This is a genomic window from Kitasatospora paranensis, assembly GCF_039544005.1.
Lineage (GTDB): Bacteria > Actinomycetota > Actinomycetes > Streptomycetales > Streptomycetaceae > Kitasatospora > Kitasatospora paranensis.
Genome location: NZ_BAABKV010000001.1, coordinates 5,171,393 through 5,285,298, shown reverse-complemented (window position 1 = coordinate 5,285,298; position 113,906 = coordinate 5,171,393). Strand labels below are relative to the sequence as shown.

The 113,906-nt window shown below is 74.5% G+C and carries 94 protein-coding genes, 1 tRNA gene, 14 pseudogenes and 1 riboswitch (2 of these 110 running past the window's edge); of the genes and pseudogenes, 40 read left to right on the top strand and 69 right to left on the bottom strand.

Annotation, left to right across the window (positions count from 1 at the left end; translation table 11 throughout):
- The 11 genes from ABEB13_RS25440 to ABEB13_RS25390 all read right to left on the bottom strand — a co-directional run.
- On the bottom strand, positions 1–429 hold the 5' portion of the coding sequence (locus ABEB13_RS25440) for a glycosyltransferase family 4 protein (protein WP_345707341.1). Its footprint begins 240 nt before the window's first position; the window shows 429 of its 669 coding nt (coding positions 1–429); the start codon lies at positions 427–429; its stop codon lies beyond the left edge, outside the window.
- Positions 429–1,724: a polysaccharide pyruvyl transferase family protein gene (locus ABEB13_RS25435; RefSeq protein ID WP_345707340.1), complete on the bottom strand. Its 1,296-nt coding sequence runs from the start codon at positions 1,722–1,724 to the stop codon at positions 429–431. Before ABEB13_RS25435 ends, ABEB13_RS25440 begins: the two co-directional genes overlap by 1 nt.
- Complete coding sequence (locus tag ABEB13_RS25430) at positions 1,721–3,007, bottom strand: lipopolysaccharide biosynthesis protein (RefSeq protein WP_345707339.1); 1,287 nt, start codon at positions 3,005–3,007, stop codon at positions 1,721–1,723. Before ABEB13_RS25430 ends, ABEB13_RS25435 begins: the two co-directional genes overlap by 4 nt.
- Positions 3,008–3,106: 99 nt before the next feature.
- Positions 3,107–4,126: a glycosyltransferase family 4 protein gene (locus tag ABEB13_RS25425; RefSeq protein ID WP_345707338.1), complete on the bottom strand. Its 1,020-nt coding sequence runs from the start codon at positions 4,124–4,126 to the stop codon at positions 3,107–3,109.
- On the bottom strand, positions 4,123–4,248 hold the full coding sequence (locus tag ABEB13_RS25420; protein WP_345707337.1) for a hypothetical protein: 126 nt from the start codon (positions 4,246–4,248) through the stop codon (positions 4,123–4,125). Before ABEB13_RS25420 ends, ABEB13_RS25425 begins: the two co-directional genes overlap by 4 nt.
- Entirely contained in the window at positions 4,245–6,542 is a 2,298-nt protein-coding gene (locus ABEB13_RS25415) for a DUF2206 domain-containing protein (protein ID WP_345707336.1), read from the bottom strand. The genes ABEB13_RS25420 and ABEB13_RS25415 overlap by 4 nt, the downstream gene beginning before the upstream one ends.
- The gene (locus ABEB13_RS25410; RefSeq protein WP_345707335.1) at positions 6,539–7,627 is read right to left on the bottom strand and encodes a glycosyltransferase family 4 protein; all 1,089 of its coding nucleotides are present in this window, start codon (positions 7,625–7,627) and stop codon (positions 6,539–6,541) included. The genes ABEB13_RS25415 and ABEB13_RS25410 overlap by 4 nt, the downstream gene beginning before the upstream one ends.
- 47 nt (positions 7,628–7,674) lie before the next feature.
- Positions 7,675–8,031, bottom strand: a complete 357-nt coding sequence (locus ABEB13_RS25405; protein WP_345707334.1) for a hypothetical protein — start codon at positions 8,029–8,031, stop codon at positions 7,675–7,677.
- A gap of 171 nt (positions 8,032–8,202) precedes the next feature.
- Entirely contained in the window at positions 8,203–8,952 is a 750-nt protein-coding gene (locus ABEB13_RS25400; protein WP_345707333.1) for a glycosyltransferase family 2 protein, read from the bottom strand.
- Between the two features lie 351 nt (positions 8,953–9,303).
- Positions 9,304–9,975 (bottom strand): LamG domain-containing protein, encoded by a 672-nt coding sequence (locus tag ABEB13_RS25395; RefSeq protein ID WP_345707332.1) that lies wholly within the window; start codon positions 9,973–9,975, stop codon positions 9,304–9,306.
- Positions 9,924–10,208, bottom strand: coding sequence for a hypothetical protein (locus ABEB13_RS25390; RefSeq protein WP_345707331.1), 285 nt, complete (start codon positions 10,206–10,208; stop codon positions 9,924–9,926). Before ABEB13_RS25390 ends, ABEB13_RS25395 begins: the two co-directional genes overlap by 52 nt.
- A 383-nt stretch (positions 10,209–10,591) precedes the next feature.
- A riboswitch (cobalamin riboswitch) is annotated at positions 10,592–10,723 on the top strand.
- Positions 10,724–10,923: 200 nt separating this feature from the next.
- Between ABEB13_RS25390 and ABEB13_RS25385 the strand changes: the two genes are divergently transcribed.
- Positions 10,924–13,314, top strand: coding sequence for a ribonucleoside-diphosphate reductase subunit alpha (locus ABEB13_RS25385; protein ID WP_380230335.1), 2,391 nt, complete (start codon positions 10,924–10,926; stop codon positions 13,312–13,314).
- Positions 13,315–13,343: 29 nt separating this feature from the next.
- Positions 13,344–14,339 (top strand): ribonucleotide-diphosphate reductase subunit beta, encoded by a 996-nt coding sequence (locus ABEB13_RS25380; RefSeq protein WP_100892626.1) that lies wholly within the window; start codon positions 13,344–13,346, stop codon positions 14,337–14,339.
- Between the two features lie 73 nt (positions 14,340–14,412).
- Here ABEB13_RS25380 and def read toward each other — a convergent pair.
- From def to ABEB13_RS40740, 5 genes and pseudogenes are all read right to left on the bottom strand, one after another.
- A pseudogene (gene def, locus ABEB13_RS25375) lies at positions 14,413–15,032 on the bottom strand (peptide deformylase).
- 86 nt (positions 15,033–15,118) lie between these two features.
- Positions 15,119–16,105: a tetratricopeptide repeat protein gene (locus ABEB13_RS25370; RefSeq protein ID WP_345707329.1), complete on the bottom strand. Its 987-nt coding sequence runs from the start codon at positions 16,103–16,105 to the stop codon at positions 15,119–15,121.
- A gap of 33 nt (positions 16,106–16,138) precedes the next feature.
- Positions 16,139–17,587: an HD domain-containing protein gene (locus tag ABEB13_RS25365; protein ID WP_345707328.1), complete on the bottom strand. Its 1,449-nt coding sequence runs from the start codon at positions 17,585–17,587 to the stop codon at positions 16,139–16,141.
- Positions 17,584–18,375, bottom strand: coding sequence for an HD-GYP domain-containing protein (locus ABEB13_RS40745; RefSeq protein WP_425559910.1), 792 nt, complete (start codon positions 18,373–18,375; stop codon positions 17,584–17,586). Before ABEB13_RS40745 ends, ABEB13_RS25365 begins: the two co-directional genes overlap by 4 nt.
- Positions 18,375–18,758, bottom strand: a complete 384-nt coding sequence (locus ABEB13_RS40740) for a hypothetical protein (RefSeq protein WP_425559909.1) — start codon at positions 18,756–18,758, stop codon at positions 18,375–18,377. Before ABEB13_RS40740 ends, ABEB13_RS40745 begins: the two co-directional genes overlap by 1 nt.
- 705 nt (positions 18,759–19,463) lie before the next feature.
- Here ABEB13_RS40740 and ABEB13_RS25355 point away from each other — a divergent pair.
- Entirely contained in the window at positions 19,464–20,729 is a 1,266-nt protein-coding gene (locus ABEB13_RS25355) for a carbohydrate-binding protein (RefSeq protein ID WP_345707327.1), read from the top strand.
- 67 nt (positions 20,730–20,796) lie between these two features.
- On the opposite strand, the gene rsrA is transcribed toward ABEB13_RS25355, so the two are convergent.
- The 4 genes from rsrA to ABEB13_RS25335 all read right to left on the bottom strand — a co-directional run bounded on the left by rsrA (position 20,797) and on the right by ABEB13_RS25335 (position 23,524).
- Positions 20,797–21,126, bottom strand: a complete 330-nt coding sequence (gene rsrA / locus ABEB13_RS25350; RefSeq protein ID WP_345707326.1) for a mycothiol system anti-sigma-R factor — start codon at positions 21,124–21,126, stop codon at positions 20,797–20,799.
- Positions 21,123–22,016 (bottom strand): sigma-70 family RNA polymerase sigma factor, encoded by an 894-nt coding sequence (locus ABEB13_RS25345; protein WP_100888604.1) that lies wholly within the window; start codon positions 22,014–22,016, stop codon positions 21,123–21,125. Before ABEB13_RS25345 ends, rsrA begins: the two co-directional genes overlap by 4 nt.
- Before the next feature lie 77 nt (positions 22,017–22,093).
- Positions 22,094–22,735, bottom strand: coding sequence for an alpha/beta hydrolase family protein (locus ABEB13_RS25340; protein WP_345707325.1), 642 nt, complete (start codon positions 22,733–22,735; stop codon positions 22,094–22,096).
- Positions 22,736–22,774: 39 nt separating this feature from the next.
- Positions 22,775–23,524, bottom strand: coding sequence for an SOS response-associated peptidase (locus ABEB13_RS25335; protein ID WP_345707324.1), 750 nt, complete (start codon positions 23,522–23,524; stop codon positions 22,775–22,777).
- A gap of 169 nt (positions 23,525–23,693) precedes the next feature.
- Between ABEB13_RS25335 and ABEB13_RS25330 the strand changes: the two are divergent.
- The 7 genes and pseudogenes from ABEB13_RS25330 to ABEB13_RS25300 all read left to right on the top strand — a co-directional run bounded on the left by ABEB13_RS25330 (position 23,694) and on the right by ABEB13_RS25300 (position 30,690).
- Positions 23,694–24,406: pseudogene (locus tag ABEB13_RS25330) on the top strand (M50 family metallopeptidase).
- 138 nt (positions 24,407–24,544) lie between these two features.
- Positions 24,545–25,863 (top strand): annotated as a pseudogene (gene aroA, locus ABEB13_RS25325) (3-phosphoshikimate 1-carboxyvinyltransferase).
- Positions 25,864–25,877: 14 nt separating this feature from the next.
- Positions 25,878–26,927, top strand: a pseudogene (rsgA, locus tag ABEB13_RS25320) (ribosome small subunit-dependent GTPase A); the annotation flags it as partial.
- 108 nt (positions 26,928–27,035) lie between these two features.
- A complete protein-coding gene (locus ABEB13_RS25315) occupies positions 27,036–27,359 on the top strand; it encodes a DMT family transporter (protein WP_100888610.1) in 324 nt (107 codons plus the stop codon).
- Positions 27,360–27,430: 71 nt separating this feature from the next.
- Positions 27,431–28,228, top strand: a complete 798-nt coding sequence (gene hisN / locus ABEB13_RS25310) for a histidinol-phosphatase (RefSeq protein ID WP_345707323.1) — start codon at positions 27,431–27,433, stop codon at positions 28,226–28,228.
- 231 nt (positions 28,229–28,459) lie between these two features.
- Positions 28,460–30,352 carry a sensor histidine kinase gene (locus ABEB13_RS25305; RefSeq protein WP_345707322.1) on the top strand — a complete coding sequence of 631 codons (1,893 nt, stop codon included), beginning with the start codon at positions 28,460–28,462 and terminating at the stop codon, positions 30,350–30,352.
- Positions 30,349–30,690 carry a DUF742 domain-containing protein gene (locus ABEB13_RS25300; protein WP_345707321.1) on the top strand — a complete coding sequence of 114 codons (342 nt, stop codon included), beginning with the start codon at positions 30,349–30,351 and terminating at the stop codon, positions 30,688–30,690. The genes ABEB13_RS25305 and ABEB13_RS25300 overlap by 4 nt, the downstream gene beginning before the upstream one ends.
- A gap of 59 nt (positions 30,691–30,749) precedes the next feature.
- Here ABEB13_RS25300 and ABEB13_RS25295 read toward each other — a convergent pair whose 3' ends face one another.
- From ABEB13_RS25295 to ABEB13_RS25285, 3 genes and pseudogenes are all read right to left on the bottom strand, one after another.
- On the bottom strand, positions 30,750–32,654 hold the full coding sequence (locus ABEB13_RS25295) for a tetratricopeptide repeat protein (protein ID WP_345707320.1): 1,905 nt from the start codon (positions 32,652–32,654) through the stop codon (positions 30,750–30,752).
- 372 nt (positions 32,655–33,026) lie between these two features.
- Positions 33,027–33,100, bottom strand: a tRNA-Met gene (locus ABEB13_RS25290).
- Between the two features lie 56 nt (positions 33,101–33,156).
- Positions 33,157–36,085, bottom strand: a pseudogene (locus ABEB13_RS25285) (UPF0182 family membrane protein).
- 161 nt (positions 36,086–36,246) lie between these two features.
- On the opposite strand from ABEB13_RS25285, the gene ABEB13_RS25280 reads away from it, so the two are divergent.
- A complete protein-coding gene (locus ABEB13_RS25280) occupies positions 36,247–36,807 on the top strand; it encodes a PPA1309 family protein (RefSeq protein WP_345707319.1) in 561 nt (186 codons plus the stop codon).
- A 79-nt stretch (positions 36,808–36,886) separates the two neighbouring features.
- On the opposite strand, the gene ABEB13_RS25275 is transcribed toward ABEB13_RS25280, so the two are convergent.
- The 3 genes from ABEB13_RS25275 to ABEB13_RS25265 form a co-directional block, all read right to left on the bottom strand.
- A complete protein-coding gene (locus ABEB13_RS25275; protein ID WP_345707318.1) occupies positions 36,887–37,960 on the bottom strand; it encodes a YlbL family protein in 1,074 nt (357 codons plus the stop codon).
- Between the two features lie 346 nt (positions 37,961–38,306).
- Positions 38,307–38,756, bottom strand: a complete 450-nt coding sequence (locus ABEB13_RS25270) for a molybdenum cofactor biosynthesis protein MoaE (RefSeq protein ID WP_345707317.1) — start codon at positions 38,754–38,756, stop codon at positions 38,307–38,309.
- A gap of 84 nt (positions 38,757–38,840) precedes the next feature.
- Complete coding sequence (locus ABEB13_RS25265) at positions 38,841–39,938, bottom strand: NAD-dependent epimerase/dehydratase family protein (RefSeq protein WP_345707316.1); 1,098 nt, start codon at positions 39,936–39,938, stop codon at positions 38,841–38,843.
- Positions 39,939–40,185: 247 nt separating this feature from the next.
- Here ABEB13_RS25265 and ABEB13_RS25260 point away from each other — a divergent pair, with 247 nt between their 5' ends.
- Positions 40,186–41,709: a zinc-dependent metalloprotease gene (locus ABEB13_RS25260; RefSeq protein WP_345707315.1), complete on the top strand. Its 1,524-nt coding sequence runs from the start codon at positions 40,186–40,188 to the stop codon at positions 41,707–41,709.
- A complete protein-coding gene (locus ABEB13_RS25255; protein WP_345707314.1) occupies positions 41,706–42,275 on the top strand; it encodes an NUDIX hydrolase in 570 nt (189 codons plus the stop codon). Before ABEB13_RS25260 ends, ABEB13_RS25255 begins: the two co-directional genes overlap by 4 nt.
- Positions 42,276–42,303: 28 nt before the next feature.
- Here the strand turns inward: ABEB13_RS25255 and ABEB13_RS25250 are convergent, their stop codons facing one another.
- The gene (locus tag ABEB13_RS25250; RefSeq protein WP_345707313.1) at positions 42,304–43,026 is read right to left on the bottom strand and encodes a M48 metallopeptidase family protein; all 723 of its coding nucleotides are present in this window, start codon (positions 43,024–43,026) and stop codon (positions 42,304–42,306) included.
- A gap of 252 nt (positions 43,027–43,278) precedes the next feature.
- Here ABEB13_RS25250 and ABEB13_RS25245 point away from each other — a divergent pair, with 252 nt between their 5' ends.
- Together ABEB13_RS25245 and ABEB13_RS25240 are read left to right on the top strand one after the other, a co-directional pair.
- Positions 43,279–44,595, top strand: a complete 1,317-nt coding sequence (locus tag ABEB13_RS25245; RefSeq protein WP_345707312.1) for a ThiF family adenylyltransferase — start codon at positions 43,279–43,281, stop codon at positions 44,593–44,595.
- Between the two features lie 91 nt (positions 44,596–44,686).
- Positions 44,687–46,021, top strand: a complete 1,335-nt coding sequence (locus ABEB13_RS25240; protein WP_345707311.1) for an ABC1 kinase family protein — start codon at positions 44,687–44,689, stop codon at positions 46,019–46,021.
- Positions 46,022–46,152: 131 nt separating this feature from the next.
- Here the strand turns inward: ABEB13_RS25240 and ABEB13_RS40735 are convergent, their stop codons facing one another.
- From ABEB13_RS40735 to ABEB13_RS25220, 4 genes and pseudogenes are all read right to left on the bottom strand, one after another.
- Positions 46,153–46,395, bottom strand: coding sequence for a hypothetical protein (locus tag ABEB13_RS40735; protein ID WP_380230332.1), 243 nt, complete (start codon positions 46,393–46,395; stop codon positions 46,153–46,155).
- Positions 46,396–46,559: 164 nt separating this feature from the next.
- On the bottom strand, positions 46,560–47,000 hold the full coding sequence (locus ABEB13_RS40730) for a WhiB family transcriptional regulator (RefSeq protein WP_425559971.1): 441 nt from the start codon (positions 46,998–47,000) through the stop codon (positions 46,560–46,562).
- Between the two features lie 88 nt (positions 47,001–47,088).
- Positions 47,089–47,556, bottom strand: coding sequence for a hypothetical protein (locus tag ABEB13_RS25225; RefSeq protein ID WP_345707308.1), 468 nt, complete (start codon positions 47,554–47,556; stop codon positions 47,089–47,091).
- A gap of 242 nt (positions 47,557–47,798) precedes the next feature.
- Positions 47,799–50,010: pseudogene (locus tag ABEB13_RS25220) on the bottom strand (ATP-dependent DNA helicase UvrD2).
- A gap of 252 nt (positions 50,011–50,262) precedes the next feature.
- On the opposite strand from ABEB13_RS25220, the gene ABEB13_RS25215 reads away from it, so the two are divergent.
- A complete protein-coding gene (locus ABEB13_RS25215) occupies positions 50,263–50,514 on the top strand; it encodes a mycoredoxin (protein ID WP_100888625.1) in 252 nt (83 codons plus the stop codon).
- Between the two features lie 96 nt (positions 50,515–50,610).
- Here ABEB13_RS25215 and ABEB13_RS25210 read toward each other — a convergent pair whose 3' ends face one another.
- The gene (locus ABEB13_RS25210; RefSeq protein WP_345707307.1) at positions 50,611–51,387 is read right to left on the bottom strand and encodes a GntR family transcriptional regulator; all 777 of its coding nucleotides are present in this window, start codon (positions 51,385–51,387) and stop codon (positions 50,611–50,613) included.
- A 170-nt stretch (positions 51,388–51,557) separates the two neighbouring features.
- Between ABEB13_RS25210 and ABEB13_RS25205 the strand changes: the two genes are divergently transcribed.
- On the top strand, positions 51,558–52,046 hold the full coding sequence (locus tag ABEB13_RS25205; RefSeq protein WP_345707306.1) for an ATP-binding protein: 489 nt from the start codon (positions 51,558–51,560) through the stop codon (positions 52,044–52,046).
- 149 nt (positions 52,047–52,195) lie between these two features.
- Here ABEB13_RS25205 and nudC read toward each other — a convergent pair whose 3' ends face one another.
- From nudC to ABEB13_RS25175, 6 genes are all read right to left on the bottom strand, one after another.
- The gene (gene nudC, locus ABEB13_RS25200; RefSeq protein WP_345707305.1) at positions 52,196–53,128 is read right to left on the bottom strand and encodes an NAD(+) diphosphatase; all 933 of its coding nucleotides are present in this window, start codon (positions 53,126–53,128) and stop codon (positions 52,196–52,198) included.
- Positions 53,129–53,170: 42 nt separating this feature from the next.
- Positions 53,171–54,565, bottom strand: a complete 1,395-nt coding sequence (locus tag ABEB13_RS25195; protein ID WP_345707304.1) for a dipeptidase — start codon at positions 54,563–54,565, stop codon at positions 53,171–53,173.
- Positions 54,566–54,670: 105 nt separating this feature from the next.
- Positions 54,671–55,504 (bottom strand): ABC transporter permease family protein, encoded by an 834-nt coding sequence (locus ABEB13_RS25190; RefSeq protein WP_345707303.1) that lies wholly within the window; start codon positions 55,502–55,504, stop codon positions 54,671–54,673.
- On the bottom strand, positions 55,456–57,504 hold the full coding sequence (locus ABEB13_RS25185) for an FtsX-like permease family protein (RefSeq protein WP_345707302.1): 2,049 nt from the start codon (positions 57,502–57,504) through the stop codon (positions 55,456–55,458). Before ABEB13_RS25185 ends, ABEB13_RS25190 begins: the two co-directional genes overlap by 49 nt.
- Positions 57,501–58,271 (bottom strand): ABC transporter ATP-binding protein, encoded by a 771-nt coding sequence (locus tag ABEB13_RS25180; RefSeq protein WP_345707301.1) that lies wholly within the window; start codon positions 58,269–58,271, stop codon positions 57,501–57,503. Before ABEB13_RS25180 ends, ABEB13_RS25185 begins: the two co-directional genes overlap by 4 nt.
- A gap of 24 nt (positions 58,272–58,295) precedes the next feature.
- Positions 58,296–58,892: a PadR family transcriptional regulator gene (locus ABEB13_RS25175; protein ID WP_345707300.1), complete on the bottom strand. Its 597-nt coding sequence runs from the start codon at positions 58,890–58,892 to the stop codon at positions 58,296–58,298.
- Between the two features lie 63 nt (positions 58,893–58,955).
- Between ABEB13_RS25175 and ABEB13_RS25170 the strand changes: the two genes are divergently transcribed.
- Positions 58,956–59,927 (top strand): endonuclease/exonuclease/phosphatase family protein, encoded by a 972-nt coding sequence (locus ABEB13_RS25170; RefSeq protein ID WP_345707299.1) that lies wholly within the window; start codon positions 58,956–58,958, stop codon positions 59,925–59,927.
- A gap of 7 nt (positions 59,928–59,934) precedes the next feature.
- Here the strand turns inward: ABEB13_RS25170 and ABEB13_RS25165 are convergent, their stop codons facing one another.
- The 4 genes and pseudogenes from ABEB13_RS25165 to ABEB13_RS25150 all read right to left on the bottom strand — a co-directional run bounded on the left by ABEB13_RS25165 (position 59,935) and on the right by ABEB13_RS25150 (position 68,428).
- A complete protein-coding gene (locus ABEB13_RS25165) occupies positions 59,935–61,056 on the bottom strand; it encodes a PP2C family protein-serine/threonine phosphatase (protein WP_345707298.1) in 1,122 nt (373 codons plus the stop codon).
- Positions 61,057–61,311: 255 nt separating this feature from the next.
- Positions 61,312–64,509 carry an ATP-dependent helicase gene (locus tag ABEB13_RS25160; protein ID WP_380230290.1) on the bottom strand — a complete coding sequence of 1,066 codons (3,198 nt, stop codon included), beginning with the start codon at positions 64,507–64,509 and terminating at the stop codon, positions 61,312–61,314.
- 122 nt (positions 64,510–64,631) lie between these two features.
- Complete coding sequence (locus ABEB13_RS25155) at positions 64,632–67,910, bottom strand: ATP-dependent helicase (protein WP_345707297.1); 3,279 nt, start codon at positions 67,908–67,910, stop codon at positions 64,632–64,634.
- Between the two features lie 183 nt (positions 67,911–68,093).
- A pseudogene (locus tag ABEB13_RS25150) lies at positions 68,094–68,428 on the bottom strand (MGMT family protein).
- Positions 68,429–68,562: 134 nt separating this feature from the next.
- On the opposite strand from ABEB13_RS25150, the gene ABEB13_RS25145 reads away from it, so the two are divergent.
- Positions 68,563–71,232, top strand: coding sequence for a flippase-like domain-containing protein (locus ABEB13_RS25145; RefSeq protein WP_345707296.1), 2,670 nt, complete (start codon positions 68,563–68,565; stop codon positions 71,230–71,232).
- Positions 71,233–71,306: 74 nt separating this feature from the next.
- Here the strand turns inward: ABEB13_RS25145 and moeZ are convergent, their stop codons facing one another.
- The 6 genes and pseudogenes from moeZ to ABEB13_RS25115 form a co-directional block, all read right to left on the bottom strand.
- Positions 71,307–72,485, bottom strand: coding sequence for an adenylyltransferase/sulfurtransferase MoeZ (moeZ, locus tag ABEB13_RS25140; protein ID WP_345707295.1), 1,179 nt, complete (start codon positions 72,483–72,485; stop codon positions 71,307–71,309).
- Between the two features lie 181 nt (positions 72,486–72,666).
- Positions 72,667–73,607, bottom strand: a pseudogene (locus ABEB13_RS25135) (NAD-dependent epimerase/dehydratase family protein).
- An 82-nt stretch (positions 73,608–73,689) separates the two neighbouring features.
- A complete protein-coding gene (locus ABEB13_RS25130; protein ID WP_345707293.1) occupies positions 73,690–74,691 on the bottom strand; it encodes a hypothetical protein in 1,002 nt (333 codons plus the stop codon).
- Positions 74,691–75,446 carry a glycosyltransferase gene (locus ABEB13_RS25125; RefSeq protein WP_345707292.1) on the bottom strand — a complete coding sequence of 252 codons (756 nt, stop codon included), beginning with the start codon at positions 75,444–75,446 and terminating at the stop codon, positions 74,691–74,693. The genes ABEB13_RS25130 and ABEB13_RS25125 overlap by 1 nt, the downstream gene beginning before the upstream one ends.
- A complete protein-coding gene (locus ABEB13_RS25120; RefSeq protein WP_345707291.1) occupies positions 75,338–76,276 on the bottom strand; it encodes a DUF3492 domain-containing protein in 939 nt (312 codons plus the stop codon). Before ABEB13_RS25120 ends, ABEB13_RS25125 begins: the two co-directional genes overlap by 109 nt.
- 262 nt (positions 76,277–76,538) lie before the next feature.
- Positions 76,539–77,495: an alpha/beta fold hydrolase gene (locus ABEB13_RS25115; protein ID WP_345707290.1), complete on the bottom strand. Its 957-nt coding sequence runs from the start codon at positions 77,493–77,495 to the stop codon at positions 76,539–76,541.
- 208 nt (positions 77,496–77,703) lie between these two features.
- Here ABEB13_RS25115 and ABEB13_RS25110 point away from each other — a divergent pair, with 208 nt between their 5' ends.
- From ABEB13_RS25110 to ABEB13_RS25100, 3 genes are all read left to right on the top strand, one after another.
- Positions 77,704–78,360, top strand: coding sequence for a TetR/AcrR family transcriptional regulator (locus ABEB13_RS25110; RefSeq protein WP_345707289.1), 657 nt, complete (start codon positions 77,704–77,706; stop codon positions 78,358–78,360).
- Between the two features lie 182 nt (positions 78,361–78,542).
- Complete coding sequence (locus ABEB13_RS25105) at positions 78,543–78,770, top strand: DUF3107 domain-containing protein (protein WP_198524021.1); 228 nt, start codon at positions 78,543–78,545, stop codon at positions 78,768–78,770.
- A gap of 130 nt (positions 78,771–78,900) precedes the next feature.
- Positions 78,901–79,185: a hypothetical protein gene (locus ABEB13_RS25100; protein ID WP_345707288.1), complete on the top strand. Its 285-nt coding sequence runs from the start codon at positions 78,901–78,903 to the stop codon at positions 79,183–79,185.
- 38 nt (positions 79,186–79,223) lie between these two features.
- On the opposite strand, the gene ABEB13_RS25095 is transcribed toward ABEB13_RS25100, so the two are convergent.
- Complete coding sequence (locus ABEB13_RS25095; RefSeq protein WP_100888644.1) at positions 79,224–79,943, bottom strand: ferritin-like fold-containing protein; 720 nt, start codon at positions 79,941–79,943, stop codon at positions 79,224–79,226.
- A gap of 478 nt (positions 79,944–80,421) precedes the next feature.
- On the opposite strand from ABEB13_RS25095, the gene ABEB13_RS25090 reads away from it, so the two are divergent.
- From ABEB13_RS25090 to ABEB13_RS25065, 6 genes are all read left to right on the top strand, one after another.
- Positions 80,422–82,404: a DEAD/DEAH box helicase gene (locus ABEB13_RS25090; RefSeq protein ID WP_380233379.1), complete on the top strand. Its 1,983-nt coding sequence runs from the start codon at positions 80,422–80,424 to the stop codon at positions 82,402–82,404.
- 210 nt (positions 82,405–82,614) lie between these two features.
- Complete coding sequence (locus ABEB13_RS25085) at positions 82,615–83,472, top strand: alpha/beta fold hydrolase (protein ID WP_345707287.1); 858 nt, start codon at positions 82,615–82,617, stop codon at positions 83,470–83,472.
- 389 nt (positions 83,473–83,861) lie between these two features.
- On the top strand, positions 83,862–84,005 hold the full coding sequence (locus ABEB13_RS25080) for a hypothetical protein (protein ID WP_198524022.1): 144 nt from the start codon (positions 83,862–83,864) through the stop codon (positions 84,003–84,005).
- A 227-nt stretch (positions 84,006–84,232) separates the two neighbouring features.
- On the top strand, positions 84,233–84,871 hold the full coding sequence (locus tag ABEB13_RS25075; RefSeq protein WP_100888647.1) for a DUF6758 family protein: 639 nt from the start codon (positions 84,233–84,235) through the stop codon (positions 84,869–84,871).
- A gap of 88 nt (positions 84,872–84,959) precedes the next feature.
- Positions 84,960–85,808, top strand: a complete 849-nt coding sequence (locus tag ABEB13_RS25070) for a PHP domain-containing protein (RefSeq protein ID WP_345707286.1) — start codon at positions 84,960–84,962, stop codon at positions 85,806–85,808.
- A 90-nt stretch (positions 85,809–85,898) separates the two neighbouring features.
- Entirely contained in the window at positions 85,899–86,513 is a 615-nt protein-coding gene (locus ABEB13_RS25065) for a MarC family protein (RefSeq protein WP_345707285.1), read from the top strand.
- Between the two features lie 31 nt (positions 86,514–86,544).
- On the opposite strand, the pseudogene ABEB13_RS25060 reads toward ABEB13_RS25065, so the two are convergent.
- A pseudogene (locus tag ABEB13_RS25060) lies at positions 86,545–87,092 on the bottom strand (suppressor of fused domain protein).
- A 499-nt stretch (positions 87,093–87,591) separates the two neighbouring features.
- Between ABEB13_RS25060 and corA the strand changes: the two are divergent.
- A complete protein-coding gene (gene corA / locus ABEB13_RS25055) occupies positions 87,592–88,704 on the top strand; it encodes a magnesium/cobalt transporter CorA (protein WP_100888651.1) in 1,113 nt (370 codons plus the stop codon).
- Positions 88,705–88,728: 24 nt separating this feature from the next.
- On the opposite strand, the gene ABEB13_RS25050 is transcribed toward corA, so the two are convergent.
- A complete protein-coding gene (locus ABEB13_RS25050; RefSeq protein WP_380232125.1) occupies positions 88,729–89,679 on the bottom strand; it encodes a DMT family transporter in 951 nt (316 codons plus the stop codon).
- 147 nt (positions 89,680–89,826) lie between these two features.
- On the opposite strand from ABEB13_RS25050, the gene ABEB13_RS25045 reads away from it, so the two are divergent.
- From ABEB13_RS25045 to ABEB13_RS25030, 4 genes and pseudogenes are all read left to right on the top strand, one after another.
- A complete protein-coding gene (locus ABEB13_RS25045; protein WP_345707284.1) occupies positions 89,827–90,366 on the top strand; it encodes a hypothetical protein in 540 nt (179 codons plus the stop codon).
- A 221-nt stretch (positions 90,367–90,587) separates the two neighbouring features.
- Positions 90,588–91,863: pseudogene (locus tag ABEB13_RS25040) on the top strand (magnesium transporter MgtE N-terminal domain-containing protein).
- Positions 91,853–92,476 carry a DUF1003 domain-containing protein gene (locus ABEB13_RS25035; protein ID WP_345707283.1) on the top strand — a complete coding sequence of 208 codons (624 nt, stop codon included), beginning with the start codon at positions 91,853–91,855 and terminating at the stop codon, positions 92,474–92,476. Before ABEB13_RS25040 ends, ABEB13_RS25035 begins: the two are co-directional and overlap by 11 nt.
- Before the next feature lie 56 nt (positions 92,477–92,532).
- Positions 92,533–93,693, top strand: coding sequence for an Mrp/NBP35 family ATP-binding protein (locus tag ABEB13_RS25030; protein WP_100888656.1), 1,161 nt, complete (start codon positions 92,533–92,535; stop codon positions 93,691–93,693).
- A gap of 70 nt (positions 93,694–93,763) precedes the next feature.
- Here the strand turns inward: ABEB13_RS25030 and ABEB13_RS25025 are convergent, their stop codons facing one another.
- The 5 genes from ABEB13_RS25025 to sigE form a co-directional block, all read right to left on the bottom strand.
- Entirely contained in the window at positions 93,764–93,985 is a 222-nt protein-coding gene (locus ABEB13_RS25025; RefSeq protein WP_345707282.1) for a hypothetical protein, read from the bottom strand.
- Between the two features lie 202 nt (positions 93,986–94,187).
- On the bottom strand, positions 94,188–94,865 hold the full coding sequence (locus ABEB13_RS25020; protein WP_100888666.1) for a hypothetical protein: 678 nt from the start codon (positions 94,863–94,865) through the stop codon (positions 94,188–94,190).
- A 219-nt stretch (positions 94,866–95,084) separates the two neighbouring features.
- Positions 95,085–95,513 (bottom strand): sec-independent translocase, encoded by a 429-nt coding sequence (locus ABEB13_RS25015; RefSeq protein ID WP_100892636.1) that lies wholly within the window; start codon positions 95,511–95,513, stop codon positions 95,085–95,087.
- Between the two features lie 175 nt (positions 95,514–95,688).
- Complete coding sequence (locus ABEB13_RS25010; RefSeq protein ID WP_345707281.1) at positions 95,689–96,756, bottom strand: zf-HC2 domain-containing protein; 1,068 nt, start codon at positions 96,754–96,756, stop codon at positions 95,689–95,691.
- Positions 96,753–97,442: an RNA polymerase sigma factor SigE gene (gene sigE / locus ABEB13_RS25005; RefSeq protein WP_345709815.1), complete on the bottom strand. Its 690-nt coding sequence runs from the start codon at positions 97,440–97,442 to the stop codon at positions 96,753–96,755. The genes ABEB13_RS25010 and sigE overlap by 4 nt, the downstream gene beginning before the upstream one ends.
- A 309-nt stretch (positions 97,443–97,751) precedes the next feature.
- On the opposite strand from sigE, the gene ABEB13_RS25000 reads away from it, so the two are divergent.
- Positions 97,752–98,420, top strand: a complete 669-nt coding sequence (locus ABEB13_RS25000) for an O-methyltransferase (RefSeq protein WP_380232127.1) — start codon at positions 97,752–97,754, stop codon at positions 98,418–98,420.
- A gap of 132 nt (positions 98,421–98,552) precedes the next feature.
- On the opposite strand, the gene ABEB13_RS24995 is transcribed toward ABEB13_RS25000, so the two are convergent.
- Positions 98,553–98,720: a DUF3117 domain-containing protein gene (locus tag ABEB13_RS24995; protein ID WP_014137929.1), complete on the bottom strand. Its 168-nt coding sequence runs from the start codon at positions 98,718–98,720 to the stop codon at positions 98,553–98,555.
- A 321-nt stretch (positions 98,721–99,041) separates the two neighbouring features.
- Here ABEB13_RS24995 and ABEB13_RS24990 point away from each other — a divergent pair, with 321 nt between their 5' ends.
- Complete coding sequence (locus tag ABEB13_RS24990) at positions 99,042–99,842, top strand: enoyl-CoA hydratase-related protein (protein ID WP_345707280.1); 801 nt, start codon at positions 99,042–99,044, stop codon at positions 99,840–99,842.
- A 64-nt stretch (positions 99,843–99,906) separates the two neighbouring features.
- Here the strand turns inward: ABEB13_RS24990 and ABEB13_RS24985 are convergent.
- Positions 99,907–100,517: pseudogene (locus ABEB13_RS24985) on the bottom strand (DNA-3-methyladenine glycosylase I).
- The gene (locus tag ABEB13_RS24980) at positions 100,514–101,047 is read right to left on the bottom strand and encodes a DivIVA domain-containing protein (protein ID WP_345707279.1); all 534 of its coding nucleotides are present in this window, start codon (positions 101,045–101,047) and stop codon (positions 100,514–100,516) included. The pseudogene ABEB13_RS24985 and the gene ABEB13_RS24980 overlap by 4 nt, the downstream one beginning before the upstream one ends.
- A 159-nt stretch (positions 101,048–101,206) precedes the next feature.
- On the opposite strand from ABEB13_RS24980, the gene folP reads away from it, so the two are divergent.
- Positions 101,207–102,019: a dihydropteroate synthase gene (folP, locus tag ABEB13_RS24975; protein ID WP_345709814.1), complete on the top strand. Its 813-nt coding sequence runs from the start codon at positions 101,207–101,209 to the stop codon at positions 102,017–102,019.
- Positions 102,020–102,028: 9 nt separating this feature from the next.
- Here the strand turns inward: folP and ABEB13_RS24970 are convergent, their stop codons facing one another.
- Together ABEB13_RS24970 and dapE are read right to left on the bottom strand one after the other, a co-directional pair.
- Positions 102,029–102,841, bottom strand: coding sequence for an LOG family protein (locus ABEB13_RS24970; protein WP_100888671.1), 813 nt, complete (start codon positions 102,839–102,841; stop codon positions 102,029–102,031).
- Positions 102,842–102,904: 63 nt separating this feature from the next.
- Positions 102,905–103,981: a succinyl-diaminopimelate desuccinylase gene (gene dapE, locus ABEB13_RS24965; RefSeq protein ID WP_345707278.1), complete on the bottom strand. Its 1,077-nt coding sequence runs from the start codon at positions 103,979–103,981 to the stop codon at positions 102,905–102,907.
- Positions 103,982–104,100: 119 nt separating this feature from the next.
- Here dapE and ABEB13_RS24960 point away from each other — a divergent pair, with 119 nt between their 5' ends.
- Together ABEB13_RS24960 and ABEB13_RS24955 are read left to right on the top strand one after the other, a co-directional pair.
- A complete protein-coding gene (locus tag ABEB13_RS24960) occupies positions 104,101–105,141 on the top strand; it encodes a VldE C-terminal domain-containing protein (RefSeq protein WP_345707277.1) in 1,041 nt (346 codons plus the stop codon).
- Between the two features lie 313 nt (positions 105,142–105,454).
- Positions 105,455–106,174, top strand: a complete 720-nt coding sequence (locus tag ABEB13_RS24955) for a hypothetical protein (protein ID WP_345707276.1) — start codon at positions 105,455–105,457, stop codon at positions 106,172–106,174.
- A gap of 79 nt (positions 106,175–106,253) precedes the next feature.
- On the opposite strand, the gene dapC is transcribed toward ABEB13_RS24955, so the two are convergent.
- Both dapC and fdxA read right to left on the bottom strand, forming a co-directional pair.
- A complete protein-coding gene (gene dapC, locus ABEB13_RS24950; protein WP_345707275.1) occupies positions 106,254–107,399 on the bottom strand; it encodes a succinyldiaminopimelate transaminase in 1,146 nt (381 codons plus the stop codon).
- A 17-nt stretch (positions 107,400–107,416) separates the two neighbouring features.
- Positions 107,417–107,743: a ferredoxin gene (fdxA, locus tag ABEB13_RS24945; RefSeq protein WP_100888674.1), complete on the bottom strand. Its 327-nt coding sequence runs from the start codon at positions 107,741–107,743 to the stop codon at positions 107,417–107,419.
- 130 nt (positions 107,744–107,873) lie between these two features.
- Between fdxA and ABEB13_RS24940 the strand changes: the two genes are divergently transcribed.
- On the top strand, positions 107,874–108,887 hold the full coding sequence (locus ABEB13_RS24940; protein ID WP_425559908.1) for a GNAT family N-acetyltransferase: 1,014 nt from the start codon (positions 107,874–107,876) through the stop codon (positions 108,885–108,887).
- A 38-nt stretch (positions 108,888–108,925) separates the two neighbouring features.
- The gene (locus tag ABEB13_RS24935; RefSeq protein ID WP_417466423.1) at positions 108,926–109,807 is read left to right on the top strand and encodes a transglutaminase family protein; all 882 of its coding nucleotides are present in this window, start codon (positions 108,926–108,928) and stop codon (positions 109,805–109,807) included.
- Between the two features lie 116 nt (positions 109,808–109,923).
- On the opposite strand, the gene ABEB13_RS24930 is transcribed toward ABEB13_RS24935, so the two are convergent.
- The 6 genes and pseudogenes from ABEB13_RS24930 to ABEB13_RS24905 all read right to left on the bottom strand — a co-directional run.
- Entirely contained in the window at positions 109,924–110,529 is a 606-nt protein-coding gene (locus ABEB13_RS24930) for a response regulator (protein ID WP_345707272.1), read from the bottom strand.
- The gene (locus tag ABEB13_RS24925) at positions 110,526–110,828 is read right to left on the bottom strand and encodes a sensor histidine kinase (protein ID WP_425559970.1); all 303 of its coding nucleotides are present in this window, start codon (positions 110,826–110,828) and stop codon (positions 110,526–110,528) included. Before ABEB13_RS24925 ends, ABEB13_RS24930 begins: the two co-directional genes overlap by 4 nt.
- A 188-nt stretch (positions 110,829–111,016) precedes the next feature.
- Positions 111,017–111,214 (bottom strand): annotated as a pseudogene (locus tag ABEB13_RS24920) (histidine kinase); the annotation flags it as partial.
- A 566-nt stretch (positions 111,215–111,780) separates the two neighbouring features.
- Positions 111,781–112,503, bottom strand: coding sequence for an ABC transporter permease (locus ABEB13_RS24915; RefSeq protein WP_345707270.1), 723 nt, complete (start codon positions 112,501–112,503; stop codon positions 111,781–111,783).
- Positions 112,500–113,485: pseudogene (locus tag ABEB13_RS24910) on the bottom strand (ABC transporter ATP-binding protein). The gene ABEB13_RS24915 and the pseudogene ABEB13_RS24910 overlap by 4 nt, the downstream one beginning before the upstream one ends.
- A gap of 125 nt (positions 113,486–113,610) precedes the next feature.
- Positions 113,611–113,906, bottom strand: a pseudogene (locus ABEB13_RS24905) (S9 family peptidase); it runs 1,773 nt beyond the window's last position.

The window sequence follows — 113,906 nt, the reverse complement described above, 5'->3', positions numbered from 1 at the left end:
CGCGGCGCCGCTGCCCGGCTCGCCCTTGTGCATCGAACCGGCGTGGTACGTCAGGACGGTGCGGCGCCGGCCGGCGACCGCGACGGCGAGGTCGGCGAGCCCGGGAACGGGGCTGTGCGCGTTGACCACCTCCGCACCGGTGCGGCGCAGCCAGCGGCGCAGCTGCAGCGGCCAGAGCGGGCTCAGCGGGGTGTTCGACAGCCGCAGCCAGGTGCCCAGCCGGACGACCAGGACGCCGTCCTCGGTGCCGACCCGGGTGCGCAGGCCGCCGGAGGTGGTGAGGACGACGGCCCGCAGACCGGGGGCGTCCGCGACGGCCCGCGCCACCCGGGCGGCGTAGTGCTCGACGCCGCCGACCTTGGGCGGGTAGTAGGGGGCGACGACGGCGACGGTGCGCCGGCCCGGCTGCGGGCCGTGGGGGTGTGCCATCAGCGGACCGCCTCCAGGGCGCCGTCGGACGCCGTCGCCGCGCGGTGCCCGACGGCCTCGCGCAGCAGGGCGGGCAGCCGCTCCGCCTCGGCGACGTAGCCGGGCATGCGCTGGGCGAGCAGCGCTCGGTAGTCGTCGGCGGCCGGGCCGAGCAGTGGCTCGACCAGGGCCCACAGCCGCTCGGCGGTGACCTCCTCGATCGGCACCACCCAGTCCCCGAGTCCGAGTTCGGCCATGATCCCGGCGGTCTTGTGCTCGTACCCGATGGCCGCGCAGGGGACGCCGCTGGTGAGCGCGAAGATCACCGAGTGGAAGCGGGTGCCGATGAGCAGCGTGCACTCGCCGTACAGCGCGTGCAGGGCGCGGTAGTCGGCGTCCTCCTCGACGGCGAGCGGCGCGGTGCGGCAGTGCGCGGCGATCCGGCGTTCGACGACGACGTCGTCGTCGCCCAGGTAGCCGGTGCTGACCTGGGGGATCAGGACGACCCGCAGGCCGCGGGCCTGGATCCGGTCCACGACCTCGGCGAGGGCGCGCTCGTAGGCGTCCTGGCCGGCCGGGTCGAGCCAGCGGCGGGCGGTGAGGCCGAGCAGCGGCACGTCCGGGCCGACCCCGAGCCGGGCCCGCCAGTCGGGGCGTTCGGCGGGGGCGAAGGCGAAGCCGGAGTCCACGGCCCGGCCGATCCGGGCGGCGGGCAGGCCGCAGGCGGCCAGCTGGTCGGCGCTGAGGGCCTCGCGGGCGAGGACCAGCGGCGATCGGCGGAGCACGGCGGCGACCAGGCGGCGCTGGGCGCGGGCCGGGAACGGGCCGAACGACTGGGGCGCGAACACCACCGGGACACCGGCCCGCTGGGCGATCAGTGCGGGCAGGAGGACGAAGAGGACGTTCTGGTGGCCGGTCAGGCCGGGGCGGGCGTTGAGGTAGCCGCCGCCCATCGAGACCACCAGGTCGGCGCCGGCCACCGCCTCGGCCTCCCGGCGGGCCTCGGCGGGCAGCAGCCGCAGCAGCGCCCGGCGGGCCGGCCCGGGCAGCAGCAGGGCGGTGACGGCGAGCGGGGCGACCAGCAGCTTGCGGCCGATCCGGCGGAGCATCGAGACGTCGCCGTCCGCGACGTGGCGGCGGATCGAGCCGAGGTTGGGCACGCCCTCGAAGTCGGGGTGGGCTGCGGCGTCCTCCATGCCGGCGACGGCGATCCGGGCCTGCGGGAAGGCCTCGCGGACGTGCCGCAGGCAGACGGAGAGCAGTGCGGCGTCGCCCGCGTTGCCGCGGACGTAGGCGTTGACGACGACGATTCTCATCGACGGTGTCCCTCGATCGGTGCGGTGTGGGGTGTCTGGTGGACGATGCGCGCCGGTGCGCCCGTCCGCGCCGGCGGCGTCGGCCTGCGGGTGAGCAGGGCGGCGGCGGCGTACAGACCGGAGGTGAGGTTGCCGGTGCCCCAGGCCAGGCCGACCCAGATCAGCCCGCGCGGTGCCCAGAGCGCGGTCAGACCGATGGTCACGACGGCGAACAGGACGTTGCTGAGGATGAGGTGGGTCATGCTGCGGGCCAGCTTGAGGGCGAAGCTGGCCCAGGTGTTGAGGGCGACGGCCAGGGCGCCGACCGCCAGCACGGTGAGCAGTCCGTGGCCGCGGTCGGCGTAGGAGCCGCCGAAGATGCGCAGCAGCAGGGTGCTGCCGAGGGCGACGACGAGCACGGCCGGGATCTGCACGGCGGCGATGATCGTCGCGGAGCGGCGGAGCAGTTCGCCGAAGCGCGACTCGTCGGAGGAGACCTCGGCGAACAGCGCCTCGCCGACCGCCCCGGAGACGGCGTGCAGCATGCTCGCGATCTGGAAGGCGACGTAGTAGTAGCCGGCCGCGGCCGTGCCGAGGCGGGCCAGCACGATCAGCGGGACGACCATCAGCGGCAGCAGGTTGAGCAGGCTGGAGGTGTAGCTCGCCACGGAGTAGCCGAGCTGTTCGCGCAGCCGGGTGCCGCGGGTGCGCAGGTCGAAGCGGAAGCCGATCCGACGGCGCATCAGCACCAGGGAGGCGAGCACGGCGACGATGTAGCCGCCGCCGGTCGAGCCGACGATGCCGGACGGGCCGAAGGCGACCAGCAGGACGGGCAGGGCGAGCTTGACCAGGCCCTGGATCACGCCGTCGACGAGCACGTTGAGCTGCGGCAGCCTGGCGCTGATGAACACCGAGTCGGTCAGGGTGTTGACGGCCGCACAGACGCAGAACAGCACGAAGGCGGCCGCGGTCAGCGGGTGCTCGCGGACGAAGAGCAGTTTGGGCGCGTACAGCGGCAGCCCGCCGAGGTAGAGCAGCGCCGCGGCGGCGGAGGCGGCGGCCACCAGGACGACGGCCTGGGTGAGCTGGGCGTTGCGGGCGGGCGCGGGCGCCGGGAAGCGCACCAGGGTGCTGTTGAGCCCGAACATGCTGAGGTAGGCGAGCAGCGAGGTCGCGGAGATCAGCGAGGTGGCCAGGCCGACCTGTTCGGGCGAGTAGAAGCGTGCGACGACGACCCAGAACAGGAAGCCGAGGGCGGCGGTGGTCACCGAGGACGCCAGCAGGAAGAACGAGCTGCGGTACACCTGGTCCGGCGGCCGGGCGTGCCTCCCGCGGCGCCTACCCACGGACGTGCGGGTGCGCCGGGCGGCGGCCGCCGGCGGCGGTGCGGTCGAGGGGTGCCCTCATCCTCTCTCCCGGTAGTGGTCCAGCAGGGCAGCGGTGTGCTCGGGCCACGAGAACGCGGTCGCGGCGTACTGCCGGGAGTACTCTGCCATGCGCGCGCGCAGGCCCGGGTCGGCGGTCAGGTCGGCGAGGGCGGTGCGCAGGGCGGCCGCGTCCCGGGGCAGCAGCCGGACGAGGCCGCGGTCGAGGCCGTAGGGGGCGTAGCCGGGGTCGTCGGTGGTGACCACGGGCAGCCCGGAGGCCATCGCCTCCTGGACGGTGAGCGGGAATCCCTCGGCGGTGGAGGGCAGCACGAAGAGGTCGCAGGCGCGGTAGGCGTCCGCGAGGTCCTCGGGGGTCAGGGTGCCGAGGTGGTGGACGCCGGTGCGCCCGGCCAGCGGCGCGCTGTCGCCGTCGCCGGCGAGGACGAGGTCGTAGCCGTCCTCGGGGCGGTGCGCGGCGAGCAGCAGGTCACAGCCCTTCTTGGGGACGAGCCGGCCCGCGAAGAGGGCGAGGACGCGGTCGGCAGGCAGGCCGAGGCGGCTGCGGGCCGCGGCGCGCTCGGCGGGCGAGGCGGCGGGCCGGAAGAGCGCGGTGTCGACGCCGTTGGCGAGGTGCCGGGTGCGGTCGGGGCGGGCGCCGTGGGCGGCGACGAACCCCGCCACCGAGGCGTTGAGGGTCAGCACCCGGCGGGCCCGGCGCAGCAGGCCGCGGCCGGCCACCGCGTAGACGGCGCGTTGCACGCCGCGCACCAGCGGGGACGGGTGCTCGACCATCGCCACGTGCTGGGTGAGCACGTGCGGGGTGCGGGTCAGCACGGCGGCCAGGCCGGCCGCCCAGGAGGTCAGGTACAGGCAGTCGTGGATGTGCACGACGTCGGCGCGGCGGGCGCCGCGCAGGGCGGCGGCCAGCAGTCGCGGCGACAGCACCGGGAAGGGCACCCCGGCCCGCTCGATGCCGTTCCAGGCGGCGATCCGCACCACGCGCACGCCGTCCTCGTCGCGGACGTCGGAGCGGTCGGCGCTGGTCAGCACGGTCACCTCGGCGCCGGTGGCGGCGAGGTGACGGCCTCCTGGCGGGCGACGTTCTCGATCCCGCCGAGGTGCGGCGGGTAGTAGTGGCAGACCATCAGGACCCGGGTCGGCCGTGCCGGCGTGCTCATCGGTAGATCACGACTCCCTCGCTGCTGTAGATCCGGTTCTTGGTGGCGCTCAGCAGCGCGGTCGGGTACCGGTAGGTGATGAGGTCGCCGCGGTAGAACACGGTCACCTCGCCCTTGCGGACGGTGGTGGTGCCGAGCAGCACGTACGAGTTGGGCCGCATCACGGTCGGGTAGATGTCCGCCTGGGCGGGGCCGGTGATGAGGGTCTGCAGCCGGCTGAAGGTGTACCGGTCGGTCTGCAGCAGCTGCCGCTTGTCGCCGGCGATCTGCTGCTCCAGCCAGTACACCGCCATCTGCTCCTCGGCGTGCGGGTAGTAGATGTCGTACGAGCGGCCGGAGTTGCTCAGCTGGAGCTGCGCCGGGTAGCCGCCGAGGACTTTGGGCACCACGCCGGTCAGGTCGAGGAACAGGGCCGTCGCCAGCACGCAGGCGAGCGGTACGGTGCGGCGGCCGGCCCAGCGCAGCAGCCAGAGCGTGCCGGCCGCGAGGAACGGCGCGAAGAAGAACAGCCCCTGCTGGAAGGCGCGCAGCACGCTGTAGTCCACCGACAGCTGGGGCAGCAGGGTGAACAGGACGACCATGGTGAGCGCGCCGACGGTGAGCGTCACCTGGTCGCGCAGCGGGCGGAAGGAGTGCCGGCGGGCGCGCAGCACGGCGCCGAACCCCACCAGCACCAGGATCTGGAGGAGCAGCGCGGCGGCCTGCCGGAGCAGCCCGTTGAGGCCGGCGACCCCGACGCCGAGCCCGTCCAGGAGGCGGCCGAGGCCGGTAAGCGGCTGGTCCTCCTGGCCGACGACCGGTGTCGGGTAGCCGTCGACGCTCGGCAGGGTCAGGTAGTCGCCGGCGGCGCGCTGCGCGGCGGTCGCCGTGACGCTCTCGGAGCGGTAGGTGTCGAGGCGCTGCTGCGGGCTCGCCTTGGCCCCGCCGAGGAGGCTGTACGAGGTGTCGGAGGAGCCGCCCTGGGCCCGGCCGGGGTGCAGGATCTCCTGGGCGACGATGCCGAGCGTGCTCTTCAGCTGGACGCTGGTGTGGGTGACGGGGCCGGCCCACACCACGGCGAGGACGGCCGGGACGAGCACCAGCCACCAGGTGACCAGGGAGCCGGTCGCCGCGACCCGGTTGCGGCGCCTGGTCCGCGGGCGGCCCAGCCGGCCGGCGAGGCGCCACAGCAGTTCGACGGCGTAGCCGGCGCCGAGGGTGGCGACCACCACGTAGGTGGTCGAGTAGTGCGACAGGACGCAGCCGGCCAGCAGGGCGAGGACGGCCCACCGCCGCGCGCGGGCGGGGCGTCCGGCGTCGGTCAGCACCGTGGTGACGCAGCCCAGCAGCAGGAAGGCGATCTCCTGGCGGCCGAGGAAGGTCATGTCGGTGAAGAAGGTCGGGAAGAGCAGGAAGTAGACGGCCGACAGCAGCGCCACGAACTGCGGGGCGACGTTGCGCACCGACCGGTGCACGAGCACCGGGGTCAGCGCGAACAGCAGCGGCAGGACGACCTTGAAGACGTACAGGCCGGGGATGCCGGTGAGCCGGACGACGCTGACCGGCAGCAGGGTGATGCTCAGGCAGGCGTTGTACGCGTCGGGGTAGAGCCCGACGTTCCACAGCGATCCGCCGAGGGTCAGCCGGAAGTACTCGTACTCGCGCTGGATGTCGTGGCCGGCGATGCCCCAGCCGCGCAGCGAGTTCAGCAGGAGCAGGGCGGCGGCCGCGACGTACAGGCCGCCCTCCAGGAGCGGGACGGAGTACCGGCGGCGGCGGGCCAGCAGCAGGAGCAGCAGCGCGGCGACGGCGACCAGGGCCACGGTGCTGACCGTGCCGCTGAGGCCGTTGTTCAGGCGGATCGGGCCGGCGACGGACAGCACCAGGGCGAGGGCGGCGAGGGCGCCGACGGGCAGGGCGCCGCGCGGCAGCCCGGGGCGGCGGGCCGCGGGCGCCGCCTCCTCCGGGAGGAAGGCGCCGAGCACGGACAGCGCCATCGCGGTGGCACCGGCCAGGTTGATCCGGGTCAGCGGGTGGGCGGCGCCGGCCAGCGGCAGCACGGTGTTGACGCCGAGCGCGATCACGAGGTCGGTGGCGACGGCGAAGCCGACGGCGACCATCAGGGCGGCGTCCCGGGTGGAGACCACCTTCGCGGCGGTGCCGCGCCAGACGGCGACCGGCGCACCGATCAGGAGCCAGAGACCGGCGACGGCGAGCAGCGGCGCGGGCAGCCCGGGCAGCGTCTCCAGCACGCAGGCGAGGGAACTGCCGAGCAGGACGGCGGGCCGGCCGCGCAGCAGGGAGCGCGGGGTCATACGCCGGCCTCGGCGTAGACGGCCTCGACCCGGGCGGCGACCGTCTCCCAGGCGTGGCCGGCGGCGGCCCGGGCGCTGGCCCGGGACAGCTCCCGCCGCAGCCCGGGGTCGGCGGCGAGCCGGTCGATCCCGGCGGCCAGCGCGGCGGGCTCGGGCGCGGCCAGCAGCCCGGTGGCGCCGACGAGTTCGCGGTTGCCCGGCACGTCGGTGGCCAGCACCGGCAGGGCGGCGGCCATCGCCTCCAGCAGGACCAGCGGCATGCCCTCCCGGTCCGAGGGCAGGACGAAGGCGTCGGCGCCGGCGTACGCGTCGACCAGGTCGTCGCCGAGCAGGCCGCCGGTGAACTCGACGCCGTCGAGCCCGAGGCGGCGGGCCTGTTCCTCCAGCCGGGGCCGGAGTTCGCCGTCGCCGACGATCCGCAGCCGGACGGGCCGCCGGACCAGGCTCATCGCGTCCAGGAGCCGTGCGACGTTCTTCTGGGCGCTGAGCCGGCCGACGTAGAGCAGCCGCAGCGGGCCCTGCCCGGGGCTGCGTTCCGGCATGAAGTAGCGGCCGGAGACGCCGTTGGGCACCACGTGGACGCGGCCGGCGGGCACCCGGTAGGCGTCGCGGACGAAGGCGCCCTGCTCCTCGGTCAGCACGATCACGGCGGCGGCGGCCCGCATCACCCGGGCCAGGACGTGCTTCTTGTAGAGGGGCAGCAGCCGGCCCACCGGGCCGGAGGCGTCCACGTCGAGGTGGAAGTGGAGGACGAACCGGCGCCGGCGCAGCCGCGCGGCCAGGGCGACGAGTTCCGGCATCAGGGCGTGTGCGCAGTGCAGGTGCAGCACGGCGTCGCGCGGCGCGCGCAGCAGGGAGAGCGGCAGTCCGGGGGCCAGGGCGGTGTGCGCGACCTCGACGGCCCGGTGCCGGCGCACGGCGAGCGGCCCCTCGGTGCGCCGCGGGGCGCCGCCGGCGCCGAGGACGGTGGTGACGACGCGGACGCGGTGGCGCCGGGCCAGCTCGACGGAGAGGTTCTCCACGACGCGTTCGAGGCCGCCGAGGTGGGGCGGGTAGTAGGGCGTGACCTGCAGGATCGTGCGCATCAGGCTTCCAGGGCGGGGACGTCTCGTCGGGAGTTCATGCGGCGGCCTCAGGCATGGGGGGTCTGCGACTTCCCGAAGCGGAAGTACAGGCTCTGCGGGCGGCCGACCAGGGCCACCCTGACCAGGGCCACGTCGGCGTTGGTCTGCAGGCGGGCGACCATCTTCACCGGGGCGCCGTAGCGGGCCTTCAGGTCGGTGGTCGAGGCGGCGAGGATCTGGCCGGAGGGGGATTCGAGGCTGACCCTGACCTGGTAGCCCTTGGCGCCCTCGCCGTGGTCGGTCACCGCGACCGGGACGACCACGGTGGAGCCCTCGAATCCGGGCGGGCCGGTGAAGAACAGCTCGGCGTAGGTCTGCGGGCGCTCGGTGAAGGAGTCCAGCAGGATCTCGTGGGTGGCGGGCACCGTCCAGAGCGTCCAGGCCAGCGCTGCCGCGAGACAGCCGGCCAGGACCGGGGCGAACAGCCGCCGGCGCGGGGCCCGGGGCGCCGCCGGCGGCGGCCGGGGTCGGGCCGCCCGGGCGGCTCGGGACCGGTCTCCTCGTCGGCCTCCCGCGGGGGCTGTCGGAGCGGGTGCTCATACCGCCTCGTACCGCTCGCTGCGCTGCTTCTGGGCGGGGATGCCTGCCTCGCCGCGGCCGCCCTGGCGGCGGAAGCGGTGGTTGAACAGCTGCCGGAGGTTGGCCATGCCGTCGGGCAGGGCGTTCAGCTTCACCTCGCCGCCGCGGGTCCGGTACTCGATGGGGACCTCCATGAACCGGTACCCGGCCGTGGTCGCGGCGTTCTTGATCTCCTGGGAGAACGCCATGCCGGCCGACCGGACGTCCAGGCCGTCCCAGATGTAGCGCCGGAAGATCCACATGCCGGACTGGGAGTCCCGCAGGCCGTTGCGGAAGAGCGTACGGCTCAGCGCGCTGAGGGCGTGGTTGGCCACGAAGTGCGAGGCCTTCATGGCGCGCCGGTTGGTGCGGTGCAGCCGATCCGTCGTCATGAACTCGACGTCCTGGTCGACCAGAGTGCGCAACAGGTCCGGGAGGGCGTCGAACGGGTAGGTGCAGTCCGCGTCGCCGGTGGCTATGACGTCGCCGGTGGCGACGTCGAAGCCCGCCAGGTAGGCGTTCCCGTAGCCGCGCTCGGGCTGGTGGACGACCCGGGCACCCAGTGCGTGGGCGACCGCGGCGGTGTCGTCGGTGGAGGCGTTGTCGACCACCACGACCTCCGTCCGCCAGCCGGCTGCGGCAAGCTCCGCCACCGGCACCGTGCCCATCACCGCCGGGAGGTTTGACGCCTCGTTGAGTGCGGGAATGACGATGGACAGAGTGTTCACGCTCTCTTCCCCCTGAAAGCTGCTGCGTGTGGCCGCACACCCCCGTGCGGCGAACGGCAGGACCGGGGGCGGGCATCGGGACGGCACGTTCAGTGCGGTACGGACGGCCCGGGTTGGTCACAGGCCATGGCCCGTCGACCCCTCACGCGTCGAACACCCGATCCCCCGGGGCCGCGGCCGACCATGTTCGGCCGACACCGCAACCCGATGCGACCCGACGATAGCCGACGGTCGCTTCCCCGTTCCAACGGGCGTCATCTTTTCATACTGGGCATGGCTGTGACACAACGCCAGATGTGTGCGGGGCCACACCGCCGGCTTCGCGGGGCCGGCGGCGGAGTGGACGGACCGTCAGCCGCCGACCAGCCAGGAGCCGCTGGGCTTGGCACTCAGACCGGTGCCGCCGCCCTTGAGGCTGGCGACCTGCGTGGGATTCAGCGCCTTGTCCCAGACCAGGATGCGGCCGATGACGCCGGCCCAGCTGCCGCCCCAGATGCCGTGGTGCCGGCTGCGGCCGAGCTGCAGCGGGCCCGGACCGGCCCAGATGCCGCCGCCGACCTTCTCGGTGGCGGCCGACGCCCCGTTGACGTAGAGCGTGACGGCCTTCTGGTCGGCGTCGTACACGCCGGTGAGCAGCGCCCACTGACCGACCGTCGCCAGGGTGGTGGGGGCGGTGGCGGTGACGACCGTGCCGTCCGCGCCGCCGTCCTTGGTCTGGACCCGGAACACCCAGGCCTGCTTGCCGTTCGCGTCGTCCCGCGCCAGGTCGAAGGAGTACGAGACCCCGTCGCCCTCACTGATCGCCGAACGGGAGCCGCCGGGAGCCTCGTTGTAGACCCAGGCGGAGATGGAGAAGCTCTTGGTGACGTCCACGACCTGGTTGGCGGACTGCGCGAAGGAGTTGCCGTTGCTGCGCAGCCGCAGCGCCCAGCCGCCCTGGACCTCGCTCAGCTGCGCGTCCGGCCCCATGGCTATGTTCGACTGCCCGGAGCGGTCGGCGAGCAGCTCCGGCTGCCCGGCCACGGTGGGCGAGTTGGCCGCCGCGGAGGCGCCGGACCCGGACGGGCGGGGGAGGCCGCACTGCTGCCGCTGGCCGTCGGGCCGGGGGTCGGGCCGTGGTGCATGCCGCCGACCACGACCGTGCCGACGGCACCGCCGAGCACGACCGCCGCGAGCACGATGCCGCCGGTCCACATCAGCTTGCGCTTGCGGGACCTGGCCTCGTGCCGCTCGGCGAGCGCCTCCCAGTCCGGCATCGCGGAACCGGCGGACGGCTGCGTCTGCCACGGGGGCGGGGTCGCCTGCGAAGGGAACGTCGGCGGGCCGAATCCGGCCTGCGGCGGGAAGGGCTGACCACCCTGCGTCGCCTGACCCTCGGGGGTACCGGACGGCCCCCCTGGGATGCGGGCTGACCATTCCAGCCGGGCGGTGCTCCCGTTCCGTCGCTCATGAGCTGAGATCGTAGGCCATGGCGCCCACGAGGGTCCCGGGTGGTGACCATTCCGTGAGCAGGACGGGCAGGTCGGGGGCGGGACGGATGCGCGGAACGTGGTCCTCCGGGCAGCCCGCGCCACGGACGCGACACGGACGCGACACGCTCCGTGCACAAGATATGGGGGTACATCAACGAGACACCACAACATGTATGCTCACTCTCGCTGTCGACGCAGGGGAATCCGGTGGAAGTCCGGGACTGCCCCGCAACGGTGAGCAGGCTCCCCTACGCCGGGGCCCGCACAGTCCGAGGACCTGCCGACCGTGTGCCACAGGGCTTCCCCGCAGAGGCCATGAAGCACAGCTGTACGTCCGGGCCTCGCGGGTGGGCCGGGTGGGCGGTGCGCGCCCCGATCACGATCGGGCGTGCCGTCCTCCCCTGCCGCGCCGGCCCGGGCGGCCTCCCCAGCCGGGAGGTGCCCCGACCGCTGCCGCCACAGGAGAGAGTGCGCCTTGACCGTCGCTGCCTCAGTCACCCTGCCCTCCCAGGGTCTCGCCGACTCCGCCCGGAACGACCCCGGTGCGGCGTTGCTCCGGCTGCTCACCGACCGCAGCACCGACCTCCCCCAGGTGGACCCCGGTCACGTCGCCGCCGCCGCGCTGCGCGGACGCCACGCCGGCTCGGACTTCGCCGAGCTGCGCGGGCTGGCCGTGGAGGCCGCCGCGTCGATGATCGCCGAGGACCCCCAGTACTCGAAGCTCGCGGCCCGGCTGCTCGCCCTGGAGATCCAGGACGAGGCCGTCTCGCAGGGGGCGGTCTCCTTCGCCGCCTCGATCGCCGTCGGCCACGCCGAAGGCCTGATCGGCGATGCCACCGCCGCCCTCGTGGCCCGGCACGCGGCCCTGTTCGACTCGCTGCTCGACCCTCAGGGCGACGACCGGTTCGAGTACTTCGGCCTGCGCACCGTCCAGTCCCGCTACCTGCTGCGCCACCCGATCACCCGCAAGGTCGTGGAGACCCCGCAGCACTTCCTGCTGCGCGTCGCCGCCGGCCTGGCGGTCGGCGACAGCGAGCAGTCGGTGGCCGAGGTCGCCGAGCTGTACCGGCTGATGAGCCGTCTGGAGTACCTGACGTCCTCTCCGACGCTCTTCAACTCCGGCACCAAGCACCCGCAGATGTCCTCCTGCTACCTGCTGGACTCGCCGCTGGACAACCTCGACTCGATCTACAACCGGTACGCGCAGATCGCCCGGCTGTCCAAGCACGCCGGCGGCATCGGCCTGTCCTACTCCCGGATCCGCTCGCGCGGTTCGCTCATCCGCGGCACCAACGGCAAGTCCAACGGCATCGTGCCGTTCCTGCGCACCCTCGACTCCTCGGTCGCCGCGGTCAACCAGGGCGGCCGCCGCAAGGGCGCGGCCTGCGTCTACCTGGAGACCTGGCACGCGGACATCGAGGAGTTCCTCGAACTGCGCGACAACACCGGCGAGGAGGCCCGCCGTACCCACAACCTGAACCTCGCGCACTGGATCCCGGACGAGTTCATGCGCCGGGTCAACGCGAACCAGGACTGGTCGCTGTTCTCCCCCGCCGACGTGCCCGAGCTGGTCGACCTGTGGGGCGCCGACTTCGACGAGGCGTACCTCAAGGCCGAGCTGGCCGGCAAGGCCGTCCGCACCATCCCGGCGCAGACCCTGTACGCCCGGATGATGCGCACCCTCGCGCAGACCGGCAACGGCTGGATGACCTTCAAGGACGCCTCCAACCGGGCCGCCAACCAGACCGCGCTGCCCGGCCGCACCGTGCACTCCTCCAACCTGTGCACGGAGATCCTGGAGGTCACCGACGACTCCGAGACGGCCGTCTGCAACCTCGGCTCGGTGAACCTCGGCGCCCACGTCGCGCCCGGCGCCACCGCCGCCGACCTGGTGGGTGCGATGGACTGGGAGCGCCTGGACGCCACCGTGCGCACGGCCGTGACCTTCCTGGACCGGGTCATCGACATCAACTTCTACCCGACCACCGAGGCCGGTGCGTCCAACTCCCGCTGGCGCCCGGTGGGCCTGGGCATCATGGGCCTGCAGGACGTCTTCTTCCAGCTGCGGATCGACTTCGACTCCGCCGAGGCGAAGGCCCTCTCCACCCTGATCTCCGAGCGGATCATGCTCACCGCCTACGAGCGCTCCGCCGACCTCGCCGAGCGGTTCGGCCGCCACGAGGCGTACGCCGAGACCCGCGCCGCCCGCGGCGAGCTGCACATCGACCACTTCGCCTCGGCCGCCCCGCAGTGGACCGGCCGCTGGGAGGCGCTGCGCGCCCGGATCGCGGAGACCGGCCTGCGCAACTCGCTGCTGCTGGCGATCGCGCCGACCGCCACCATCGCCTCGATCGCCGGCGTGTACGAGTGCATCGAGCCGCAGGTGTCCAACCTGTTCAAGCGCGAGACCCTCTCCGGTGAGTTCCTCCAGGTCAACCCGTACCTGGTGCGCGAGCTGAAGGCGCTCGGCGTCTGGGACCAGCAGACCCGGGACGCCCTGCGCGAGGCCAACGGCTCGGTGCAGGAGCTCAACTGGCTGCCCGTCGAGGTCCGCTCGCTGTACCGCACGGCCTGGGAGCTGCCGCAGCGCGCGCTGATCGACCTGGCCGCGGCCCGCATGCCGTACATCGACCAGAGCCAGTCGCTGAACCTCTTCATGGCCGCGCCCACCATCGGCAAGCTCAGCTCGATGTACGCGTACGCCTGGAAGGTCGGCCTGAAGACCACCTACTACCTGCGCTCGCGCCCGGCCACCCGGATCGCCCAGGCCGCCACCGGCGCCCGGACCGCCACCGCGGTGCCGGTCCCCGCGCCGACCATGAGCCAGGAGGAGCAGGACGCCATCGCCTGCTCCCTGGAGAACCCCGAGTCCTGCGAGGCCTGCCAGTGAGCTCCCCGACCGACGCCGACCGCCAGAAGATGCTGCTCGACCCGGGCTTCGAACTGACGCTCCGCCCGATGCGCTACCCGTCGTTCTACGACCGCTACCGGGACGCCATCAAGAACACCTGGACGGTGGAGGAGGTGGACCTGCACTCCGACGTGGCCGACCTCGCCAAGCTCAGCGACGGCGAGCGGCACATGATCGGCCGGCTGGTCGCCTTCTTCGCGACCGGCGACTCGATCGTCTCCAACAACGTGGTGCTGAGCCTCTACAAGCACATCAACTCCCCCGAGGCCCGGCTCTACCTGTCCCGGCAGCTGTTCGAAGAGGCCGTGCACGTCCAGTTCTACCTGACGCTGCTCGACACCTACCTGCCCGACCCGGACGACCGCGCGGCGGCCTTCGCGGCGGTGGAGAACATCCCCTCCATCCACCAGAAGGCGCAGTTCTGCTTCACGTACATGAACGCGGTCGACCACATCGACTCGCTGCAGACCAAGGACGACCGCCGGGCCTTCCTGCTCAACCTGATCTGCTTCGCGGCCTGCGTCGAGGGGCTGTTCTTCTACGGCGCCTTCGCGTACGTGTACTGGTTCCGCAGCCGGGGCCTGCTGCACGGCCTGGCGACCGGCACCAACTGGGTGTTCCGCGACGAGTCCATGCACATGGACTTCGCCATGTCGGTGGTCGACACCGTCCGCGAGGAGGAGCCCGACCTCTTCGACGACGAGCTGGCCAAGCAGGTCACCACGATGCTGGAGGAGGCCGTCGAGGCCGAGCTGCAGTTCGCGCAGGACCTCTGCGGCGACGGCCTGCCCGGCATGAACACCGAGTCGATGCGGCAGTACCTGGAGGCCGTCGCCGACCAGCGCCTCGCCCGGCTCGGCCTGCCGATCCGCTACGGCTCCACCAACCCCTTCGGGTTCATGGAGCTGCAGAACGTCCAGGAGCTGACCAACTTCTTCGAGCGCCGGGTCTCCGCGTACCAGGTCGCCGTCGAGGGCTCGGTCTCCTTCGACGACGACTTCTAGAGTCCGCCGGCAACGGCGAAGGTCCGCCCCCGCGGTACGGGGGCGGACCTTCGCCGTTGCCTCGGCCGTGCCGTCAGGCGTTCGGCACCGTCGCGTACTTGGGGTGCCCTCGGCCATCTGCTTCAGGGCGTCCTTGCGGTCGCGCTTGGAGAGGCGGTCGATGTAGAGGTACCCGTACAGGTGGTCGGTCTCGTGCTGGAGGCAGCGGGCGAAGAAGCCGGTGCCCTCGATCCGGACGGGGTTGCCGTCCTTGTCCAGGCCGGTCACGGCGGCGTAGTCGGGCCGGGCGAGGTCCTGGTACGCGGTCGGGACGGAGAGGCAGCCCTCCGGCGAGTCGTCCAGGGTGCGGCGGCCGGCCGGCAGCTCCTCCAGGACGGGGTTGACGATGTGGCCGACGTGGCGCACGCCGTCGTCGTCGGGGCAGTCGTAGACGAAGACCTTGAGGTCGACGCCGATCTGGTTGGCCGCCAGGCCGACACCCTCCGCCGCGTACATCGAGACGAACATGTCGTCCACGAGGGCGGCGAGTTCGGCGTCGAAGGCGGTGACGTCCCGGCACTCGTGGTGCAGGACGGGGTTGCCGACCACGGTGATCGGCCGGGCGGTGCCCTTCGAGAGGTCCGGCTCCTCGCCGACGACCTTCAGCTCCGGGGTCTCGTCCTGCTCGTGGTCGTGCGCGTGCTCGTCGGCCATGCTTCAGTTCCGCTTCCGTGGATGCGTCCGGTGGATGGGTCAAGGGTACGGCCCCTCCGGGGGCCCCGGCCCTTACGGGGAGCGGCTCAGCAGACCTCTTCGAGGTCCCGGTAGGCCCGGGTCACGGGCGAACCGGCCACCCAGCGGTCCAGCAGGATCCGGACCAGGCCCGCCGGGGCCGCGATCCCGCACTCCCGTTCGACCAGCCAGGACATCCCGGCGCTGCCCTGGCTGAGGTGGCTCAGGTGGCCGGGGTGCAGCGGGTCGCCGTCGTCGTGCGGGTCGTGGTGGGCGGTGTGGCCGTCGTCGATCGCCATCCGGCTCTCCGAGCAGGCCCGGCAGAGCAGCCGCACCGAGCTCGTCCAGTCCTCGGCGGCGTACCCGGCGTCCGCGACCAGCCGCTCCAGGGCGTCCCGGTCACCGGCGGTGGCGGCCTGGAGCAGCACCACGAAGGTCGGCACCGGCGAGGGCGCCCACAGCTCGATCTCGTCGAAGACCGGGTAGGCCACGCCGTCGGCGACCCGCTCGCCGTGCGGGGCACCGTCGTGCAGCACCACCTCGCCCCAGCGCCGGCCGGAGGACGGCAGCGGGATGGACAGCACCTCGATCCGGGCCGGGTCGAGGCGGCGGCCCCAGACCACCTCGGACTCGCCGTCCGGGGAGAGCCGCACGGGGGTGGTGCCGAGGTCGAGCTCGACCGGCCCGTCCGGCGCCGCGCCGCCGCTCGGCAGTCGCAGTCCGTAGGCCTGCCAGGCACGGCGGGCGAGCGACCAGTCCTGGAGCGCGGTGGCGGTGATGCCGAGGTTCCACCAGTCGGGGGCGCCCTGCTCGCGCTCCAGCAGCGCGACCGCGCGCAGCCCGGCGCTGCGGGCCTGCTCCCAGTCGCGGCGGAACTTGTGCAGCAGGGCGAGGTTGAACCAGGAGTCGGACAGCCAGGGCTCCAGGTCCGCCGCCATGACCAGCAAGGCGCCGGCGTCCTCGAAGCGGCCGTCGCCGATGAGCGTGAAGGCACGGTCGGTCGTCTGCCGCCAGGTGGCCGACGGCCGGTGCCGCGCGCGGTGGAAGATCCTCACGTTCCGTCCCTGCCGATTGTCGTCCGCCAGTTCTCAGCACCTGCTGCGAGGCCGGCTGCTGCATCGGGAACGATCCGGGGAGAGATGCCCTCGCCTCCGGTTGTTCCACGCTACGACCGCATCCAACCACGCCGGTGGTGACCCGCGCTCCCCGCGCGGCGGTTCATCCCGGTACGCGGGCCCTGCGTCCCACTCTGGCCAGTGCGTCCAGTACGGCGGGGTCGTAGGCCGTCCCCGGGCCAGCCGCAGCCGCTCCAGGGCCTCCAGGCGGGCGGCGGCCACCGACAGGCCGCGGCCGCGGCCCGCGCTCAGCAGGTCGTCGTGGGCGTTGGCCACCCGGATGATCCGGGCGGCGAGCGGGAGGCTGCGGTCCACCGAGCCGTCCGGCAGCCGGTGCGGGTCGGCGAGCCTGGCCACCTGGCGGCCGACCCGGGCCGGCACGCCGGTGCGCAGGATGACCTCGCTGCCGAGCCGGGCGATCCGCTGCTGCTCGGCGGCGGGCAGGACGGCGGTGGCACCGCACGGCACGGGCTCGACCAGGGAGAGCTGGCCGATGTCGTGCATCAGCGCCGCGTACTCCAGGAGGGCGAGGTCGCGGGTGCCGAGGCCGAGCTCGCGACCCAGCGCGCAGGCGGTGTCGGCGACCCGGCGGGCATGCCCCGGTGGGGTGTACCCGGCCACCTCCGTGGCCCGGGCCAGCGTCTCGATGGTCTGCCCGGTGGTGGCCCGGATCGCGGCGGCCCGCCGGAACGAGGCCTGGGCGAGCAGCAGCGGGGTGCAGAACAGCGGCAGCGCCCAGAGGCCGACCTCGCCCGCCAGCAGGCTCACCAGGATGCCGGTGGCGGCGATCGCCGAGCCGATGCCCAGCAGCGAGCGCAGTTCGTCCTCCAGCGCCGCGGCGTAGCGCAGCCCGGCCCTGGCGGCGTGCAGCACGGCGGCGAGCACCGCGTCGCAGAGCGCGGTGACGGCGCCGACACCGCCGAGCAGCACGCCGTACCAGGGGCCCGTGAGCGGCGCCCGGTCGAGCGCCCCGCTGTTGTACAGCGGCTGGAACAGCAGGGCCGCGAAGGAGACCGTGAGCAGCCGCCGGGAGGCCGTGTCGGCCCGGGCGGCGTCGGGACGCAGCCGGGCCCGGACGGCCGGGACGGCCAGCGGGAGCAGCCCGGCGAGGGTGCCGAGGCCGGTGACGGCGGCGACCTGGAGCACGCCGTGGGTGGTGGGCAGCCCGTGCAGCGGGCCGAGCAGCGCGTAGGCCAGGGCGGCGGCGGTGCCGAGCGGAGCGTGCTCGCGGTCGCCGGGCAGCGTGACCCTGGCCCATTCGCCGGCGGCGACGACGGCGCCGAAGGCGAGTGCCACCCGGGGCTCGCGCACGCCGTGGGCGGCGGCGTGCAGGAGGGCGAGGCCCAGCAGCACCGCGGCGACGCCGTGCACGGCGGCCGGCCCGAGGCGCTCCGGCCGGCCGCCGCGCGGGCGGAGTCTCACGGTGACCCGCCGGCGGCGATCCGGTGGCCGGGCACGGGCGGCCGGGCGGGTTCGGGGACACCGAGCGGGATGTCGGGGACCTCGCCGTCCCAGCCGCCGGGCGGCGGCGGCTCGGGCTGCCAGCCGTGCTCGTCGACGGCCGCGACCAGGGCGCTCACCATCGCCGGGTCGAACTGGCTGCCGGCGCAGCGCTGGAGTTCGGCGACGGCCTCGGCGACCGGCCGGCCGCGCCGGTAGGAGCGGGTGGAGGTCATCGAGTCGAAGGCGTCGGCGACCGAGATGATCCGGGCGAACTCGGGGATCCGCTCGCCGGCCAGCCCGTTGGGGTAGCCGCGGCCGTCGAGCCGTTCGTGGTGGTGCAGGATGCCGTCGCGGGCCTCGCCGAGGAAGGCGAGTTCGCGGACGAGTTCGTGGCCGAAGACGGGGTGCACCTCGACGGCGCGCCGCTCGTCGTCGGTGAGGGGGCCGTTGCGGCGCAGCAGTTCGGTGGCGACGCCGAGCTTGCCGACGTCGTGCAGGGTGCCGGCGAAGTGCAGGGTGCGCAGGCGGTCCTCGGCCATGCCGAGCTGGCGGGCGATCAGCACGGAGGCCCGGCCGACGCGTTCGCTGTGCCCGCGGGTGTAGGCGTCCTTGATCTCGACGGCCTGGACGAGGGCGCGCACCGTGGCCTGGTGGGCGGAGGCCTCGCGGTGGCCCTGGGCGAACATCCACGCGGAGATGGAGAGCGGCAGCAGGGCGAGCACCGCAGCGAAGGCGCCGTACGGGCCCTGCCACAGAACGGCGACCATCAGACCGCCGGCGCCGTGCACCAGGGCGGGCAGGACGACGGCGCCGGTGGCGCGGACGAGCGCGGCGCGGTGGGCCGGGGCGGCCGGCCGGGGGTGTCCAGGCGTCGCATGGCGCCCACCAGCACGGCGTTGACCAGGCAGAACACCGCGACGGCGGCGAGTGCGCCGAGCGCCGCGGCGGGGAACTCGGCGCCGAGCAGCAGCTGCGGGCCGCCGAGCAGCCGGTACACGGCGGCGGCGGCGAACGCGGCGACGGCGAGCTGGGCGGCGTTCCACACCCGGCGCAGCCGGCTGGAGGCCGGTGCCTGGGCGCCGAGGGCGCCGGGGACGGCGACCAGCGCGGCCGCGGCCGGGGGCAGCAGCAGCACGCCGGCGAACAGCACGGGGAAGAAGCCGTGCCCGGGCCGGCCCTGCCGGGGCGTTCGGCGGGCCGCGGCGGGCGGCGCAGCACCCGGCGGGCGATCCTGGCGCAGGGGGTGGGCAGGCCGACGGCCAGCGATTCGGCGCAGGCGTGCAGGAAGGCGAGCAGGGCGAGCCGGGGCCAGTCGAGGGGGCCGCCCAGCGGTCCGGCGACGGGCAGGGCGAGCGGGGTGAGGCAGCAGGCGGCGGCGAGCAGCACCGCGGCGGCGTACCGGGCCGCGGCGCCCGTGAGGGCCTCGGGTTCCCGCTGGCTGGTGATCTCCGCCTCCCCGCAGGTGCCGGCCCGTTCGGTTCCACGGGCCAGTGAGGAGGATAGGGCCCCGGTACCGGGCTCCGGCGCACGATCGCGCAATGGCGCAGTCGGCGCAGCATCAGCTCACCCAAAAGAGTGAAATGCCCCGGGATGCGGCGGCGTTGGCGCTCCGCGGGGCGGGCGCGTGACGGGTCCGCCCCGAAGCGGACCTTAAGAGAAGCCCAAGACCTCCCCGGAGCCCTTGACCCCGGGATTGGTCCAGTCCATTTTAGGTCTACCCCGTCCGGAAGGGGCCGCGGCCGCACCTCGGCCGCAGGCGCTCCGCCGTTCCACGCGTCCGAACGACGCCCCAGCACCGTCCGCCCGCCGTCCCTGCCGCGGGCGGATCCCCCGCACCCTGTCCCGGAGGTCCCCCATGGAACACGACCCGACTCCGGCCGCCGGCCGGCACCGCCGCCGGCGCGGCCGCACGGCCGCGGTGGCCGTCGCCGCCCTCGGCCTGCTGGCCGGCGGTGTGACCGCCGTGGTGAGCAGCGGCGACGCACTCGCCGCCACCGACGCCCTCGGCTCCAACTGGTACGCCTCCGCCCCCTACCTGATGCCGGAGGACAACTCGCCGCCGGACGCGGCCGCGGTGATGGACGCGACCGGCCAGAAGGCCTTCCAGCTGGCGTTCATCCTGGACTCCGGCGGCTGTACCCCGGCCTGGGGCGGCACCTCGTCGATCGACAGCGACACCGTGATGCCCGCGGTGATCCAGAAGATCCGCTCCAAGGGCGGCGACGTCTCGGTGTCCGTCGGCGGCTACGGCGGCAACAAGCTCGGCCAGAGCTGCGGCACCCCGGAGGCGACCGCGGCCGGCTACCAGAAGGTCATCACCAAGTACGCCCTGAAGGCGATCGACTTCGACCTGGAGGAGCCGGAGTACGAGAACACCGCGGCGATCCACAACGAGATCGGCGCGGCGAGGATCCTCCAGCAGAACAACCCGGGCCTGTACGTCTCGATCACCACGGCCGGGACGACCTCGGGCACCGGCTGGTTCGGCACCCAGATGCTGAACGAGGCCAAGTCCCAGGGCTTCACGCCGAACAACTTCTCGATCATGCCGTTCGACGGCGGCTTCAACGGTGCGGCGGCGCAGACCGACGCGCTGGTGAAGTTCAACCAGATCCTGCAGACGACCTTCGGCTGGAACGAGGCCACCGCGTACGCCCACGAGGGCGTGTCGATGATGAACGGCCGCACCGACGCCGCCGAGTACTTCAAGCAGGCGGACTTCCAGATCGTGCTGGACTTCGCGACCGCGCACAAGCTGGCGCGCTACACCTTCTGGTCCGTCAACCGGGACCGCCAGTGCGCGGGTTCGGTGGACCCGGGGCTGTCCGGCGCCTGCTCCAGCGTGGCGCAGAGCGACTGGGACTTCACCAAGTACACCGTGAAGTTCGCGGGTGCGACCCCGCCCACCACGCCGCCGACCAGCACCCCGCCCACCAGCTCCTCGCCGACCGCCCCCGGCGGCACCTGCACGGACCCGGCGTGGAGCGCCACCACCACGTACGTCGCGAACAACAAGGTCTCGTACCAGGGCCACAAGTACCACGCCAAGTGGTGGACCCTGAACGAGGTACCGACCGCGAGCGGCCAGTGGGGCGTCTGGGCCGACGACGGCCCGTGCTGATCCGCTGACCGGAACGGGCCGGCCCCCGGGGATCCCCGGGGGCCGGCCCGTCGCGTGGGCTGCGGGATCAGGACTCGGCGGCGGCCGTGGCGGTGGCGCCGTGCCCGGCGGACTCGTCCGCCGACAGCTGGGCGGCCCGCTGGCCGGCCCGGATCGAGTCGATCCGCGCCAGGACCTTCGTCCGGAGGTCGACCGGCGTGTCGTCGCACCCGCAGGAGCGCTTGATCAGCGCCTTGATGGCCTGTTCGAGCCCGTACTTCTCCAGGCAGGGCGAGCACTCCTCGAAATGCACGCGCAGCTTGGCGCAGTCGCCCTCGGCCATCTCGTTGTCGAGGAATTCATAGAGGTGGTCGAGCACCTCGCCGCACTCGGTGTCGTGCGGATCGCCGCAGCTCATGAGCCCGCGCCCTTCGCTTCCTGCCCTGCACCGCTGCCCGCCGGGACGAGGCCGCGCTCACGGGCGTAGTCCTCCAGCATGCCGCGCAACTGGCGGCGGCCACGGTGCAGCCGGGACATCACCGTACCGATGGGTGTACCCATGATGTCCGCGATCTCCTTGTACGCAAAGCCCTCGACGTCCGCGAGATAGACCGCGATGCGGAATTCCTCCGGGATCGCCTGCAGCGCGTCCTTGACGTCGCTGTCGGGCAGGTGATCGAGGGCCTGCGCCTCCGCCGACCGGAGCCCGGTCGACATGTGCGACTCGGCCCTGGCCAGCTGCCAGTCCTCGATCTCCTCGGCCGCGGTGCGCTGGGGCTCGCGCTGCTTCTTGCGGTACGAGTTGATGAACGTGTTGGTGAGGATGCGGTACAGCCAGGCCTTGAGGTTGGTGCCCTCACGGAACTGGTGGAAGGACGCGTACGCCTTGGCGAACGCCTCCTGGAGCAAGTCCTCCGCGTCGGCCGGGTTGCGGGTCATCCGCAGCGCCGCCGAGTACATCGGATCCAGGAAGGCCAGTGCGTCGCGCTCGAAGCGCTCGCGCCGGGCATCCTCGCTCTCGTCGGCGGACACCCGGAAGGTGTCCTCGCCGATCGCCTCGGCCAGCTCGTCCCCCGTGAGCGGCCCGTCACCGGACAGCCCACCACCCGAAACGGCCTCGTCCTCGGTCCCGACGACCGGACCCACCTCCTCGGTACTGCGGCCGGGGCCCACGGCGGGCCGGCCCGAGATGGAGGATATCGGGCCCACCGGCTTCTCGCCCGCGACAAGCCACTCGGACCAGTCCGGAAGGAAGGCGTTCTGCGCCGCCCGCTCCTCCGGTCGTTCGGGGCACGCGATCGAACCCATGGGCGCTGCCTTTCCACCGGGACTGTGCTGACGTCCCTCTCAACCGAGCGGGGCCGCCGGGCATTCCCGGCCTCCTCTCAGCCGACCGGCACCACCGAGGGCAGCCAGTCGGCGACAGCCCCGGTGAGGCCCGCCAGCGCCTCCTCCTGGCTCACCGGCGCCCGCTTGGGCACCGCGAAGCCGTGGCTGCCGAAGGGCACCTCGACAGCGGTGTGGCCGGCGGGAAGCGGCGGGAACTCCGCCAGGGTGCCGAAGGCGTCCGCCCCGCCCTGCACGGTCAGCGTGGGCAGGCCGGTGCCCAGCAGCTCCTCGGCCCGGCTCTTCTCCGGCTTGCCGGGCGGGTGCAGCGGGAAGGCCAGGGCCAGCACGGCGACGGCGCCGGAGGCGAGCCCGGTGCGGCAGGCCACCCGGGCACCGGCGCTGCGGCCGCCCGCGACCACCGGCAGCCCCTCGCCCGCCAGCTCGGCCAGCACCGGCAGCCAGGCCTCGTCCAGCGTCCGCGGGGCCGGGCCGAGCCGCTTGCCGGCCACCCGCCAGGGCTGCTCGACCAGGGCGACGGTGACGCCGAGCGGCGGCAGGGCGGCGGCCAGCGCGACGAGGTCCCGCGCCTCGATCCCGCCGCCCGCGCCGTGGCCGAGCGCCAGCACCGCCGCGGCCCGCGGTGCCCAGTGGAAGGTGATCCGTGCGTCGCCGACCGGCGTCGGCACCAGCTTCTGCATACCGCGAGCGTAGATCGTCCCGGCGCGGGCGGAGCGGGTTCAGAAGAGCGTGGTGCGGTCCTCGTCGGTGAGTTCGCGCAGGAGTTCAGGGCCGTTGTTGCGGATGTTGCCGACCGCCGCGCCGACCGGGCGCGCCAGCAGCGCCCCGGGCGGCGGCGGCACCAGCAGGCCGCGCACCTCGTCCGGGTCGCCGAGGCCGGGGTCGAGCCAGGCGTCGACGCCGGACGCGTCGAGGAACAGCGGCATTCGCGGGTGGATCGGGGCGAGCAGCGGCTCGGCGTCGGTGGTGACGATCGTGCAGGTCACCCGCCAGGCGTCGGGGTGGTCGGCGGGGCGCGTCCGGTCCCGCCAGAACTCGTACAGGCCGGCCAGCGCGAGCATCCCGCCGTCGGCCCGGGAGACGAAGAAGGGCTGCTTGGCCTGCCTGCCGCGCTCACCGGGGACGGTCTGCCACTCGTAGTAGCCGTCGACCGGCAGCAGGCAGCGGCGGGAGGCGAAGGCCTGCCGGTAGGCGGGCTTCTCGTGGACGGTGTCCGCCCGGGCGTTGATCATCTTGACCGCGGTGTCCGGGGCCTTCGCCCAGGCCGGGACGAGGCCCCAGCGCAGCACCCGCAGCTGGCGCACCGGCACCGAGCCGCCCCGGGGGACGCGGTCCAGCACCACGTACACCGGGTCGGTGGGGGCGACGTTCCAGCTCGGTACGAGGGTCTCGGCCGGATCCCACTGCTCGACGCCGAACACCTCGACGATGGACTCGGGCCCGTTGCTGGAGGCGAAACGTCCGCACATGGCGGCCAGCCTGCCACGCCCGGCCGCCGCCGGTCCGGGAGTCCGCGGGACGGACGGCCGTCGGCGCCGGATCCCGGTCCGGCCGAACCGGGCGCTACCGTCCGGGCGTCCTGGCATGGGAGGCTGCCGGACCGGCACCGAGGACGCACGCACGGAAAGCAGGACCCGCATGGACCTCGCGGACGTATGGCAGCAGGTGACCGCCACCAGGCCCGCCCCGCCCGACTGGCTGGTGCTGACCATGGCCGCCGTGGCCCTGACGGCGGTCGTGCTCCGCCCGGTGTGGCGGGTCAGCCGCGCCGTGGTCACCATCGCCCACGAGGGCGGGCACGGCCTGGCGGCGCTGCTCACCCGGCGCCGGCTCTCCGGGATCCGGCTGCACTCGGACACCTCCGGGCTGACCCTCTCCTACGGGCGTCCGACCGGCCCCGGCATGATCCTGACCGCCGCCGCCGGCTACACCGCCCCGCCGCTGCTCGGCCTCGGCGGCGCGGCCCTGCTCGCCGCCGGCCGCACCGGCTGGTTCCTGTGGATCGCCATCGCCCTGCTGGTCGGGATGCTGCTGCGGATCCGCAACGCCTTCGGGGTGCTGGCCGTGGTGGCCACCGGGGCGCTCTTCGGGCTGGTGTCCTGGTACGGCGACGACCGGGTGCAGGCCGGCTTCGCGTACCTGGGCGTCTGGTTCCTGCTGCTGGCGGGCGTGCGGCCGGTGCTGGAGCTCCAGCAGATGCGCCGCGCCGGGCGCTCCCCGAATCCGACGCCGACCAGCTGGCCCGCCTCACCGGGGTTGGCGCGGTGCTCTGGGTCACGCTGTTCCTGGTGGTCGCGCTGGCCTGTCTGCTGGCCGGCGGCAGCTGGCTGCTGCACTGGCGCAGCGTGTAGGGCCTGCGCCGGGGACGGTGCGCGTCCACACCGTCCGCACCCCGGGTGCACAGCCGCCGCACCGAAGGTCCCCAGCACCCCCGTCCGCCATTCGAATGCGCACGGGGCGGCGACCCGGCGGCCCCCTAGACTTGGCCCATGACCGATGCCCTGTGGCCCGCCCCCGTCGCCACCGCCGCCGTGGACGCGACCGTGACCATCCCCGGCTCCAAGTCGGCGACCAACCGCGCCCTGGTGCTGGCCGCCCTGGCGGACGGCCCGGGCTGGGTGCGCCGGCCGCTGCGCAGCCGCGACTCCCAGCTGATGGCGGACGGTCTGCGCGCACTCGGCGTCACCATCGAGGAGACGGTGAACGAGGCCAGCGGCGGCACCGGCGGCGGCGAGGCGTGGCGGGTCATCCCGGCCGCCCAGCTGCGTGGCCCGGCCCAGGTCGACGTGGGCAACGCCGGCACGGTGATGCGCTTCCTGCCCCCGCTCGCGGCGCTCGCCGACGGACCGGTGCACTTCGACGGCGACCCGCGCAGCTACGAGCGGCCGCAGCACGGCGTGATCGACGCGCTGCGCGCGCTCGGCGCCCGGATCGACGACTGCGGCCGCGGGGCTTCCCGCTGACGGTGCACGGCACCGGCGCGGTCGACGGCGGCCCGGTCGAGGTGGACGCCTCCTCGTCCTCCCAGTTCATCTCCGCCCTGCTGCTCTCCGGCGCCCGCTACAACAACGGCGTGGAGATCCGGAACACCGGCGGCACCGTCCCGTCGCTGCCGCACATCCGGATGACCGTGGACATGGTCCGCAAGGCCGGCGGGCAGGTCGACGCGCCCGAGGACGGCGGCGAGAAGGACATCTGGCGGGTCACCCCCGGGGCACTGATCGGCCGCGACCTGGTGGTCGAGCCGGACCTCTCCAACGCGGCGCCGTTCTTCGCCGCCGCCCTGGTCACCGGCGGCCGGGTGACCGTCCGCGACTGGCCGCGGCACACCTACCAGCCGGGCGACCAGCTGCGGGAGATCTACACCGCGATGGGCGGCTCCTGCCGCTTCACCGACGAGGGCCTGGAGTTCACCGGCACCGGCCGGATCCACGGCATCGAGGTCGACCTGCACGACGTCGGCGAGCTGACGCCGGTGATCGCGGCGGTCGCCGCGCTCGCCGACTCCGAGTCGCACCTGTACGGCATCGCCCACCTGCGCCTGCACGAGACCGACCGGCTGGCCGCGCTCGTCAAGGAGATCAACGACCTGGGCGGCGACGTCTCGGAGACCGAGGACGGCCTGCGGATCCGCCCGCGCCCGCTGCACGGCGGCGTCTTCCACACCTACGAGGACCACCGGCTGGCCACCGCGGCCGCGGTGATCGGCCTCGCCGTCGAGGGCGTCGGGGTGGAGAACGTCGCGACGACCGCCAAGACCCTGCCCGACTTCCCGCGGATGTGGGCCGACCTCCTCGGCCAGGGCTGACGGGGGCAGGGCACATGCGCCGCTACGGCAAGGACGCCGACGAGGACGACATCCGCAACCGCCCGGCCCGCCGGGGCTCCCGGCCCCGGACCCGGATCCGGCCCAAGCACGAGGACGCCGCCGAGGCGATGATCCTCACCGTCGACCGCGGGCGGCTGACCTGCCTCGTCGACGCGGGCACGAAGAAGGAGCGCGAGGTCGTCGCCATGAAGGCCCGCGAGCTGGGCCGCAAGGGCGTCGTCGTCGGCGACCTGGTCGACGTGGTCGGCGACCTCTCCGGCGAGCCCGACACGCTGGCCCGGATCGTCCGGGTCGCCGAGCGCACCTCGGTACTGCGGCGCACCGCGGACGACGACGACCCGTACGAGCGGATCGTCGTCGCCAACGCCGAGCAGCTGGCGATCGTCTGCGCGCTGGCCGACCCCGAGCCGCGGCCCCGGCTGATCGACCGCTGCCTGGTCGCGGCCTACGACGCCGGCATGGAGCCGCTGCTGGTGCTGACCAAGTCCGACCTCGCATCGGCCGAACCGCTTCTGGAGGCCTACGGGCCGCTGGGCATCTCGTTCGTGGTGACCCGGCGGGACGAGCTGGAGACGACCGGCGCCGAGGCGGTCCGCGAGCACCTGCGGGGGCTCTCCACGGTCTTCATCGGGCACTCCGGCGTCGGCAAGACGACGCTGGTCAACGCGCTGGTGCCGGCGCGCCAGCGGACGACCGGCCACGTGAACGCGGTGACCGGCCGGGGCCGGCACACCACCGTCTCGGCGCTGGCGCTGCGGCTGCCGCCGCCGCCCGGGGCCAAGCCCGGCTCGAAGAAGGCGCTGGACCCGGGCTGGGTGATCGACACCCCCGGTTTCCGCTCGTTCGGCCTCTCGCACATCGACCCGTCCCGGGTCATCCTGGCCTTCCCCGACCTGGAGGCCGGCACCGAGGACTGCCCGCGCGCGTGCAGTCACGACGAGCCGGACTGTGCCCTGGACGCCTGGGTCGCCGAAGGCCACGCCGAGCAGGCCCGGCTGTACTCGCTGCGCAGGCTGCTGGCCAGCCGCGACACCCGCGAGGGGACTGACCCGCCCACCGGGCGGGTCGCCGGGGGCCGCAGAGGTGTCGGATCGCCCCGGGCCGGTGATCATAGGAGGGTGAGGACCGTCCCCCGACAAGGAGTCAGACGGATGGCATGGGCCCTGGTGATCCTCGCCGGTCTGCTGGAGACCGGCTTCGCGATCAACCTCAAGCTGAGCCACGGCTTCACCCGGCTCTGGCCCACCATCAGTTTCTGCGCCTTCGCCCTGGGCAGTTTCGGCCTCCTGACGCTCTCGCTCAAGTCGCTGCCGGTCGGCTCGGCGTACGCGGTGTGGACGGGCATCGGCGCGGCCGGCACGGCCATCTACGGCATCGCCTTCCTGGACGAGTCCGGCAGCACGCTCAAACTGGTCTCGATCAGCCTGGTCATCGCCGGTGTGGTCGGCCTCCAGCTGAGCGGCAGCGGACACTGAATCGGACATCCGTTCCGTCCGCTGTGCGAGCCGTACCGCCGGGAAGGGGCCTGGGTCGCTAGGGTTCCGGCATGGCCGATTACCACGACGACCTCCGACTCGCCCATGTCCTCGCCGACTCGGCCGACTCGATCACCATGGAGCGCTTCAAGGCGCTGGACCTCAAGGTCGAGACCAAGCCGGACCTGACCCCGGTCAGCGACGCCGACAAGGCGTGCGAGGAGCTGGTGCGCAGCGTGCTGCAGCGGGCCCGCCCGCGGGACGCGGTGATGGGCGAGGAGTACGGCCTGCAGGGATCGGGCCCGCGCCGCTGGGTGGTCGACCCGATCGACGGCACCAAGAACTACGTCCGCGGCGTGCCGGTCTGGGCGACCCTGATCGCGCTGCTGGAGGAGGGCATCGACGGCGAGCTGCAGCCCGTCGTCGGGATCGTCTCCGCCCCCGCGCTGAACCGCCGCTGGTGGGCCGCGCGCGGGCTGGGCGCGTACGCCGGCCGGAGCCTGGCCAAGGCGACCCGGATCCAGGTCTCCCAGGTCGGCCGGATCGAGGACGCCTCGCTCTCGTACTCGTCGCTGACCGGCTGGGAGGAGCGCGGCCGGCTCGACCCGTTCCTGGACCTCACCCGGGCCTGCTGGCGGACGCGGGCGTACGGCGACTTCTGGTCGTACATGATGGTCGCCGAGGGCGCCGCGGACATCGCCGCGGAGCCGGAGCTGAGCCTGTGGGACATGGCGGCGCCGTGCATCGTGGTGCAGGAGGCGGGCGGACGGTTCACCGGCCTGGACGGCATCGACGGAGCGAACGGCGCCGACGCGGTGGCCAGCAACGGCCTCCTGCACGCGGAGGCGCTGCGGCGGCTCAGCGTCTGACCGGCCCGCGGACGCGGCCCGGCACGGCCGTCGACAGGGGTGTTTCGGCGGGTGGTCGGCGAGGTTGCCGACCACCCGCCGCGGCCTTCCGGCGGCCCTGAGGAGACGGCAACTCCACGGCAACGCAAGGACCCTAGGCTCGGACGACCAAGGCCGGGCCGGTCAAGGCCGGGCCTCCGTTCCCCGCGCGTCCCACCCCGCCGGGCCGCTTGCCGAGGGGGACTCCCCGACGTGCGTACGCTCCGCAGCATCCGCCACCGGCTGGGCCTGCTGCTCGCCCTGCCCACCGGCGCCCTCGTCGTGCTCGGTGCCACCGGCACCGCCGCCCAGGCCGGTCGCTGGTCCGCGGCCGACCGGACGGACCGCCAGGTCGCCCTGGTGGCCGCCACCGAGGAGTTCGTCCACCAGATCCAGCGCGAACGCGGCCTGACCGCCGGCCTGCTCGGCGGCGAGAGCGGCTTCCGGGTCCAGCTCACGGCCCAGCGGACGACCGCCGACACCTCCCGGCGGACCCTGGACGACCGGCTCGCGGCCGGCCCGCCCGGCGCCGACCGGATCCGCGCGGCGCTCGGCCGGCTGGACGGCCTCGCCGCGCTCCGCGGCCGGGCCGACACCGGGACGGCCACCCGCGCCGAGGCGCTCGGGTTCTTCACCGACGCCGTCACCGCACTGGACGCCGCGGCCTTCGCCGACCGCGGCGGCGACGGCGACCAGCGGCTCGCCGACGCCCTCACCACCCTGCACGCCCTCGCCGGCGCCACCGAGGCCGCCGCGCTCGAACGCGGCACCCTCAACGGGGTGCTGGCCGCCGGCGCCTTCCGCAACGGCGACTACCCCGCGTTCGTCCGGATCGCCGCGGTCAAGGAGGCCGCGCTGGCGCGGGCGCCGCAGACCGCCACCGCGGAGCGCGCCGACGCCCTCGCCGCCGCCCTGCGGTCCCCGGCCGCGGTGACCGTGGCCGGGATGGAACAGCAGGCGCTCGACGGCCTCCAGGGCGGGCGGCTGCCGGTGGCCGCCGACGACTGGTGGCGGGCGGCCACCGCACTGGTCGACGACCTGTACCGGGTGCAGGCGCAGGCCGCCGCGGACGCCTCGGCCCGCGCCGCGGCGCTGCGCGGGCAGGCCCTGCGCACCCTGCTGGCGGACGCCGGGCTGACCCTGGCGGCGGTCGCCGCCGCGGTGCTGCTCGGGGTCGCGGCGACCCGGTCGATCACCCGGCCGGTGGCCGCGCTGGTGGCGGGCGCCGAGGACCTGGCCGACCGGGTGCTGCCCCGGGCCGTCGAGGACGCCCAGAACGGCCGGGAGGCGGCGGCGCCCGCCCTGCGCACCGGGGCGGGCGCCACCGCGGAGCTGGCGGCGCTGGAGGCCGCGCTGGGGCGGGTGGCCGGCACCGCGCTGCACCTGGCCGTCGAGCAGTCCGTGCTGCGCCGCAACACCACCGAGTCGCTGGCCAACCTGGGCCGCCGCAACCAGGCGCTGGTCACCCGTCAACTGGGCTTCCTGACCGCGCTGGAGCGGGGCGAGCACGACCCGGGGGCGCTGGCGAACCTGTTCGAACTGGACCACCTGGCGACCCGGATGCGCCGCACCGCGGAGAGCCTGCTGGTGCTGGTCGGCGAGGGCAGTCCGCGCCGCTGGGCGCACCCGGTGCCGCTCGGGGACGTGATCCGGGCGAGCCTCGGCGAGGTCGAGGACTACCGCCGGGTGGTGCTGCGCCGGGTCGACGACGCGCTGGTGGACGGCTCGGCGGTCGCCGACACGGCCCATCTGCTGGCCGAGCTGGTGGAGAACGCCCTGGCCGCCTCGCCGCCCGACACCGACGTGGAGGTCTTCGCCCGGCTGGCCGAGGACGGCTGCCTGATCGCGGTGCTGGACCGCGGACCCGGCCTGGACGAGGAGGAACTCGCACGCGCCAACGCGCGGCTGGCCGGACGGGAGAGCTTCCTGGTGGGCCGGGAGGGCCGGCTCGGGCACTACGTGGCGGGCCGGCTGGCGGAGCGGCTCGGCGCGGCCGTCCGGCTGGGTGCGGCCCCGGTGCACGGCGTGAGCGCGACGGTGCGGCTGCCGGCCGCCCTGGTGGCACCGGCGACGAGCCGGGCTGCGGCCGGCGGGGTGCCGGCATGAGCGGCTACGAGACCGGTGAGGTGGTCCGCCCGTTCGTGATGACCTCGGGGCGGACGCGGCCCGTCCAGGGCGAACTGCGGATCGAGACACTGGTGTCGGCGGCGCCGGCCGCGCTGGGTGCCCCGCTGGGCTTCGAGCGGCACCGCATCGTCGAGCTGTGCCAGTACCCGCGGTCGGTGGCGGAGCTGGCGGCGCTGCTGCCGGTGCCGCTCGGGGTGGCCCGGGTGCTGGTGGCGGACCTGGCGGCGGAGCGGTACGTCCGGGTGCACGAGCGGTCGGCGCAGGACGTGTCGGTGGCGCTGCTGGAACGCGTCCGGGACGGCCTGCTGCGCCTCTAGGGCTCGGCCGGGCCCCGGCGGCGCGGTGCGCACCCCGGGGCCCGCGGACGGCCGCCGGGCTACGCGCTGAGCTCGGAGTCGAGCGCGCCCAGCAGCCGGCCGGCCCGCTCCGCGACCTCGGCCGGGCCGTACTCCGCCGCCCGGCGGCACCAGTTCTCGGCCTGGACGGGCTCGCCCCGGCGCAGCGCCAGCAGCGCGAGGCGCAGCGCCGCCCGGCCGTGCCCGGCGTCGGCCGCCCGGGTGTACCAGAGCATCGCCTCCGCCTCGCAGTCCTGACGGGCCAGCAGCAGGCCCAGGTTGAAGGCCGCGCTGCGGCTGCCCGCCTCCGCCGCCCGGCGGTACCAGCGCTCGGCGGCCTGCAACTCGCCGCGCTCGGCGGCCCGGACGCCCATCCGGACCTGCGCCCGGCGGTGGTCGGCCTCCGCGGCGACGGCGTACCAGTGTTCGGCCTCCGCCTCGCCGCGGCGCTCCAGCACCGCGGCCAGCCGGAACGCGCCCTCGGCCGAACCGGCCGCGGCCGCCTGCCGGTAGCGCTCCAGCGCCCCCACCGGGTTGCCGCGCTGCTCCTGCACGACGGCGAGCTGGAGCGCGGCCTCGCCGTGCCCCTCCGCCGCGGCCCGCGCGTACCACTCGTGGGCCTGCGGGAGTTCGCCGCGACCGGCGTGCAGCACCCCGAGGTTGAAGGCGCCGTCCACGCTGCCGGACTCCGCCGCCTTGGAGAACCACGGCTCGGCGCCCGACTCGTCGCCGCGCTGGAGCAGCACCACGGCCAGCGCGTTGCACGCCTCGCGGTGGCCCGCGTAGGCGGCCCGCCGGTACCACTGCTCGGCCTGCGCCTCGCGGCCGGCGGCCGCGCAGAGCAGGCCCAGGTTGAAGGCGCCGTTGTGGTCGCCGGCGTCCAGGGCGGCGCGGTACCAGCGCTCGGCCGCGGCCGCCTCGCCGCGGCCGGCGTGCAGGGCGCCGAGCGCGTTGGCGGCGTTGCCGTCACCGGCCTCGGCGGCCTCCTGCCACCACTCGGCGGCGGCGGTCACGTCCCCGGCGTCTCGCAGCAGGAAGCCCAGCGCGCAGGCGGCCCGGGGCTCGCCGTTCTGCGCCGACTGCCGGTACCAGCGGGCCGCCTCGTCGAGCTCGCCGCGCTCCTCCAGCAGCACGCCGAGCCGCAGCGCGGCCCGGGCGTGGCTGCGGGCGGCCGCGGTGCGGTACCAGGTCTCCGCGGTCTCCTTGTCGCCCGCCGCCTCGCGCATCCGGGCGAGCCGGTAGGCGGCCTCGCGGTGGCCCGCGTCGGCGGACACCTTGAACCAGCGTTCGGCGCGCACGTCGCGCCGATGCTCCATCAGATCGCCCAGCGCGTAGGCGCCGAGCGGGTGGCCGTGCTCGGCGGCGAAGTGCAGCCAGTACTCGGCGGCCTCCTCCTCGCCCTGGTCCCGCAGCTGGAGGCCGAGGGCGTGCGCGGCCGGGGCCGAGCCCGCGACGGCGGCCTGCCGCCACCACTGGGCGGCCTCCGCCCGGTGGCCCCGCTGGTGGAGCAGCACGCCGAGGTTGTTGGCGGCGGCGCGCAGCCCGGCCGCGGCGGCGCTGCGCAGGTACGGCTCCGCGTCCTCCAGGTCGCCGCGGCGCAGCAGCAGGGCGCCGAGCTGGCTGGCGGCGCCCGGGTCGCCGCCGTCGGCCGAGGCGCGGTGCCGGGACTCCAGGGCGGCCTGCTCGCGGGCGGCCAGGGCGGACTCGAAGCTGGCGGCCTCCACCGCGTCGCCGTCATCGGCCTCGTCGACGGGTGCTCCGTCGACGGCAGCCGGGTAGCGGCCGACGGCGTCGAGGAGTTGCTGGGCGGAGATCCGGACGAGGCTCTCCGGGCCGTTGCTGCGCTGGGCCGGCAGGCCCCGCCGGGCCTCGTCGGCGTCCTGCGCCCGAGTGCCGGTGTCGGGGGCCGCTGCGGGCCCGCTGCCGTTCCTGCCGATCAGCTTCATGCCGGCTCCCGCTCCCCCAGAGTGCTTCGGCATCCGCCGGGGGCGCGCCGGACTCTGCGACCGCTGCTCCCCCTCCACTGTCGAAAAGGAGTCAACCGCCGTACTGCATCCCCCATGTGCTCCATCGTCGCATCACCCGGAACCCGCGTACACCTGCCCCGGGCCAATTCTGACGGGGCGGGCCGAAGCCGGCGGAAACAGCTTCAGCGCTTTGTCGATTTCCCGACATCGGGGCCCCACAAACCCCGGCAACGGCGGCGGGACCGGGCTGAACGGGTCGATAGTACCGGAGTCGGGCCCTTCTTGATCGGAAAAACGCCAGGGCCCGGAGGAACCAGATGAACTCTGGTGCCTCCGGGCCCTGATCTTCAGTAGCGGGGACAGGATTTGAACCTGCGACCTCTGGGTTATGAGCCCAGCGAGCTACCGAGCTGCTCCACCCCGCGTCGTTGGCTCAACCATAGCACGGTCGCGGGGTGGACCAACAATCGGTTGCCGCAGCTCAGGGCGTGGACGACGCCGACGGCGCGGGTGAACCGGACGGCGCCGCGGACGCCGCGGCACCGGCCGGACGGGCCGCGGCGGCCCGCTTCAACGCGTCCTGGAGCGCCTGCTGCGCCTTGCCGTACGCCGTCCAGTCGCCGGTCCTGAGCGCCGCCTGGCCGTCGTCGAAGGCCTTCTGGGCGTCCTGGAGCGCCTGCTGGAGATCCGGGTTTCCGGTCGCCGGCGGGGTGGTCGCCCCCGGGGCGGGCGTGCCGGTGCCGGAGGTGCCCCCGGTGACGGGCGCCGTCGGAGTGGCGGGTGCGCCGCCGGCCGCGCCCCCGAAGACCTGGGCGAGCGCGTCCGACAGGCTGTTCGCCATCACCACCTTGTCGTTCCCGTACATCGCCAGGACCTTCTGCAGCACCGGCGCCTTGGCGCCGCGCGCGAGCAGGTACACCGGCTCGACGTTGAGGATGCCGCCGCCCACCGGGAGGGTGAGCAGGTTGCCGTACTCGATGGCCGAGTCGTTGCCGTTGGTCAGCAGGGTCAGCTGACTGGCCACCGCCGGGTCCGAGTTGAACTTCGCCTGGGCCTGGTTGGGCCCGAGCGCGCCCGACTCGGCGGGCACCCGCAGGATGCGGATCCGGCCGTAGTCGGGCCCCGGGTCGGCGGAGACCGCCATGAAGGCCGCGAGGTTCTCCCGGCCGCTCGGCGTGAAGCTGGTGGCGAGCGAGAACGAGGCCGCGGCGGCGTCCGGCATCCGCAGCGTCAGGTAGTACGGCGGCTGGACGGCGTCGGTGTTGGTGCTCGGGTCGTCCGGCACCTGCCAGATGTCGGTGCCGCTGAAGAACGCGGCCGCATCCGTCATGTGGTACTGGCCGAGCAGGTCGCGCTGCACCTTGAACAGGTCCTGCGGGTAGCGCAGGTGGGGCAGCAGCGCGGCCGGGATGGCGGACTTCGCCTCGACCGTGCCGGGGAAGGCCTTCATCCAGGTCTTCAGCACCGGGTCGCTCTCGTCCCACTGGTACAGCGTCACCTGGCCGGTGTACGCGTCGACCGTCGCCTTCACCGAGTTGCGGATGTAGTTGACGGTGTTCTCCGCGGCCAGGGTGCGGCCGCGCTGGTCGGTCAGCGCGTCCTTGGTCGACTCGCCCAGGGTGGTCTTCGAGGAGAACGGGTAGCCGTCCGAGGTGGTGTAGCCGTCCAGCACCCAGACCAGCCGGCCGCCCTCCACCACCGGGTACGGGTCGGCGTCGATCGACAGCCACGGCGCGACCTTCTCCACCCGCTCCTTGGGCGTCCGGTCGTAGAGCACCTGCGCGCCGTCGGTGATCGCCCCCGAGTAGAGGATCTGCGGCTCGCCGAACTTCACCGCGTACGCGGCCCGGGTGAGCACGCCGTTCAGCGAGACACCGCCGGAGCCCTGGTACTGGTACGTCTTGTCACCGGCGTCGCTGGTGTAGTCGATCTCCCGGTTGGAGCCGCCGACGATCGAGTACGACAGGGTCTTCTCGCCGTAGTAGACCCGCTGCTCGTAGCTGCCGAGGTCGCCCTTGGTCGGCAGCGAGGACTCGGTGTAGACCGGCTTGCCGTTGGCGTCGACCTGGTTTCCTTGGCGGCGACCACGCCGTAGCCGTGGGTGTACTTGAAGTGGTCGTTGATCCAGCTGTGCTGCTGGACGCCGTTGGCGTCGAGCTCGCGCACGCCCAGCACGGTGTCCTGGGCGCCGTAGCGGTCCACATCCAGCGTCCGCGGGAAGCCGTAGTACTTGCGCTGCGCCTCGGCCTGCTGGAACGTCGGCGCGACCACGTTCGGGTCCAGCAGCCGGATGTCCGAGACGGTCTGCGCGTCCGGCTTCAGCGCCTCGGTGCTGGTGGTGGACTTGGGCCCGTACTGGGTGGTCTGGGCCCCCGCGACGCCGTACGCCTGCCGGGTCGCGTCGATGTTCTTCTGGATGTACGGCGTCTCCTTGGCCTGCTCGTTCGGCTTGACCTGGAACTGCTGCACGATCGCCGGGTAGACCCCGCCGATCAGCACCGCCGACAGCACCATCAAGCCGAAGCCGATCAGGGCCGGCGCCCAGGTGCGGCGGACGGGCGTCATGAAGAACAGCAGCGCGCAGATGATCGCCACGAAGAACAGGATGGTCTTGGCCGGCAGGAAGGCGTTGGCGTCCACGTACCGCAGGCCCGTCCAGCCCTCGACCCCCTTGTAGGAGCCGGACTTCACCGCGAGCGCGTAGCGGTCCAGCCAGTAGGCGACGGCCTTCAGCAGGACGAAGACGCCGAGCAGCACCGCGAGGTGGCCCTGCGCGCCGCGACTGGCCCGACGGCCGGGGCCCTGCAGTCGCAGCCCGCCGTAGAGGTAGTGCACCAGGGCCGCGGCCAGCAGCGAGACGATCACCGCACTGAACGCGAAACCCACCAGGAACTCGAACCAGGGCAGCTCGAAGGCGTAGAACGAGACGTCCCGGTGGAACTGACTGTCCTTCACCCCGAACGGCGTCCCGTTCACCCACAGCAGCCAGGTTCGCCACTGCGAGGCGGACGCCGCCCCGGCCACCAGGCCGACCAGCAGCGAGACGCCGGCCAGCAGCCGCTTCTTGTAGGGGGCCACCCCATCCGGTACCGGTCCAGGCTCTGCTGCTCGACCGACATCGCGGCCAGCGGCGGCCGCAGCCGGTACGCCAGCCAGAGGTTGAGGCCCACCACCACGGCCATCGCCAGCCCGAAGACCGCGAACAGGCCGGCCTTCGCCTTCAGCTGGGTGGTGTAGACGCCGCTGTAGTGGACGGACCTGAACCAGAGCCAGTCCGTCCAGACCCCGGAGACCATCACGAACAGCAGGAACAGCGCGACGAGGACACCGGCGGTCAGCAGCAGCACCTTGGACCGGCGGGACGGCGGACCGACTCTGGCACGGAAGCCCGGCTCGGGGCGGTCCGGCATCTGGAAGACCAAGGTGGCACCTCTGCTGTGTCGTCTGCGGGTCGGTCGTCCCCTGTGCAACTTAATCGGTCTTTACCTGAGTTCCCACGGTTCGCGATGAGATCGGACGGTTACCGGATCGGCTCGTCCCCGTGCCCTCGGCGGCGTGTGAGGATGGGGTCATGTCCGATGCACCCCAGACGCCCGCCGGCGGCGACCTGCCGCCGGCCGCCACCCCGCTCACCCGCGCCGCCCTGGAGATCGACGAGTACGCGGCCACCCTCGGCTGGGACCTCCCCGCCCGGCTGTTCGCGCTCGTCGACACCGCCGCGCTGCGCAAGGCCGACCCGCGACTCAGCCGGCAGCTCGAGCTCGCCGAGGACGCCACCGGCCTGACCCCGGTCGAGCAGGACGAGCTGCCCGCGGGCGCCGAGCTCGACCGCTTCCTCGGCACCATCGCCTGGCCCGACCAGGTGGTCGGCTGCGCCCTGGTCGTCGAGCGGCTGATGCTGCCGCCGGGCGCCGAGCAGTCCCGCCCGAAGAACGCCACCGAGAAGGAGCTGGCGACCTGGGTGGCCGAGCACCCGCAGCGCCAGGAGGTGCGGATCACCGCCGCCGTGCTCCGGGACGGCTCGAAGGAGATCGCCCTGCGGCTGCGCGAGAAGGACGTCGCCCGCGAGGTGCTGACCGGCCCCGACCTGGTGCCGGGCCTGACCGCGGCCCTGCTGGCCACCTTCTCCTAGGAGTCGTCCCCGAGGGCGCCCCGGAGCCGAGGGGCTCTCAGGGGCGCCGTGAGGGACCGGCCCGCCCGGCCGGCCCGCCTCAGCGCGGGCAGGCGGGCAGGGCCGCGTTCTGCCCGGAGCGGATCGAGTCCAGTGCCTTCAGCGCGCCGGCCAGGTTGTCCACCTTGACCAGGGTCAGCCCGGACGGCGTGCCCTGGACGGCCTCGGGGCAGTTCTCCGACGGGGTGAAGAAGTACTGGGCGCCCTTGTCCCGGGCCGCGATCAGCTTCATCTGGATGCCGCCGATCGGGCCGACCGCTCCGTCGTCGGCGATGGTGCCGGTGCCCGCCACGAACCTGCCGCCGGTCAGGTCGGTCGGGGTGAGCTTGTCGATGATGCCGAGCGAGAACATCAGGCCCGCGCTCGGGCCGCCGACGTCCTGCAGGCCGATGTCGATGGTGAACGGATAGGTGTGGTCCGTCCCCGGCAGGATCCCGACGATGGCCCGGCCGTCGGAGGCCTTGCCGGTGGTGACGGCGACCTTGTGCTCGTCGGCCGCGGCCGGGGTGGCGCTCGCCCTGGCGTGCGGCACCACGGTGAACTCCACCGTCTCGCCCGGCTTGTGCTTGGTCACCAGCGCGGCGACCTGCTCCTTGCCGGTCACCGTGGTGCCGTCCACGGCGACGATCTGGTCGCCGGCGTGCAGCCGGCCCTCGGAGGGGCCGCCGGCCACCACCGAGGAGACGATCACCTCGGTGCCGACGGGGATGCCGAGCTGACCGAGCGCCGCGGTCTTGGCGCTGTCCTCGGAGGAGGCGAACTGCTCGGCGTTCTCCTGCTGGGCCTCCTTGTCGGTCTGGCCCTGCGGGTACACGTTGTCGTGCGGCACCACCAGCACGTCGTGCCGCAGCCAGCCGATCACCGCCGAGACCAGGCTCGGCTCGTACTTGGCCCCGGTCACCTGCACGGTGGTCATGTTCAGGTGGCCGCTGGTCGGGTACGTGGGACGCCCGGAGATGCTGATCACCGGCTCGCCGGACTTCTGCTCGCCGAGCGTGTTGAACGTCGGCCCGGGGCTCATCTCGGTGTACGGCACGCGCATCAGCACCGAGGCGCAGAGCAGGCCTATGAGGAGCAGCGTGGCGGCGAGCATCGTCGCGGAGCGGCGTGGCATGGCTCGACAGTACGGGACGGCACCGGCCGGGCGCTGCCCGGGCCCGCGCACCCGTGCGGTCAGCGGTCGCCGCCGGACGTGGTGCTGCGCTCCATCGCGGCGCGGAAGCGTTCGTGCTCGGCCAGCGAGGCCGGATCACCGGTGGCGCGGGGGTGCGGGCCGCCCATCCCGCCCAGACCATGGCGGCCAGTGCGGCGGCGACAGGAATGATCAACCAGGCGAGCGCAGCCATGTCCGTACTCCCAGCTCGTCGTGCCTATAGGCAGATTAACCGCCCGCGCAGACAACGGCCGCGGCAGGATCCGGGTTACGGCCAGGAGGGTCATTGCGCCCGGCCGCGGGGGCGTCAGCAGGCGCCCGCGCCGACCCATTCCTCCTCGCCGTCGGTGAAGACCTGGTGCTTCCAGATCGGCACCTCGTGCTTGAGGTCGTCGATCAGCCGGCGGGCGGCCGCGAAGGCCTCGCCGCGGTGGGCGCAGGAGACGGCGACGATGACGGCCTTGTCGGTGATCTCCAGCCGGCCGATCCGGTGCACGGCCGCGAGGGCGCGGACCGGGAAGTCCGCGACGATCTTCTCCGCGATCCGGCGCATCTCGCGCTCGGCCGACGGGTGGGCGCTGTACTCCAACGCGGTGACGGACTTGCCGCCGTCGTGGTCGCGGACCGTGCCGACGAAGACCGTCGTGCCGCCCGCCGCGTCGTCGCCGACCGCCTCGTACACCTCGTCGAGCGAGAGCGGGGTGTCACGGATGGCGAGCAGGCGGATCGGGTCGTGGTTCTCGGACATGCTCCCCATGATTCCCCATCGGGTGACGCATCCGGCAAGAGGTTCCGGATCACGATTCGAATATTCCGCACAACGGAATACGGCAACGATCGCTCAGAAGCGGCGGCGCTTGCGGGCCCGGCGCACCAGCGCCGCCGTACCGACCAGGGCCACCGTGGCGCCCGCCGCGCCGAGACTGGTCGCCGCCTCCTTGCCACCGAGGCGCCGGCCGGCCACCGCGTGCTTGCCCGAGACCTGGCCGAGCAGCTCGCCCAGCACCTCCTCGTTGCTGTGGCGCGGCCGCCAGCCCGCCTCGTGCAGCCGGCTGCCGGACACCACCCACGGGTACATCGTGTAGGCCAGGTCGCCGGCCGGCGCCGGGGTCAGCCCGAGGCGGTGCAGCCGGGCGGCGGTGCCGAGCGCCAGCGCGGCCGGCAGCTCCATCCGCCGGATCCCGGAGAGCTCCTCCACGTCCTCCTGCTCCAGCCAGCCGTCGCAGCCGACCGTCACCTCGCCCTCGACCAGGCCGAGCGCCGCGTACTCCAGCGCCACCGCCAGGTCGTCCACGTGGCAGAACTGCCAGCACGGCCGCGACCCCGCCACCACCAGCAGCCGGGGCGCCTCGAAGTGCCGGGTCAGCACCGTGTCGATGCCCGGCCCGACCACCACGGCCGGACGCAGCACCGTCACCTGCAGGCCCGGGTGGCTGCGCGGCGCCCGCCGGGCCAGGCGCTCGATCTCCAGCAGGTCGCCGACCAGCGACGCCTCCTCGGTGGCCCGCAGCTCGGAGTCCTCGGCGAGCGGCACCTCGTTGTCGGGGAGCGCGCCGTAGACCATGGCCGAGGTGCAGAGCACCACCCGGGACACCCCGGCGGCCGCGGCGGCGGTCACCACCGTCTGCGCGCCCCGCACGTTGTACGCGCTCCGCGCCCGCGCGTCGGTCTCCATGCCGAGGTCCATCGCCAGGTGGACGACCACGTCCACGCCGGCCAGCCGCTCGGCCACCGCCGGGTCGCGCACGTCCAGCACCCGCCACTGCACCCCGGGCACCTCGCCGCGCCGGTCGTCGATCGCCAGCACCTTCCGCACCCCGGGCGAGGCGACCAGCCTGGCGGCGACCCGCTCGCCCAGGACACCGGCCGCCCCGGTGACGGCCACGGTCAGCGGCCTGCCGCCGTAGGCTGGAGACGGCGAGCCCGCGGCGGCGGCCACGGCGTCCTCACCTCCGGTCAGCCCAGAGCGAACGTCCGAAGGCGGGGAACTCACCGGCCATCCTCCACGGTTAGCTTATGTGCGTACGGACGAGTGTCACGTACCGTCCATCCTGCCCGAGGCACGGGCCCGGCGGTTGCAACCGGCAGCATCGGGCCGCGAGACCATGGACACACGCCCCGCCGCTGCGGGGCCGCCGAACACCCGCCACACCCCCGCGTGACGGCCGAGCAGAGCTGAGGACCCCGTGAGCGACCTCCCCTTCGGATTCTCCGTCCCGCCCGAGGAGCCAGAGGACGGCAAGGGCAAGAAGGACGACCAGGGCGACGCCGCCGCCAAGGGCCCCGGCGGCCCGGGCGGCGACGAGCCGCAGCAGCCGTTCGGCTTCGGCCCCGGCAACCCGCTGGGCGCGCTCTTCGGCCTCGGCGGCGGCGCGGGGGGCGACAACCCGTTCGGCGCGATGATGGGCAACCTGAACCCGGGCGACCTCGGCGCAGCCTTCCAGCAGCTCGGCCAGATGCTGTCCTTCGACGGCGGCCCGGTCAACTGGGAGCTCGCGCAGAACATCGCCCGCCAGACGGTCGTCGCCGAGCCCGCCGAGGGCCGCAGCAAGGACCGCTCGGTCGGCCAGGCCGAGCGCACCGCCGTCACCGAGGCCGTCCGGCTCGCCGAGCTGTGGCTGGACGCCGCCACCGAGTTCCCGTCCGGTTCGAGCACCGCCGTGGCCTGGAGCCGCGCCGAGTGGATCGAGGCCACCCTGCCGGTCTGGAAGGACCTGGTGGACCCGGTCGCCGAGCGGGTCGGCAACGCCATGGGCGGCGTGCTGCCCGCCGAGATGCAGGCGATGGCCGGCCCGCTGATGGGCATGATGCGCTCCATGGGCGGCGCCATGTTCGGCACCCAGATCGGCCAGGCGCTGGGCGCCCTGGCCGCCGAGGTGACCGGCTCCACCGACGTCGGGCTGCCGCTCGCCCCGGCCGGCAAGGCCGCCCTGCTGCCGCAGAACATCGCCGAGTTCGGCGAGGGCCTGAGCGTGCCCGCCGAGGAGGTCCGGCTCTACCTCGCCCTGCGCGAGGCCGCCCACCAGCGGCTCTTCGCCCACGTGCCGTGGCTGCGGGCGCACCTGTTCGGCGCGGTCGAGGCGTACGCGCGCGGCATCAAGGTCGACACCTCCCGGATGGAGGAGCTGGTCGGCAACCTCGACCCGAGCAACCCCGAGGCACTGCAGGAGGCGCTCGCCGGCGGCCTGCTCCAGCCCGAGGACACCCCCGAGCAGAAGGCCGCCCTGGCCCGCCTGGAGACCGCCCTCGCGCTGGTCGAGGGCTGGGTCGACGCGGTCGTGCACGCCGCCGCCCAGCCGCACCTGCCGCAGGCCGCCGCGCTGCGCGAGACGCTGCGCCGCCGCCGCGCCACCGGCGGCCCGGCCGAGCAGACCTTCGCCACCCTGGTCGGCCTGGAGCTGCGCCCGCGCCGGCTGCGGGACGCCTCCCGGCTCTGGGCCTCGCTCGCCGACGCCCGCGGCATCGAGGGCCGCGACGCCCTCTGGCAGCACCCCGACATGCTGCCCACCGCCGCCGACCTGGACGACCCGGACGGCTTCGTGCACCGCGCCGACGAGGGCGGCATCGACTTCGACGCCCTCGACAAGCTGCTCGGCGACGCCGCCCGCGGCACGGACGACGCGGCCGGCACGTCGAAGAGCCCCGAGGACGGCCCGGCGAAGAACGCCGAGGGCGACACCGACGGCGACACCGAGGGCGGGGCGAAGTGACCGACACCCTGCACGGCGACGCCGTCCGGGCGCTGCGCGACTGGACGGTGCAGGACGCCGGCCAGGACGGCCTGCGCCGCGACTACCTCGGCCACCTCGCCGAGCGGCCGGACGGCCTCCGGCGCGCGTGCCTGCCCGCCCACATCACCGCCAGCGCGGTCGTCGTCGACCCGGCCGCCGACCGGGTCCTGCTCACCCTGCACCCCAAGGTCGGCCGCTGGCTGCAGATGGGCGGGCACTGCGAGCCGGGCGACGACACGCTCGCCGCCGCCGCGCTGCGCGAGGCCACCGAGGAGTCGGGCATCGCGGGGCTCACCCTGGTCGGCGACGGCGGCCGCCCGCAGGTCGTCCGGCTGGACCGCCACGAGGTCCACTGCGCCGGCCGGGACAACCCCGCCGGCGTCCACCTCGACGTCCAGTACGTGGCGATCGCCCCGCCCGGCGCCGAGGAGCTGATCAGCGAGGAGTCGCTCGACCTGCGGTGGTTCCCGTACGACGAGCTGCCCGAGCTGACCGACGGCTCGGTTCGGCGGCTGGTCGCGCTCGCCCGCGACCTGACCGGCTGACCCCGGGCCGGGCCCCGCCCGGCACCGCTCAGTCGCAGACCGGCCCGCCCCCGGCCGACTCCTCGGCCGGGGCGCCCGCGGCGCCGCGGCGCCCCAGCACGTCCGGCAGCCGGGCGGCCGCCGCGACGCCCTCCAGATAGCCGCGGGCGCGCTCGGTGCGCGGGTACGCCTCCAGCAGCGCCCAGAAGCGCGGGCCGTGGTCCGGCACCAGCAGGTGCGCCAGCTCGTGCAGCAGGACGTAGTCGACCACGTAGCCGGGCATGCCCTGCAGGCGGTGGGAGAGCCTGATGGTGCGCTCGCTCGGGGTGCAGGAGCCCCAGCGGGAGTTCTGGTTGGTGACCCAGCGGACGTGCCCGGGCACCGCGCGGCCGCCGAGGTACTCCTCGGAGAGTTCGCGGGCCCGCGCGGCGAGCGCCCCGTCACCGGGCGTGCGGCGGCTCTCCTGCCGGGCCAGCCGCTCCAGCATCTGCGCCACCCAGCGCTGCTCCTCGGCGTGCGACATCCGGGCCGGGATCAGCACGATCGTCCGGTCGCCCTCGCGGTACGCGGAGACCGTCCGGCTACGCCGGGCGCTGCGCCGCACCTCGACCGCGACCGGGTCGGCCCCGACGGGCGCGGGGGCCGCGCCCCCGGACACCCGGTCGGTGTCCGCACCCGCGCCTTCGCGCGTGCCCGACTGCACCGCCGCGGGACGGGCGGCAGCCCGGGCCCGTCGCGGCGCCGAGGATCCGGTGTCCCGTTCGACCGCCATGGCACACGACGGTACCGGGTGCCACCGACAGAACCCGGCCGCCCCGGCCGGGTCCGACCGTGCAGGGCTCGCGGACGTCCGGCGAACGCGCGTTGTCCACAGGGTGTACGCACGACTCTTGTGATCATGCGATCGGGCCTGTGGACAACCGGATTCCCCACCCCGGCGGATCGGGCATGCTGCCCTCAGCGCGGCACCGTGCCGCGGGCCGCCCGCGCGGCCGAGGACCGCCGGAGGACCACCGTGCGCCCCATGCTCAAGCCCGCCCTCGCCCGGCTCTGGCGCGACGAGCGGACCCTGCAGTTCGGCGCCGTACGGCGGCACGCGCGGGTCGTCGAACAGGTCGACCGCCCGGTCGCCGCCTTCCTCGACCTGCTGGACGGCAGCCGCTCCACCGAGGAGCTGATCGCGGCCGGCGAGCGCCTCGGGCTCGGCCGCGCCGTCGCCGGGGCCCTGCTCGACTCCCTGGCCCGGGGCGAACTGCTCGACGACGCCGCGGCCCTGCGGCAGGCCCTCGACGGCTACCCGCGCGCCCGGCAGGAGCTGCTCGGGCCGGACGCCGCCGCCCTGTCCCTGGTCCACCCCGAACCGGGCGAGGCCGCCGAGGTGCTGACGGCCCGCCGCTCCGCCCGGGTCGAGGTGCGCGGCGCCGGCCGGGTGGGCGCCGCCCTGGCGGCCGTGCTCACCGCCGGCGGCGTCGGCACCGTCACCGTGGTCGACCGCGGCCGGGTCGCCGCCCGCGACTGCTCCCCGGCCGGCGTACCCGCCACCGACGTCGGCCGGCTGCGGACGACCGCGGCCCGCGAGGCCGTGCACCGCGCAGCCGGCTCCCCCGTCGGCGAGCGGCACCGCCCCGACCCGGTCTCCGCCGGTCCGCCCGCCCTCGTGGTGCTCGCCCCGCGGGACGGCTCGGCGGCCTTCGGCGGGGCGGCCACCGAGGCGCACGAGCTGATGCGCGCCGGCGTCCCGCACCTCTACGTCGGGGTGGTGGAACACCTCGGCGTGGTCGGGCCACTGGTGGTGCCCGGCGCCTCGTCCTGCGGCCGCTGCGCTTCGCTGACCCGGCAGGACGAGGACGACAGCTGGCCGCGGCTGCTCGCCCAGCTCGACGGCACCGGGGCCGGCCGGGCCCGGACACCGGCCTGCGACAGCGCGCTCGCCACCGCCGTCGCGGGCCTCGCCGCCCTGCACGCCCAGCTCTACCTGGACGGGGTGCTGCCGCCCAGCGTGGACGGCTGGTGCGAGGTGTCCGCCGCCGACGGCATGGCCCGCAGGCTGCGGCTGCCCTCCCATCCGGGCTGCGGATGCCTCTGGCCGTCCGCCCCGGTGCCCCGCAGGGGCGGCCGTGAGGGGCGGTGGCGCCCGGGCGGTGGCGCGGGCGGACCGGCGGCCGTGAGGGCGGTGGTGCGGGCATCGGTGCGGGCATCGGTGGGGCGTTCGCAGGCGGCGGGCGGGCGCCCGGGGCCGGCCCGCGCCCCGGCCGTCGCCCCGCGCCCCGAATACCAGTCCGGATACCAGTGTCGATATTCGTCGGACGGAGCCGGACGAACGGGCACAATGGCCTGGTGACCACAAGCCCGTGGTGGGCCACGCCCGGCGGCCCGCGTCGGCGGCCGCCGCCCGGGCGATCCGACTGGGCGATCCGACTGGAGGCTCCCGGGTGAGCGATCTACCGCGCAAGGCAGTGACCCGGACGGCCCGGCTGGCCGCGCTGCCGCTGGGGATTGCGGGCCGGGCCACGCTCGGCCTCGGCAAGCGGCTCGGCGGCCGGCCCGCCGACGTCGTCTCCGCCGAACTCCAACAGCGCACCGCCGAGCAGCTGTTCTCCACGCTCGGGCAGCTGAAGGGCGGTGCGATGAAGTTCGGGCAGGCCATGTCGGTCTTCGAGTCGGCCCTGCCCGAAGAGGTCGCCGGCCCCTACCGCGAAGCCCTGACGAAGCTTCAGGACTCCGCCCCCGCCATGCCCACCACGACCGTCCACACCGTGCTCGCCAAGCAGTTGGGCAGGGACTGGCGCGCGCAGTTCCGCAGCTTCGACGACCGCCCCACCGCCGCGGCCTCCATCGGCCAGGTGCACCGGGCGGTCTGGGCGGACGGCCGGGACGTCGCGGTCAAGGTGCAGTACCCGGGTGCCGGGGACGCCCTGCTGACCGACCTCTCCCAGCTGGCCCGGCTGGCCAAGGTCCTGGGGCCGCTGATCCCCGGGATGGACATGAAGCCGCTCATCGCCGAGCTGCGCGAGCGCGTCGCGGAGGAGCTCGACTACGAGCTGGAGGCCTCGGCGCAGCGGGTGCACGCGGAGGAGTTCGGCGACGACCCGGACATCGCCGTCCCCGGCGTGGTCGCCCAGGCCGGGCAGGTGCTGATCACCGAGTGGATGGACGGCACACCGCTGGCCCGGGTGATCGCCTCGGGCACCCCGCAGCAGCGCGACCGGGCGGGCCAGTTGCTCTCCCGCTTCCTGTTCGCCGGCCCGGCCCGGACGGGGCTGCTGCACGCCGACCCGCACCCGGGCAACTTCCGGCTGCTCACCGACGACGGCCCGGCCGACGGCTGGCGGCTGGGCGTGCTGGACTTCGGCACGGTGGACCGGCTGCCCGGCGGCCTGCCCACCCCGATCGGAACGTCGCTGCGGCTGGCGCTCGCCGACGACGCCCACGCGGTCTACACGCTGCTGCGGCAGGAGGGCTTCGTCCGGCCGACGATCACCCTGAACCCGGACGCGGTGCTCGACTACCTCCGGCCGATCATCGAGCCGACCCGGGTCGAGGAGTTCACCTTCACCCGCGACTGGATGCGGGCCCAGGCAGCCCGGATCGCCGACCCCCGCGGCCCGGCGTACAACCTCGGCAAGCAGCTCAACCTGCCGCCGTCGTACCTTCTCATCCACCGCGTGACGCTGAGCACCATCGGGGTGCTGTGCCAGCTGGGCTCCACCGTGCGGCTGCACGACGAGCTGACCGCGTGGCTGCCGGGCTTCACCGGCGACGCCTGACCGCGGCAGACCGGCCGGCACCCGCAGGCCCGCCCCGGACACGACGATGGCCGCCCCTCCGCAGGGGGCGGCCATCGGTGTTCTGGCTCGGTGGTGGTGCAGAGGCACCCGGCCGGGCGGCCGGGCGCCGGTTACATCACCGCGACGGCGAGTGCCCGGCGGGCACGCATCGACGCGCGCTCGGCCTTGCGCCGCAGCCGGTTGGCCCGGACGACGCGAAGGCCGACGCGTTGGTTCTCCGCCTCGCGGAGGCGTTCCTGCATATGGGCGCGGGCCAGGGATTCCTGGAGAAGATGCATTTCGAGGGTCCTGTTCTGGATCTGAAGTTCGGTGGTCTGCTCGAGGCGGACGGGCTGATCGGCGACGGGAATCATGTGGTGGTCCTGCTCGTGGTGCGTGCTCGGAAAGGGACTGTGGGCTGCGGCGTCCACCTTGGCGGCGGCGACGCGGACGGAACGGCGCAGGGCGTTGTCCTGCGGGGGCTGCTCTCCCCGTCGGACTCCTGCTGCTCCGTGACCGGAGGGCATATCGGCGGGCTTCACGCCATGACCTCGGTCTTGCGCGGACGGCCCCGCGGACGCTTGCGGGCCACGACCACACCCTGGACGAAGAGCTCGCCGCCCCAGACGCCCCACGGCTCGCGGCGCTCCAGCGCACCGGTGAGACAGGCGTCCTTGACCGGGCAGGTGCCGCAGAGCGACTTGGCGTACTCGACGTCGGCCGGGGTCTCGGCGAAGAAGACCTCCGGGTCGAACGCGCGGCACGGGACGGTCTGACCGAGAGCGTCGGCTTCGTCGATCGAGGTGAGCTGCATCAGGGATACCTCCGGGGGTCGGCCTGGTCGGCCTTGGTGAACTTGTCTGTCGGTACGGACGGGAGGGGCGGTGTGATGACCGTGGACACTTCTTCCTCGTCTTTTCTCAGTGGTTCCGGTCCAGCTGGCTGGTGGGGCTGGACCGGAGGCCCCGGAGGGCCTGATGGATCTTGCGTACCGGACAAAACAGAAGGGCCGCGGATCCCGGTGTGACGGGTTCCGCGGCCCTGGAGACGGCCGACCTGAGGCTGACTCAGGTGCGTTCACTCCAGGGTTTCGGGCCGCGGAAGGCCTTCATCCGGACGGCTTCGGCGCCGGTAAAGGCTGCCTCTGCCATGTCGATCTGCTGCTCGTCCTGCTTCTTGACTGCTCCGGCACCGGAGGCCTGCGCATAGCGGCCATGCTTGGCCACTACCGCCGCTGCCTTCGATGCCTGGGTCGGTCGCTCGTCGCGCAGCGCGATGCCGCCGCCGAGAATCGCCCAGTCTCCGGACAGACCCGTCTCATCGTTCGTGCGACCGAGGCCAGTGAAGCCGGAGCCACTGACAGTGAGGACGCCGAGACCGCTGAGACCCAGCCCGTTGTCGGCCGACACGGCCAGGCCGCCCACGCAGGGGGCGACGGCCGGGATGCCACGGGTGCCGAACAGGGAAACGGCGCACGAGGGCATGGCGACAACGGTCTGACCAGTCACTTTGGTGATCGGGTTCGTGATTTCCACTGTCTTCGCCTCCCTCGGCGTCTCGCGGTGCCCAGTCCCCCGGGCCCCGATGTTCGGATGTCTGTCGGTCGAGCAGGTGGTGCGGTGGAGCAGGTGCTGTCGTGCAGCTACGGCACGCGGAAGGATGCCCTTCCGTGGCCCTGCGGTCTTGTCGCCTCGACCGCTCCGGCAGGCTATTGCGCGCGGAGCACAGGGCGCAAACTATTTTTCCGGCGAGTTCCGGAGCGACGTCCGCGAGCGGCTCAGGCCGGCTCGCTCGAATCCCCCTCGAGCTCGTCACCGAGCTCTTCCCCCGCGCACAACGAGAGCACAGCGGCGCCGTACTTGTCCAGTTTCATGGCACCCACCCCGGAGATCAGGGCCAGCTCACGGGTGCTGCCCGGGACGTCCTCGGCGATCGCCATCAGCGTCGCGTCGGTGAAGACCACGTACGCGGGCGCGCCCTGCTGCTTCGCCTGCCGGGCCCGCCACTCGCGCAGCCGCTCGTACAGTGCCTCGTCCATCGACGAGGGGCAGCCCTCGCAGCGGCGCAGCTTGCGTTCCACCGCCTCGGTCAGCGTCCGTCCGCAGACCCGGCAGGTGACCGGGCCGCGGGGGCGCGGCGGCCCGCCGAACGGGACTCGCCGGCCTCCACGCCGCCGCGTCCGCCCCTGCCGCCGGCCCCGCGCGGTCCGCCGGAGCCGGGTCGCAGCCCGTCCAGGAAGCGGGTCGGTTTGCGGCTCGCCCGGCCGCCCGGGGAGCGGGACAGCGCCCAGGAGAGGGTGAGGTGCAGCCGGGCGCGGGTGACGCCGACGTACAGCAGCCGGCGCTCCTCCTCGACCTGCTCGTCGGTCTTGGCGTAGATGATCGGGAGGGTGCCCTCGGTGAGGCCGACCAGGAACACGGCGTCCCACTCCAGGCCCTTGGCGGCGTGCAGCGAGGCCAGGGTGACGCCCTCGACGGCGGGGGCGTGCTGGGCGGCGGCGCGGGCGTCCAGCTCGGCGACGTAGGCGGTGAGGTCGGCGCTCCCGCCGGCCTGCCGGCGGGCCGCCTCGAACTCCTCGGCGAGCCGGACGAGCGCGGCCAGCGACTCCCACCGCTCGCGGACGGAGCCGGAGCCGGCCGGCGGGGTGGGGGTGAAGCCGCGGGTGGCGAGCACCGCGCGGACCTGGCCGGCCAGGTCGGGCTCGTCGGCGGTGAGCGGGTCGGCGGAGGCCCGGGCGGCGCCCTTGAGCAGCAGCCCGGCGTCGCGGACCTCGGGCCGCTCGAAGAACCGTTCGGCGCCCTTGAGCTGGTAGGAGATGCCGAGGTCGGCCAGCGCCTGCTCGTACACCTCGGACTGGCCGTTGGTGCGGAACAGCACGGCGATCTCGCTCGCCCGCACACCGGCGTCGAGCAGCCTGCGGATGCGGTGCCCGGTGGACTCCGCCTCGGTCGGCTCGTCCTGGTACTCGACGTACTCCGGCTCGGGGCCGGCCTCGCGCTGGGAGACCAGCTCCAGGCGGTGCTGGGCGGCCTGGCCGCGGGCCTGGGCGAGCAGCCCGTTGGCCAGGTGGACGACCTGGGGGTGGAGCGGTAGTCGCGGACGAGCTTGACCACGGTGGCGTCCGGGTGCCGGGTGCGGAAGTTCAGCAGGTAGTCCGGGGTGGCGCCGGTGAAGGAGTAGATGGTCTGGCTGGCGTCGCCGACCACGCACAGGCTCGCGCCGCCGGCCGTCCACTGGTCGAGCAGCCGCTGCTGGAGCGGCGAGACGTCCTGGTACTCGTCGACGGTGAAGTGCCGGTACTGGGCGCGGACCCGGTCGGCGATCTCCGGGCGGTCCTCCAGGATGGCGGCGGTGAGCAGCAGCACGTCCTCGAAGTCGATCACCCCGCGTTCGCGCTTGGTCTGCTCGTAGGTGGCGTAGACCCGGGCGATCTCGGCCGCGTCCCGCGGCGCGTCGCGGCCGCTCTTGAGGACGGCCGCCGGGTAGTCGTCGGGGACGATCTGGGTGACCTTGGCCCACTCGATCTCGCCGGTGAGGTCGCGCAGTTCGGTGCGCTGGACGCGCAGCCCGCTGCGGGAGGCGGCCTCGGCGACGAGCTGGACCTTGCGCTCCAGCAGGCGCGGCACCTCGCCGCCGACGGCGCGCGGCCAGAAGTACTGGAGCTGGCGCAGGGCGGCGGAGTGGAAGGTCCGGGCCTGCACGCCCTCGGCGCCGAGCTGGCGGAGCCGGCCGCGCATCTCGCCGGCCGCGCGCGCGGTGAAGGTCACGGCGAGCACCTGCTGCGGCTGGTAGACGCCGCTGCGGACGCCGTAGGCGATCCGGTGGGTGATGGCCCTGGTCTTGCCGGTGCCGGCGCCGGCGAGCACGCAGACCGGGCCGTGCAGGGAGGTGGCGACGGCGCGCTGTTCGGGGTCGAGCCCGGCGAGCACGGCGTCGGCGCCGACGGGGGCGCCGTCGTACGGGTCGTACGGGTCGTGCGGGCCGGGCATGCCCAGGAGCTCTTCCTGCATGGCTACCATCCTCTCAGCCCGACGGGCGGTGCGGACCGGACGGACATCCTGGCACCGGTGACCGACAGCGCGGGCCGGGCCGTCCACAGGCGGGTCCACCCGGTCCGATGGTCACCCCGCGAAGGGGCGTGTGGCCTTCCGCACGCGCCCCCGCGTGCAAGGAATGACGGATGCACGCCGCGCGTTGGGATGCTCGACCGCACGCCCCCTGTTTCGAAGGAGTACGCCGCCATGTCCGGCACCGTCACGATGTACAGCACGACCTGGTGCGGCTACTGCAACCGCCTCAAGAGCCAGCTGGATCGCGAGGGCATCGCGTACTCCGAGATCAACATCGAGGAGGACGCGGCGTCGGCCGACTACGTGGAGTCGGTGAACAACGGCAACCAGACCGTGCCGACCGTGGTCGTGGTCTCCGCCGAGGGTCAGCAGAGCGTGCTGACCAACCCGAGCCTGCGCCAGGTCCAGGCCGCCCTGGTCTGAGCCGGGCACCCCGCCGGAGGCGGGCGGCGGCCGGGCCGTCGCCCGCCTCCGGCGTGTCCGCCCCGAGCGGCGCCCCTGACGGCCCGTCGGTGTCCCTCAGCGGCCGTCGAGGCCGTACAGCAGCCGGCAGCGGTCCGCGGCGTAGCGGGTCTCGATCACCCGGACGGGACCGCGCGCGTCGCGGGTGACCCGGGTCTGGACGAGCAGCGGCACGCCGGGGCCGATCTCGAACCAGGCGGCCTCCTCGGGGCCGGGCATCCGTGCGACCAGGTGGTCGAGGGCCGTGCGTTCCGCCCGGCCGATCGCCGACAGCACCGTCTCGTCGCCGCCCGGCACCGCCTCCGGCTCCATCAGCGGGGTCCCGGCGGCCAGCCCGGCCCGGTAGTGGCTCTCCTCGATGGAGTACGGCTCACGGTCCGTCAGGCGGAGCTGGCGGCGGACCACGACCGCCTCGCCGGGGAGCATCCCGAGCAGGCCGGCGATGTCGGCGCGGGCACGGACGACGAGCATCTCGAAGTCGGCGGTGAGCCGCCGCCCCGCGGCGGACGCCTCGTCGGCGTAGACGCGGGTGGGCGCGGCCAGGCAGTCGGCGCGGCCCTCGGCGGGCGGCGGGCCGAACGCCCGGTGGTCCATCAGCGGCTGCTGCTTGAGGTAGGTGCCCTTGCCCTGGAGGCGGACGAGGCGGCCCTCGTTGACCAGGACGTCGACGGCGAGACGCACGGTGTTGCGGGCCACGCCGTAGTGCACCTCCAGCTCGGTCTCGACGGGCAGTTGCGCGCCGCCCTGCCACTCGCCGGACTCGATCCGGCGGCGCAGGTCGGACGCGAGTCGCTGGTACTTGGGGGCGGGTACGCCGGCTCGGGGGATCGTCACCCGAGTGAATGTAGCCATTCGGCTTGCGCCATTTCAGCGAAACCGGCCAATATTGCCCACGATCGGGGATTGCGGATCCGGTCCCCCATCGGATCGTTTCCCGTCGTTCGTCGACACGGTCCGTGGATTTCCCGCACGGTATTCCCACCACGCACACCCGGGGGCGGAGCATGCCCGTCAGCAGTACCTCGCGACAGATCGAGACCCGTCACGACGGGTACGACCGCACCGACTCCTCCGGCGCCGAGCGCCGCTCCGGCCGCGTGCTCGCGGCCGCCGAGCGCGGCGCCTGGTCCGCGTCGGCGAGCTTCCCGCCGCAGCCGGCGAACGTCGCACGGGCCCGTCGGCTGACCCGGACGGCGCTGGCCGCCTGGGGCGCGGCGCACCTGTCGGACAGCGCCGAGCTGCTGATGTCCGAGCTGGTCACCAACGCCCTGCGGTACGGGCGGGGCGCCGTGTCGATCGCCCTGACGCTGACCGACGGCGCCCTGCAGATCTCGGTCTCGGACTTCGGCCGGGGCGTGCCGACGCTGCGGGTCGCCGCCGAGGACGAGACCACCGGCCGCGGGCTGGCACTGGTCACGGCGCTGTGCGCCCGGTGGACGGTGACCACCCGGCTGAACGGCAAGACGGTCAGCTGCTGGCTGGAGCTGACGTAGCACCTCCCCCGAAGAAACCCGTCGATCATCCGATCAACACATTCCCGAAGACGTCCGAATGCGATCGGACAATTCCATTCCGGAGCAGAGAAAGGGCGCGCGGCCGGTGGCCGCGCGCCTTTCTGCCTCTGTCGGCAGACCCTCCGCCGCTACCAGCGGGCCGCCGCGGGCAGCGGCTCGCCGTACCAGAGTTCGACCAGATGACGGGCGATCGAAATCCCGGACGGCGGAACGATCTCACCCGCCGCCATCCCCGCGGCCAACTCCTCGCGGGAGAACCAGCGGGCCTCGGACAGCTCCTCGCCGTCCACGGTGATCGCGGTGCCCGCCGGGTCCGCCGTCCCCGTGAAGCCCAGCATCAGGCTGGACGGGAACGGCCACGGCTGGCTCGCCACGTACGTCACGTCGGCGACCCGGACCCCGGCCTCCTCGAAGACCTCGCGGGCGACCGCCTGCTCGATCGACTCGCCCGGCTCCACGAAGCCGGCCAGGGTCGACCAGCGGCCCTCCGGCCACAGCGCCTGCCGGCCCAGCAGGCAGCGGTCCTCGCCGTCCGTGATCAGCATGATCACCGCCGGATCGGTCCGCGGGTAGTGCTCGGCCGCGCAGGAGGTGCAGCGGCGCACGTGGCCGGCCCCGGCCTTCTCCGTCGGGTGGCCGCAGCGCGAGCAGAAGCTGTGCAGCCGGTGCCAGTGCTCCAGCGCCACCGCGTGCACCAGCAGTCCGGCGTCCCGGTCGCGGAGCGTGGCGCCGACCTCGCGCAGCCCGGCCGGACGGGCGTCGCCGTCCAGCCGGCCCGGCAGGGTCTCGCCGGCCAGCGCGAAGTACGACACCCCGTCGTCGTCGGTGCCGAGGTAGAACCGGTCGCCGTCCTCCGGCGCCTCGAAGGACGGAAGCAGCACCAGTTCGGTGCCCGCCTCGGTGTCGACGACGAAGACCTCGCCGCCGGCGATCGGCAGCACCTTGGTGGTCGGGTGGCTCCACGCCGCGGCGAGCCAGGGCTCGTCGAAGCGGTGGTGCGCGCCGCGGTCCACCCCGGCACGGGCAAGCGCGAGGTGCTTGGTCTCAGGCACGCTGCTCAACTCGGTCCATCCCCGTTCGCGATCGAATTCCCGGTCACGTGCTCAACTGCCGTTCGCGGCAAGTTCGCCCCACAGGTACGCCGAGGTCTCGACGCCCTTGCGGAGCAGGTCCAGCTCCACCTTCTCGTTGACGGAGTGCCAGCCGTCGGACGGGACGGAGATGCCCAGGAACAGCACCGGCGCGCCCAGCACGTCCTGCAGGTCGGCGGCCGGCCCGGAGCCGCCCTCCCGGGTGAAGAGGATCTTCTGCTCGAAGGCCCGGCCCATCGCCCGCACGACGGCCTGCAGCGCCGGGTGGTCCAGCGGCGTCAGGCACGGCCGGGTCGCGCCGGGGAAGGCGATCTCGTACCGGATGCCGTCCGGCACCTGGCCGGCGACCCAGGAGCGGACGGCCTCGCGGACCTTCTCCACCTCCTGGCCGGCGACCAGCCGGAAGGACAGCTTCAGGTGTGCCTCGGCCGGGACGATGGTCTTGCCGCCCGGGCCGGTGTACCCGCCCCAGATGCCGTTGACCTCGGCGGTCGGCCGCGCCCAGACCCGCTCCAGGGTGCTGTAGCCGGCCTCGCCCAGGGTGCCGTACGACTTGGCGACCCGCAGCCACTGCGCCTCGTCGAAGGGCAGCTCGGCGAAGAGCGCGCGCTCGGCCTCGCTCAGCTCCACGACACCGTCGTAGAAGCCCGGGACGGCGACCCTCCGGTCGGCGTCGTGCAGCGCGGCGGCCAGCGCGGCCGCGACATCCGCCGGGTTGGGGACGGCGCCGCCGAACGAGCCGGAGTGGATGTCGGAGTCCGGGCCGAAGAAGTCGATCTGGCAGTCGGCGAGACCGCGCATGCCGGTGCAGACGGTCGGGGTGTCCTCGGACCACATCCCGGTGTCGGAGATGATCACCACGTCCGCGGCGAGCCGCTCGGCCTCGCGGCGCACCAGCGCGGCGAAGTTCGGGGAGCCGGACTCCTCCTCGCCCTCGATCAGCAGCTTGAGGTTGACCGCCGGGGCGGTACGGCCGGTGGCGGCGAGGTGGGCGCGCACCCCCAGGGTGTGGAAGAAGACCTGCCCCTTGTCGTCCGCGGCGCCGCGGGCGAACAGCCGGCGCCCGACGACGGTCGGCGTGAACGGCTCGGTGGCCCAGCCGTCCTCCAGCGCGGCGGGCTGCACGTCGTGGTGCCCGTAGACCAGGACGGTCGGCGCGGACTCGTCCCCCGACGGCCACTCGGCGAACACCGCGGGCAGCCCGTCCGTCTCCCACACCTCGGCGACCGGGAAGCCGGTGGCGCGCAGGGCCCCGACCAGCCAGTCGGCGGAGCGGCGGACGTCGTCGGCCCGGTCCGGTTCGGCGGAGACGGAGGGGATGCTCAGCCAGTCGGAGAGTTCGCGCAGGAAGGCGGGCTCGTGCTCGTCGATGAAGGTACGGACGACGCTGTCCGGGGTTTTCGTCATACGGACGACTTTAGTTCGCCCGGACGGGTGCGCGCCCACGGCCTCCCCGGCCCACCCGTTACCTCGGTCACCTCCCGCCCCGTGACGGGAGGTGACCGGGGCCGGTCAGGCCGCCCGGCGGCCGAGCGCCAGCCGGGAGCGGGTGAACAGCATGGCCAGGCCGACCGCGACCAGCGGCAGGACGACCAGGGTGACACCCATGTCCAGCCACGGGAAGACGATCACCGCGGGCCGGCTGCCGCCGACGACGCCGTCGACGGCGGACGCCTCCAGCTTCCGCAGGGCCACCGCCGGGACGACCCCGCAGACCGTGCCGAGCACGGTGCCCATCGCCGCGATCACCCCGCACTGGAAGCCGGAGAGCCGCCGCCGGATGCCCCCGCTCGCGCCGACCGCGGCCAGGGTGGCGAGGTCGCGCTGCGAGTCGGCCGCCGCGAGTCCGGTGGCGATGCCGGCCGCGCCGAGCGCGACGATCGCCGCGAACCCGGACAGCGCGAGGCCCACCAGGGTCTGCTGGGACCGGTAGCCGCGCTCGACCCGCAGCTCGGCCCGGTCGTCGACCTTGCCCACCGCCGCGGTGGCCTTCTGCTCGGACGCCGAGGACGGCGCGGTCGCGGGCAGCCACACGCTGCCGCTGGGACGGACGAGCAGGCCGAGCCGCTGCGCGGTCTGCGGGCTCACCACCGCCTGGGCGCTCGCCGTCCCGGCGTGCACCAGCACGGCGTCGACGCTCACGTGCTCGACGACCGGCTCGGCCTTCGGGTTCCTCGCCGTCTCCTCCTCGGTCGGCGACGCGGACAGATCGAGGGTGATCCGGCCGTCCTTGAGGTACTTCGGGTCGAAGACGACCGCCTTGCCGGCCTCCAGCGCCCGGCCCGCGGCCGGGTCGCTCACCCCGAACATGTTGGCCAGCAGCGTGGCGTCCCCCGCCGGCACCATGGTGTCGCCGAAGTAGACCTGGGCCGGGTCCGGCCTGCACCGCGGGTCCTCGCGCTGCAGGCGCTGCAGTTCGGCCTGGTCGAACTGCCGGTCCGGGCTGTCCGGGTCCTGGGAGGGGCAGCGGTTCTCCTTGGGGATCTGCACCCCGAACCAGCCGCAGCCGCGGGGGTGTCGCAGCCCTTCCCGTACGTCGTGCCGTAGAGGTCGGCACGACGGCCGAGGTCCGGGACGGACCGCTCGACCGCACTGCGCAGCGCCGCGATGTCCGGCCCGTCGGTGCCGTGCCCGTCGTAGGTGTGCACCATCACGGCGCCGCTGGGCAGCACCGCGTGGTACCCCTGGCGCTGCTCCTGGTCGGCGCTGGCGGAGTAGATGCCGACGGCGACCGCGCCCGCCACCGCCGCCATCACGGCGGCCACGGCCGGGGCGGTGCGGCCGCGGTGGCGGACGGCGTCGCGCAGGGCGAGGCGCGGGCTGAGCGGCAGGTGGCGGCCGAGCCGGCCGAAGAAGCCGATCAGCAGCGGGGTGCAGGCGATCATGCCGAGTTCGGCGACGGCCGAGCCGCCGAGGACGGCGGCGGTGCGCCAGACCGTGCCGGTGGCGGTGCCGAGCAGCGCGAGCGCCGCTCCGCTGCCGACCATCACCAGGCCGGCCAGGGCCAGCTTGCGGCTGGCGGGCTTGACGGAGCCGCGCCCGGTGAGCGCCTCCACGACGTCCTGCCGGGCGGCCTGGAAGGCCGGGACGACGGCGGCGAGCAGGCCGGTGACCAGACCGATCGCCGCGACACCGAGCAGGTCCAGCGGTTGCAGGTCGAAGTGGCCGAACCGCCGGCCGGCGGTCTCCTCGGCCCACGGCTGCAGCACGGCGACCAGACCGACGGCCAGCACCACGCCGACGACCGCGCCGGCGATGCCCAGCACCACGCCGCCACCGAGCACCACGGCCCGGATGTGCGAGCGGTCCCCGCCGCCGGCGGCGAGCAGGCCGAGCTGGCGGCGCGAGCGGCGGGCCCCCACCGCGAAGGCGGGGCCGGCCAGCAGCACGATCTCCAGCAGCGCCATGCCGACGACGGTGCCCAGCACGACCAGGGCGGTGGAGTCGATGCGCTGGTAGCTGCCGCCGTGGGCGTCCTGCCAGGCGTAGAAGGGCACCTGGGCACGGGCCGGCGGGTCGAGCAGGACGGTGCGCGAGGCGGCCGTGAAGCCGTACTTGTTGAGTTCGAGCACCTGGGGCCAGTCCAGCGAGGCCCCCGCGGGCAGCCGGACGAGCCAGGAGCCCCGGCCCGGGGCGCCGCCCTTGTCCAGGGCGTCGACGAGCGCGCCGGGGCGGCCGACCACGGTGGTGCTGTGCAGGTCCGACGGGTCCTCGACGATCCCGGTGACGGTGAACCGCCGCCCGGTCAGGCCGGTGAAGGTGGTGGTGTCACCGACGTGGAGTCCGGCCTGGTCGAGGAAGGCCCGGGTGGCGGCGATCTCGTCGGCCGCGGCCGGCGGCCGTCCGCCGACGAGGTCGAGCCGGCCGTGCCAGACGGGGTCGGAGAGGTCGGCCTCGGCGGTGTCGACGCCGAGCCGGCCGTCCTTGGTGGTGGCGGAGGCCCGCGGGCCGTTCACCACCGGGACCAGGGTGGTGCCCCGCGGCAGGAGGGCCGTGGCGAGGGCGGCGGGGTCGGTGTCCCGGCTGCGCTTCTCCTCGGGGGTGAGGTCCCTCTTCTTGGCCGCCGGGTCGTCCGACGTGCCGCCCCACGAGGTCTCGCCGGCGTCGGGCGACTGGAGGACGGCCTGGCCGCGCTGCTCCAGCTGCAGCAGGGCGTCGGCCCGGCCCATCTGACGGACGATCGCCTCGCCCGGGTCGAGCTCGGCACTGCGGTAGACGACGTCGGCACCGGCCACACCGAGCACCGGAAGCGCGATCATGGCCAGCACGAGGGCGCTGCGGCCCTTGGCGCGCAGGGCGTCGCGGCGGGCTATCCGCAGGGCGGCCCGCCAGGCTCGGACGTTCACTCGCCGGGCCCCTTCACGCTGTTGGTGGCCGCGGTGACCAGCAGGCTGGCCGCGTCGCGGCTGACGCTCTGGTCGACCAGGCGGCCGTCACGCAGGAAGACCACGCGGTCCGCCCAGGCGGCGTGCCGGGCCTCGTGGGTGACCATCATGGCCGCGGCACCGGCGTCGCAGCGGGCGCGCAGCACGGCCAGGACGGACTCGCCCGTGGTGGAGTCGAGGGCGCCGGTGGGCTCGTCGGCGAGGACGAGGCGGCGGTCACCGATCAGGGCGCGGGCGATGGCGACCCGCTGCTGCTGGCCGCCGGACATGTCGTCCGGGAAGCGGTCCGCGAGCTCGCCGATGCCGAGCTCCTCCAGGGCGGCGACGGCCTCGCGGCGGGCGGCCCGGCCGGAGACGCCGTCGAGTTCGCGCGGCAGCGCGATGTTCTCGGCGGCGGTGAGCGCCGGGATGAGGTTGTAGTCCTGGAAGACGTAGCCGACGGCGCGGCGGCGGACCTGGGCCTGCTTCTTGCGGGACAGGTCGCCGAGGTCGGTGCCCTCGATCAGCACCCGGCCGGTGGTCGGGCTGTCCAGACCGCCGGCGAGGGTCAGCAGGGTGGACTTGCCGGAGCCCGACGGGCCCATCACGGCGACGAGTTCGCCGGGGAAGACGGCGAGGTCGACGTCGCGCAGCGCGTGCACCTCGGCGGCTCCCTGGCCGTGGACACGGCCGACCCGGTCCAGATGCAGGACGGGCGCGACGGACCGTCCTTCGGTGGGTGTACTCACAGTTCCCCTGCGGTGCTCGGCTGGTCAGATGCGGGTGCGGCGGCGGCCGGCCGGCCGGTCCGCGGCGGGCGCGGCGGCCGGCGGCACCGGCCGCGCGGCGTGCTGGGCGAGACGGGTCTCGCAGTGGTCGAGCCAGCGGATCTCGGCCTCGGTCTGGAAGATGAGCTGCTCCAGGACGAGCAGCCAGGCGAGGTCGCCCGGCGCCTCGCCCGCGGTCAGGGCCTGGGCCTTGAGCCGGGTGTAGTCCTGGAGGGCCTTCATGCTGTGCCGGCGCTGGGCCTGCACGACGGCCTGGACGTCGACGCCGGGCACCGTGACGGCCATCGCCAGCTTGATGGCGAGTTCGTCGCGCGGCGGGTTGGTGCGGGGCACCGGGGTGTCGAACCACTGGCGCAGTTCCGCGCGTCCTGCCTCGGTGACGGCGTAGAACAGGTGGCCCTCGCCGTCCTCGCCCGCCGGCTCCACCAGGCCGTCGCGCTCCAGCCGGCCGAGTGTGGTGTACACCTGCCCGACGTTGAGCGGCCAGGTGGCGCCGGTACGGGCCTCGAAGTCCGCGCGCAGCTGGTAGCCGTACCGGGGGCCCTGGTCGAGGAGGGCGAGGAGACCATGACGGATCGACATACCGAGTATGTATACCCGGTATGCCCGGCCGGCTCAAGTCCCGCAGCCGGTACGGTCGGGGGTGTGAGCCAGCTGCGCATCGCCACCTTCAACCTGCTGCACGGTCAGCCGCTCGCGGCCGACGGCGCCCCGCTGCCCTACCCCGCCGAGGCCGGGGCCCCGCTGGGGGACGCGGTGGCCGCGCTGGACGCCGACGTGCTGGCCCTCCAGGAGGTCGACCGCCACCAGGAGCGCTCGGGGCTGGTCGACCAGGCCGCCGTCGCCGCCAAGGCGATGGGCGCCGCGGACTGGCGGTTCGCCGCCGCGCTGCACGGCCGCCCCGCCCCGTCGGCCGGCTGGGTCCCCGACCCCGCGGTCACCGGCCTCCAGGTGTACGGCCCGGCCGAGGTGGACACCGCGACCGGCCGCCCCTCCTACGGCACCGCCCTGCTGACCCGGCTGCCGGTGCGGCACTGGCGGGCCCGCCGGTTCGCCCCGGCGCCGTTCGGGCTGCCGCTGCGGGTGGCCGGGCGGCGCGGGCTGACGGCCGTCCCGGACGAGCCGCGGGCCGCACTGGCCGCCGTCCTGGAGGGCGCGCACGGGCCGTTCACCGTGGTCGCCGCCCACCTGTCGTTCGTGCCCGGCTGGAACGTCGCCCAGCTCGCGGCGGTCCGCCGCTGGATCGCCGACCTGCCGCAGCCCTACCTGGTGCTCGGCGACTTCAACCTGATCGGCGCGGTGCCGCGGACGGTCCTCGGCAGCGCCGCCGCGATCGAGCGCACCACCTCGCGCGAGCGGGTCCGCGAACTGCGCGCCGCCCGCCGGGGCCGGATCGCGCAGGGCGAGCCGCGCCGGCGCCGGGTGCGCGAGCCGAGGCCCCGCCTGCAGGGCTGGTACGACCTGGCCCGCACCCCCACCTACCCCTCGCACCGCCCGGCCGTGCAGTTCGACCACGTTCTGGCGGTGGGCGTGCCGCGGACGGCCGTCCGCTCGGCGACCACCCTGCGCACCGGCGTCTCGGACCACCGGCCGCTGCTGGTCGAGGTCGACCTCTGAGAGTCGGTCAGCCCTTCGCCAGCATCGGCCGGCCGCCCTGGACGGGCAGCTGCGGGCCGACCGGCTCGTACTGCAGCAGCAGCATCGCCGCGTCGTCGCCGAGCTTGTGGCCGACGTGCCGCACCACGTCCTGGTGCAGGCACTGCAGCACCTCCACCGGGCCGCCCAAGGAGCAGTGCGGCAGCCGGTCGGCGAGCGGGTAGAAGGCGCCGCGATCGTCCCGGGCCTCGATCACGCCGTCGGTGTACAGCAGCACCCGGTCGCCCGGCCGCAGCGGCACGCGCTGCACCGGCGGGCGGACGTCGGCCGGGTCGAGCACCCCGAGCGGCGGCACCGGCTCGGCCGGCTCCAGCAGCGCCACCGGCTCCTCGGCGCGCAGCAGGACGGGCGGCGGGTGACCGCAGTTGACGATCTCCGCCGTGCCGTCCGAGTGCAGGCCGATCAGCACCAGGGTGACGAACTCCTCCTCGATGCCGGGGTGGTCGTTCTCGTGCAGGGCGCGGTCCAGACTGACGGCCAGCCAGCCCGCCACCCGGTCCAGCGCGGGCTCCTGGTGGGCGGCCTCGCGGAAGGCCCCGAGGACGGCGGCGGCGGTCTCCACCGCGGCCAGCCCCTTGCCGCGCACGTCGCCGACCACGGCCCGCACCCCGTGCCGGGTGTTGACCACCTCGTACAGGTCGCCGCCGATCGAGGCGTGCGCGTGGGCGGCCGCGTAGTGCACCGCCGCCCGCACGCTGCCGACCCGCTCGGGGACGGGGCGCAGCAGGACCCGGCGGGCGATCTCGGCGACCAGCTGGGCGTCGGCGAGTGCCCGCTCCTGGCGCAGCCGCAGCGTCGCGGAGACCCAGCCGATCCCGGCGACCAGGGCGATCGCGAAGACCGTGGCGCTGTGCACGGACTCGCCGAGCACGTCGTTGTAGGTGGCCATGAGGAAGGCGGCCAGCTCGGTGAGCAGCCCGATCAGCAGCGGGTACCAGGTGCGCCGGCTGACCACGGCGGCCAGGGCGGGGACGGCGGTGAGCGCCGGTTCGACGGTCACCTCGGTGTTGCTGAAGTAGTCCAGTCCGACCACCAGCGCCATGCCGATGAACGGCAGCGCCAGTGCGGTCCTCGGCCAGGTGCCGGTCACCGTGCCTGGAACAGCCCCCGGGGTCGGCCCCGCGAGCCGGTCTCTGATCCATCCGGTCGCGCTCAACGTCGTTCTCTCCAGCGGAAGGAGGCCGGTGCCGAGACACCTGCGATGATGACGGAAAGTCAGGGGCGACTGCCCCTCCAGGTGGCCGGAGAACGGGGGTGACCGGTTACCGACCCCACAATAGGCGCGAAAAGTGCACAGTGCACAGGTTTCGCGCGGGCCCGTGACGACTTGGATGCTCTGCGTGACTCATTCCTCACTATTCCCGATCAGGAGCCTGGTCAACTCTTTTCGGTCAGGAAGTCCTGACGGTCTCTCCACCCGCCCGCTGCGGACGTACAGGAACGCCGCACTGACCTGCTCGGGCGGCACGCCCGCCCGCTCGGCCCAGGCCAGCCGGTAGATGGCGAGTTGCAGCGGGTCCGCGGTCTCCTCCCGGTGGGTCTTCCAGTCGACCACCTCGTAGCGCCACGGATGCGGTGACCCTGCGCCACCGTCACGCTCCCGGTAGACCGCGTCGATCCGGCCGCGCACCACCCGCCCCGCCAGCAGCAGCTGGAACGGCGCCTCGATCCGGTACGGCGTACGGCCGGCGTACGGGCTGCGCAGGAACGCCTCCTTGAGCCGCTCCAGGTCGCGCTCGTCCTCGATCCCGTCGTCGTCGGCGCCCGGCAGCGCGTACGGATCCAGCAGGAGCAGCTCCTCCGCCTCGAAGTGCGACTGCACCCAGGTGTGGAAGCGGGTGCCGCGCCGGGCCGCGGGCTGCGGCGGGCGGGGCATCGGCCTGGCCAGGTCGCGGGCGAAGCCGTCCGGGTCCGCGGCCAGCCGCATCAGCTGCGAGGCGGAGAGCGAGGGCGGCAGCGGGACGTCCCGGACCGCGCGCCGCGAGCGCTCCAGCTCGCCCAGCAGGGAGTCGAGGTCGCGGTCCCAGGAGGCGACCAGCCGGGCGTCCTCCGGGGCCATCCCCTCCGGTTCGGGCGCGGGCGCCCCGGCGAGCCGCCGCTGCACCACCTCGGCCACCCGCCGCCGGGCCAGCTGCGCGGCCGGCTCCAGCGGCAGCGGCCACGGGGTGTCGGCCGTCCGGGCCAGGGCCGGGTTCTCGGCGTCCGGCAGCGGCTCCTCGGCCCAGGCCTCGACCTCGCCGTTGCCGCTTTCGGCACAGTGCTCGTGCAATTGACGCAGGAAGTCGGACGGCCCGCGGCGGCGCTTCTGGCTCGGCCCCCACCAGTGCCCGGAGGCCAGCAGCAGGCTCCGCGGCCGGGTGAACGCCACGTAGCCGAGCCGCAGCTCCTCCACGGCGGAGTGCTCCGTCATCTCCTTCTTGAACAGGCCGAGGCCCTTCGCCGTCCACGCCGGTTCGCCTGGCAGCGTCGCGGCGTCGCCGCGCAGCGCGTGCGGCAGGACCCTGCGGGTGCTCGTCCAGCGCTCGCGGCCCTGACTGCTCGGGAAGGCGCCCTTGACCAGCCCGGGGACGGCGACCACGTCCCACTCCAGGCCCTTGGACTTGTGCGCGGTCAGCACCTTGACGGTGTCCTCGCCGCCGGGCAGGCCCGCGTCCAGGCCGCGCTCGTACTCCTGGGCGGCCCGCAGGAAGCCGAGGAACGCGGACAGGCCCGGATCGCCGTCCAGGTCGGCGAAGCCGGCCGCGACGTCCAGGAAGCCGTGCAGGGTCTCGCGGCGGCGGGCGGCCAGCGCCGTCGGGGACGCGGACAGCTCCACCTCCAGCCCGGTGACCGTCAGCACCCGGTGCAGCACGTCCATCAGCGGCTCGGCCAGCGCCCGGCGCAGTTCGCGGATCTCGCGGGCGAGCCGGGCGAAGCGCACCCGGGCCTGCGGCGAGAACGGCAGCTCGTCGGGCTGCTCGGCGTCCAGGAAGGTCTCCAGGGCGTCCGCGAGGGAGACCACCTCGGTCGGGTCGGTGCCGGCCACCGCGGCGGCCAGCGCGTCACCCGAGGACCGCTCGGTGCGGACGAGGTCGGCGGCGCGGCGGCCCAGCAGGGCGAGGTCGCGCGGGCCGATCCGCCAGCGCGGGCCGATCAGCAGCCGGACCAGGGCGGCGTTCGCGGTCGGGTCCTGGAGCACCTCGCAGACCGCCACCAGGTCGGCGACCTCAGGGAGTTGCAGCAGCCCGCCGAGCCCCACCACCTCGACCGGCACCTCCCGGGCGACCAGCGCCGCGTGCACGTCGGGGAAGGCCGCGCCGCCCCGGCAGAGCACCGCGATCCGGCCGGGGGCCGTCCCGGTGCGGACGAGGTGCGCGATCCCGTCCGCGAGCCAGTCGATCTCCTCGTCGTGGGTCGGCAGCAGCGCGCAGCGCACGAAGCCGTCCTGCTCGGCGCCGGGGGCGGGCCGCAGCGCCTCGACGCCCTCGTGCATGGCCCGCAGCGGCGCGGCCAGGCCGTTGGCGAAGGCCAGCAGCCGGCCGCCGCTGCGGCGGTTCTCGCTCAGCGCGTAGCGGGCCGCCGGGCCGCCGTCGGCGCCGGGGAAGTGCACGGGGAAGTCGTCCAGGTTGGCGACGGACGCGCCGCGCCAGCCGTAGATCGCCTGGCAGGGGTCGCCGACCGCGGTCACCGGGTGGCCGCTGCCGGCGCCGAACAGGCCGGCCAGCATCAGCCGCTGCGCGACCGAGGTGTCCTGGTACTCGTCGAGGAGCACCACCCGGAACTGCTCGCGCAACAGCCGGCCCACCTCCGGGCGCTGCTGGGCGAGCCGGGCCGAGGCGGCGATCTGGTCGCCGAAGTCCATCAGGTCGGCGGCCCGTTTGCGGCCGCGGTAGTCCTCGACCAGGTGGAGCAGCTCCTGCCGGGCGCGGGCGGCCTTCGGGACGGCCCGCAGGTCGTCGTTGCCGAGCTTCACGCCGGCGAGGGCGTCCAGCAGGGCGGTGTCGTGGGCGCGGAGGTCCTCGGGGTCGACGAGGTGCTCGGCCAGCTCGGAGTCCAGCGCGATGAGGTCGGCGACCAGGGCGGTGAACGTGCCGGTCAGGGCCGGGAAGGGGCCGCGGGCCGAGCGGAGCACCTTGGCGGCCAGCTGGAAGCGGGTGGCGTCGGCGAGCAGCCGGACGTCCGGCTCGATGCCCAGGCGCAGGCCGTGCTCCTTCAGCAGCCGGCCGGCGAACGCGTGGTAGGTCGATATCTCCGGCTCGCCCAAGGCCTCGGCGTCGTCCGCCTCCACCACCCCGGCGCGCAGCAGGGCGGCCCTGACCCGCTCGGCGAGCTCGCCGGCCGCCTTGTTGGTGAAGGTCAGCCCGAGGACCTGCTCGGGCCGCACCGCACCGGAGCCGACCAGCCAGACGACCCGGGCCGCCATCACCGTCGTCTTGCCGGACCCGGCTCCCGCGACGATCACGGCGGGCTCCAGCGGGGCGCCGATCGCGCGCATCTGCTCGGCGTTGAAGGGGATGCCGAGCAGATCCTTCAACTGGTCGGGGTGATCGAGCACGGAACGCACCCGACAAAGCTAACCGCCCCGACGGACATCGACACCCACCCCGGCCGGGAGCCTCCACGGACAGCCCGCCCCCTCCGGAGCGGGGCCACCCCAGGGCGCCGGGGGCGGGGTCGCCCCGGGGCTCAGTCGATGAGCTGGCGGCCGTCGCGCTGGGCGGAGCAGCTGCCGCGGAAGGAGCAGCGGGTGCAGTTGTCGCCCTGGGTGGGGACGAAGCGCTCGGCGAGGACCCGGCCGGCGGCGTCGGCGAGGAGGTTCTCGATCCACGGCTCGCCGTCCGGCGGGCCCTGCTGCTGGACCTTCGGGGCCTCCTTGTCGGTCTTGCCGGGCTCGCGCAGGTGGACGAGCTCGGCGCCGCCGGAGGCGACGCCCTCCGGGACACCGGGCAGGCCGTCCAGCGCGCCGTTGCGGACGGCCAGCTGGTAGACGGCGAGCTGGCGGTGTTCCGGCAGCGACTTGTCGGTGGGGATCTGCTTGCCGGTCTTGAAGTCGACGACGTACGCGCGGCCCGCGCCGTCCTGCTCGATGCGGTCCATGGAGCCGCGGATCCGGACGGCGACGCCCCCGACGGTCAGCGTCAGGTCGAAGCCGTGCTCGGTGGCGAGGGTGGTGCGGCCGCGCTCCAGGACGTGCCAGTGCAGGAAGCGCTCCAGGGCGCCGCGGGCCTCGGTCTTCTCCTGCTGGGACTTCCACGGCGCGTCGAAGGCGAGCGCGTCCCAGACGGTGTCGAGGCGCTCCATGAGGACGGCGAGGTCGGCCGGCGTGCGGCCGGAGCCGACCTCGTCGGCGAGGGCGTGCAGGACGTTGCCGAAGCCCTGGGCGGCGCTGGCGGTGCCGGCCGCCCGGACGTCCTTGTCGAGGAACCACTGCAGGGCGCAGCTGTCGAGCTGTTCCAGGCCGCTGCCGGAGAGCCGGACGGGGGTGTCCGGGGCGCGCAGCGGTTCGGGCGCGGCGGTCTGGTCGAGCAGGCCCCACCAGCGGTCGGGGTGGGCGGCGGGCACCAGCGGGGCGCCGTCCTCGTCGGCGGCGGTGGCGAGCCGGGCGAGCCGTTCGGCGGCGGCCCGGCGCAGCTCGGGCGAGCGTGAGGCGTCCACGGTGACCGCCCGCAGCTCGGCGACCAGGGCGGCCACCGACAGCGGGCGGCGCGGGCGGTGGGTGACGTCGGCGACGGTGACCTGCGGGGTGCGGGAGCGGACCTTGCCCGTCCGCGGGTCGAGCTCCTCGCGGTAGAGCTCGCGCAGGAAGCGGGAGGGCTCGTCGCCGTCCTCGGCGGGTGCCTTGACCGCGGTGACGATCAGGCGGTCCCTGGCCCGGGTGGCGGCGGTGTAGAAGAGCCGGCGCTCCTCCCCGAGCAGGGCGGCCGGGGAGAGCGGTTCGGCGAGGCCGTCCCGCCCGATCCGGTCGGCCTCCAGCAGGGAGCCGCGGCGGCGGAGGTCGGGCCACAGGCCCTCCTGGACGCCGGCGACCACGACGATCCGCCACTCCAGGCCCTTGGAGCGGTGGGCGGTCATCAGCCGGACGGCGTCGGGGCGCACGGCGCGCACGGTGAGGGTGTCGGCGGCGATGTCCTGGGCTTCGAGTTCGGCCAGGAAGTCGGGGGCGCCGCGGTGTCCGGCGACCTGTTCCTCGGCCCTGGCGGCCGTCTCGAACAGGGCGCAGAGCGCGTCGAGGTCGCGGTCCGCGTTGCGGGCGGCCGCGCCGCCGCGCAGCGCGGCCCGCTCCAGGCGCTCGCGCCAGCGGCGGCTGCCGTCCCAGAGCGTCCAGAGCGCCTCCTCGGCGCTGCCGCCGCCGGCCAGGAGCTCGCGGACCTTGCGCAGCAGGGTGCCGAGGTCGCGGGCCCGGCGGGCGGGCAGTGCGTCCATGGCGACCAGCCGCTCGGGTTCGGCGAGGGCTTCGCGGATCAGTTCCTCGGCGGCCCGTACGGCGGTGGCGTCGCCGCTCTCCCGCAGGGCGGTGCGCTCCTCCTCGCGCAGGGCTCGGCCGAGCCGGCGCAGGTCGGAGCCGTCGAGGCCGCCGAGCGGGCCGGTGAGCAGGGTGTGCGCGACCTCGGCGGTGAGGCGCCCGGCCGGCTCGGCGCAGACCCGCAGGGCGAGCAGCAACGGGGCGACGGCCGGCTCCTCGCGCAGCGGCAGGTCGTCGCCGTCGATCTCCAGCGGGACGCCGGCCGCGGCCAGTGCCCGCCGTACGCCCGGTATCGAGCGGGCACCGGCCCGGACGAGGACGGCCATCTCGCCCCAGGGCACGCCGTCCTCCAGGTGGGCGCGGCGCAGCAGGTCGGCGACGGAGTCCAATTCGGTGCCGGGTGTGGGGTAGGTGTACACCTCGACGGCGCCGCCCTCGCGGGAGGGCAGCAGGGCCCGGTGCTGGGCGAGCTTGTCGGCGGGGAGCCGGCCCATCGGCATCCGGCGGGCGAGTTCGCGGGTGGCGGCGAGCAGCACGGCGCCGGAGCGCCGCGACACCCGCAGCACCTTGACCTCGGCGGGGCTGCCGTCGGCCTGCAGGAAGGTGTGTGGGAAGTCGAGGATGCCGTTGATGTCGGCGCCGCGGAAGGCGTAGATCGACTGGTCGGGGTCGCCGACGGCGACCAGGTCGCGGCCGCCGCCGGCCAGCCGGCGCAGCAGCCGCACCTGGGAGGGGTCGGTGTCCTGGTACTCGTCGACGAAGACCACCTCGTAGCGGCGGCCGAGCGCGTCGGCGACCTCGGGGCGTTCGGCGAGCAGCACGGCGCGGTGGACGAGCTCGGCGTAGTCGAGGACGCCCCGCAGGTCGAGGACGTCGAGGTAGTCGGCGAGGAAGTGCGCGGCGGCGGCCCAGTCGGGGCGCTCCACGCCCTCGGCGAAGCGGGCGAGCTCCTCCTCGCCGAGCCCGAGCTCGCGGCTGCGGGCGAGGACGGCGCGGACCTCGTCGGCGAAGCCGCGGGTGGTCAGGCAGGCCCGCAGGTCGAGCGGCCAGTTGATCCGGCCGGTGCCGAGCCGGACGTCCTCTGCGCCGCCGGCGAGCAGTTCGCGGACCATGACGTCCTGCTCGGGGCCGGAGAGCAGCCGCAGCGGCTCGGCCGCCTCCTCGGGGCGCTGGTGCTCGCGCAGCAGGGCGTAGCAGAAGGAGTGGAAGGTGGTCGCCTGGGGCGCGGCGCCGGTACTGCCGATCCGGGCGGTCATCCGGTCCCGGAGCTCCATCGCGGCCTTGCGGCTGAAGGTGAGGACGAGGATCCGCTCGGGGTCGGTGCCGCGCTCGATCCGGCGGGCGACCGCCTCGACCAGGGTGGTGGTCTTGCCGGTGCCGGGGCCGGCGAGCACCAGCAGCGGCCCGGCGGCGTGCTCGACCACCGCCTGCTGGTACGGGTCCAGCGTGGGCGGTTCGGGCTGTGCGAGCGGGCTGCGCACCAGGCGGAAAGGGGAGGTCACTGCGGTCCAGGCGGGTCGTACGAGCGGATGTGCGTCGGGCGGGTCGCGGGCGGGGCGGGGCTCCGGTCGGGCCCGGGGACGTGCTCGGCGACGGGTGTCCGCACCGAGCCTACGATCCTGCACCGACAGCCCGGCCCCGCGCACCCGTCCGGCCGGATCCGGGGGCGCGGGCGGGGCGGCGCGCTACCGGCCGTCCCAGCGGGCCTGCCGGACGTCGACGCGGGGCTCGCCGCCCACCGTGCGCAGGGGGTGCCCTCGGCCCGGTACTCGGGCAGCGCACGGTGCTCGTGGCCGGGCAGCGGCCGGCCGTCCGACCGGATCACCCGCCACCAGGGCACGCCGCCGCCGTACAGCGCCATCACCCGGCCGACCTGGCGGGGGCCGCCGCGGCCGAGGTACTCGGCGACGTCGCCGTAGGTCATCACCCGGCCGGGCGGGATCCGCTCGGTGAGATCGAGCACAGCTTCGGCGTAGGGCGGCAGTTCCTCGCCTTCCGTATCCTCGGTCACCTGTGGCATTTCTCCCCATCCGGTCGATTCCTGGGCCCCGTGCGGGCGATTTGCCGCGCCCGACCCGGCCCCTGTCCCGCACGGCGCGCCGCGACATGGCAGCATCTTCGGGGCGGCGCGCAGTGATACGAGGACAAGACCAGATGACCGGGACGGCAGACGTGAACGTGGACAAGGGCTCGGACGAGTCCGCCACCGACCGGTCTGCTGTTCCCGAACCGGAGCCGCCGACAGTCTCGCCGCAGCCGCGCGCACCGGGCAACCAGGACGCGCCCGAGGCCGTCCCCGAGCCCCGCCCGCCGCACCCGCAGCCCGTGCCGCCGCAGTCGGCGGACGAGCCGCCCGGTGAGCACCTCGCGGTGGACGAGCCGCTGCTGGCCGCCCGCGCGCACCGCCCCTCCGATCTGATCCGCTTCCTGGCGGGCGTGCTCGGGATCATCGCGGTGTTCGTGCTCGCCCAGATCGCGGTGTCGACCACCAGCGGCATCGAGACGGACATCTCCGCCAACGCCCACAAGATCCCCGGCGTGCTGTCCACGATCATGGCGCTGGTCTCCAGCATCGCGGTGCTGGCGGTGCCGCTGGCCTTCGCGGTCGAGCGGCTGATCAAACGGGACGGCCTGCGGGTCGCCGACGGCGTGCTCGCCTCGGTGCTCGCCTACGGCGTCTCGCTCGGCATCGACTGGTGGGTGGCGGCCGGGGCGCCGCCCGCCGTCCGGGACGCGCTGACCCAGCTGCCGCCGGGTGGCGGCCAGACCCTCACCGATCCGGTGCACGGCTACCTGGCGCCGGTGATCGCCTACATGACGGCGGTCGGCATGTCGAGCCGTCCGCGCTGGCGGGTGGCCCTGTGGGTGGTGGTGATCCTCAGCGGCGTCACCGAGCTGATCAGCGGCTACACCACGCCGCTGTCGCTGCTGCTCACCGTGCTGATCGGCTGGTCGGTGGCGTACGGCACGCTCTACGCGATCGGCTCCCCGAACATCCGGCCGACCGGCAAGCACCTGATGACCGGCCTGCGGAAGGTCGGCTTCACCCTCCGGCGCGCACCGCGCCCCGACGCCCCCGGCGAGACCCGCCGCTACCTGGTCGCCCAGTACGAGGGCCCGCTGCTGGACGTCCACATCATCGACCGCGAGCAGCAGGCGGCCGGCTTCTTCTACCGCGCCTGGCGGCGGATCCGGCTGCGCTCGGTGGCCGTGCGGCGCAGCCCGCAGTCGCTGCGTCAGGCCCTGGAACAAGAGGCCCTGATCGCGTACGCGGCGGCCGCATCCGGGGCCCGCGCCCCGCAGCTGGTCGCCACCTCGGAGCTCGGGCCGGACGCCGCGATCCTGGTGTACGAGAACGTGGCCGGCCGCACCCTCGACGAGCTCGCCGACGACGAGATCACCGACGACGTGATGGCCTCGCTGTGGGAGTCGGTGGCAGCCCTGCACGAGCGCCGGATCGCCCACCGCCGGCTGACCGGCGAGTCGCTGCTGGTGGTCGACGAGAAGACCGGCTGCCTGGTCAATCTCTCCGGCGGCGACATCGCGGCCGGCGACCTGACGCTGCGCATCGACGTCGCGCAGCTGCTCACCACCTTCGCGCTGCGGATCGGCCCGGAGCGCTCGGTGGACGTCGCCAACCGGGTGCTCGGCGCGGACCGCGTCGCGGGCTCGCTGCCGCTGCTGCAGCCGGTGGGCCTGAGCCGGTCCACCCGGATCGACCTGCAGCGGATGTCCAAGGAGCGCAAGGCCGAGGCCCGGGCCCTGGCGCTGGAACAGGTCGCCGCGGGCGAGCGCACCCAGCAGCAGGCCGAGGAGGACATCGCGGCGGCCGGCGAGGACCTGCTCAGCCGGATCCGCGGCCAGATCCTGGAGATCGCGCCCGAGGCGCCGATGGCCCCCGCGAAGCTGGAACGGCTCAAGCCGAAGAGCCTCATCATGGTCATCGCGCTGAGCTTCGCCGCCTACCTGGCGCTGACCACCGTCCAGCCCGCCCAGCTGAAGCTCTCCCAGCTGAACTGGGGCTGGGCCGCGGTGGCGCTGGCCGCGGCGGCCACCACCTACGGTGCGGCGGCGATGAGCCTGACGGGCTTCGTCCCGGAGCGGCTGCCGTTCGTCCGCACGGTCGCGGCCCAGCTGGCCGGCTCCTTCGTGAAGCTGGTCGCACCCGCGGCGATCGGCGGCATCGCGCTCAACACCCGCTACCTGCAGAAGGCCGGCATCCGCTCCGGGCAGGCGGTCGCCAGCGTCGGCGCCTCCCAGCTGGCGGGCCTCGGCGGCCACCTGCTGCTGCTGTTCTGCTTCGGCCTGATCACCGGCACCCAGACCAACGGCGACCTCGGCGCCTCCCGGGCGGTGATCATCGGTGTGCTCAGCGCGGCGGTGCTGGCCCTGGTGGTCGCGGCAGTGGCGCCGCTGCGGCGCTTCGTGGTGACCCGGGTGCGGTCGCTGTTCTTCGGCGTGGTGCCGCGGATGCTCGACCTGATGCAGACCCCGACCAAGCTGGTCACCGGCTTCGGCGGCATCCTGCTGCTGACGCTCTCGTTCACCGCCTGCCTGTACGCCTCGGTGCGGGCGTTCGGCGGCGACATGAGCTACTCCGCGGTGGCGGTGGTCTTCCTGACCGCGAACGCGGCCGGCTCGGCGATCCCGACGCCGGGCGGCATCGGGCCGGTGGAGATCGCCCTGATCGGCGCCCTGACCGTCGGCGTGCCGGCCTCGGCGGCGGCGCCCGCGGTGTTCCTGTACCGCCTGCTGACCTTCTGGCTGCCGGTGCTGCCGGGCTGGGTCGCCTACAACGTGCTGCAACGCCGCGGGGCACTCTGACGGACGCGCACAGCCCGAAGGCGCACAGCCCGAAGGCCCCCGGCGTCGCCGGGGGCCTTCGGGTCGGACACGCTCTAGTAGATCGGCTTGTGCGGCTCGATCTGGTTGACCCAGCCGACCACGCCGCCGCCGAGGTGGACGGCGTCGGAGAAGCCCGCCGACTTGAGGACGGCCAGCACCTCGGCCGAGCGCACGCCGGTCTTGCAGTGCAGCACGATCTTCTTGTCCTGCGGCATCTTCTCCAGCGCGGTGCCCATCAGGAACTCGTTCTTGGGGATCAGCGTGGCGCCCGGGATCGAGACGATCTCGTACTCGTTGGGCTCGCGGACGTCGATGAGGAAGATGTCCTCGTCGTCGTCCAGCCACTGCTTGAGCTGCTTGGAGGTGATGGTGGAGCCCGCGGCCGCGGCCTGCGCCTCCTCCGACACGACGCCGCAGAAGGCCTCGTAGTCGATCAGCTCGGTGACGGTGGGGTTGTCACCGCACAGGACGCAGTTCGGGTCCTTGCGGACCTTCACCGAGCGGTACTGCATCTCCAGGGCGTCGTAGATCATCAGTCGGCCGACCAGCGGCTCGCCGACGCCGGCCAGCAGCTTGATCGCCTCGGTGACCTGGATCGAGCCGATCGAGGCGCAGAGCACGCCCAGCACGCCGCCCTCGGCGCAGGAGGGGACCATGCCCGGCGGCGGGGCCTCCGGGTAGAGGCAGCGGTAGCAGGGGCCGTGCTCGGCCCAGAAGACGCTGGCCTGGCCGTCGAAGCGGTAGATGGAGCCCCAGACGTACGGCTTGCCGAGCAGCACCGCGGCGTCGTTCACCAGGTACCGGGTGGCGAAGTTGTCCGTGCCGTCGACGATCAGGTCGTAGCCGGAGAAGATCTCCATGACGTTGGAGTTGTCCAGGCGGTCCTCGTGCAGGATCACCTCGACCAGCGGGTTGATCTCCTTGACCGAGTCGCGCGCGGACTCGGCCTTGGAACGGCCGATGTCGGACTGGCCGTGGATGATCTGGCGCTGGAGGTTGGACTCGTCGACGGTGTCGAACTCGACGATGCCGAGCGTGCCGACGCCCGCCGCGGCCAGGTACATGAGGGCGGGGGACCCGAGGCCGCCCGCGCCGACGCAGAGCACCTTGGCCTTCTTCAGCCGCTTCTGCCCGTCCATGCCCACGTCGGGGATGATCAGGTGGCGGGAGTACCGGCGGACCTCTTCAACGGTGAGCTCGGCGGCCGGCTCGACCAGGGGTGGCAGCGACACGAAAACTCCGATGGTCGTCAGTTCTGTGGGGCTGGGCCTGCCAGCCGTTGCTTCACTACGCCAACAGTGTCACGCGCCGCTGCTATTCCGAGACAGCTGGTCCAATCGGTGAGATGGCCGACACCGGATGCCGAGACCGGCCCCCGGAGCGGAACGCCGCAGCTCAACGGCGGGGCGCCGGTCAGACCCGGCAGGCGGTCTCCAGCCACACGTCCCCGAGCGACTCCTCCAGCGGCACCTGTGTCCGCCAGCCGAGACGATCCCGGGCCGTGCGGACGTCCGCCTGCCGCCACGGGGCCGGGTCCGGCGGCAGCAGCCGGGGCTCGGTGGGCCGCATGTGCTCGCCGCCCTGCGCGGGCACCGGGGCCGGACGGCCGTCCTCGGCCACACCCCCTCGAACCCGGAAGCCCTGACCAGCAGGTGTGCCGCGTCCCGCGCCCGCACCGCGTGGCCGCTGCCGATGTTGATCACCCCGGTGGCCGCCGACACCGCCGCCGCCTGGACGGCCCGCGCGACGTCCCGCACGTCGACGAAATCCCGGTATCCGGACAGGTCCGGCATCCGCACCTGGAGCTCGCCCTGCTCCAGCGCCCGCCGCAGGCCGTCCGCGAGCCGCCCGAACAGCGAGGCGGACGGCGCCCCCGGCCCCACCACGTCGAACACCCGCAGCACCGCGGCGTCCAGCCCGGATGCCAGCACCAGCTCGGTACCGGCCAGCTTGGACACTCCGTACGGCCCGACCGGCCGCGGCTCGGTGGTCTCCGCGATCGGCGCGCCGGGCTGCATCGGCCCGTACTCGGCGGCCGAGCCGACGTGCACCAGGCGGGCCGGCTCCCGGCTGCGCCGGATCGCCTCGCAGACGGTGGCCACCGCGAGCGTGTTGGACCGGATCAGTGTCCGCGAACTGCCGTAGGTGGCCCCGGCGCAGTTGACCACCACCTGCGGCGCCACCGCGTCCAGGAAGCGGGCGAGCGCGCCGGGGCTGCCCGCCGTCAGGTCGAAGCGGATGTCCGCCGAGTCGCGCCGGCCGAGTGCGGTGACCTGGAGGTCGGGCTCGGCGAGCAGGCGTTCGGCGACCCGGCGGCCGATGAAGCCGTCGGCGCCCAGCAGCAGCACCCTCATCGGGGGTGTCCTTCCACGAGGCCCGGCCGCTTGGCGGCCGGGCGGATACAGAACGGGTGGGTATGGCCGCGGTACGGGGCGGTCAGGCCCCGCGGCGGCGTGGGACGGCCCGGTACGCCTGGGGACGGGACAGCAGCGCCCACGCGTACGCCGCTGACACCGCAACGGCGACGGCGCCGGACGCCGCCCACAGCACGGCGGCCGGCCCGGTCGGCACCGGGACGAGGTGCAGCAGGCCGGCCACGGCACCGCAGGCAGCGAGCCCGGCGGCCGCGACCCCGGGCCGCCCGCCGTGCCGCACCACCGCGGCCAGCAGGAACAACAGGGCGAGCACGGCCTGCCCGGCCCAGCCGGCCGCACCGGCGGGTGTCGCGGCGGGCGGCCGCAGGGCCAGGGTCAGCGCTCCGACCACGGCGAGCTGCGCCGCCGCGGCGAGCGGCAGCAGCGGGCGCATCCGGGCCCGGAAGCCGGTGATGGTCGCCGTCGCCCCGAGGTGCGCCAGCCCCGTCCGGCGCAGCCGCCGGGCGGCGAGGTCGGCGGACGCGGTGCCCAGCGCGACGGCCGCGGCGGCCCCGGCCCCGCCGGCCGACCCCGCGGCGAGCAGCAGTGCCGCACCGACCCCGTAGCCGAGCCGGTCGGCCGCACCCGCGGCCGGCGCGGCGAGCGCGAGCCAGCCGGCCGCCAGGAGCAGCGCCGGCGCCGCGCCCACCGGGCCCGCCACGGCGGTCAGCCAGGGCAGCGCGGCCAGGACGGCGACCGCGGGCAGGTGCAGCAGCGCACGGCCGGCCGCCCGGAGCGCCGGGCCGCCCCACGGCACGGCGGCGGGTGGGGCGGCCGGCTCGGCGGGCCGGCGCTCCACCCGGGCGTACAGCTCCTCGGCGAGCCCGAAGACGTCGGCGTGGCGGTAGCGGTGCGCCACGCTGTCGGCGATCCCGGCGTCCTCCAGGCCGGCCGCGATGTCCAGGGAGTCGACGGCCTGTTCGCAGAGCTCGCGGTGCTCGGCCATCAGCGCCCGGACCGGGTCCGAGGACGGCGGTGCCGCGGGCGGGACACCGGCGGGGGCGGCCGCCGGGACGCGGCCCATCAGATCGCCTCCGCGAGCGCCTCGGCCGGCACGGCGGCCACCGGCGGGCCGGCCGGCGCGGTCTGCCGCTCGGCGGCCGGCGGCGTGGCCGGCGCCCCGCCGACCCAGTACTCGGCGGGGCGGGCGAACGGCTGCCGCCCTGCGGCCGGGAAGGCCGGCCAGCGGGACACCAGCTCCAGGTAGATCTCCCGGAACGCCGTCGTCTCCGGCTCCAGCGCGAAGCGCTCCTGGGCGCGCAGCCGGCCGGCCAGGCCGAGTCTGGCCCGCCGCTCGTCGTCGGTGAGCAGGGCGACGCAGGCCGCCGCCAGCGCCTGCGGGCTGCGCGGCGGCACCAGCAGCCCGGCCGGGCCGAGCACCTCGGCGGCGACCCCGACCTCGGTGGCGACGACGGCGCGGCCGCTCAGCATGGCGTCGGCGAGCAGCCGAGGGCTGCGCTGGGCGAGCGCGGAGAAGACCACGGCGCTGCCGGCCGCCCAGGCGTCGGCCGTGGTGGTGGGGCGGCCGGCGAAGTCCACGGCGGCGGCGATGCCGAGCCGTTCGGCGATCGCCCGGCAGTGCGCGAGGTACCCGGGCGCGGCCTCCTCGCCGTACATCCGCAGCCTGGCCTTCGGCAGTTCGGCGCGGACCCGGGCGAAGGCGTGCAGCATCAGTTCGGGGTCGCGGCCGGGCTCCAGGGCGCCAGCCCAGACGAGCGTGGGCCGCTCGGGCTCCGCCCCGGCCGCCTCCCGGCCGGCCTCCGGGGTGCCCTCGTGCACCACCCGGACGCGGCCTGGCTCGGCGCCGCAGCGCAGCTGCCACTGCCGGTCGTACGCGGATCCGGGGTGAGCACCGCCGCCTGCCGGTACGTCTCGGCGCTCAGCAGCCGGAAGAAGGCGAGCAGCAGGGCCCGGACCGGCCAGCGGTACGGGGCGGTGCGGTAGCCGCGGTACTGCTCGCGCAGGTGCAGCCCGTGCTCGGTGAGGACGAACGGCACGCCGTGCAGGTGCTTGGCGACCAGGGCGGGCAGGGCGGCCGGGCCGCCGCCGACCACGTGGCACAGGTCGGCGCCGCCGAGGCCGGTCGGGCCGCTGCCGTACCAGGGGGCGGAGAGCGGCCGCAGCAGCTGCTCCAGCAGGTCGCCGGCGACCAGGACGTCGCGGACCAGCGGCTGGCCGGCCGCGGTCTCGGCGCCGGGGGCCCGCCAGACCTTCTCCAGGATGCGGTGGGCCCGGCCGGAGGCGAGGAAGGCGGGCAGCGCGCCGTCCTGCCCGGCGAGCTCGGCCAGCCGGTACAGGGCCGGGCCGAACTGCGACCGCTCGCCGGGCGTGACCAGGGCCCGGACCAGGCCTTCGTAGGCGGCCGCACAGGCGGGGCGGCGGTGCACGGCGAGCCGCCCGGCGCCGGGGCGGCGGCCCCATATCGGCAGCTCGTGGACGGCGGTCAGGCTGCTCGGCGCCGGCCCGGCGTCCTCGGGGCCGCCGCCGGCGCCGAGCAGGTAGAGCTGGAACTCGTGCTCGGCCAGCGCACCGGCGAGCCGGCCGCACCAGCCGCCACCGGTACGCTGGGCTACGGTTCGCGTGCCCTCGGTGAGCAGAGCAATGCGCACGACGACCTCCGGAGGAGTGCAGGGGGACTCGGCCGACGACGCAGGGGCCCGGGCACATCTCTCCCGGTGACCTCGGCCGGCTCCCGCGCCCGCTCCCCGCGGCCGCGGCACTGCCGCTCCCCCACACCTGTTCGGTCCGACAGCACGAAGGTAGAGCGGTTGCCCGACACCGCCTCGACCACCTGCCCGGATGACACCTGAACGAGTGAAAGGCCGTTACCTGGCGCCGCCCGGCGCGTTCGACGCGGCGGGCGGCGCGGGCTCACACCTCGGCGAGCAGGTCCCGGACGGCGCGGGCGACCCGGTCGGTGTGCTCCATCATGGCGACGTGGCCGGAGTCCGGCAGGACGAGCAGGCGGGCGTCGGCGAACGCCGCGCAGGCCCGCCGGGCGGAGCGGTACGACACCAGCCGGTCCTTCATCCCGTACACCAGCAGCACCGGCACCTTCACCTGCGCGGCCTGCCGCCACAGCGCCTGGTCGCCGCGCTCGGTGTAGGCCGCGACGATGCCGCGCGCGGAGCCGATGCTGGCCTGCAGCGCGTACGGCAGGCCGAGCCGGCGCCGGTACTCGGCCACCGCGCGCTCGCGCCGCTCGGCGGGGATCGCGGCGGCGTCCGCGTAGACCAGCCGCAGCAGATTCTCGGTGGCCTGCTCGGCGCTCTGCGCGCCGGCCGCAGTCCGGCGCCTGAGCAGCGCCGGCACCCCGGGGACGGCGAGCAGGGCGGTGGGCCAGGCGCTGTACTGCGGCGGCACCTCGGGCAGCGCCGGCGAGATCAGGGTGAGGCTGCGGACGAGGTCGGGCCGCAGGGCGGCGAGCCGCACCGAGACCGCGCCGCCCAGCGAGTTGCCGACCAGGTGGACGGGCCCGCGCCCGGACTTCTCCAGGTAGCCGATCACCGCCCGGACGTGGCCGGAGACGGTGAGGTTGCCGTCCAGCGGGGGCGCCGACCAGCCGAAGCCCGGCAGGTCGAGGGCCTCCCCGGCGACCTCGTCCGCGAGATCCGCCATGAGGTCGGCCCAGTTGTCGGCGGAGCCGCCGAGACCGTGCACGAAGAGCGCGGGCGGCAGGTCCTCGGCCGGCGGGACGGCCGGGCTGACCGCCAGGACGGCGCCCGGCACCTCGACCGTGCGGAAGGGCCGCCCGCCGTCCGCGGGCCCGGCCTCCCCCACCTGCTGACCGGCCTGCTCCGCGGTCCGTACCTGCTGCTCAGCGCTCATGGAGCACGATGGTAGTGATGCCGGCGGGCCCTGCACCGGTGCGCACACCGATCTCGCCCTGTGGACAAAGGGAAAGCTGGTCGTATTGTGGGCTCCCGACAAGGCTGTTTCTACGCTTTACTCGGCTTCACCAGGCGCGCACCGGGTTACCGAAAAGTAGACTCAGTGGCTCTGCCCGCTACGCCCAGATCGTGAAGTGAGGACCGCCGTGACGGCCATCCAGGAGGCGCAGGAGCGTCCGCGCGGTGCCCGACTGCCGCGAAGCGCTCGCCGTGAACAACTGCTCGGGGCCGCGCAGGAGGTGTTCGTCGCCCAGGGCTACCACGCGGCCGCGATGGACGACATCGCCGATCGCGCCGGCGTCAGCAAGCCCGTGCTGTACCAGCACTTCCCCGGCAAGCTGGACCTCTACCTGGCGCTGCTGGACAAGCACTGCGACGCCCTGGTGGACGCCACCCGGACGGCGCTGGAGGCGACCACCGACAACAAGCAGCGGGTCGCGGCGACCATGGAGGCGTACTTCCACTACGTCGCCAGCGAGTCCGGCGCCTTCCGGCTGGTCTTCGAGTCGGACCTGACCAACGAGCCGGCCGTGCGCGAGCGCGTGGACCGCGCCGCCGACCAGAGCGCGACGCTGGTCAGCAAGGTCATCGCGGAGGACACCGACCTCCCCGAGACCGAGGCCAAGCTGCTGGCCGCCGGCGTCTGCGGGCTGGCCCAGATCACCGCGCGCTACTGGCTGTCGCAGGGCCGGGAGATCCCGCACGACGAGGCCGTCCGGCTGGTCGCCAGCCTGGCCTGGCGCGGTCTGAAGGGCTTCCCGATGCACCCCGGCGACGGCGACCGCCCGGGCTCCGCCGACTAGCCCCGCGTCGGGCGGCTCCGCCCGTCGACGGGGCGACAGTTGCCCGCTGCGGCACCGGCGATCGTCGGACCTTCGCCGTACGGCCTGGCCGGTGCTCTATGGTGAAGCCGTACGGCGCACTGACCTCGGACAACCGTTCGAACAGCGCGCGTGAATGGCTGCAACCCGGAGGGACGGAAGCCGTGGAGGTCAAGATCGGCGTGCAGAACGCGGCCCGAGAGATCGTTCTCGAGAGCCCGCAGACTGCCGACGAGGTCGAGGGTGCGGTCGCCAAGGCGCTGGAGGGCACCTCCAAGCTGCTGGTGCTGGCCGACGAGCACGGCCGTCGCATCATCGTCCCGGCGGAGCGCCTCGCCTACGTCGAGATCGGCGAGCAGGCCGTCCGCAAGGTCGGATTCGGCACGCTCTGACAGCTGTGAAGTCGGCGCCCCGTTCCTCTCCCGAGGGACGGGGCGCCGCCGTTTGCCCCCGGCGGCGCGTACCGTCCGCCTCCCCGGGGTATGGCGGGTACGACGTGCCGCACCAACGAGGAGGCCGCCCGTGCTCGTCGAGACGATCGCCTGCGCACTGATCGGCCTGGCCGTGGGGGTCGGCGCCTTGGTGCTGCTGCCCGCGTACTTCCCGGCCTCCCGCACCCTGACCCTGTCGACCGCCCTGGTGGCGGCCCTGCTCTCCGGCCTGATCGCGCGGTACGCGCTGGACGGGCGGCTGCCGGGGGTCGCCCTCGTCGTCAGCGCGCTCGGCTCGGGCCTGCTGGTGTCCGTGCTGGCCCGGCCCGACCTGGCCGCCCGGCGCGGAACCCACCGCCGCCACCGGCACGTCTGACCTGCGGCCGTCCGGGGACCGCCGGACGGCCGGCCCGGTCAGGACGCGAGCCCCAGCGCGGCCATCCGCCGGGTGTGCGCCTCGGTGATCCGGGTGAACATCTTGCCGACCTCGACCAGGTCGAAGCCCTGCACCCGGGCCCCGCCGACCAGCAGGTTCGACAGCGCGTCGCGCTCGGCCACCACCCGCTGGGCCTGGCTGAGCGCCTCGCCCATCAGCCGCCGGCCCCAGAGCGCGAGGCGGCCGCCCACCCGCGGGTCGTCCGCGATCGCCTGCCGCACCCGCTCCACCGCGAACTCGGCGTGCCCGGTGTCGGCCATCACGCGGAGCACCAGGTCCCGGGTGTCGTCGTCGAGCCGGACGGCCACCTCGCGGTAGAAGTCCGTGGCGATGGCGTCGCCCACGTAGGCCTTGACCAGGCCCTCCAGCCAGTCCGACGGCGCGGTGAGCCGGTGGAAGGCCTCCAGCGGCTCGACGAACGGCGTCATCACCTCGGTCGGGTCCGCGCCCACCTCGGCCAGCCGGTCGTGCAGCTGCTGGTAGTGCTGGAACTCCGCGGACGCCATCCGGGCCAGCGCCGCCTTGTCGACCAGACCGGGCGCGAACTTCGCGTCCTCGGCCAGCCGCTCGAAGGCGCTCAGCTCGCCGTAGGCGAGCGCGCCGAGCAGGTCGAGGACCGCGGCCCGGTAGCCCGGGTCGGCCGCGCACGCAGCCCAGTCGCCGATCGAGCCCACCTCGCCAGATTCCTGAGTCTCCATGGCTCGCCACCTTAGTGCCGCCCACCGGCCCGGTCCGCGCCGCGGGGCCGCACCGGCCCGTCCGGCCGCCGACGGCCACAGGTGCAGACCACGGAGTAAGCGGCGTCACGTGTTCGAGTCGGCGCGCCCCTGTATGGTGGTAGTGAGGCCTGGTGTACTCGCGCGGCCCGCCGTCAACGGCAGGCCGCGCACACGTGCTCCGCAGGGACACGGACACCGGGCCCACGTACGCGGATGCCCGGTCGGAGACCCGATCGGCTCCGACCTTGGCCCGGGCTTCGGGCCCAGGCACCGCATCAGTGGCCGAGCGAGGGCCGCCGCGGACCGCGCCGCTCGGCGCAGGTCCCGCGCCAGCCCCTCACGGGATTCCTCCCCTTCGCCGCCGGACGACGCGCCCGACACACGGGCCGCCCCGCCGGCCGTGCGCCGGGGCAGGCGCGGTTGTGCGTCACGACGATGGACCGGGCCCGAGGGCCCGGTGCGACTCCCGGGACGCCCGCTGCTCCGCTCGCTCTCGGCCCTCCCACATGGAAGAGGCAGCACCCTGTCCACCACCGCTGAACCCACCAGGACCACCTTCCGCGATCTGGGCATCCTCCCGGAGACCGCCGAAGCGCTCGAGTCCGTCGGCATCGTCCACCCCTTCCCGATCCAGGAGATGACCCTCCCGGTGGCCCTGACCGGCCACGACGTGATCGGCCAGGCGAAGACGGGCACCGGCAAGACCCTCGGCTTCGGCCTGCCGCTGATCGAGCGGGTCGTCGTCCGCGCCGACATCGACGCCGGCCGGGCCACCGAGGAGCAGTACACCGAGAGCCCGCAGGCACTCATCGTCGTCCCCACCCGCGAGCTGTGCACCCAGGTCACCAACGACCTGCAGACGGCCGGCAAGGTCCGCAACGTCCGCGTCCTCGCGGTCTACGGCGGCCGTGCCTACGAGCCGCAGGTCGAGGCGCTGCAGAAGGGCGTCGACATCGTCGTCGGCACCCCGGGCCGCCTGCTCGACCTGGCCGGCCAGCGCAAGCTCGACCTGTCGAAGGTCCGCGCGCTCGTCCTCGACGAGGCCGACGAGATGCTCGACCTCGGCTTCCTGCCGGACGTCGAGAAGATCATCACCATGCTGCCGGCCAAGCGGCAGACCCTGCTGTTCTCGGCGACCATGCCGGGCCAGGTCATCAGCCTCGCCCGCCGGTACATGAGCCAGCCGACGCACATCCGGGCCGCCGCCCCGGACGACACCGGCGCCACCGTCGCCAACATCGAGCAGCACATCTTCCGCGCCCACTCGCTGGACAAGGTCGAGGTCGTCTCGCGGATCCTGCAGGCCGAGGGCCGCGGGCTCGTGATGATCTTCTGCCGCACCAAGCGGACCGCGGCGGACGTCGCCGAGCAGCTCACCAAGCGCGGCTTCGCGGCCGGCGCCGTCCACGGCGACCTCGGCCAGGGCGCCCGCGAGCAGGCCCTGCGGGCCTTCCGCAACGGCAAGGTCGACGTGCTGGTCTGCACCGACGTCGCGGCCCGCGGCATCGACGTCGAGGGCGTCACGCACGTCATCAACTACCAGTGCACCGACGACGAGAAGACCTACCTGCACCGGATCGGCCGCACCGGCCGGGCCGGCGCCTCGGGCACCGCGGTCACCCTCGTCGACTGGGACGACATCCCGCGCTGGCAGCTCATCAACAAGGCGCTCGACCTGCCGTTCAACGAGCCGGAGGAGACCTACTCCACCTCGGCCCACCTGTACGAGCTGCTGAAGATCGCCCCCGGCACCACCGGTGTCCTGCCGCGTTCCGAGCGCACCCGCGCCGGCCTGAACGCGGAGGAGGTCGAGGACCTCGGCGAGACCGGCGGCCGCGGCGCCCGCTCGCGCCCGCGCGCCGGCAAGGCGGCGGCCCCGGAGGCCGAGGCCGCGCCCGAGCAGGAGCCGCGTCCGCGCCGCTCCCGTGAGCGCCGCCGTACGCGCGGCGGGGCCGAGGCCGCCGAGACCGTGGCGGAGGCCGGTGCGCCGGCTGCCGTCGCGACCGCCGAGGCCCCGGCCGCGGAGGGCGACGCTGCTCCCCGGCGCCGCCGCCGTCGCACCCGCACCAGCGGCCCGGACGGCGCCCCGGTGCTGGACGGCGCCGTCGACGCCCCGGCCGTGGCCGGGACGGTGACCGAGGCCGTGGCCACGGCCACCGCCACCGCCACCGCCACCGCCGAGACCGTGCCGGCGCCGCGCCGGCGCACCCGCGCCAAGGCCGTGACCGCCGAGACCGCCCCGGCCGCCGAGGCCGTGGAGATCCCGGCGGCGGCGGACGGCGAGGCGCCCGCGCCCCGTCGCCGCACCCGGGCGAAGGCCGCCACCGCGACCGCCGAGGCCCCCGCCCCGGAGGCCGCGGCCGACGGCGAGGCCCCGGCCCCGCGCCGGCGCACCCGGGCCCGCCGCCCGGCCGCCGCCGAGGCGGCCCCGGAGAGCTGACGGGCAGCACAGCACCGCAGAGGGCGGGCCGATCACCGCGATCGCGCCCGCCCTCGGCGTTTCCCCGGCCCGGACGCCGCCGGCCGGGAGCCCGCCCGCACCACCGGCCGCGCCGGGCCGGGTCCTGTCCGGTCGATCCGACACGATCGACCGGACAGGACCTAAGCTCGGGGCGTTGGCCCTCCCCCGCTGTCGCCTGGAGCCGTCGCGATGAGCACCCCGCCCTTCCTCACCCTGCCGCGCTGCGCCCGGGCCCTGCGACTGGAGACCGCGCGCGGCTCCTTCGCCGCCCTGCTGGCGGAACCGGCCGGGCCGGCCCTGGGCACCGCACTGCTGGTCCCCGGCTTCACCGGCAGCAAGGAGGACTTCATCGCCCTGCTGGAACCGCTGGCCGCGGCCGGCTACCGGGTGGCCGCGGTCGACCAGCGCGGCCAGTACGAGTCGGGCGGCCCGGCCGACCCGGAGGCGTACCGGATCGGGGAGCTCGCCGCGGACGTGCAGGCGCTCGCCACCGTGCTGGGCGGGGAGGCGCCGCTGCACCTGCTCGGTCACTCGTTCGGCGGACAGGTCGTCCGGGAGTCCGTGCTGACGGCCCGCGGCGCCCTGCCCTGGCGGTCGCTGACGCTGCTGTCCACCGGCCCGGGGGCGATCGACCCGGCCGAGGCGGCCCGGACGAAGCTGCTGCTGGACGTGCTGCCGGCGATGGACCTGGAGGCGATCTGGCAGGTCATGCAGCAGCTGGAGCAGGACAGCGGCAGCGCTCCCGCGGTGCGCCCGGAGATCGCCGACTTCCTGCACCGCCGCTGGGTGGCGAACGTCCCGCAGGCGCTGACCGCGATGGGCGAGCACCTGGTGTCGGCGCCGGACCGGGTGGCCGAGCTGGCCGCCGTCGCGCTGCCGATGCAGGTGGTCTGCGGGGTGCGGGACTACGCGTGGCCGGTCGAGGAGCAGGCCGCGATGGCCCGCCGGCTCGGGGCCCGGCACGTCGTCGTCCCGGAGGCCGGGCACTCCCCCAACGCGGAGCACCCGGCGGTCACCGCCGCCGCCCTCGCCGCGTTCTGGGGCTGACCCGCGCCCGCACCGCGGCCCGCCGCGGCCCCGCCCGGCCCTCGTGTCCCGCCCGCACCGCGGCAAAAGGCGGGACAAAAATCGTTAGCTCGGGTAATATTTGATTCTGTCCGGGAATCGTTGCGCTGCGAGTCCCGTTGAACCCCTGGCGAGATACGCCGAAACCGGGACTTTACGGACGGGCAATCGCCCGGAAGCAGCACGGCGGCAGAGTGGCTCCATGAGGCAGTGTCGCCTCGGCAGCACAGGCCGTCCGATGCGCGAGGGGGACGATGCGGGTAGCAGCAGCCGCCGGACGACAGCACCACCAGCAGCAGGGGTCGGCCGGCACGCCCGCGGTCGACGGCCTGCCACAGCCTCGGCCGACCAGGCCAGGAAGGGAGAGGCCCATGTTCGAGATCCTCCGTCTGGACGACGCCTCCGGCGCCGCCACCGACCGACTGATCGTCGACGCGGACACCGTCCGCGAGTACGTGAAGGATGCCGCCCTCACCGGCGAGCGCCTGTACATCCGACCGTGCAAGAACGTGTGAGCGAAGGCCGGGCCGGCAGCCGCCGGGCCCGACCGCTGACGCCCCGTCACCCCGTGGAGGGTGACGGGGCGTCCGGCTGTCCGGACGCACCCGGTGCGACCAGCGTGACGTTTGCCGACGCCCGGGACGGGACATTCCCCAACGGGACGGCGGCGCCTCGGCGCGGCGCACCCCGTACGGGTGATCGTCCTTGACGCGGCGGTCCGGAGGGAGGAGCGTTGTCGGCTATGAGGGGCGAGCCAAGCTGCCCGAGGTGCGCCGGCCGGGTCCGCGCCCCGGGCCTGTTCTCCGACACCTGGCAGTGCGACCAGCACGGGGCGGTGCACCCGATGCAGCCGGTGCTGCCCCCCAGCGTCGAGGCCCTGAACGTGGCGGTGGCCCGCTCCCAGGTGCCGGTCTGGCTGCCCTGGCCGCTGCCGGTCGGCTGGCTGTTCACCGGGATCTCGCACGTGGGTGACGACCTGTCGGGCGCCCGCGCGACGGCCGTCGCCTGCTCCGGCCCGGCCCCGCTGGGCGGGTTCGGCGAGCTGGTCCTGGTCGCCGAGGAGCTCGGCGTCGGGGTCGGCGCCCGCTACGCCGGCCTGGACGGGCCCGACCCCGGCGACTCCGTCTCGCTCTACAAGGCCGCCGACGCCAAACTGATGGCGGCCGGCCGGCCCACCCCGATGTTCCACGTGCCCGAGGCCCCGGCCGACCGCGCGGTGTACGTCGGCGAGGCGCGCGGGCTGTGGCTGTGGGCGATCGCGTGGCCCGAGCAGTCGGCACTGCTGATGCACGACGAGTTGGTGCTGACCGACCTGCGGGAGGCCGGTGCGGAGCTGGGGCTGCTGCCGTGCGGCGCCCTCTCGCCGCGCCTGCTGGGCTGACGGCCGCCGCACCGGCGGGCCGACGGCCGCCCGGGCACGCTGACTAAGCTGGGCGGGGCCGCCTTCCTCCTCGTCCTGGAGCCCCGCCGTGCGCATCGACCTGCACGCCCACAGCAACGCCTCCGACGGCACCGACAGCCCGGCCGAGCTGGTCGCGGCCGCGGTGGCGGCCGGGCTGGACGTCGTCGCGCTGACCGACCACGACACCGTCGCCGGGCACGCCGAGGCCGCCGAGGCCGTCCGCGGCACCGGCCTGACCCTGGTGCCCGGAGCCGAACTCTCGTGCCACGTCGACGGCGTCAGCATGCACCTGCTGGCCTACCTCTTCGACCTCGCCGAGCCGGCCTTCGCGGCCGAACGCGACCTCGTCCGGAACGACCGGTTCCGGCGCGGGCGGGCGATCGTCGAGCGCTGCCGGGAACTGGGCGCGCCGATCGACTGGGAGCAGGTGGAGCGGATCGCGGGCGCGGGCTCCGTCGGCCGCCCGCACATCGCCAGCGCGCTGGTCGAGGCGGGCGTGGTGGCGACCGTCTCGGACGCGTTCACCGCGGACTGGCTGGCCAACGGGGGCCGGGCGGACGTCCGCAAGCACGAGACCGACCCGGAGGTCGCCGTCCGGCTCGTCCGGGCCGCGGGCGGCGTGCCGGTGTTCGCGCACCCGGGCGCGGTCAAGCGAGGCCGGACGGTCTCCGACGAGGTGATCGCCGCGCTGGCGGCGGCCGGGCTGGGCGGCCTGGAGGTCGACCACATCGACCACGACGAGCCCACCCGGGAGCACCTGCGCGGCCTGGCCGAGGAGTTGGGCCTGTTCGCCACCGGCTCCAGCGACTACCACGGGCACCGCAAGACCGTCCGGCTGGGCGAGCACACCACCGATCCGGCGGTCTACGAGGAACTGCTGGCGCAGGCCCGCGGCGCGGAGCCGATCCGCGGCTGAACCCGCCGGCGGCGCGCCGCCGCCGCCCATGGCCGCCCGGAAACGGACAATCCATGCCATGGACCACGCAGTGCGCGCGGGGCTCGCGCGGTGAGCGTCTTCGACGGCCGGGTGTTCGGGTCGCTGTTCGTGACGCTCTTCGTCATCATGGATCCGCCCGGCACGATCCCGATCTTTCTGGCACTCACCTCCGGCCGGGCCGCCCGGGTCCAGCGGCGGATGGCCTGGCAGGCGGCGGCGGTCGCGCTCGGGGTGATCACCTGTTTCGGGCTGTTCGGCCAGCAGATCCTGGACTACCTGCACGTGTCGATCCCGGCGCTCCAGGTCTCCGGCGGCATCCTGCTGCTGCTGATCGCGCTGGACCTGCTGACCGGCAAGATCGAGGAGCCGACCCAGACCAAGGACGTCAACGTGGCACTGGTGCCGTTGGGCACCCCGCTGCTGGCAGGTCCGGGCGCCATCGTCGCGGTGATCCTGGCGGTGCAGAAGGCCGACCGCGTCGCCCAGTACGCGGCGGTCTGGACGGCCATCGTGGCGATGCACGTGGTCCTCTGGCTGACGATGCGCTACTCGCTGACGGTCATCCGGATCATCAAGGACGGCGGTGTGGTGTTGATCACACGCCTGTCCGGCCTGCTGCTGTCCGCGATCGCCGTCCAGCTGGTCGCCAACGGGGTGTTCGCGTTCATCGCGTCCTACCGCTGAGGCGACGGGCGTGCCGCCGGTCGACGGCGGGTCAGTCCAGCGGAACGGCCCGGCGGCCGCCGTCGCGCAGGTCGGTGCCGTGCCGCAGCCAGCGCTCCTCCAGCGCCGCCGCGCCCTGGACGCGCTTGTAGGCGGCCTCGTTCGGGGTCATCGGGAGCAGCGGCAGGAAGCGGACGGGTTCGGCCGGATCGGCCAGCTCCACGTCCGCGACGAGGCCGCCCGGCTCGGCCACCAGGACGGAGGTGAAGGGTGCGCCCTCCCAGAGCGGCGAGCCGAGGTCCAGCGAGCCGCCGGGGGCCACGATCAGGCCCTCGACCTGCGGCGTCGCGGCGAAAGTGGCGAGCGCGCGCAGGACGTCGTCGCGCCCCCGCGGACGCTGAGCACCAACTCGGCGCGGGGTCCGCGGACGGGGTCGGCGACCGCTGACGTGGGGTCGGCCATCGGGCTCGCGGCCATGCCCAGGGTGGCGTAGCGGACGAGGCCGTCGACGTCCGGGCCGAAGCGCAGCACCTCGATCCGCTCGGTGCCGAGGAAGGTGACCTGGGCCCGGCCGCTGCTCTCGCCGAAGGTGGTGAGCAGGCGCGCCTCCACGGCGGCGAGCACGGCGGTGCGGGAGAGGTCGTCCGGACCGCCGGAGGAGTCGGAGAAGTCGCCGAAGAGCGGGAAGTCGTGCGCCATGCAGGCGACCTTAGCGCCCGGAAGCTGTCCGATCCGCGCACACCCCGGCAGTGCGGTGGCCGGAACTGTTAGTGTGGGCGGCTGGCCACTGGGGATGCTGAACCCCGGGGCCGCGGCATGAAGGAGGTGGTTGCGGTGGATACCAGCCGACCATGCAGTACCGGCAGCTCTGCCCGGCCTGTCCTCTGCCGCATCTCCTCCTGACGAGGTAGTCGAGGCGGCGTCACACCCGGCCGGGAGAGCACCTTCCCGGGAGCCGAGGCGCCCAAACCGAACTCCTGCCGATTCCCGGCGGATTTCGCGGGTATCCGCACTCCCGGCACGTCCACCGGTGTTCCCCGCCGTCGCACCACGGCCGCCACCGCCTGCCGTGCGGCGGCTCCTGCCCGAGGAGCCTGCCATGTCGATGATCAACAACCTGCGCGCCGCCGTCCGACCGCACCGCCGGCGCGAGACCCCGTTCGACACCCTGCGCCCCGGCCACGCCCCTTCGGCCGTGGTCGACTGCGCCGTCTACCAGGACGGCAAGCGGGTCGGCGAGAGCTGCAGCCCGCGCGAGGCCGCGCAGCGGGTCAAGCTCTGCCGCGACCAGGACCCGGGCTCGTTCAGCTGGATCGGCCTGCACGAGCCCACCGAGGCGGAGTTCGAGGGCATCGCGCAGCGCTTCGGCCTGCACCCGCTGGCCGTCGAGGACGCCGTGCACGCGCACCAGCGGCCCAAGGTCGAGCGCTACGACGACGTGCTGTTCGCGGTGTTCAAGACGATCCGCTACGTGGAGCACGACCAGCTCACGCCGACCAGCGAGGTCGTCGAGACGGGCGAGCTGATGGTGTTCGTCGGCCGGGACTTCGTGATCACGGTGCGGCACGGCGGGCACAGCTCGCTGAAGGAGCTGCGGCTGCGGTTGGAGTCGGACGCGGACGGTTCGGGGCTGCTCGGCAAGGGCCCGTCGGCGGTGCTGCACGCGATCGCCGACCACGTGGTCGACAACTACCTGCTGGTCGCCGACCGGTTGCAGACCGACGTCGACGAGATCGAGTTCGCGGTCTTCGCCGACAAGTCCGGCCGCGGCGCCGACGTCGGCCGGGTCTACCAGCTCAAGCGCGAGGTCCTGGAGTTCAAGCGGGCCGTGGCGCCGCTGCTGCGCCCGATGCAGCTGCTCTCGGAGCCGATCCAGCGGCTGATCGACCCGGACATCCAGAAGTACTTCCGGGACGTCGCCGACCACCTGGCCCGGGTCACCGAGCAGGTGCACGGCTTCGACGAGCTGCTCAACTCGCTGCTCCAGGCCAATCTGGCGCAGGTCTCCGTCGCGCAGAACGAGGACATGCGCAAGATCACGGCCTGGGCGGCCATCTTCGCGGTGCCCACCATGATCACCGGCATCTACGGCATGAACTTCGACTACATGCCGGAGCTGCACCACAAGTACGGCTACCCGCTGGTGCTCGGCGGCATCGTGGTGATCTGCATCGGGATGTACAAGGGCTTCCGCCGCAACGGCTGGCTCTGACGGACCGCCGGGCGGGCCGGCCGGTCAGGACGCGGACCGGCCGCCGCGGGCGACCAGCACCAGGCCCACCAGGATCAGGCCGACCGCCGGGTACGCGGCCGCCGGCGGCCACTGGCCGAGCCAGACGGCCGCGATCAGCGCCGCACCCGGGGTCTCCAGCAGGATCGCGGTCGAGGTGACCGAGGGGCCCAGGGTGCGCACCACCCGGTTGCTCAGCGAGTGCCCGAGCAGCTGGGCGGTCGCCATCAGCAGGGCGATCTGCCACCAGACCCCGGCCGGCCAGCCGCCGAGCGGGGTGCCCGCCGCCAGGCAGACGCCGAGCAGCACCACGGCGGTGGTGGTGTAGCAGACCAGCGTGTACGCGGTGGTGCTGACGGTCCTGCGGACCTCGGCGCCGAGCAGCACGTACCCGGCGGCCGCGGCACCGGCGCCGAGCGCGAGCGCGTCGCCGAGCAGGGCGCGGGCCGACAGCGAGAGGTCGACGCCGGTCAGCACCAGCACGCCGGCGAAGGCGACCGCGACGCCGATCCGCACCAGCCGCGGGGCCCGCTCGCCCATCAGGCGCAGCAGCAGGATCGTCCACAGCGGGGTGGTGGTGACCAGCGCGGTCGCCGACGCCACCGAGGTCATCCGCAGACTGGGCATCCAGAGCGCGAAGTGCACCGCCAGCAGCACGCCGGCGGCGACCGCGAGGAGCAGCGCCCGGCGGCCGATGCCGCGCAGTTCGGCGCGGTGCCGCAGCAGGGCGTACGGGCCGAGCACGCCCACCGACATGGCGTTGCGCCAGAAGGCGATCGCGAGGGCCGGGGCGGCGGTGGCGCTGATCAGCGGGGCGGACAGCGAGATGCCGCCGATCGAGACGGCGAGCAGCAGCAGGTCGAGCCTGGGCAGGGCGCGGTGTCCGGGGGCGGCCTGCCCGGTGGCCCGGACGGCGACGGAGTCGGGGGCGGCGGCGTCGGACCGGGCGGCGGGCACGGTTCTCCTCGGGGCGTGGAACGGGACGCCACTACGGTAAGGCCTGTCAGGACGTCATGGCACTGTCGTCCCGGGCGGTGAGACGGACCGCGGAGCGCGGATGGACGACCCTGCTGCCGCCCGGCCCCCAGGCCGTACGCTGGGGCCATGGAGCGTACGACGACCGCCGCAGACGACTTCCTGGACCGCGCCCTGCTGGAGGAGGCCGCCAAGAAGTCCGGCCTGCTCTGGGTGCGGGCCGCCGGGCAGCCGCACGGCCGGGCCCTGTGGCACGCCTGGCACGACGGCGCGGTGGTGGTGGTCGGCGACGGCGGCGAACAGCCGCTGCACGGCCTGACGGCCGGTTCGACGGCGACGGTGACCGTCCGCAGCAAGGACAAGGGCGGCCGGCTGACCGGCTGGCCGGCGTCCGTCACCGAGTTGGCCCCCGGCAGCGAGGCGTGGCTCGGCGCCGTCGAGGAGCTCAAGGGCAAGCGGCTGAACGCCCCCGACACGGACACCGTCGGGGACCGCTGGGCCCGCGAGTGCCGGGTGCTGCGGCTGGCCCCGGCCGGCCCGCTCGGCGAACGGCCCGGCACGATGCCGGACGACGCCCACAGCGCCGTGCCGATGCCGACCCCGGCCACCACCCGCCGGCCGATCCCGGCCGGCCTCCCCAAGCTGCTGCTGAAGCGCCGCCGCGGCTGACGGACCGCCGGCGGCCCGCCGTCACCCCGTCGGCCCCGCCGCGGCCCCGGCCGGCGGCCGCGCCCCGGCCTGCCCGGGCCCGCCGCGCCGGGCCCTCGACGCCGGGCCGCCGGCGGGCTGCGCCCTGCTCCCGCAGGTAGCCTGGGCGCCACAGACGTGCCCGTCGCACCGGCACAGGCGGCGACCGCGCGGACGGTCCCCGGTCAGGAGGGAGCGGTCCGATGGCAGGCGCAGGCAGCCGGGTGTTCATCTCGCACCTCTCCGGCCTCGCGGTGTTCGACCCGAACGGCGACCAGGTCGGGCGGGTCCGCGACGTCGTCGTCTCGCTGCGGATCGGCGGCCGCCCGCCCCGGGTGCTCGGCCTGGTCGTCGAGGTGATCGGCCGGCGGCGGATCTTCCTCCCGATGACCCGGGTGACCAGTCTGGAGTCCGGCCAGGTCCTCACCACCGGCGTCATCAACATGCGGCGCTTCGAGCAGCGCCCCTCGGAGACCCTCGTCCTCTCCGAGCTGCTGGACCTCACCGTCATCCGGACGAAGACCCAGGAGGAGGTCACCGTCCTGGACGTCGCGATGGTGCAGACCCGGGTCCGCGAGTGGGAGATCCGCAAGGTCTTCGTGCAGGTCGGCCGGGTGAGCCGGCTGCGCAAGGCCCGGGGCGAGACCCTCACCGTCGACTGGTCCGAGCTCACCGGCTTCTCGCTCACCGAGGAGGGCCAGGGCGCCGCCAACCTGCTGGCCACCTTCGAGCAGCTGCGCCCCGCCGACCTCGCCAACGTGATGCACCACCTGTCCGCCAAGCGACGGGCCGAGGTCGCCGCCGCGCTCGACGACGACCGGCTGGCGGACGTCCTGGAGGAGCTCCCCGAGGACGACCAGGTGGAGATCATCGGCAAGCTCAAGGAGGAGCGCGCCGCCGACGTCCTGGAGGCGATGGACCCGGACGACGCCGCGGACCTGCTCTCCGACCTCCCCGAGGAGGACGCCGAGCGGCTGCTGCGGCTGATGGAGCCCGACGACGCCGCCTCGGTGCGCCGGCTGCTCTCGTACGCCGAGGACACCGCGGGCGGCCTGATGACCACCGAGCCGATCGTGCTGGAGCCCGACGCGACGGTCGCCGAGGCGCTCGCCCGGGTCCGGATCGCCGAGAACAAGCCGGCCCTGGCCGCGCAGGTCTACGTCTGCCGGCCGCCGAACGAGACGCCGACCGGCAAGTACCTGGGCACCGTGCACTTCCAGCGGCTGCTGCGCGAACCCCCTTCACCCTGGTCGGCTCGCTGGTCGACGACGACCTGGACCCGCTGCCGCCGGACACCCCCTGCCGCTGGTCACCAGCTATCTCGCCGCGTACAACATGGTCGCCGCGCCGGTCGTCGACGAGGCCGACCACCTGCTGGGCGCCGTCACCGTCGACGACGTGCTCGACCACCTGCTGCCGGACGACTGGCGCGAGGCGTCGCTGACCGGTGCCGAGAGCGAGGCCGTGCATGGACGCTGACCGCAAGCGGGGGCGCGAGGACAGCCCGCGCCAGCGCATCCAGGGCGAACTGCGCGAGCTGCGGCAGCTGCGCGAACTGCGGGCCCGGGAGGGCAGCCGCACCCAGCGCGCCGAGTCCTCGGGCACCCGCAGCCGGCTCGACCAGCCGCGCACCGCCCGGCGCGGACTGATCCCGATGCCGACCTACGACCCGGAGGCGTTCGGCAAGCTCTCCGAGCGGATCGCGCGCTTCCTGGGCACCGGCCGGTTCATCGTCTGGATGACGGTGGTGATCATCGCCTGGGTGGTGTGGAACACGCTGCTGCCGGCCACCGTCCGCTTCGACGAGTACCCGTTCATCTTCCTGACCCTGATGCTGTCGCTCCAGGCGTCCTACGCGGCGCCGCTGATCCTGCTCGCGCAGAACCGCCAGGACGACCGCGACCGCGTCAACATGGAGCAGGACCGCGCCCGCTCGGACCGCAACATCGCCGACACCGAGTACCTCACCCGCGAGGTCGCCGCCCTGCGCCAGGGCCTCGGCGAGGTCGCCACCCGCGACTTCGTCCGCTCCGAGCTCCAGGCGCTGCTCAAGGAGCTGGAGGACCGCCGCGGGAGCCGCGACCTCGTGTGACCGTCAGCACGCTACCGACGGGTCGGGCCCCGGGCCGGGCGCCGTACCATCAAGGCATGGCCAACGAGACCGAGATTGCCGCCGGCGTGACGGAGGAGTCCGTGCGCACGGCGCTGGCGACCGTCCACGACCCGGAGATCAACCGCCCGATCACCGAGATCGGCATGGTGAAATCCGTCGGGATCGCCGACGGCGGCGCGGTGAAGGTCGCGGTGTACCTCACCGTCTCCGGCTGTCCGATGCGCGAGACGATCACCCAGCGGGTGACCGACGCGGTCGCGAAGGTCCCCGGGGTCACCGCCGTCGAGGTCGAGCTCGACGTGATGAGCGACGAGCAGCGCAAGGAGCTCTCGCAGCTGCTGCGCGGCGGGGCGCCCGAACGCGAGATCCCGTTCGCCAAGCCGGGCACGCTGACCCGGGTGTACGCGGTCGCGTCCGGCAAGGGCGGCGTCGGCAAGTCCTCGGTCACCGTCAACCTGGCCGCGGCGATGGCCGCGGACGGCCTCAAGGTCGCCGTCGTGGACGCCGACATCTACGGCCACAGCGTGCCCCGCATGCTCGGCGTGGAGGGCCGGCCGACCCAGGTCCAGGACATGATCATGCCGCCGTCGGCGAACGGCGTGAAGGTCATCTCGATCGGCATGTTCACCCCGGGCAACGCCCCCGTGGTCTGGCGCGGCCCGATGCTGCACCGCGCCCTCCAGCAGTTCCTCGCCGACGTGTACTGGGGCGACCTGGACGTCCTGCTCCTCGACCTGCCCCCGGGCACCGGCGACATCGCCATCTCGGTCGCCCAGCTGGTGCCGAACGCCGAGATCCTGATCGTCACCACCCCGCAGATGGCCGCCGCCGAGGTCGCCGAGCGGGCCGGCACGATCGCCCTGCAGACCCACCAGAAGATCGTCGGCGTCATCGAGAACATGTCGGGCATGCCCTGCCCGCACTGCGACGAGATGATCGACGTCTTCGGCACCGGCGGCGGCCAGACCGTGGCCGACGCACTCACCCGCTCCGTCGGCGCCACCGTGCCGGTGCTCGGCTCGATCCCGATCGACGTGCGCCTGCGCGAAGGCGGCGACGACGGCCGCCCGGTCGTCCTGGCCGCCCCCGACTCGCCCGCCGGCGCCGCCCTGCGGGCCGTCGCCGGCAAGCTCGGCGGCCGCCAGCGCGGCCTCTCCGGCCTGTCGCTCGGGCTCACCCCGAAGAACAAGTTCTGACCGAGCAACGGGCCGGTCAGCGGCGGGGCACTCCCCGACCCGCTGACCGGCCCGTTTGCCGTTGCGGCCTTCAGGCGGGCGGCGAGGTCCGGGTGATTGCCACCGGCGCCCGGGACGGCCGCTTGTGCAGGTAGTCCCATACATCGTGGAATGTCACCAGCAGGCCGAGAAGCAGGGTCACCGCTGCTATCGGCCTCCACCAGGCATGACCCGCGAAGACCTCGGCGCTCAGCCCCGTGAGGCAGCTCAGTCGCACCAGCACGCCCCGGCACGTACGAAGCCGAGCCTTCATCCGTGCTCTTCTCCTGTCGACACCGGCCGGACTGTATCGCGCGGGTGGTGGAGCGGCACGGGGGTACAGCCGTGATGACGTTCCTGCCGGGGCTCGCCCTGGAGTTCCCGAGCCGGCGGGCGCCACGGCAGCCGTCCGACCGCCCCGGGCGCAGCGGGGCCTGCCGGCCCGGCAGGACCGGTGGCGGGCCCCGGCGCGGTGGTCAGCGTCCGTGGTAGGAGGCGAGGTCCGGCAGGGTGCTGAAGCCGATGCCGTACGCACTGACGCCGCGGCCGTAGGCGCCCAGCAGGACGCCCGGGGCCTCGCCGGCCAGCACCCAGCCGTACTCGGACTCGCGGTAGTGGAAGGGCTGCGGCACGCCGTTCACCGGCAGGGTGAGCGGCGACCAGCCCGGGCCCTCCAGGTCGTCGGCGAGGTCCCAGGCGAGGGCGGTCTGCTGGTCGAGCCAGTCCTGCCGCAGCGCCCGGTCGAGCTGGCCGGGCGGCACGGTGGCGAGCAGGCCCGAGCCGGCCAGCCAGGCGGCGGAGGACGCCGAGGTGGCCTCCAGGGTGCCGGTGTCGTCGGCGCTGCGGCGGCCGGGACGCCGGGCCACCGTCACCACCACCGCGAACCGGTTGGCCTCGCGGGACTCGTACGGCCGGGCCGGCTCGTCGCCGTGGCCGAGCGAGCCGTAGTCCGTCCCGGCGCCCTGTCCGGCCCGGCCGGCGCCGACCGGGAAGAGCCAGCGACGGCCCGTCCAGCCCTCGTCGAGCCCGTACCAGGGGAAGTCCGCCGCCAGGTAGGGCGCCAGCGGGTCGGCGGGGCCTGCCTGGGCACCCACCACGGGCGCACCGCGCCCTCCTGGCGGGGCCGTCTCCACCGCTCGGCTCGTCGCGTCCATCGCAGGCCTCCTCCACGCACCCGTGTTCTGCCGCAGCGTTCCATGGTGGCGCACCGGGCGCCCCCGGCCCGCGCAACGGGGCCGACGGCGGGCCGTACGGCGCACTGCGGCGCGGCGGGAGCACCGATCACCCTAGCGGCACACACGCCGACGCCCCGGCCGGTCGGGTGACCGGGCGGGGCGTCGGGCGCGTCGGAGGGGCCTGCGGCGGGCGCGGGCTCAGGTGGCGTCCAGGTCGAACGGCGGGCGCTCACCGGCCGCCAGCGGCGCGCCGGAGGAGACGGGCGCCGACTTGGTGAGGTCGGCGGTGCGGGCGGGCGCGGACGACCGGGTCGGGGGCTCGTCGTTCAGCGCCGACTTGAAGTCCAGACCGTCCTTGAGCTCCTTGAAGCCCAGCGGGTCCTCGTTGCCGCCCATGAGCTGCTTGCGGACGAAGGTCTTCGGGTGCAGGTCGGTGAACTCGAAGTCCTGGAACTCCGGACCGAGCTCGGTGCGGATGTCGTCCTTGGCGCTGTCGGCGAAGGCCCGGACCTTGCGGATGAAGCCCATGGTGTCCTGGATGAGCTTCGGGAGCTTGTCCGGCCCGAAGATCACAATGGCCATGACGGCCAGCGCGACGACCTCCAGAGGGCCTATGTCAGTGAACACGTAAGCTCCCAGCTCCTGATGGACGACGCGACGAGCTCGGTGGACATCGGTCGTGCCTACAGGGTAATGGCCGACACCCCGATGTGACCCCGCAGCCCGGTGAAGCGGTGGCGAAGACCACTCGGCGGGCCGGAGGCGGCCCGCCGGCCTTCGCCGGCCCCGCCTCCCGGGCCTCCTAGCGGAGCAGGTGGTGCGGGAAGAACGCGTCACCCGGGAGATTCGTCCCCGCGGGCTGCGGGACGGCCGCCGGGGCCTGCGAGGCCACCACCGGCATCATCGGGAAGTCCGCGGGCAGCTGGGCGACCAGCGGGGCGGTGCCGGCGCCCGGACCGCTCACCGGGGTGACCCGGATGCCGTGCTGCTCCTCGCCGCCGACGGTGGCGGGGCCACCGACACCGCCCAGGGTGACCGCGGCCACCGAGAACGCCCCGGCGGCGGCGAAGACGAAGCGGCGGCCGAACGGCGCCGACGGGCGGCCGGTGGCGGCGGCCGCAGCCGGCTCGGGCACACCGGCCGACGGGCGCACGGGCAGCGGACCGCGCCGGGCGCGGAGTTCGGTCAGGCTGCGCAGGGCCCCCGGGCCGCGCGGGTCGCCCGCCGACGGGAGGCCCGCGGCGAAGGGGCGCTCCGCCGGAAAGGGACGGTCGGACACGACGCCGGGGCCCGGCAGGCCGGCCCGGGGGTCGACGCCGGGAATCGGGGTGTCCGCACCGAGCGCGCCGGAGCCGAACGAGGAACCGGCGCCGCGGCCGAACGAGCCGCCGGTCAGCCGGCTGCCGCCGAGGGTGCCCGCGACGGGCGGGGCCGCCGCGGGGGTGCCGTCGGCCCCCGGGCCGTCACCGCGCTCGTCCTCCGGCAGGGCGGCGACCGCCATCAGGCGCGCCATCAGGGTCGAGGAGGGGTCGGGCGTGTCGGTGCGGGTCAGCAGGTGTTTGACCGCACGGCCCTCGTCCGCCTCCGCGAGGCAGTCGGGGCAGGTCGCGAGGTGGGCCTGGACCCGCTCACGGGAGTCGTGGCCGAGCTCGCCGTCGAGGTAGGCGGAGAGCCGGTCGCCGAGATGGTGCTCCTCGGCCGGCTCGCCCACCGCCCGGACGGGGAGGGATCGCAGCTCCACCGCGCCCGACGGGTCGGCGGAGTACGCCTGCTCGCTGCCGCGCCGGCCGAGCTGGGCCCAGGACGGGCCCCGCCGGGACCGGCCGGCCGGCTCCAGCCGCCCGCCGCCTGCCGCGGCGCCGCCGCTCACGAGCCCCTCCGGTCGAGACCACCCGCCGCGCCGGGGTCGGCGCCGACCGGGACGGGCTCGGCCGAGCCGCCGCGGCGCAGTCGGCCGGGGGCGGCGTTGGGCGCGCGGTGCTTGAGGGCGGCGCGCAGGTGCGAGCGGCCGCGGTGGATCCGGCTGCGGACCGTCCCGAGCTTGACGCCCAGGGTGGCCGCGATCTCCTCGTAGGAGAGGCCCTCGATGTCGCACAGGACGACGGCGGCGCGGAACTCGGGCGCGAGGGTGTCCAGCGCCTGCTGGACGTCGGCGTCGAAGTGGGTGTCGCTGAAGTGCTGGGCCGGGCTGGGCTCGCGGCTGGGCAGCCGCTCGGCGGCGTCCTCGGCGAGGGCGTCGAAGCGGATCCGCTGGCGGCGGCGCACCATGTCGAGGAAGAGATTGGTGGTGATGCGGTGCAGCCAGCCCTCGAAGGTGCCGGGCGTGTAGGTGGAGAGCGAGCGGAAGACCCGGACGAAGACCTCCTGCGTGAGGTCCTCGGCGTCGTGCTGATTGCCCGTCAGCCGGTAGGCCAGGCGGTAGACCCGGGCGCTGTGCGCCTCGACGATCTCCTCCCAGGTGGGCGGCGTCCAGCTCTGCGCGTCGGGGCCCTCGGCGAAGGTGGCGAGCGCGGCCGGCTCGGCCGTCGTCTCGTCGGCCGCGGGGTGTGCGTCCAGGGGGAGTGCGCGGGCTGGTTCATCACGGGCTTCGGCGTACGGGCCGACGAGGTGCCGCGGACGTGCCGCTGCACAGGGACGTCGCCCTCGGCCACACCTCCTCGGTCGGCTCTTCTGCCCAGCAGGGCCACCACCATATCCACCTCGCCCGTCGGATCCGGATAAAGTGCCAGACCGCCCCCGGACGGGCCGCCGGCCCGCCTCGACGGTGCCGTCGGCACCCTGATCGCCAAGTCCTGTCCCCTTCAACGGCCCGCCGACGGACGCGGTTCCCGGGCGGCCAGTAATCTGTGGCTGAAAATTGTCGACATCGGGTCGGCACCAGGCGCTCCGGAAGAGGCAGCCATCACCGAGTTCGGGCCAGAGCGCGCAGCGCTCGCCGACACCTACGTCGGCGAGGACGCGGTGCTGACCTACGCCCGGGCCCAGTCGGCGCGCACCGGGATACGGGCGATCGGCCCCAGCGGCGGCGCCTTCCTGCGGCTGCTCGCGGCGGCGGTGGACGCCAAGTCGGTCGCCGAGATCGGCACCGGGACGGGCGTGTCCGGGGTCTACCTGCTGCGCGGCATGCGGCCGGACGGCGTGCTGACCACCGTCGACAGCGAGCCGGTGCGCCAGCAGTACGCGCGCGAGGCCTACCAGGCGGCCGGCTTCGCGCCGAACCGGGCCCGGTTCATCCCGGGGCGGGCGCTGGACGTGCTGCCGCGGCTCGCCGACGGGCAGTACGACCTGGTCTTCTGTGACGGCGATCCGGCCGAGTCGCAGTCCTATCTTGCAGAATCGTTGCGGCTGCTCCGGCCCGGCGGCATGGTCTGCTTCGAGGGCGTCTTCCAGCAGGGCCGGCTCGCCGAGCCCGACCGGAACGACCCGCAGACCCACGCGGTGCGCGAGCTCGTCCGGGAGGTCCGGGAGAGCGACCGGCTGCTGCCCGCCCTGCTGCCGGTCAGCGACGGCCTGCTCTGCGCCGTCAAGCGCTGACACCCCGTCCGGGCCGGGCGCGCCGCGGGCGGCGGGAACACCGCCCGGCGCCGCACGGCACAGGGCCCGGATCCGCTGATCGGATCCGGGCCCTGCCGGCATCTCCAGGAGATGAGGTGAGCACCCGCTGCGTCAGCCGCAGGCCTTCTTCAGAGCCTCGCCGAGGGCGTCGGCCTCATCGGGCGTCAGCTCCACCACCAGGCGACCGCCGCCCTCGAGCGGAACTCGCATGATGATGCCCCGCCCCTCTTTGGTGACCTCGAGCGGGCCGTCACCCGTCCGCGGCTTCATGGCCGCCATGCTCGTTCCCCTTCCTGCAACCGCTCAGCTACGTACCGGAGGTCCGTCCACCGCCGGTATCGAACGCATTGATCGGAAGCCATTATCCCGCATCCCGCACCCCGATGACCAACATCACTCTCCGGGCAGCGGCGACCGCACTCTCCCATACCGGGCCATCGCCGTGCATAAGCCCCATTCGGGTGCTCCCGTGACAGCGGCCGGACCGTGCGCTACCTCACACTCCCCAGCCGGCCGCCCCCTGGGCCATGCTGAACCGGTCGGCCCGTCCCGAACGGCCGCCGACCCGACGTCCGACCACCACCAGGGAGCCCTCACCCGATGTCCGACCCCGTGCTGTACGAGCTCGACGGCGCACTCGCCGTCATCACCATCAACCGCCCGGACGCGATGAACGCCCTGGACGTCGCCACCAAGGTCGCGCTGCGCGACGCCGTCGTCGAGGCCGCCGGCGACCCGGCGGTCCGCGCGGTGCTGCTGACCGGGGCGGGCGACCGGGCGTTCTGCGTCGGCCAGGACCTCAAGGAGCACCTGGGCCTGCTCAAGCACGCCGAGGAGACCGGCGAGGGCGCGCTGAGGACGGTGGCCGAGCACTACAACCCGCTGCTGCGGGCGCTCGCCGGGATGCGCAAGCCCACCGTCGCCGCGGTCAACGGCGTGGCGGCGGGCGCCGGCGCCGGCCTGGCGTTCGCCTGCGACTTCCGGATCGTCGCCGACACGGCGGGCTTCAACACGTCCTTCGTGGGGGTCGCGCTCACCGCGGACTCCGGGGTCTCCTGGACGCTGCCACGGCTCGTCGGGCACGCCCGGGCGACCGAGCTGCTGATGCTGCCGCGCACCGTGAAGGCCCCGGAGGCGCTCGACCTCGGGCTCGCCACCCGGGTCGTGCCGGGCGTCGAACTCGCAGCGACCGCACGGGAGTTCGCCGCCCAGCTGGCGGCCGGCCCGACCGTCGCCTACGGCGCCGTCAAGGAGTCGCTGGCGTACGCGGCCTCGCACTCGCTGAGCGAGCTCCTCGACAAGGAGGACGAGCTGCAGACCATGGCCGGGGAGAGCGAGGACCACACCATCGCCGTCCGCGCCTTCGTCGCCAAGGAGACGCCGAAGTACGTCGGGCGCTGACCCGGACGGCCTCCGGGCCGGCCCGCGCCGGCCGGAGCCAGGGCCCTGTCCGGCCGGGCAGCGCTCAGGTCCCGGCCGGGCGGCCGGCGGCGCCGGAGGTGCGGACGTGACAGTCCGCCAGGTGGTCGTCGACCAGGCCGCAGGCCTGCATCAGCGCGTACGCCGTGGTCGGCCCGACGAAGCGGAAGCCGCGCTTCTTCAGCTCCTTGGCCAGCGCCGTCGACTCAGCGGTCACGGCCGGCACCTCGGCGAGCGTCCGGGGGCCGGGCGGTCCGGGTCGGCGGCGTACCGCCAGATCAGCGCGTCCAGCCCGCCGTCCAGCTCCAGCGCGGCGCGGGCGTTGGCCACCGTCGCCTCGATCTTGGCCCGGTTGCGGATGATGCCGGCGTCCTGCAGGAGCCGCTCGGTGTCGGCGGGGCCGAACCCGGCCACCTCGGAGATCCGGAAGCCCGCGAACGCCGCCCGGAAGCCCTCCCGGCGGCGCAGGATGGTGATCCAGGAGAGCCCGGACTGGAACGCCTCCAGGCTGACCCGCTCGAAGAGCGGGTCGTCGCCGTGCACCGGCCGGCCCCACTCGGTGTCGTGGTACTCCCGGTAGTCCTCGGCCGACAGGCCCCAGCCGCAGCGCAGCAGGCCGTCGGGGCCGGGGACGGCGCCGGTCGCCTCGTCGCTCACTTCTGCTTCTTCTCCAGGTCGGCCTTGGCCTGCTCACCGGCGGTCTGCTCGGCTGCGGCCTCCTCACCGGCGGTCTGCTCGGCTGCGGCCTGCTCACCGGCCACGGCCGGGCCGGCGGCACTGTCCTCACCGGCGTCGGCCTCGTCCGCCGGTGCCGCAGCCGGCTCGATCACCGCGGCGAACTCCTCCAGGCCGGGCAGCGGCTCGTCGAGCACCGCGGTGTCCGGCGCCGCCTCGACCGAGCCGCGGACGACGGCGGCCGCCTCCAGCTCGGCGATCCGGGAGTCCCGCAGGGCCAGCTCGGTGCCGAGCCGGTCGAGCACGTCGTCCACCTCGTCCATCCGGTAGCCGCGCACCGCCATCGGCAGCCGCAGCCCGTCGACGTCGTGCCGGGCCAGCGGCCGGTCCTGCGGCAGCCGGGCGGCGATCCGGTCCGGGACCGCCTCCGGGAGCACCCCGCCTCCGCCGAGCGCCACCAGCGCCGCACCGCCGACCACCACGGCCATCGCCGCCACGATCACCCAGAACACGAGCCGCCTCCGATACTCCGCGACCCGTCTCCGGCAATGGTGGGATCATGGTCCCCGGACAGGCCGGGGCCCATCATTGCACCCGGGCGAGCTGTGGAGGAGATTCCGGTGGACTTGCGTCTCGGCCCGCGGGAGTTCGGCAAGGACGAACTCGTGATCATGGCCATCGTCAACCGCACCCCGGACTCCTTCTTCGACCGCGGCGCCACCTTCGCCGACGACGCCGCGTTCGCCGCCGCGGACCGTGCGGTGGCCGAGGGCGCGGCGATCCTGGACATCGGCGGGGTCAAGGCCGGCCCGGGCGAGGAGGTCACCGTCGAGGAGGAGCTGCGCCGCACCGTCCCGTTCGTGGCCGAGCTGCGCAAGCGCCACCCGGACGCGGTGATCAGCGTGGACACCTGGCGGCACGAGGTCGGCGAGGCGGTCTGCGAGGTCGGCGCCGACCTGCTGAACGACGCCTGGGGCGGGGTCGACCCGAAGCTCGCCGAGGTCGCCGCCCGGTACGACGTCGGCCTGGTCTGCACCCACGCGGGCGGCGCCGAGCCGCGCACCCGGCCGCACCGGGCGGGGTACGAGGACGTGATGGCGGACATCCTGCGGGTCACCGTGGGGCTGGCGGAGCGCGCCGCGGAGCTCGGCGTCCGGCGGGACGCGCTGATCATCGACCCGGGCCACGACTTCGGCAAGAACACCTGGCACTCGCTGGAGGCGACCCGGCGGCTGCCGGAGATGACCGCGACCGGCTTCCCGGTGCTGGTCTCGCTCTCCAACAAGGACTTCGTCGGCGAGACGCTGGACCGGCCGGTCGACGAGCGGCTGCTCGGCACGCTGGCCACCACCGCGGTCTCGGCCTGGCTCGGCGCGCAGGTGTACCGGGTCCACCAGGTCGCCGAGACCCGGCAGGTACTCGACATGGTGGCGTCGATCCGCGGCACCCGGCCCCCGGCGGTCGCCCGCCGGGGGCTCGCGTAGCCGTCCGGCTCAGACCTGGGTGCCGTTCGGCCTGCGGGTCTCCGCCAGGATCTTCAGCACGTCCTCGACCTCGTCGACCACGTGGAACAGCTCCAGGTCCTGCGGCGAGGCCTTGCCCTCGGCGATCAGGGTGTTCTTCAGCCAGTCGACCAGGCCGCCCCAGTAGGCGCTGCCGAAGAGCACCACCGGGAAGCGGGTCACCTTGCGGGTCTGCACCAGGGTGAGCGCCTCGAACAGCTCGTCCAGCGTGCCGAGGCCGCCGGGCAGCACCACGAAGCCCTGCGCGTACTTCACGAACATCGTCTTGCGGACGAAGAAGTAGCGGAAGTTGAGCCCCAGGTCGACGAACTCGTTGAGGCCCTGCTCGAAGGGGAGCTCGATGCCCAGGCCGACGCTCAGGCCGCCGGCGTCGGAGGCGCCGCGGTTGGCGGCCTCCATCGCACCCGGGCCGCCGCCGGTGATCACCGCGTAGCCGGCCTCGGCGAGGGCCCGGCCGATGGCCACCCCGGCGGCGTACTCGGGCGAGTCGACCGGGGTCCGGGCGGAGCCGAACACGCTGATGGAGGCCGGAAGTTCGGCGAGCGCCCCGAACCCTTCGACGAACTCCGAGGTGATCCGCAGGACCCGCCACGGATCGGTGTGCAGCCAGTCGGTGGGGCCGGTGGTGTCCAGCAGCCGCTGGTCGGTGGTGCTGGTGCCGACCTGGTCGCGCCGCAGCAGCACCGGGCCCTTCTGCTTCTCGGGCCAGGGCTTCTTGCGTTCGGGCGCGTCGACTTCTTCGGGACCGTGCCCGTAGTGCTTTTCGTCTCCAGTGCCTGTCATGACGAAACCCTACGCCCGCCGTCCACCGATTACGGCGAACGGCGGGCAACCTCGCGATGGCCGTCAGGAGCCGGTCAACCAGGCCCGCAGACGCTCCTCGACCTCGGCGATCGCGGTGAGCGAGCAGTGCTCGTCCCGCTTGTGGGCGAGGTTGGGATCGCCCGGCCCGTAGTTGACCGCCGGGACGCCGAGCGCGCTGAACCGGGCGACGTCCGTCCAGCCGAACTTGGCCCGCGCCTCGCCGCCGACCGCGGCCAGGAACGCCTGCGCGGCGGGCCGGTCGAGTCCGGGCAGGGCGCCCGGCGCGGTGTCGGTGACGGTGACGTCGAAGCCCTCGAACACCTCGCGGACGTGGTCGGCCGCCTCCGCCTCGGAACGGTCCGGGGCGTAGCGGAAGTTCACGTGCACCCGGCACTCGTCGGGGATGACGTTGCCGGCCACCCCGCCGTCGATGCGGGTGGCGTTCAGGCCCTCGCGGTACTCCAGGCCGTCGATGACCACCCGGCGCGGCCGGTACTCCGAGAGCCGCCGCAGCACCTCGACGGCCTTGTGGATGGCGTTGTCGCCGAGCCAGCTGCGGGCCGAGTGGGCGCGGGTGCCGGTCAGCGTGACGTCGGCGCGCAGGGTGCCCTGGCAGCCGCCCTCGACGACGGCGCCGCTGGGCTCCATCAGCACCGCGAAGTCGGCGGCGAGCCAGTCGGGGTGCTCGGCCGCGAGCCGGCCCAGGCCGTTGCGGGAGGCCTCGATCTCCTCGCAGTCGTAGAACACGAAGGTGAGGTCGTGGTCGGGCTCGGTGAGGGTGGCGGCCAGTCGCAGCTGCACGGCGACGCCGGACTTCATGTCGGAGGTGCCGCAGCCGTAGAGCAGGTCGCCCTCGACGTACGACGGGAGGTTGTCGGCGATCGGCACGGTGTCGAGGTGCCCGGCGAGCAGCACCCGCTCGGCCCGGCCGAGGTCCGTCCGGGCGACCACGTTGTTGCCGTACCGGTCGACGGTCAGGTGCGGGAGGGCGCGCAGGGCGGCCTCGACCGCGTCGGCGAGGGGCTGCTCGTCGCCGCTGACGGACGGGAAGTCGACCAGCCGGGCGGTCAGCGCACCGCCGTCGAGGGTCAGGTCGAGGGGCGTGTTCGGGCTGCTCATGGTGGTTTAGCGTATCGGTGGCGGCCCGGTCGGCGGGCGCCGGACGCAACCGGGCGGAGCTGCCCGGCCGTCCGAGTGGGTACGGTGTGCGGGCGACGGAGCGGACGAGAGGGGCGGCGGTGGCCGAGTGGTCGGATGGCGGACCGGGTGGTGCCGCGGCGGCACCGGGTGGCAGGCGGCGGCGCCGTTCCCGTCTGCTGCGCCGGCTGCTGGTCGGCCTGGTGGTGCTGTCGCTGGCCGCGGGCGTGCTGCTCTGGTTCAACCGGGACCGGCTGACGGTGCCGCCGGAGGGCTGCCGGATCACCACCGCGGCGGGCTCCGGGACACTGGACCTGGCGCAGGCGGCCAACGCGGCGACGATCACCTCGGTGGCGCTGTCCCGCGGGCTGCCGGAGCGGGCGGTGACGATCGCCCTGGCGACCGCGATGCAGGAGTCGAAGCTGCACAACCTGGTGGGCGGTGACCGCGACTCGATCGGCCTCTTCCAGCAGCGCCCGTCGCAGGGCTGGGGCACCGCGGCGCAGATCCAGGACCCGGTGTACGCGACCAACAAGTTCCTGGACGGCCTGGTGAAGATCCAGGGCTACGCGCGGATGCCGCTGACGGACGCGGCCCAGCAGGTGCAGAAGAGCGGCTACCCGCAGGCGTACGCCAAGCACGAGTCGAACGCGATGCTGGTCTCCTCGGTGCTCACCGGGCGGGAGCCGGCCGCGCTGAACTGCGTGGTGCACGAGCTGGACGACCCGGTGGCCGACGCCTCCGGTTCGCCGACGCCGTCGTCGGCGGTCTCGGCCGTGCCCGCGGCCGCGCCGCCGAGCTCGGCCGCGCAGCGCTCGCAGGCCGTGACCGACCGGGTGAGGCGCGAGTTCGGCCGGGTGGTGGCGGTCGCGCCGGCCACGAAGGCGGCCAAGGACCCGCGGACGGTGCTGGCGCTGAGCCCGCAGGCCGCCGCCTCGACCGGGTCGGACGACCTGCGGCAGTCGGGCTGGGCGGTGGCGCAGTGGGCGGTCGCGCAGGCCCAGGTGCTGGGTATCGGCACGGTGGCCTACGACGGGCAGGTGTGGCGGTTCGACCGGCCCTCGGACGGGTGGAAGCCGCAGTCCGCGGACGCGCCGTCCGACCGGGTGCTGCTCACCCTCGGGGCACCCGCGAAGACGTGACGGCAGGTTGACGGACAGATGAGCGGGCTACCGCCTGCCGGGTGATTCGGGTCAACCCGGGTGGACCTCCGGCAGGCGGCGGGGCGGCCGCCGCAAGGGGCCTGGGCGGCACCCTTGCTTGCCGGGCCCCGCAAGGGAAGTGACGTTTCTGCAACCGCCTCCGGAGCTGGCCTGGAAGAGCCCCCGGCGCAAAGACGATCGTGTGATCTTTGCTTGCCCTTTACCTTGAGGGGCCGAAACCTTCCCGCCTCCTGAGCGGTAAGCACGGCGTCCGCCCGGCGGACCGCCCTGCCCGTCATCCCTGAGGAGCACCATGTCCCACCCCCTCAAGCGCCGGATCGCCCAGGCCGCCCTGCTCGTCGCAGCCGGAGCGACTCCCCTGATCGCGGCCGGCTCCGCCTCCGCCGCCGACCTGGTGCCGCAGGGGACCGACCTGGGGTCCGGCCTCACCCAGCTCGACTCCCCCGGCGGCACCGTGCAGGACGCCGCCCACGAGCTCGGCCAGTCGGCCGGCGCCACCGGTGCCGCGACCGTCGCCACCGGCGTCCCGGCCACCAGCGACGCGGCCGGCCACACCGTGGCCGCCGCCCTGCCGGACGCCGACCAGGCCCTGGGCCCGGTCACCAACACCGCCGGCAAGACCACCGCCGCCACCGGTGCGCTCTCCACCATCGCCGGCCAGGTGGCGCCCGCCCTGATCGACCGGGCCGGCCCGGCCGTCGCCGGCAAGCTGGTGCCCGCGGTGCCCGGCACCCGCAGCGCCGCCGCCGCCTCCCCGCTGAGCACGGTGACCGGCGCCCTGCCCACCGGGGGCCTGCCGACCGGCGCGCTCACCGGCGCCCTGCCGACCGGCGGCCTCACCAAGTCGCTCCCGGCCGCCGGCGCGCTCGACTCGCTGACCGGCGCGCCCGCCGCCGAGAACCGGCTCGGCGGCATGCCCTCGCTGGGTTCCAACCCGACCGACCTGCTCAGCGGCATCGGCCCGGTCGGCGCCCTGCTCGGCGGCATCGGCGGCGGCCACCTGGCCGGCTGACGCCCCGCCACCGCACCGCATGCGAGGAGGGCCGGCCCCGTTCGGGGCCGGCCCTCCTCGCATGCCGCGTCCGGCGCGGTCAGCCGCCGAGCCGCTCCACGACCGCCCGGACCCGCTCGTCCGTGGCGGTGAACGCCACCCGGACGTGCCGGTCCCCGGCGGGCCCGTAGAAGTCGCCGGGCGCCACCAGCACGCCCAGCTCGGCGAGCTCGGCGACCGTCTCCCAGCAGGGCCGCCCCTGGGTGGCCCACAGGTAGAGGCTCGCCTCGGAGTGCTCGATGGTGAAGCCGTACGCCTCCAGGGCCCCGCGCAGGGCCGTGCGCCGGGCCGCGTAGCGGGCCCGCTGCTCGGCGACGTGCGCGTCGTCCGCCAGGGCCGCGACGGTCGCCGCCTGCACCGGGGCCGGCACGATCATGCCGCCGTGCTTGCGGATCTCCAGCAGCTCCCGGACGACGACCTCGTCGCCCGCGACGAACGAGGCACGGTAACCGGCCAGATTGGACCGCTTGGAGAGCGAGTGGACGGCCAGCAGGCCCAGGTGCGACCCGCCGCAGACCTCGGGGTGCAGCACCGAGACCGGCTCCGCCTCCCAGCCCAGCTCCAGGTAGCACTCGTCGCTGACCAGCAGAGCGCCGTGCTCCCTGGCCCAGGCGACGGCCCGGCGCAGCTCGTCCGCGGACAGCACCCGGCCGGTCGGGTTGGACGGCGAGTTCAGCCACAGCAGCCGTACCCGGGAGCCGTCCAGCTCCGCCACGTCGTCGTACGCCACCGGCTCGGCGCCGCAGAGGCGGGCACCGACCTCGTACGTCGGGTAGGCCAGGCGGGGGTAGGCGACCTGGTCGCCGGGCCCCAGACCCAGCTGGCCGGGCAGCCAGGCCACCAGCTCCTTGGAGCCGACGGTGGGCAGCACGGCCTGCGGGCCGATCTCGGCGCCGACCCGGCGGTGCAGCCAGCCGGCGACGGCCTCGCGCAGCTCCAGCGGGCCCCAGACGGTCGGATAGCCCGGGGTGTCCGTGGCGGCGGCCAGCGCCTTCTGGATCACCTCCGGCACCGGGTCGACCGGGGTGCCGACGGAAAGGTCGCAGATCCCGCCCGGGTGGGCGAGGGCAGTGCGCTTGTACGGCTCCAGCCGGTCCCAGGGGAAAACCGGCAGCAGCTCGGAGACGCGACGCGCCGCCCCCGGGTGACCCGGGAACGGCGCGCGCGCGGTGTGATTGGTGCTCACGACTCGACTGTCACCGATCAGTGGTCGGCGTTCTGCGGCGGAAGGGCCGCGATGAACGGGTGGTCCTTCTCGATCAGGCCGAGCTTCGAGGCGCCGCCGGGCGAGCCCAGCTCGTCGAAGAACTCGACGTTCGCCTTGTAGTAGTCCTTCCACTCCTCCGGAGTGTCGTCCTCGTAGAAGATCGCCTCGACCGGGCAGACCGGCTCGCAGGCGCCGCAGTCGACACACTCATCCGGGTGGATGTAGAGCGAGCGCTCGCCCTCGTAGATGCAGTCAACCGGGCACTCTTCGATGCACGCCTTGTCCTTGACGTCGACACAAGGCTGCGCGATGACGTAGGTCACGCTGTCGTTCCTCCTCGGAAGGGCTGGCGGCCCAAACTGTTTGCTTGCGTGCGCGGGTGAGCGCGGCGTCGTCGATGCCCGCCCCTAGTATCGCGGGTCAGAGGACGCAATTGCACAGGAGGTACGCTCGATGTCCGGTGGAAGCCCGGCGGCAGGCCGCCCCGAAGTCCGGATAAACCCCTCTGACGTGGGACGACGTGTCTCGGTGCGGCGTGTCTCCGAGGTGGTGGACGGGCGTCCCGTGTTCCGCGATGCGGTCGGCGTGCTCGCATCCTGGGACGAAACCGGGCTGACGGTGATCCCGCGCAGTGGCGACCCGGTCACCTTCCGTGCCGACCGGCTGGTCGCCGGCAAGACGGTACCGCTCTTCCCGGCCCGCACCGTCGCCCCGCCCGCCGTCGACCCGGTCGCCCTCCAGCGGACGGCCGGCCGCGGCTGGCCCGCCGTCGAGCAGGAGCCGATGGGCGCGTGGACGCTGCGGGCCTCGGCCGGATTCACCCGGCGGGCCAACTCCGTCCAGGCCCTGGGCGACCCCGGCCGGCCGCTGCCGCAGGCCCTCGCCGAGGTCACCGACTGGTACGCGGCCCGCTCCCTGCCCGCCTACGTCGAGGTGATCAGCCCCGGCTCGCCGGCCGACCTGACCGCCGAACTCGACCATCTCGGCGCCGGATACGCGCCGACCCTGGTGCGCACCGCCCCGCTCGGCCCGCTGGCCCGGCTGGGCTCCGGCCACGAGCGGGTCCGGCTGTCGCGCACCGCGGACGCCCGCTGGATGTCCCGCTACCGCCGGGTCGGCGACGACCCGGCCGTCGAGCGGGCCGCCGCCTCGGTGCTGCACGGCGGCCCCTCCGTCTGGTTCGCCACCGTGCCCGACCCGGGCGGCGGCACCCCCGTGGCCATCGGCCGGCTCGCCGTGGACGGCCCGTGGGCCTGCTTCGGCGCCATCGAGGTCGACCCGTACGCCCGCCGGGCGGGGCTGGCCACCGCCGTGATGGCGGTGCTCGCCGCCCGCGCCGCCGAGGAGGGCGCGACGGCCGCGTACCTCCAGGTCGAGGCGGAGAACACCGGGGCGATCGCCCTGTACGACCGGCTGGGCTTCACGACCAGTCACACTTACCACTACGCCCGCCTTCCCCAGCGGTAGCGTTCATGTCCGCCACTTCCGCCCCAGCGAAGGCAGCAGTGACCGAGCAGAGCAGAATCCGCTTCCGTACCGAGGCCCGGGCCGAGCACCCCGACCCGGTGCTGCTGTGCCTGCTCGCGGCCGCCGAGCAACTGCTGGACAGGGTGCCGGGAGAGGGCCGGGACCAGGAGCCGCCGCCCACCCTGGACGAGCTGCTGTCGGGCTGTCAGGCGGCCCTGGACCGGCACGCCGCGGCCGTCCGGCAGGCGGTCGCCGAACGCCGCCCCCGCGGGCCGGAGGAGACCGCGGCGCTGCTCGCCGCGGTGCTCGGCGGGCGCGAGCGCTTCCACGGCCGGCAGACCGACTACCGGCGGCTGGAGTCCTCGCTGCTGCCGGAGGTCCTGCGGCGCCGCCGCGGCCTGCCGATCACCCTGTCGCTGGTCTGGATCGGGGTGGCCGCACGCGCCGGGCTGACCGTCCACGGCATCGCCCTGCCGGGCCACTTCATCGTCGCGGTCGGTCCGCCGGGCGGCGGCGACGAGTACGTGCTGGCCGACCCGTTCCACGGCGGCCGGCTGCTCGACCTGGACGACGCGGCCCGGCTCACGGCCGCCGCCGGCCACCGGTTCGGCCCGGAACTGCTCACCCCCGCACAGCCACTGGACATCGTGCTGCGCGTCCTCGGCAACATCCGCGGCTGGGCGTCCGAGCGCCCGGAGCACGCCCGCGCCCAGCTGTGGGCCACCGAACTGGCCCTGCTGCTGCCCCGCCACCCCGCCCAACTGCGGCTGGAGCGCGCGGAGATCCTCGTCCGCACCGGGGACTTCCTCGGCGGCGCGGCCGAGATGGACTCCTACGCCCAGATCCTGGACGCCTTCGATCCGGAGAGCGCGGGCAAGGTCAGGCTGGAGGCCCGGTCGGCCCGCAACCGGCTCAACTGACCGGCCGGCGCGCCGGTGTCGAAAGGAGGCGCGAGGGAGCGACGCAGGAGCGAGGGAGCAACGACCGTCGGCACCGGGTTCAAGCGCCCGGAGGCGAGCGGGCCATGGGGCCCGGATCAGAGCCAGCCCTTCTCCCGGGCGACCCGGACGGCCTCGGTGCGGTTGCGGGCGCCGGTCTTCTGGATCGCCATCGACAGGTAGTTGCGCACGGTGCCCTCCGAGAGGTGCAGCCGGCGGGCGATGTCGGCGTTGACGGCGCCGTCGGCCGCCGCCCCGAGCACGTCCAACTCCCGTCCGGTCAACGGGTTGGCGCCCTCGGCGAGAGCGGCCGCGGCCAGCGTCGGGTCGATCACCCGCTCGCCGCGCAGCACCCGGCGGATCGCCTCCGCCAGCTCGGACGCCGGGGCGTCCTTCACCAGGAAGGCGTCGGCGCCCAGCTCCATGGCACGGCGCAGGTAGCCGGGCCGGCCGAAGGTGGTGGCGATCACCACCTTGGTCGCCGGGCGGGTGCGGCGCAGCTGTCCGGCGGCCTCGATGCCGGTCATCCCGGGCATCTCGATGTCGAGCACGGCCACGTCGACCTCGTGCGCGACGGCCGCGGCCACGACCTCGTCGCCGCGCGCGACCTGCGCGACCACGGCGATGTCCCCCTCGAGGCCGAGCAGGGCGGCGAGCGCCTCGCGGACCATGCCCTGGTCCTCGGCCAGCAGTACGCGAATCACTCGCGCAGCCTATCGCCCGTCGCGGCGGGCACGGCGGAGAGCGGGACACTGGCCCGCAGCCGGAAGCCCCGGCCGCGCGGGCCGGCGCCGGTCTCCAGTCGGCCGCCGACCAGCGCGAGGCGCTCGGCCAGGCCCGAAAGCCCGTTGCCGGGCGAGGACTTGCCGGGGCCGCGGCCATCGTCGGCGACCTCCAGGACGGCGTGGCGAGAGCCGTCCTCCTCCCAGGTCTCGTCCATGGTGACGGTGCAGACGGTCGCGTCGGCGCCGTGCCGGACGATGTTGGTGACCGCCTCGCGCAGGGCCCAGGCCAGCGCCCCGGCGCCCTCCGCGTCGAGGCCGGGCCGGCCCTCGGCGAGCCGGGGGACGCCTCCAGCGTGATCTGGGCGGTGGTCAGCGCCGTCCTGGCGGCGGCGAGTTCGACCGCCAGGGTGGGCCGCCGGAAGCCGCTCACCGCCTCCCGGACATCGATCAGCGACTGGCGGGCGACCTTCTCGATGTCCGCGACCTGGGCCCGGGCGTCGTCGGTCTTCTCGGCGTCCATGAAGCGCCCGGCGAGTTCGCTCTTGATGGTGATCAGCGACAGCGAGTGGCCGAGCAGGTCGTGCAGGTCGCGGGCGAGCCGCAGCCGCTCCTCGGAGGCCGCCAGGTGCGCCACCGCGGCCCGGGCCTCGCGCAGTTCCCGCATGGTGCTGATCAGCCGCTGGAGGCCGGTCATGGCGAGGCCGCTGAGGAAGCAGGGCAGCAGGATCGCGGCCAGCGTGCTGCCGTCGGCCCGCGCCAGCAGGGCGACCACCAGGGCGAGGGCGGTGACGGCGCCGACGCCGATCACTCCGTACCGGGCCGGCAGCACCACGGCGACGCAGGTGGACGCGTAGGTGAACAGGGTCAGCCAGGCCGGGCCGAGGGTGAGCGAGGTGACCACCGCGAGCACCAGCATGCCCGCCACGGTGACGATGTTCCCCACCGGTGCGTCCGTCGCCGTCGAGCGCCGCGCCACCAGGGCGAGGTAGGAGCCGACGAAGACGGCCAGGGCGAGCGATCCGCCGACGACGGCGGGCGTGCCGTGCCGGCCGCCGGTGAGGTCCTCCACCGGGTAGACCAGGTAGATCATCCACAGCGACATCCAGGCGAGCTTCACGACGAGCTGGCGCCGGTTGTCCACCGACGCGCCCGGCACCGTCCGGAAGGAGACCGCGTCCCCGTCGGTCGGTGCGGGGCGGTTCGGCAGGAGGGTCCTCAGCATGTCGGCCATCATGCCTGCCGGGTGTCCCTGCGGTACAGGAAGGCGGCCGCGGCCACGAAGACCGCGAGGAAGGCGGACATTCCGGCGACCGCCACGGTGTCCAGCGAGTGCCCGGGCTGCACGAACGAGGCCAGCTGGTTGTAGAGGTAGACCGGGTTGAAGCGGGCGAAGGCCTTCAGGGAGTCGCCGACCGGGAACCAGGTGCCGCCGAAGAGCGCCATCAGCATGTAGACGATCATGACGATGGGCTGGACGGCGTCCGGCTGCGCGGCGTAGCCGAGTGCCACGCCCAGCGCCGCGAAGACGAAGCTGCCGAGCCAGAGCACCGCCGCCAGGCCCAGCCACTGGGCGGCCGACAGCTTCACGCCCTCCACGGCGCCGATCACGAACACCACCACGATCGCCGGCAGGGTGGTCACCGCGCACGAGGCGATCTTGCCGACGGTGTACGCGCGCCCGGGCAGGGCGGTCAGCCGCAGCTGCCGCACCCAGCCGCTCTTGCGCTCCAGCGAGATCCGCTGCGCCGAGCCGGTCAGCACCGCGCCGACGGCTCCGAAGGTGGCCATCGAGACCATGAAGTACGACTTGGCGGGGATGCCGCCGGCCACGTCGCCGCCGCTGTAGGCGCTGATGAAGAAGACGTACAGCAGGGCCGGGTAGAGGACGGTGAACATCAGGTACCGCTTGTTGCGCAGGGTGCGCAGGATCTCCAGCCGGATCAGGGTGGTCATCGCACGCTCTCCTTGACGGTCGCGGTCCCGGTGGTGTCGGCGGCGGCCTCGTCGCGGGCGGCCTGCTCTCCGGTGATGGTCAGGAAGGCCTGCTCCAGGCCCAGGCTGGTGACCTCCAGGCCGCGCGGGTACAGCCCGGCGCGGTAGAGGGCGGCCACGCCGGCGTCCGCGTCGGTGGAGCGGATCCGCACGGTGCGCACCCCGCCGGGGCGGCCGGTGACGTCCAGCCCGACGGTGCCGGGCAGCGCGCGCAGCACGCCCTCCTCGACCTCGCCGTCCTCGGGGTGCAGTTCGAAGGCGATCCGGCGGGCGCCGGCCTTGGCCTTGATCTCGGCGGAGGTGCCGTCGGCGATCAGCCGTCCGCGGTGCAGCACCAGCACCCGGTCGGCGACCGAGTCGGCCTCCTCCAGGTAGTGGGTGGCGAACAGCACCGTCCTGCCCGCGGCGGCCTGGGCCCGCATGGTGGACCAGAAGGCCTGGCGGACGGAGACGTCCATGCCGGTGGTCGGCTCGTCCAGGACGATCAGGTCGCTCGCGCCGGCGATGGCGAGCGCGAAGCGCACCCGCTGCTCCTGGCCGCCGGAGAGCTTGTCGACCTTGCGGTCGGCGATCTCGGTGATGCCGGCCTCGGTCAGTACGGTGTCGACGGCGTGGCCCCGGGGGTGGATCCGGCAGGCCAGCGCGACGAGCTCGCGGACCTTGACATCGGTCATCAGCCCGCCGCTCTGCAGCATGGCGCCGACCCGGCCGGCCTCGATCGCCGCGCGGGGGTACCGCCGAACAGCTCGACGGTGCCGCGGTCGGGCTCCCGCAGGCCCAGCAAAAGGTCCAGGCTGCTGGACTTGCCGGCGCCGTTCGGCCCCAGCAGGGCCACCGTCTCACCGGCCCGCAGCACCAGGTCGAGGCCGTCGACGGCCTTCACCTGGCCGTAGCTCTTGGCGACGTCCCGGAAGGCCGCGACCTCCCCCGTCCGTGTGTTCATCGTCCCCGTGTCCTCTCGATGGTGTTCCGACCGTTCAAGAGTCCCCGGAGCGGGGGTGGGGCGGCAGTGCCCGTCGTCGTGTCCTCGGCATGACGGATGTCATGGCCGAGGACACGACCGGGTCGTCAGCGCGCGAGCGAGCGCTTCAGGAAGTCGACCTGGAGCAGCAGCAGGTTCTCGGCGACCTGCTCCTGCGGGGTCATGTGGGTCACTCCGGACAGCGGCAGCACGGTGTGCGGCCGGCCGGCGGCCAGCAGCGCCGAGGACAGCCGCAGGGTGTGCGCGGCCACCACGTTGTCGTCGGCCAGCCCGTGCACGATCATGAGCGGCCGCTCCAGCCGCGGCGCGTCGGCGATCAGCGAGTTGGCGTCGTACACCGCGGGCCGCTCGTCGGGGTGGCCGAGGTAGCGCTCGGTGTAGT

Excerpts from the sequence above, each read along its gene's own strand:
- ABEB13_RS25435 (WP_345707340.1), bottom strand. The coding sequence starts at position 1,724 with ATGAGAATCGTCGTCGTCAACGCCTACGTCCGCGGCAACGCGGGCGAC.
- ABEB13_RS25420 (WP_345707337.1), bottom strand. The coding sequence starts at position 4,248 with ATGAGCACGCCGGCACGGCCGACCCGGGTCCTGATGGTCTGCCACTAC.
- ABEB13_RS25415 (WP_345707336.1), bottom strand. The coding sequence starts at position 6,542 with ATGACCCCGCGCTCCCTGCTGCGCGGCCGGCCCGCCGTCCTGCTCGGC.
- ABEB13_RS25410 (WP_345707335.1), bottom strand. The coding sequence starts at position 7,627 with ATGCGCACGATCCTGCAGGTCACGCCCTACTACCCGCCCCACCTCGGC.
- ABEB13_RS25390 (WP_345707331.1), bottom strand. The coding sequence starts at position 10,208 with ATGCCGGACTGGGAGGCGCTCGCCGAGCGGCACGAGGCCAGGTCCCGC.
- ABEB13_RS25380 (WP_100892626.1), top strand. The coding sequence starts at position 13,344 with ATGCTGCTCGACCCGGGCTTCGAACTGACGCTCCGCCCGATGCGCTAC.
- ABEB13_RS40745 (WP_425559910.1), bottom strand. The coding sequence starts at position 18,375 with ATGGTCGCCGTTCTGTGGCAGGGCCCGTACGGCGCCTTCGCTGCGGTG.
- ABEB13_RS25355 (WP_345707327.1), top strand. The coding sequence starts at position 19,464 with ATGGAACACGACCCGACTCCGGCCGCCGGCCGGCACCGCCGCCGGCGC.
- rsrA (WP_345707326.1), bottom strand. The coding sequence starts at position 21,126 with ATGAGCTGCGGCGATCCGCACGACACCGAGTGCGGCGAGGTGCTCGAC.
- ABEB13_RS25345 (WP_100888604.1), bottom strand. The coding sequence starts at position 22,016 with ATGGGTTCGATCGCGTGCCCCGAACGACCGGAGGAGCGGGCGGCGCAG.
- ABEB13_RS25340 (WP_345707325.1), bottom strand. The coding sequence starts at position 22,735 with ATGCAGAAGCTGGTGCCGACGCCGGTCGGCGACGCACGGATCACCTTC.
- ABEB13_RS25335 (WP_345707324.1), bottom strand. The coding sequence starts at position 23,524 with ATGTGCGGACGTTTCGCCTCCAGCAACGGGCCCGAGTCCATCGTCGAG.
- ABEB13_RS25315 (WP_100888610.1), top strand. The coding sequence starts at position 27,036 with ATGGCATGGGCCCTGGTGATCCTCGCCGGTCTGCTGGAGACCGGCTTC.
- hisN (WP_345707323.1), top strand. The coding sequence starts at position 27,431 with ATGGCCGATTACCACGACGACCTCCGACTCGCCCATGTCCTCGCCGAC.
- ABEB13_RS25300 (WP_345707321.1), top strand. The coding sequence starts at position 30,349 with ATGAGCGGCTACGAGACCGGTGAGGTGGTCCGCCCGTTCGTGATGACC.
- ABEB13_RS25295 (WP_345707320.1), bottom strand. The coding sequence starts at position 32,654 with ATGAAGCTGATCGGCAGGAACGGCAGCGGGCCCGCAGCGGCCCCCGAC.
- ABEB13_RS25280 (WP_345707319.1), top strand. The coding sequence starts at position 36,247 with ATGTCCGATGCACCCCAGACGCCCGCCGGCGGCGACCTGCCGCCGGCC.
- ABEB13_RS25275 (WP_345707318.1), bottom strand. The coding sequence starts at position 37,960 with ATGCCACGCCGCTCCGCGACGATGCTCGCCGCCACGCTGCTCCTCATA.
- ABEB13_RS25270 (WP_345707317.1), bottom strand. The coding sequence starts at position 38,756 with ATGGGGAGCATGTCCGAGAACCACGACCCGATCCGCCTGCTCGCCATC.
- ABEB13_RS25250 (WP_345707313.1), bottom strand. The coding sequence starts at position 43,026 with ATGGCGGTCGAACGGGACACCGGATCCTCGGCGCCGCGACGGGCCCGG.
- ABEB13_RS25245 (WP_345707312.1), top strand. The coding sequence starts at position 43,279 with ATGCTCAAGCCCGCCCTCGCCCGGCTCTGGCGCGACGAGCGGACCCTG.
- ABEB13_RS40735 (WP_380230332.1), bottom strand. The coding sequence starts at position 46,395 with ATGATTCCCGTCGCCGATCAGCCCGTCCGCCTCGAGCAGACCACCGAA.
- ABEB13_RS25215 (WP_100888625.1), top strand. The coding sequence starts at position 50,263 with ATGTCCGGCACCGTCACGATGTACAGCACGACCTGGTGCGGCTACTGC.
- ABEB13_RS25205 (WP_345707306.1), top strand. The coding sequence starts at position 51,558 with ATGCCCGTCAGCAGTACCTCGCGACAGATCGAGACCCGTCACGACGGG.
- ABEB13_RS25195 (WP_345707304.1), bottom strand. The coding sequence starts at position 54,565 with ATGACGAAAACCCCGGACAGCGTCGTCCGTACCTTCATCGACGAGCAC.
- ABEB13_RS25190 (WP_345707303.1), bottom strand. The coding sequence starts at position 55,504 with ATGGTGCCGGCGGGGGACGCCACGCTGCTGGCCAACATGTTCGGGGTG.
- ABEB13_RS25175 (WP_345707300.1), bottom strand. The coding sequence starts at position 58,892 with ATGTCGATCCGTCATGGTCTCCTCGCCCTCCTCGACCAGGGCCCCCGG.
- ABEB13_RS25145 (WP_345707296.1), top strand. The coding sequence starts at position 68,563 with ATGACCGGGACGGCAGACGTGAACGTGGACAAGGGCTCGGACGAGTCC.
- ABEB13_RS25130 (WP_345707293.1), bottom strand. The coding sequence starts at position 74,691 with ATGGGCCGCGTCCCGGCGGCCGCCCCCGCCGGTGTCCCGCCCGCGGCA.
- ABEB13_RS25115 (WP_345707290.1), bottom strand. The coding sequence starts at position 77,495 with ATGAGCGCTGAGCAGCAGGTACGGACCGCGGAGCAGGCCGGTCAGCAG.
- ABEB13_RS25095 (WP_100888644.1), bottom strand. The coding sequence starts at position 79,943 with ATGGAGACTCAGGAATCTGGCGAGGTGGGCTCGATCGGCGACTGGGCT.
- ABEB13_RS25085 (WP_345707287.1), top strand. The coding sequence starts at position 82,615 with ATGAGCACCCCGCCCTTCCTCACCCTGCCGCGCTGCGCCCGGGCCCTG.
- ABEB13_RS25080 (WP_198524022.1), top strand. The coding sequence starts at position 83,862 with ATGTTCGAGATCCTCCGTCTGGACGACGCCTCCGGCGCCGCCACCGAC.
- ABEB13_RS25075 (WP_100888647.1), top strand. The coding sequence starts at position 84,233 with ATGAGGGGCGAGCCAAGCTGCCCGAGGTGCGCCGGCCGGGTCCGCGCC.
- corA (WP_100888651.1), top strand. The coding sequence starts at position 87,592 with ATGTCGATGATCAACAACCTGCGCGCCGCCGTCCGACCGCACCGCCGG.
- ABEB13_RS25045 (WP_345707284.1), top strand. The coding sequence starts at position 89,827 with ATGGAGCGTACGACGACCGCCGCAGACGACTTCCTGGACCGCGCCCTG.
- ABEB13_RS25035 (WP_345707283.1), top strand. The coding sequence starts at position 91,853 with ATGGACGCTGACCGCAAGCGGGGGCGCGAGGACAGCCCGCGCCAGCGC.
- ABEB13_RS25030 (WP_100888656.1), top strand. The coding sequence starts at position 92,533 with ATGGCCAACGAGACCGAGATTGCCGCCGGCGTGACGGAGGAGTCCGTG.
- ABEB13_RS25025 (WP_345707282.1), bottom strand. The coding sequence starts at position 93,985 with ATGAAGGCTCGGCTTCGTACGTGCCGGGGCGTGCTGGTGCGACTGAGC.
- ABEB13_RS25020 (WP_100888666.1), bottom strand. The coding sequence starts at position 94,865 with ATGGACGCGACGAGCCGAGCGGTGGAGACGGCCCCGCCAGGAGGGCGC.
- ABEB13_RS24995 (WP_014137929.1), bottom strand. The coding sequence starts at position 98,720 with ATGGCGGCCATGAAGCCGCGGACGGGTGACGGCCCGCTCGAGGTCACC.
- ABEB13_RS24990 (WP_345707280.1), top strand. The coding sequence starts at position 99,042 with ATGTCCGACCCCGTGCTGTACGAGCTCGACGGCGCACTCGCCGTCATC.
- folP (WP_345709814.1), top strand. The coding sequence starts at position 101,207 with ATGGCCATCGTCAACCGCACCCCGGACTCCTTCTTCGACCGCGGCGCC.
- ABEB13_RS24970 (WP_100888671.1), bottom strand. The coding sequence starts at position 102,841 with ATGACAGGCACTGGAGACGAAAAGCACTACGGGCACGGTCCCGAAGAA.
- dapE (WP_345707278.1), bottom strand. The coding sequence starts at position 103,981 with ATGAGCAGCCCGAACACGCCCCTCGACCTGACCCTCGACGGCGGTGCG.
- ABEB13_RS24955 (WP_345707276.1), top strand. The coding sequence starts at position 105,455 with ATGTCCCACCCCCTCAAGCGCCGGATCGCCCAGGCCGCCCTGCTCGTC.
- ABEB13_RS24940 (WP_425559908.1), top strand. The coding sequence starts at position 107,874 with ATGTCCGGTGGAAGCCCGGCGGCAGGCCGCCCCGAAGTCCGGATAAAC.
- ABEB13_RS24915 (WP_345707270.1), bottom strand. The coding sequence starts at position 112,503 with ATGACCACCCTGATCCGGCTGGAGATCCTGCGCACCCTGCGCAACAAG.